Annotated in this window: 100 protein-coding genes (1 of these 100 cut by a window edge); 53 read left to right on the forward strand and 47 right to left on the reverse strand. The window is 70.1% G+C overall.

Translation table 11 applies throughout. The features are described from left to right. Positions 1 to 357: the 3' end of an acetyl-CoA acetyltransferase gene (locus ACN20J_RS46770; protein ID WP_419668443.1), read on the forward strand. The gene continues 852 nt to the left of window position 1, outside the view; the window shows 357 of its 1,209 coding nt (coding positions 853–1,209); its start codon lies off the left edge, out of view; the stop codon is at positions 355 to 357. Between the two features lie 16 nt (positions 358 to 373). Then, positions 374 to 1,168, forward strand: a complete 795-nt coding sequence (locus ACN20J_RS46775) for an SDR family NAD(P)-dependent oxidoreductase (protein ID WP_055617252.1) — start codon at positions 374 to 376, stop codon at positions 1,166 to 1,168. A 94-nt stretch (positions 1,169 to 1,262) separates the two neighbouring features. Here ACN20J_RS46775 and ACN20J_RS46780 read toward each other — a convergent pair whose 3' ends face one another. After that, positions 1,263 to 4,031, reverse strand: a complete 2,769-nt coding sequence (locus ACN20J_RS46780; RefSeq protein WP_419668444.1) for an ABC transporter permease subunit — start codon at positions 4,029 to 4,031, stop codon at positions 1,263 to 1,265. A gap of 188 nt (positions 4,032 to 4,219) precedes the next feature. Between ACN20J_RS46780 and ACN20J_RS46785 the strand changes: the two genes are divergently transcribed. The 4 genes from ACN20J_RS46785 to ACN20J_RS46800 are packed head-to-tail and all read left to right on the forward strand — an operon-like array spanning position 4,220 to position 8,968. After that, the gene (locus tag ACN20J_RS46785) at positions 4,220 to 5,458 is read left to right on the forward strand and encodes an ABC transporter substrate-binding protein (RefSeq protein ID WP_189842893.1); all 1,239 of its coding nucleotides are present in this window, start codon (positions 4,220 to 4,222) and stop codon (positions 5,456 to 5,458) included. Between the two features lie 45 nt (positions 5,459 to 5,503). Then, entirely contained in the window at positions 5,504 to 6,217 is a 714-nt protein-coding gene (locus ACN20J_RS46790; RefSeq protein ID WP_361912797.1) for an ABC transporter ATP-binding protein, read from the forward strand. Between the two features lie 10 nt (positions 6,218 to 6,227). Then, complete coding sequence (locus ACN20J_RS46795) at positions 6,228 to 7,571, forward strand: hypothetical protein (protein WP_419668445.1); 1,344 nt, start codon at positions 6,228 to 6,230, stop codon at positions 7,569 to 7,571. Further along, a complete protein-coding gene (locus tag ACN20J_RS46800; protein ID WP_419668446.1) occupies positions 7,568 to 8,968 on the forward strand; it encodes an acyl-CoA reductase in 1,401 nt (466 codons plus the stop codon). Before ACN20J_RS46795 ends, ACN20J_RS46800 begins: the two co-directional genes overlap by 4 nt. Positions 8,969 to 9,062: 94 nt before the next feature. Here ACN20J_RS46800 and ACN20J_RS46805 read toward each other — a convergent pair whose 3' ends face one another. From ACN20J_RS46805 to ACN20J_RS46815, 3 genes are all read right to left on the reverse strand, one after another. Continuing rightward, positions 9,063 to 9,587, reverse strand: a complete 525-nt coding sequence (locus tag ACN20J_RS46805) for a hypothetical protein (RefSeq protein WP_362295133.1) — start codon at positions 9,585 to 9,587, stop codon at positions 9,063 to 9,065. Between the two features lie 213 nt (positions 9,588 to 9,800). After that, complete coding sequence (locus ACN20J_RS46810) at positions 9,801 to 10,832, reverse strand: ArsR/SmtB family transcription factor (RefSeq protein ID WP_419668447.1); 1,032 nt, start codon at positions 10,830 to 10,832, stop codon at positions 9,801 to 9,803. A gap of 148 nt (positions 10,833 to 10,980) precedes the next feature. Next, the gene (locus ACN20J_RS46815; protein ID WP_419669081.1) at positions 10,981 to 11,994 is read right to left on the reverse strand and encodes an alpha/beta hydrolase; all 1,014 of its coding nucleotides are present in this window, start codon (positions 11,992 to 11,994) and stop codon (positions 10,981 to 10,983) included. Positions 11,995 to 12,203: 209 nt separating this feature from the next. Between ACN20J_RS46815 and ACN20J_RS46820 the strand changes: the two genes are divergently transcribed. The 4 genes from ACN20J_RS46820 to ACN20J_RS46835 all read left to right on the forward strand — a co-directional run bounded on the left by ACN20J_RS46820 (position 12,204) and on the right by ACN20J_RS46835 (position 17,599). Continuing rightward, positions 12,204 to 13,094 carry a helix-turn-helix transcriptional regulator gene (locus tag ACN20J_RS46820; protein WP_419668448.1) on the forward strand — a complete coding sequence of 297 codons (891 nt, stop codon included), beginning with the start codon at positions 12,204 to 12,206 and terminating at the stop codon, positions 13,092 to 13,094. An 80-nt stretch (positions 13,095 to 13,174) separates the two neighbouring features. Further along, positions 13,175 to 13,591, forward strand: a complete 417-nt coding sequence (locus ACN20J_RS46825; RefSeq protein ID WP_419668449.1) for a hypothetical protein — start codon at positions 13,175 to 13,177, stop codon at positions 13,589 to 13,591. A gap of 212 nt (positions 13,592 to 13,803) precedes the next feature. Further along, positions 13,804 to 16,494, forward strand: a complete 2,691-nt coding sequence (locus ACN20J_RS46830) for a LuxR C-terminal-related transcriptional regulator (protein WP_419668450.1) — start codon at positions 13,804 to 13,806, stop codon at positions 16,492 to 16,494. A 553-nt stretch (positions 16,495 to 17,047) separates the two neighbouring features. Then, positions 17,048 to 17,599 (forward strand): RICIN domain-containing protein, encoded by a 552-nt coding sequence (locus ACN20J_RS46835; protein ID WP_189842887.1) that lies wholly within the window; start codon positions 17,048 to 17,050, stop codon positions 17,597 to 17,599. A gap of 97 nt (positions 17,600 to 17,696) precedes the next feature. Here the strand turns inward: ACN20J_RS46835 and ACN20J_RS46840 are convergent, their stop codons facing one another. Beyond that, positions 17,697 to 18,068, reverse strand: coding sequence for a hypothetical protein (locus tag ACN20J_RS46840; protein WP_419668451.1), 372 nt, complete (start codon positions 18,066 to 18,068; stop codon positions 17,697 to 17,699). 1,160 nt (positions 18,069 to 19,228) lie between these two features. On the opposite strand from ACN20J_RS46840, the gene ACN20J_RS46845 reads away from it, so the two are divergent. Further along, positions 19,229 to 19,630: a hypothetical protein gene (locus ACN20J_RS46845; RefSeq protein WP_189842885.1), complete on the forward strand. Its 402-nt coding sequence runs from the start codon at positions 19,229 to 19,231 to the stop codon at positions 19,628 to 19,630. 56 nt (positions 19,631 to 19,686) lie between these two features. Next, positions 19,687 to 21,678, forward strand: coding sequence for a sensor histidine kinase (locus ACN20J_RS46850; RefSeq protein WP_189842884.1), 1,992 nt, complete (start codon positions 19,687 to 19,689; stop codon positions 21,676 to 21,678). Positions 21,679 to 21,814: 136 nt separating this feature from the next. On the opposite strand, the gene ACN20J_RS46855 is transcribed toward ACN20J_RS46850, so the two are convergent. Then, complete coding sequence (locus ACN20J_RS46855) at positions 21,815 to 22,123, reverse strand: hypothetical protein (protein WP_419668452.1); 309 nt, start codon at positions 22,121 to 22,123, stop codon at positions 21,815 to 21,817. Positions 22,124 to 22,285: 162 nt separating this feature from the next. On the opposite strand from ACN20J_RS46855, the gene ACN20J_RS46860 reads away from it, so the two are divergent. Then, positions 22,286 to 24,253, forward strand: a complete 1,968-nt coding sequence (locus ACN20J_RS46860; RefSeq protein ID WP_419668453.1) for a sensor histidine kinase — start codon at positions 22,286 to 22,288, stop codon at positions 24,251 to 24,253. Continuing rightward, the gene (locus ACN20J_RS46865) at positions 24,250 to 24,918 is read left to right on the forward strand and encodes a response regulator transcription factor (protein WP_189842881.1); all 669 of its coding nucleotides are present in this window, start codon (positions 24,250 to 24,252) and stop codon (positions 24,916 to 24,918) included. Before ACN20J_RS46860 ends, ACN20J_RS46865 begins: the two co-directional genes overlap by 4 nt. A 97-nt stretch (positions 24,919 to 25,015) precedes the next feature. Here the strand turns inward: ACN20J_RS46865 and ACN20J_RS46870 are convergent, their stop codons facing one another. The 5 genes from ACN20J_RS46870 to ACN20J_RS46890 form a co-directional block, all read right to left on the reverse strand. Then, the gene (locus tag ACN20J_RS46870) at positions 25,016 to 25,279 is read right to left on the reverse strand and encodes a hypothetical protein (protein ID WP_189842880.1); all 264 of its coding nucleotides are present in this window, start codon (positions 25,277 to 25,279) and stop codon (positions 25,016 to 25,018) included. 100 nt (positions 25,280 to 25,379) lie between these two features. Beyond that, positions 25,380 to 26,288: a GlxA family transcriptional regulator gene (locus ACN20J_RS46875; protein WP_189842879.1), complete on the reverse strand. Its 909-nt coding sequence runs from the start codon at positions 26,286 to 26,288 to the stop codon at positions 25,380 to 25,382. 10 nt (positions 26,289 to 26,298) lie between these two features. Beyond that, positions 26,299 to 26,898, reverse strand: coding sequence for an isochorismatase family protein (locus ACN20J_RS46880; protein WP_189842878.1), 600 nt, complete (start codon positions 26,896 to 26,898; stop codon positions 26,299 to 26,301). Positions 26,899 to 27,037: 139 nt separating this feature from the next. Then, on the reverse strand, positions 27,038 to 27,268 hold the full coding sequence (locus tag ACN20J_RS46885) for a hypothetical protein (protein WP_361887099.1): 231 nt from the start codon (positions 27,266 to 27,268) through the stop codon (positions 27,038 to 27,040). Between the two features lie 178 nt (positions 27,269 to 27,446). Continuing rightward, complete coding sequence (locus tag ACN20J_RS46890; protein ID WP_419668454.1) at positions 27,447 to 28,778, reverse strand: cytochrome P450; 1,332 nt, start codon at positions 28,776 to 28,778, stop codon at positions 27,447 to 27,449. Positions 28,779 to 28,957: 179 nt separating this feature from the next. Between ACN20J_RS46890 and ACN20J_RS46895 the strand changes: the two genes are divergently transcribed. Beyond that, positions 28,958 to 29,425 carry an SRPBCC family protein gene (locus ACN20J_RS46895; protein WP_419668455.1) on the forward strand — a complete coding sequence of 156 codons (468 nt, stop codon included), beginning with the start codon at positions 28,958 to 28,960 and terminating at the stop codon, positions 29,423 to 29,425. A gap of 88 nt (positions 29,426 to 29,513) precedes the next feature. On the opposite strand, the gene ACN20J_RS46900 is transcribed toward ACN20J_RS46895, so the two are convergent. The 8 genes from ACN20J_RS46900 to ACN20J_RS46935 form a co-directional block, all read right to left on the reverse strand. Beyond that, positions 29,514 to 29,930, reverse strand: coding sequence for a hypothetical protein (locus ACN20J_RS46900; RefSeq protein ID WP_419668456.1), 417 nt, complete (start codon positions 29,928 to 29,930; stop codon positions 29,514 to 29,516). Between the two features lie 331 nt (positions 29,931 to 30,261). Further along, the gene (locus ACN20J_RS46905; protein WP_361912748.1) at positions 30,262 to 31,164 is read right to left on the reverse strand and encodes a TIGR03619 family F420-dependent LLM class oxidoreductase; all 903 of its coding nucleotides are present in this window, start codon (positions 31,162 to 31,164) and stop codon (positions 30,262 to 30,264) included. 187 nt (positions 31,165 to 31,351) lie between these two features. Continuing rightward, on the reverse strand, positions 31,352 to 32,779 hold the full coding sequence (locus ACN20J_RS46910; RefSeq protein WP_361912745.1) for a leucine-rich repeat domain-containing protein: 1,428 nt from the start codon (positions 32,777 to 32,779) through the stop codon (positions 31,352 to 31,354). Between the two features lie 88 nt (positions 32,780 to 32,867). Then, positions 32,868 to 34,211, reverse strand: a complete 1,344-nt coding sequence (locus tag ACN20J_RS46915; RefSeq protein ID WP_419668457.1) for a D-arabinono-1,4-lactone oxidase — start codon at positions 34,209 to 34,211, stop codon at positions 32,868 to 32,870. A gap of 58 nt (positions 34,212 to 34,269) precedes the next feature. Continuing rightward, positions 34,270 to 35,541: an MFS transporter gene (locus ACN20J_RS46920; protein WP_259333898.1), complete on the reverse strand. Its 1,272-nt coding sequence runs from the start codon at positions 35,539 to 35,541 to the stop codon at positions 34,270 to 34,272. Positions 35,542 to 35,588: 47 nt separating this feature from the next. Then, the gene (locus ACN20J_RS46925) at positions 35,589 to 36,869 is read right to left on the reverse strand and encodes an amino acid deaminase/aldolase (RefSeq protein WP_419668458.1); all 1,281 of its coding nucleotides are present in this window, start codon (positions 36,867 to 36,869) and stop codon (positions 35,589 to 35,591) included. Between the two features lie 59 nt (positions 36,870 to 36,928). Beyond that, complete coding sequence (locus tag ACN20J_RS46930; RefSeq protein ID WP_361912737.1) at positions 36,929 to 37,768, reverse strand: SDR family NAD(P)-dependent oxidoreductase; 840 nt, start codon at positions 37,766 to 37,768, stop codon at positions 36,929 to 36,931. A gap of 90 nt (positions 37,769 to 37,858) precedes the next feature. Further along, on the reverse strand, positions 37,859 to 38,830 hold the full coding sequence (locus tag ACN20J_RS46935) for an SMP-30/gluconolactonase/LRE family protein (RefSeq protein WP_419668459.1): 972 nt from the start codon (positions 38,828 to 38,830) through the stop codon (positions 37,859 to 37,861). Between the two features lie 108 nt (positions 38,831 to 38,938). Between ACN20J_RS46935 and ACN20J_RS46940 the strand changes: the two genes are divergently transcribed. Together ACN20J_RS46940 and ACN20J_RS46945 are read left to right on the forward strand one after the other, a co-directional pair. After that, positions 38,939 to 40,489: an aldehyde dehydrogenase family protein gene (locus tag ACN20J_RS46940; protein WP_419668460.1), complete on the forward strand. Its 1,551-nt coding sequence runs from the start codon at positions 38,939 to 38,941 to the stop codon at positions 40,487 to 40,489. A gap of 107 nt (positions 40,490 to 40,596) precedes the next feature. Further along, positions 40,597 to 41,433 carry a class II aldolase/adducin family protein gene (locus ACN20J_RS46945; RefSeq protein WP_189842867.1) on the forward strand — a complete coding sequence of 279 codons (837 nt, stop codon included), beginning with the start codon at positions 40,597 to 40,599 and terminating at the stop codon, positions 41,431 to 41,433. 94 nt (positions 41,434 to 41,527) lie between these two features. Here ACN20J_RS46945 and ACN20J_RS46950 read toward each other — a convergent pair whose 3' ends face one another. The 5 genes from ACN20J_RS46950 to ACN20J_RS46970 form a co-directional block, all read right to left on the reverse strand. Beyond that, positions 41,528 to 42,169 (reverse strand): TetR/AcrR family transcriptional regulator, encoded by a 642-nt coding sequence (locus tag ACN20J_RS46950; RefSeq protein WP_419668461.1) that lies wholly within the window; start codon positions 42,167 to 42,169, stop codon positions 41,528 to 41,530. 139 nt (positions 42,170 to 42,308) lie between these two features. Then, positions 42,309 to 43,481, reverse strand: a complete 1,173-nt coding sequence (locus tag ACN20J_RS46955; protein WP_419668462.1) for a GTP-binding protein — start codon at positions 43,479 to 43,481, stop codon at positions 42,309 to 42,311. 6 nt (positions 43,482 to 43,487) lie between these two features. Next, positions 43,488 to 43,658: a 50S ribosomal protein L32 gene (gene rpmF, locus ACN20J_RS46960; RefSeq protein ID WP_189842864.1), complete on the reverse strand. Its 171-nt coding sequence runs from the start codon at positions 43,656 to 43,658 to the stop codon at positions 43,488 to 43,490. A 131-nt stretch (positions 43,659 to 43,789) separates the two neighbouring features. Further along, a complete protein-coding gene (locus ACN20J_RS46965; RefSeq protein ID WP_419668463.1) occupies positions 43,790 to 44,647 on the reverse strand; it encodes a DUF2690 domain-containing protein in 858 nt (285 codons plus the stop codon). Continuing rightward, positions 44,644 to 45,432 (reverse strand): peptidoglycan-binding protein, encoded by a 789-nt coding sequence (locus ACN20J_RS46970; protein WP_419668464.1) that lies wholly within the window; start codon positions 45,430 to 45,432, stop codon positions 44,644 to 44,646. The genes ACN20J_RS46965 and ACN20J_RS46970 overlap by 4 nt, the downstream gene beginning before the upstream one ends. A gap of 308 nt (positions 45,433 to 45,740) precedes the next feature. Between ACN20J_RS46970 and ACN20J_RS46975 the strand changes: the two genes are divergently transcribed. Further along, positions 45,741 to 46,199 (forward strand): peptidoglycan-binding domain-containing protein, encoded by a 459-nt coding sequence (locus ACN20J_RS46975; protein ID WP_419668465.1) that lies wholly within the window; start codon positions 45,741 to 45,743, stop codon positions 46,197 to 46,199. Positions 46,200 to 46,437: 238 nt separating this feature from the next. Then, positions 46,438 to 46,863, forward strand: coding sequence for a peptidoglycan-binding domain-containing protein (locus tag ACN20J_RS46980; protein ID WP_419668466.1), 426 nt, complete (start codon positions 46,438 to 46,440; stop codon positions 46,861 to 46,863). An 80-nt stretch (positions 46,864 to 46,943) separates the two neighbouring features. On the opposite strand, the gene ACN20J_RS46985 is transcribed toward ACN20J_RS46980, so the two are convergent. Both ACN20J_RS46985 and ACN20J_RS46990 read right to left on the reverse strand, forming a co-directional pair. Next, complete coding sequence (locus tag ACN20J_RS46985) at positions 46,944 to 49,181, reverse strand: protein kinase domain-containing protein (RefSeq protein ID WP_419668467.1); 2,238 nt, start codon at positions 49,179 to 49,181, stop codon at positions 46,944 to 46,946. Positions 49,182 to 49,278: 97 nt separating this feature from the next. After that, complete coding sequence (locus ACN20J_RS46990) at positions 49,279 to 51,465, reverse strand: protein kinase domain-containing protein (RefSeq protein ID WP_419668468.1); 2,187 nt, start codon at positions 51,463 to 51,465, stop codon at positions 49,279 to 49,281. Between the two features lie 426 nt (positions 51,466 to 51,891). On the opposite strand from ACN20J_RS46990, the gene ACN20J_RS46995 reads away from it, so the two are divergent. Genes ACN20J_RS46995 through ACN20J_RS47005 form a run of 3 tightly spaced genes read left to right on the forward strand, consistent with a single transcriptional unit; the run spans position 51,892 to position 56,719 of the window. Continuing rightward, positions 51,892 to 55,188 (forward strand): CHAT domain-containing protein, encoded by a 3,297-nt coding sequence (locus tag ACN20J_RS46995; protein ID WP_419668469.1) that lies wholly within the window; start codon positions 51,892 to 51,894, stop codon positions 55,186 to 55,188. After that, positions 55,185 to 55,712 (forward strand): hypothetical protein, encoded by a 528-nt coding sequence (locus ACN20J_RS47000; protein WP_361887157.1) that lies wholly within the window; start codon positions 55,185 to 55,187, stop codon positions 55,710 to 55,712. Before ACN20J_RS46995 ends, ACN20J_RS47000 begins: the two co-directional genes overlap by 4 nt. After that, positions 55,709 to 56,719 carry a hypothetical protein gene (locus tag ACN20J_RS47005; RefSeq protein ID WP_364189670.1) on the forward strand — a complete coding sequence of 337 codons (1,011 nt, stop codon included), beginning with the start codon at positions 55,709 to 55,711 and terminating at the stop codon, positions 56,717 to 56,719. Before ACN20J_RS47000 ends, ACN20J_RS47005 begins: the two co-directional genes overlap by 4 nt. A gap of 140 nt (positions 56,720 to 56,859) precedes the next feature. Here ACN20J_RS47005 and ACN20J_RS47010 read toward each other — a convergent pair whose 3' ends face one another. Both ACN20J_RS47010 and ACN20J_RS47015 read right to left on the reverse strand, forming a co-directional pair. Further along, positions 56,860 to 58,518, reverse strand: a complete 1,659-nt coding sequence (locus ACN20J_RS47010) for a serine/threonine protein kinase (RefSeq protein ID WP_419668470.1) — start codon at positions 58,516 to 58,518, stop codon at positions 56,860 to 56,862. Between the two features lie 145 nt (positions 58,519 to 58,663). Further along, positions 58,664 to 59,269 carry a TetR family transcriptional regulator gene (locus ACN20J_RS47015; RefSeq protein ID WP_419668471.1) on the reverse strand — a complete coding sequence of 202 codons (606 nt, stop codon included), beginning with the start codon at positions 59,267 to 59,269 and terminating at the stop codon, positions 58,664 to 58,666. A gap of 142 nt (positions 59,270 to 59,411) precedes the next feature. On the opposite strand from ACN20J_RS47015, the gene ACN20J_RS47020 reads away from it, so the two are divergent. Next, complete coding sequence (locus tag ACN20J_RS47020; RefSeq protein ID WP_419668472.1) at positions 59,412 to 60,098, forward strand: SDR family NAD(P)-dependent oxidoreductase; 687 nt, start codon at positions 59,412 to 59,414, stop codon at positions 60,096 to 60,098. Positions 60,099 to 60,125: 27 nt separating this feature from the next. Here the strand turns inward: ACN20J_RS47020 and ACN20J_RS47025 are convergent, their stop codons facing one another. Next, complete coding sequence (locus ACN20J_RS47025; RefSeq protein ID WP_189842854.1) at positions 60,126 to 60,467, reverse strand: VOC family protein; 342 nt, start codon at positions 60,465 to 60,467, stop codon at positions 60,126 to 60,128. A 326-nt stretch (positions 60,468 to 60,793) separates the two neighbouring features. On the opposite strand from ACN20J_RS47025, the gene ACN20J_RS47030 reads away from it, so the two are divergent. Then, positions 60,794 to 61,075: a DUF3040 domain-containing protein gene (locus ACN20J_RS47030; RefSeq protein ID WP_189842853.1), complete on the forward strand. Its 282-nt coding sequence runs from the start codon at positions 60,794 to 60,796 to the stop codon at positions 61,073 to 61,075. 21 nt (positions 61,076 to 61,096) lie between these two features. Here ACN20J_RS47030 and ACN20J_RS47035 read toward each other — a convergent pair whose 3' ends face one another. The 3 genes from ACN20J_RS47035 to ACN20J_RS47045 form a co-directional block, all read right to left on the reverse strand. Continuing rightward, positions 61,097 to 61,432, reverse strand: coding sequence for a YnfA family protein (locus ACN20J_RS47035; protein WP_419668473.1), 336 nt, complete (start codon positions 61,430 to 61,432; stop codon positions 61,097 to 61,099). A gap of 236 nt (positions 61,433 to 61,668) precedes the next feature. Beyond that, a complete protein-coding gene (locus ACN20J_RS47040) occupies positions 61,669 to 62,907 on the reverse strand; it encodes a cation:proton antiporter (protein WP_419668474.1) in 1,239 nt (412 codons plus the stop codon). A gap of 4 nt (positions 62,908 to 62,911) precedes the next feature. Continuing rightward, complete coding sequence (locus ACN20J_RS47045) at positions 62,912 to 63,382, reverse strand: cation:proton antiporter regulatory subunit (protein WP_419668475.1); 471 nt, start codon at positions 63,380 to 63,382, stop codon at positions 62,912 to 62,914. Positions 63,383 to 63,673: 291 nt separating this feature from the next. Here ACN20J_RS47045 and ACN20J_RS47050 point away from each other — a divergent pair, with 291 nt between their 5' ends. Beyond that, positions 63,674 to 64,645, forward strand: a complete 972-nt coding sequence (locus tag ACN20J_RS47050) for a HAMP domain-containing sensor histidine kinase (RefSeq protein ID WP_361993849.1) — start codon at positions 63,674 to 63,676, stop codon at positions 64,643 to 64,645. Continuing rightward, a complete protein-coding gene (locus ACN20J_RS47055; RefSeq protein ID WP_189842562.1) occupies positions 64,642 to 65,295 on the forward strand; it encodes a response regulator in 654 nt (217 codons plus the stop codon). Before ACN20J_RS47050 ends, ACN20J_RS47055 begins: the two co-directional genes overlap by 4 nt. Positions 65,296 to 65,331: 36 nt before the next feature. On the opposite strand, the gene ACN20J_RS47060 is transcribed toward ACN20J_RS47055, so the two are convergent. Together ACN20J_RS47060 and ACN20J_RS47065 are read right to left on the reverse strand one after the other, a co-directional pair. Beyond that, the gene (locus ACN20J_RS47060) at positions 65,332 to 66,888 is read right to left on the reverse strand and encodes a serine/threonine-protein kinase (RefSeq protein WP_419668476.1); all 1,557 of its coding nucleotides are present in this window, start codon (positions 66,886 to 66,888) and stop codon (positions 65,332 to 65,334) included. A 199-nt stretch (positions 66,889 to 67,087) separates the two neighbouring features. Next, on the reverse strand, positions 67,088 to 67,639 hold the full coding sequence (locus tag ACN20J_RS47065) for a DUF3455 domain-containing protein (RefSeq protein WP_190231364.1): 552 nt from the start codon (positions 67,637 to 67,639) through the stop codon (positions 67,088 to 67,090). A gap of 378 nt (positions 67,640 to 68,017) precedes the next feature. On the opposite strand from ACN20J_RS47065, the gene ACN20J_RS47070 reads away from it, so the two are divergent. From ACN20J_RS47070 to ACN20J_RS47090, 5 genes are read left to right on the forward strand one after another with little or no spacing between them, the layout of a single operon-like run. After that, positions 68,018 to 68,641 carry an isochorismatase family protein gene (locus tag ACN20J_RS47070; RefSeq protein ID WP_419668477.1) on the forward strand — a complete coding sequence of 208 codons (624 nt, stop codon included), beginning with the start codon at positions 68,018 to 68,020 and terminating at the stop codon, positions 68,639 to 68,641. Further along, positions 68,638 to 70,539, forward strand: a complete 1,902-nt coding sequence (locus ACN20J_RS47075; protein ID WP_419668478.1) for an anthranilate synthase family protein — start codon at positions 68,638 to 68,640, stop codon at positions 70,537 to 70,539. The genes ACN20J_RS47070 and ACN20J_RS47075 overlap by 4 nt, the downstream gene beginning before the upstream one ends. A gap of 48 nt (positions 70,540 to 70,587) precedes the next feature. After that, positions 70,588 to 71,097 (forward strand): PhzA/PhzB family protein, encoded by a 510-nt coding sequence (locus ACN20J_RS47080; protein ID WP_419668479.1) that lies wholly within the window; start codon positions 70,588 to 70,590, stop codon positions 71,095 to 71,097. Beyond that, positions 71,094 to 72,653, forward strand: coding sequence for an FAD-dependent oxidoreductase (locus tag ACN20J_RS47085; protein ID WP_419668480.1), 1,560 nt, complete (start codon positions 71,094 to 71,096; stop codon positions 72,651 to 72,653). The genes ACN20J_RS47080 and ACN20J_RS47085 overlap by 4 nt, the downstream gene beginning before the upstream one ends. Positions 72,654 to 72,660: 7 nt before the next feature. Continuing rightward, positions 72,661 to 73,506, forward strand: a complete 846-nt coding sequence (locus ACN20J_RS47090; RefSeq protein WP_419668481.1) for a PhzF family phenazine biosynthesis protein — start codon at positions 72,661 to 72,663, stop codon at positions 73,504 to 73,506. Between the two features lie 25 nt (positions 73,507 to 73,531). On the opposite strand, the gene ACN20J_RS47095 is transcribed toward ACN20J_RS47090, so the two are convergent. After that, on the reverse strand, positions 73,532 to 74,548 hold the full coding sequence (locus ACN20J_RS47095) for an AraC family transcriptional regulator (RefSeq protein WP_419668482.1): 1,017 nt from the start codon (positions 74,546 to 74,548) through the stop codon (positions 73,532 to 73,534). A gap of 302 nt (positions 74,549 to 74,850) precedes the next feature. On the opposite strand from ACN20J_RS47095, the gene ACN20J_RS47100 reads away from it, so the two are divergent. The 12 genes from ACN20J_RS47100 to ACN20J_RS47155 all read left to right on the forward strand — a co-directional run bounded on the left by ACN20J_RS47100 (position 74,851) and on the right by ACN20J_RS47155 (position 91,651). Beyond that, positions 74,851 to 76,683: an amino acid adenylation domain-containing protein gene (locus tag ACN20J_RS47100; protein ID WP_419668483.1), complete on the forward strand. Its 1,833-nt coding sequence runs from the start codon at positions 74,851 to 74,853 to the stop codon at positions 76,681 to 76,683. Between the two features lie 12 nt (positions 76,684 to 76,695). Further along, entirely contained in the window at positions 76,696 to 77,943 is a 1,248-nt protein-coding gene (locus ACN20J_RS47105) for a cytochrome P450 (protein ID WP_419668484.1), read from the forward strand. A 346-nt stretch (positions 77,944 to 78,289) separates the two neighbouring features. After that, entirely contained in the window at positions 78,290 to 79,264 is a 975-nt protein-coding gene (locus tag ACN20J_RS47110; protein WP_419668485.1) for a helix-turn-helix domain-containing protein, read from the forward strand. Between the two features lie 116 nt (positions 79,265 to 79,380). Beyond that, positions 79,381 to 80,358, forward strand: a complete 978-nt coding sequence (locus tag ACN20J_RS47115) for an alpha/beta hydrolase (protein ID WP_419668486.1) — start codon at positions 79,381 to 79,383, stop codon at positions 80,356 to 80,358. Positions 80,359 to 80,384: 26 nt separating this feature from the next. Next, the gene (locus ACN20J_RS47120; protein WP_189842588.1) at positions 80,385 to 81,602 is read left to right on the forward strand and encodes an acyltransferase family protein; all 1,218 of its coding nucleotides are present in this window, start codon (positions 80,385 to 80,387) and stop codon (positions 81,600 to 81,602) included. A gap of 274 nt (positions 81,603 to 81,876) precedes the next feature. Continuing rightward, positions 81,877 to 82,971 (forward strand): fatty acid desaturase family protein, encoded by a 1,095-nt coding sequence (locus ACN20J_RS47125; RefSeq protein ID WP_419668487.1) that lies wholly within the window; start codon positions 81,877 to 81,879, stop codon positions 82,969 to 82,971. 73 nt (positions 82,972 to 83,044) lie between these two features. Continuing rightward, positions 83,045 to 84,313, forward strand: a complete 1,269-nt coding sequence (locus ACN20J_RS47130; protein WP_419668488.1) for a sensor histidine kinase — start codon at positions 83,045 to 83,047, stop codon at positions 84,311 to 84,313. Continuing rightward, entirely contained in the window at positions 84,310 to 84,990 is a 681-nt protein-coding gene (locus ACN20J_RS47135; RefSeq protein WP_419668489.1) for a response regulator, read from the forward strand. Before ACN20J_RS47130 ends, ACN20J_RS47135 begins: the two co-directional genes overlap by 4 nt. 307 nt (positions 84,991 to 85,297) lie before the next feature. Next, positions 85,298 to 86,116: an ABC transporter ATP-binding protein gene (locus tag ACN20J_RS47140; protein WP_419668490.1), complete on the forward strand. Its 819-nt coding sequence runs from the start codon at positions 85,298 to 85,300 to the stop codon at positions 86,114 to 86,116. Further along, on the forward strand, positions 86,113 to 88,638 hold the full coding sequence (locus tag ACN20J_RS47145; protein WP_419668491.1) for an FtsX-like permease family protein: 2,526 nt from the start codon (positions 86,113 to 86,115) through the stop codon (positions 88,636 to 88,638). The genes ACN20J_RS47140 and ACN20J_RS47145 overlap by 4 nt, the downstream gene beginning before the upstream one ends. Before the next feature lie 285 nt (positions 88,639 to 88,923). Continuing rightward, positions 88,924 to 90,396 carry an MFS transporter gene (locus tag ACN20J_RS47150; protein ID WP_419668492.1) on the forward strand — a complete coding sequence of 491 codons (1,473 nt, stop codon included), beginning with the start codon at positions 88,924 to 88,926 and terminating at the stop codon, positions 90,394 to 90,396. Positions 90,397 to 90,436: 40 nt separating this feature from the next. Beyond that, positions 90,437 to 91,651 (forward strand): FAD-dependent monooxygenase, encoded by a 1,215-nt coding sequence (locus ACN20J_RS47155; protein WP_419668493.1) that lies wholly within the window; start codon positions 90,437 to 90,439, stop codon positions 91,649 to 91,651. Between the two features lie 147 nt (positions 91,652 to 91,798). Here the strand turns inward: ACN20J_RS47155 and ACN20J_RS47160 are convergent, their stop codons facing one another. After that, complete coding sequence (locus ACN20J_RS47160) at positions 91,799 to 92,239, reverse strand: hypothetical protein (protein WP_361911007.1); 441 nt, start codon at positions 92,237 to 92,239, stop codon at positions 91,799 to 91,801. 254 nt (positions 92,240 to 92,493) lie between these two features. Next, entirely contained in the window at positions 92,494 to 93,687 is a 1,194-nt protein-coding gene (locus tag ACN20J_RS47165) for an MFS transporter (RefSeq protein WP_419668494.1), read from the reverse strand. Positions 93,688 to 93,808: 121 nt separating this feature from the next. Between ACN20J_RS47165 and ACN20J_RS47170 the strand changes: the two genes are divergently transcribed. From ACN20J_RS47170 to ACN20J_RS47180, 3 genes are all read left to right on the forward strand, one after another. Further along, entirely contained in the window at positions 93,809 to 94,246 is a 438-nt protein-coding gene (locus ACN20J_RS47170) for a glutaredoxin domain-containing protein (RefSeq protein WP_362305602.1), read from the forward strand. A gap of 100 nt (positions 94,247 to 94,346) precedes the next feature. Next, the gene (locus tag ACN20J_RS47175) at positions 94,347 to 95,450 is read left to right on the forward strand and encodes a DUF4037 domain-containing protein (RefSeq protein WP_419668495.1); all 1,104 of its coding nucleotides are present in this window, start codon (positions 94,347 to 94,349) and stop codon (positions 95,448 to 95,450) included. A gap of 72 nt (positions 95,451 to 95,522) precedes the next feature. Continuing rightward, the gene (locus ACN20J_RS47180; RefSeq protein ID WP_190231376.1) at positions 95,523 to 95,903 is read left to right on the forward strand and encodes a RidA family protein; all 381 of its coding nucleotides are present in this window, start codon (positions 95,523 to 95,525) and stop codon (positions 95,901 to 95,903) included. 50 nt (positions 95,904 to 95,953) lie between these two features. Here the strand turns inward: ACN20J_RS47180 and ACN20J_RS47185 are convergent, their stop codons facing one another. Both ACN20J_RS47185 and ACN20J_RS47190 read right to left on the reverse strand, forming a co-directional pair. Beyond that, entirely contained in the window at positions 95,954 to 96,331 is a 378-nt protein-coding gene (locus ACN20J_RS47185) for an SRPBCC domain-containing protein (RefSeq protein ID WP_361894211.1), read from the reverse strand. 64 nt (positions 96,332 to 96,395) lie between these two features. Beyond that, entirely contained in the window at positions 96,396 to 96,818 is a 423-nt protein-coding gene (locus ACN20J_RS47190) for an ankyrin repeat domain-containing protein (protein WP_419668496.1), read from the reverse strand. 110 nt (positions 96,819 to 96,928) lie between these two features. Here ACN20J_RS47190 and ACN20J_RS47195 point away from each other — a divergent pair, with 110 nt between their 5' ends. The 3 genes from ACN20J_RS47195 (at position 96,929) to pepN (ending at position 101,105) form a co-directional block, all read left to right on the forward strand. Then, positions 96,929 to 97,891 carry an NAD(P)H-dependent flavin oxidoreductase gene (locus ACN20J_RS47195; RefSeq protein ID WP_419668497.1) on the forward strand — a complete coding sequence of 321 codons (963 nt, stop codon included), beginning with the start codon at positions 96,929 to 96,931 and terminating at the stop codon, positions 97,889 to 97,891. 155 nt (positions 97,892 to 98,046) lie between these two features. Then, entirely contained in the window at positions 98,047 to 98,454 is a 408-nt protein-coding gene (locus tag ACN20J_RS47200; protein WP_419668498.1) for a nuclear transport factor 2 family protein, read from the forward strand. 137 nt (positions 98,455 to 98,591) lie between these two features. Then, positions 98,592 to 101,105: an aminopeptidase N gene (gene pepN / locus ACN20J_RS47205; protein WP_419668499.1), complete on the forward strand. Its 2,514-nt coding sequence runs from the start codon at positions 98,592 to 98,594 to the stop codon at positions 101,103 to 101,105. A gap of 45 nt (positions 101,106 to 101,150) precedes the next feature. Here pepN and ACN20J_RS47210 read toward each other — a convergent pair whose 3' ends face one another. After that, positions 101,151 to 101,876, reverse strand: a complete 726-nt coding sequence (locus ACN20J_RS47210) for an alpha/beta fold hydrolase (RefSeq protein ID WP_419668500.1) — start codon at positions 101,874 to 101,876, stop codon at positions 101,151 to 101,153. Positions 101,877 to 102,033: 157 nt separating this feature from the next. Here ACN20J_RS47210 and ACN20J_RS47215 point away from each other — a divergent pair, with 157 nt between their 5' ends. Further along, a complete protein-coding gene (locus ACN20J_RS47215; protein WP_189842530.1) occupies positions 102,034 to 102,873 on the forward strand; it encodes a helix-turn-helix domain-containing protein in 840 nt (279 codons plus the stop codon). A gap of 7 nt (positions 102,874 to 102,880) precedes the next feature. On the opposite strand, the gene ACN20J_RS47220 is transcribed toward ACN20J_RS47215, so the two are convergent. From ACN20J_RS47220 to ACN20J_RS47235, 4 genes are read right to left on the reverse strand one after another with little or no spacing between them, the layout of a single operon-like run. Further along, positions 102,881 to 104,107 carry an ABC transporter permease gene (locus ACN20J_RS47220; protein ID WP_419668501.1) on the reverse strand — a complete coding sequence of 409 codons (1,227 nt, stop codon included), beginning with the start codon at positions 104,105 to 104,107 and terminating at the stop codon, positions 102,881 to 102,883. Then, the gene (locus tag ACN20J_RS47225; protein WP_419668502.1) at positions 104,104 to 104,844 is read right to left on the reverse strand and encodes an ABC transporter ATP-binding protein; all 741 of its coding nucleotides are present in this window, start codon (positions 104,842 to 104,844) and stop codon (positions 104,104 to 104,106) included. The genes ACN20J_RS47220 and ACN20J_RS47225 overlap by 4 nt, the downstream gene beginning before the upstream one ends. Next, positions 104,841 to 106,133 (reverse strand): hypothetical protein, encoded by a 1,293-nt coding sequence (locus ACN20J_RS47230; protein ID WP_419668503.1) that lies wholly within the window; start codon positions 106,131 to 106,133, stop codon positions 104,841 to 104,843. The genes ACN20J_RS47225 and ACN20J_RS47230 overlap by 4 nt, the downstream gene beginning before the upstream one ends. Further along, the gene (locus ACN20J_RS47235) at positions 106,120 to 106,716 is read right to left on the reverse strand and encodes a hypothetical protein (protein WP_055617405.1); all 597 of its coding nucleotides are present in this window, start codon (positions 106,714 to 106,716) and stop codon (positions 106,120 to 106,122) included. The genes ACN20J_RS47230 and ACN20J_RS47235 overlap by 14 nt, the downstream gene beginning before the upstream one ends. Positions 106,717 to 106,795: 79 nt before the next feature. On the opposite strand from ACN20J_RS47235, the gene ACN20J_RS47240 reads away from it, so the two are divergent. Further along, positions 106,796 to 107,557, forward strand: coding sequence for a response regulator transcription factor (locus tag ACN20J_RS47240; protein ID WP_190231386.1), 762 nt, complete (start codon positions 106,796 to 106,798; stop codon positions 107,555 to 107,557). Positions 107,558 to 107,642: 85 nt separating this feature from the next. Beyond that, entirely contained in the window at positions 107,643 to 109,397 is a 1,755-nt protein-coding gene (locus tag ACN20J_RS47245; RefSeq protein ID WP_419668504.1) for a sensor histidine kinase, read from the forward strand. 112 nt (positions 109,398 to 109,509) lie between these two features. Here the strand turns inward: ACN20J_RS47245 and ACN20J_RS47250 are convergent, their stop codons facing one another. Then, a complete protein-coding gene (locus tag ACN20J_RS47250; RefSeq protein WP_419668505.1) occupies positions 109,510 to 112,518 on the reverse strand; it encodes a family 16 glycoside hydrolase in 3,009 nt (1,002 codons plus the stop codon). Between the two features lie 263 nt (positions 112,519 to 112,781). Here ACN20J_RS47250 and ACN20J_RS47255 point away from each other — a divergent pair, with 263 nt between their 5' ends. Continuing rightward, entirely contained in the window at positions 112,782 to 113,276 is a 495-nt protein-coding gene (locus ACN20J_RS47255) for a nuclear transport factor 2 family protein (protein ID WP_419668506.1), read from the forward strand. A gap of 100 nt (positions 113,277 to 113,376) precedes the next feature. Here the strand turns inward: ACN20J_RS47255 and ACN20J_RS47260 are convergent, their stop codons facing one another. Further along, a complete protein-coding gene (locus ACN20J_RS47260) occupies positions 113,377 to 114,084 on the reverse strand; it encodes an iron dependent repressor, metal binding and dimerization domain protein (RefSeq protein ID WP_419668507.1) in 708 nt (235 codons plus the stop codon). Between the two features lie 8 nt (positions 114,085 to 114,092). After that, positions 114,093 to 114,632, reverse strand: coding sequence for a YbhB/YbcL family Raf kinase inhibitor-like protein (locus ACN20J_RS47265; protein ID WP_190231389.1), 540 nt, complete (start codon positions 114,630 to 114,632; stop codon positions 114,093 to 114,095). Positions 114,633 to 114,775 lie beyond the last annotated feature (143 nt).

The following is a 114,775-nucleotide window of genomic DNA, read 5'->3' on the forward strand; positions in this document are numbered from 1 at the left end:
GCGCTCGCCGAGGTCCACGACTGCTTCACACCAACGGAGTTGGTGCTGATGGAGGACCTGGGCTTCTCCGAGCGCGGCCAGGCCTGGAAGGACGTCACCAGCGGGGCCTTCGACCTGGACGGCTCACTGCCGGTCAACCCGGACGGGGGACTCAAGGCCTTCGGTCACCCCATCGGAGCGTCGGGCCTGCGCATGATGTTCGAGGCCTGGCTCCAACTGCGGGGCGAGGCACCGCCGGAGCGCACGGTCCGGACGCCGGCCGAGGGACCTTCGCTCGCCCTCACGCACAACCTGGGCGGCGGACCGGGCGAATGCGTCTCCTTCGTGTCGGTGGTCGGAAACCAACTCACCGATTGAGAAAGGCGGTTCGGTCATGGGACGACTGGACGACAAGATCGCGATTGTCACCGGAGCCGCGTCCGGCATCGGCGCCGCCACCGCACGCCGCGTGGCGGCCGAGGGCGCGCACACGGTCGTGGCCGACCTGAACCTCGACGGCGCCAAGGCGGTCACCGAGGAGATCCGTGCCGCCGGAGGTTCCGCGACCGCGGTCCCGGTCGACCTCGGCGACATCGAGAGCGTACGGGCCATGGTGGACGCGGCGATCCAGACGTACGGCGGACTCGACGTCCTGCACAACAACGCGGCGGCCACCCACCTGGCCGCCCGCAAGGACCTCGCCGTCGTGGAGGCCGATCCCGCGGTCTGGGACGACACCATGCGCATCAACCTCCGCGGGACCATGGTCGCCATCCAGGCCGCGGTCCCGCACATGGTCGCGCGCGGCGGCGGTTCGATCATCAACACCTCCTCCGGGGCCGGGCTCGCGGGCGACCTGCGCAATCCCGCGTACGGCGCCTCGAAGGCGGCGCTCATCAACCTCACGCAGTACGTCGCCACCCAGTACGGCAAGCAGGGCGTGCGCTGCAACGCCATCGCGCCGGGCTTCATCGTCACGCCGGCCAGCTCCGGCTCGGCGCACGGCGCGATCCGTGAGGCGATGCTCCGTCATCACCTCACGCCGCGTCTGGGCGAGCCGGAGGACGTCGCGTCCGCGGTCGTCTTCCTCGCCTCCGACGAGTCCGCCTTCATCACCGGGCACACCCTGCGCGTGGACGGGGGCCTGCTGGCCCACCAGCCGTATGTGGCGGACCTGCGGGACGCGTAGCGCTCCGCGCTGGACATGTGGTCCGTTTGCTGCGGGCCGGTGGGGGCTTATCGCCCCGCGGCGAAGCCGCGGATCGATACAGCCCCCGCGCCCCTTACAGGGCGCCCTCCACGGCCTCTTCGGGTGCCAGGTCGCCCAGGTAGGCCGCCCTGACCGCCGGATCGCCGCGTACCTCCTCCGGCGTGCCGACGCAGATCCGGTGGCCGAAGTCGAGGACGACGACCTCGTCGCAGACGCTCATGACCATGTCGACGTCGTGCTCCACGAGCAGCACACCCATGCCCCAGTCCTCGGCGAGCCGCCGGACCAGGTGGGCCAGCTCCCGGGACTCGTCGTCCGACAGCCCCGCGGCCGGTTCGTCGAGCAGCAGGACGGACGGCGAGGTCGCCACCGCGCGGGCGATGGCCAGCAGCCGCCGCTCGCCGTACGACAGGTCGCCCACCGGTCGGTCCAGGGCGTTCTCCAGCCCGAACTCCCTTATGGCGACGAGGACATGGGCGGGCAGCGGGCGGCTGCCGGGGCGCACCAGGTCCTTGAGGTACGCCCACGGTCCGGGCCGGTCGCAGGCCGCGTACAGGTTGTCCAGGACGCTCATGTCCTCGAACAGCTCAAGTGACTGGAAGGACCGGCTCAGCCCGGCTCCGGCCCGTCGGTGCACCGGCAGGCGGGTCACGTCCCGGTCGCCAAGGCGGACACTTCCGGACGCCGCCCGGGTGAAGCCGGTGACGGCGTCGATGGCGGAGGTCTTGCCCGCGCCGTTGGGACCGATGAGACCCACGACCCGGCCCGGCTCGATGTCGAAGGAGAGGCCGTCCACGGCGACGACCCCGCCGTACCGCACGGTCAGGTCCCGTACGTGCAGGGGGAGTCCGGGGGTGCGGTGGGCGGCCTGGGACGGTGCTGCGTGATGTAGGTCTGGTGCAACCGGCTCGTCGCCATCGGTCGCTGCCTCTGCCGAGCCCTGCGCGACGCCGGCGTGCTTCGGGCCTCGCTTCGAGAGCAGTCTGCGCTCGGCTGCCGATGCCTGCTTGCCGAGTTCCCGTCCGATGCCGTCCTGGTTGCCCACCAGGGTCAGCACCAGGATGATCCCGCCGATCAGCGGCATCCACTCGCTGAGCCCGGGCAGTACGAGATCTCCGAAGCGGGCGCCGACCGTGCCCGCGGCGAAGGTGGCGGCGAAGAGCGGTCCGACGAGGAAGCCGACGCCGCCGATGACCGCGAGCCCGAGTGCGGTGATGGACTCGAAGCTCGCGAAGTCGGCGAAGACCACCGAGGTCGAGCGGAAGCCGGTGAGCACTCCGGCGAGCGCGGCGATGGCCGCGGACAGGCCGAAGGCGTAGAGCTTGGCCGCGCGGACGTCGATGCCGAGGGCCGCCGCGGCCCGCTCGTTCGCCCGCACCGCGATGAGCCGGCGGCCGGTTCTGCTGCGCCGGACGTTGGCGACCACGAGGGTGGCGGCCACGAACATCACCAGTACGACGGCCGCGTACCGCTGCGGATGGTCGACGCCGGAGATGTCGATCCCGAAGAGTGTCTGCTTGCCCACCGCGATGCCGTCGCTGCCCGGTGTCGTGGACAGGTCGGTGTTCTGGAAGACCATCGTCTCCAGCGTGGTGCCGAGCCCGAGCGTGATGATCGCGAGGTTGACCCCGCGGGTGCGCACGGCGGGAAGGGCGAAGAGCAAGCCGATCGGAACCGTGCCCAACACGCCTGCGAGCAGGGCGAGTTCGAAGGGCCAGCCCCAGTCGGCCGCCGCGTGCCCGGCGATGAAGGCGCCGGTCCCGGCGAGGGCGTACGCCGCGAGGGAGACCTGTCCCGCGTACCCGGTGACCACGATGATCGACAGGATGATCAGCGAGAGCACCAGGGTGTTGGTGATCGCGTCGGCCCACAGCGGCGAGGACAGCCCGATCAGCAGCAGCCCGGTCACGACGGCGAGCGCCAGCGGCACCGGGCGGACCCTTCCGGTGCCCAGGGCCGGCAGCCGCTCCAGGAACGTGCCGCGCAGCGGCAGGGCCCGGCCGCGAGCGACGAGCATCAGGGCGATGACGAGGAAGGGCACCGACGCGGCGAGCCCCGTGACGTCGGAGCCGAAGCGGGTCAGTTCGGACTGCACGACCCCGATGACCAGGCCGCCCGCCAGAGTGACGGGGAACGACGAGAACCGGCCGACCAGCGCGGCGGCCAGCGCGCTCAGCAACAGGGTGGTCAGGCCGGTCACCGACAGGCCGATGACCGGCACGATCAGGATGCCCGTCAGACCCGCGAGAGCCGAGCCGAGTCCCCAGTTGGCGGCGGCGATCAGGTCCGCGGACCAGCCGAGCGAGGCTGCCGCGCCCTGGTTCTCCGCGACCGCGGTCGTGCCCAGGCCGAACAGGGTGCGCTTGTAGAGGGCGTGCAGGGCGGCGGTGACGACGACGGCGATGCCGAGCAGCCAGATCCGGTCCTCGGAGACCGTCGCGCCGGCTATCTCCACCAGCCCGGACGGCAGCTTGGCCGGCACCAGCTGCACGCTGTCGCCGTAGCGTTTGACCGCGACGGCGGTGAGCACGATGAACACCGCCAGGGTGCCGACCAGGCGCGCCAGCGAGGACGCCCTGCGCAGCGGCCGGATCACCAGCAGATGGGTGAGCACCCCCAGCACCGTGGACCCGAGCACCCCGCAGGCGACGGCGGGCCAGTACGGCACACCGTGGTTGACGGCCAGCTCCCACTGCACATAGGCGCCTGCCATCCCGATCGCGCCGTGCGCGAAGTTCAGGACGCCGGAGCCCCGGTAGACCAGCACGATGCCGTGCGCGGTGAGCGCGTAGAGCGCACCGAGCCCCAGGCCGAGCAGTGCGAAACGCAGGATGTCGTCCACGTGAAGAACCTCCCAGGGCCTTACTTCTCAGAGCTCCATGAGTAGCGAACGCCGGATCGCCCGACAAGACCAGACAGCGTATTTATTTAAATAATTGTGCCGAGAGTACTTCACTAAACAAACGGCACCCTCCATGCTGTCGGCATCTCGACGTCGCCCATGACGGGCGCGAGCCCCGCGGAGGGACCATGAACGACTCACGACGACGCAGAAGTGCCACAGCGAGCTGTCTCGCCGTGACCGGAGCCCTACTGGCCGCCGGATGTGGGGGAGAGGCCTCCAGCAGCTCGTCCGACACGTCCTCGCTCAAGGGCGCGACGGTCAAGGTGATGGTCTGGGCACCGGAGAACACCCAGGGCAGCGCCCAGCCGGGGGTCCGGCAGACGGCCCAGGCCTACGAGAAGTGGATCAACGACAACGGCGGGATCAAGGGGGGCCCGCTCAAGGTCCTCACCTGCAACGAGAAGAACGACGCCGACGAGGCCGAGAACTGCGCCCAGAAGGCGGTCGCCGAGAAGGTGGTTGCGGTCGTCGGCTCCTACAGCCTCGCCGGAGACCGCTACATGCCGATCCTGGAGAAGGCCGGGATCCCCTACCTCGGCGGTACGGGTGTCTCGGCGGCCGAGTTCTCCAGCCCGATGTCCTTCCCGGTGAACGGCGGCACCCCCGTGGTGTTCGCCGCACACGGCAAGCAGCTGGTGGACGAGGGCTGCAAGAAGATCTCCGGCGTCCGGTACGACGTCGCCGCCGCCGACACCGTCTCGAAGTTCCTCGCGCTCGGCGTGACCGCCGCCGGAGGAGCGCCGCCCAAGGACCTCAAGGTGCCGCTCACCGCCACGGACCTCGCCCCGCAGGTCGCCGCGGCGACCAAGGGCACCGACTGCGTGAGCGTCATCCTGGGCACGCACTCGGACCTGTTCGTGAAGTCGTACGTACAGTCCGGCGCGAAGACCGAGCTGGGCAGTGTCGTCGGCAACCTCACCCCGGAACTCGCCGAGAGCACGGGTGGCGCCAGTAGCCCCCTGAACGGCGCCGCGATCACCGGCTACTACCCGCCGACCTCCGACCCCGCCTGGAAGGACTTCGTCGAAGCCACCAAGGGCGACGGTCTCGACACGTCCAACGGCGCCAACGCGACGGCCTGGGTGGCGTTCAAGGTCTTCACCGAAGCCGCCAAGAAGCTGCCGACGATCTCGGCCAAGGCCCTGGTCGAGGAGCTCAACACCACGAAGGGCATCGACACCGGCGGCCTGACCCCACCGCTGACCTGGGCGGAGTCGACAGCTCTGCCGATCAAGGGTCTGAACCGCATACACAACACCACCGCCACCGAACTGACCATGCGCGACGGAAAGATCGAGTGGGCCAAGTCCGGGTCGACCTTCATCGACGTCCGAAAGGTGCTGACGGGCGGCTCGGCCGGCTGACCTCCGGCATACGAGAGCCCTGGAGCCCGAGGAAGGAGAACGTCCGTGCACGACACCGGACAGCCCCTGATCGAAGCCCGCGCACTGTCCGCCGGCTACGGCACCGTGCCCGTACTGCGCGACCTCGACATCGAGGTCCGCCCCGGAGAGGTCGTCGCTCTGCTCGGGCCCAACGGCGCGGGCAAGAGCACGACCCTGCGGGTGCTGTCGGGAGAACTGGCCCCGATGAGCGGCGAGGTGCGCTGGCTGGGCGGCACCGGCCACGCACCACTGCACCGCCGCGCCCGCCAGGGGCTGGCCTACGTCGGTGAGCGGGCGGTCTTCACCCGTCTCGACACCGCCGACAACCTGCGCGTGGGCCGGGTGACGACGGACCGGGCCCTCGCGCTCTTCCCCGAGTTGGAGAAGCGGCTCAGGACCGGTGCCGGAATGCTGTCGGGCGGAGAGCAGCAGATGCTGTCGCTCGCGCGGGCCCTGTGCCGCACGCCGAAGCTGCTCCTCGCCGACGAACTCTCCCTCGGTCTCGCACCACTCGTCGTCGACCGCCTCCTGCGTGCCGTGCGCGAGGCGGCCGACCGCGGGCTGGGAGCACTGCTGGTCGAACAGCACGTGCGCAAGGTGCTGGACATCGCCGACCGCGTGTACGTGCTGCGCCGCGGCCGGATCGTCATGACCGGGACCCCGAAGGAACTGCGCGCGAACCTGGACGAGATCGAGTCGTCCTACCTCGCGCACAGGACAACTGTGACAACCGATTGAGGCAGGTGCTGTGGCAAGCGCACGCGAGCAGATCCGATCCCTGGTCCGGTCCGGCGACACCTTCGACCAACCCGCCGAAGACATCGCGGAGCTCCAACTGGAGGCCGCGCGGGAGGCCTTCGCCGCCCACCGCGAACGCATCCCGCTGCTGCGCACCCGGGCGGAGGAGACCGGCGTACGCGAGGTCGCCGGCCTCGACGACCTCGTGCCCCTCCTCTTTTCGCACACCAGCTACAAGTCGTACCCCGTCTCCCTCATCACCGCAGGCCGCTGGGACCGGCTGCTGCGCTGGTACTCGACCGTGTCGGTGGTCGAACCGGACGCCGTCGACGTCGACGGCGTACGCGACATAGACGAGTGGACCGAACGCGTCACCGCCGCCGGCCACCGCCCCTACATCACCAGCGGCACGTCCGGGAAGGTCTCCTTCCTCAACTGCGACGGCGCCGACCTCCGGTTCCTGCACGACATCCTGGAGAACCTCACCTGCTGGCCCGACCCCCTGCCACCGGATCCCGTCCGCCGCGGCTATCTGCTCGCTCCGGCGAGCGGCCCGATGCGCTCCATCGACGGCTTCCGATGGCATGCGGACGTCTTCGCACTGCCCGGCGAGACCCGGCTGCTGACCGAGGACCCGATGCGGGTGTCCGAGCTGATGAGCAGCGCGCTGCTGCGCCGGCGGATGGCGGAGGGCATCGCGACCCCGCAGGAGATCAGCTCCTTCGAGACCGTTTCCGGCTCCCGCGAGGAGGAACTGGGCGCGGCCATGACCCGGATCGTCGACGACATCGCCGCCCACCGCGACGAACCGTTGCTGATCGCCGGGATGAACAACCAGCAGTTCGCCCTGATCCAGGCCCTGCGCGCCCGGGGCGTACCCGACGGCGGCCTCCACCCGGACACACTGGTGCTCAGCGGCGGCGGCAACAAGGGCCGCGCGCTGCCCGACGACTACCAGCAGCAGTTCGCCGCCTTCTACCAGGGCGTACGGCGAGTACGCAGTTACGGCATGACGGAGCTTCAGGGCTCCTGCCTCGCCTGCGAGCACGGCAACTACCACGTGCCGCCATGGGTGATCCCGTTGGTGCTCGACCAGGCCGGCGAGAAGCTGCTGAACCCCGAACACGGCGTCGTGGAAGGGCGGTTCGCCTTCCTGGACGTCTCCCTGGAAGGCCGCTGGGGCGGACTGATCAGCGGCGACCGGGTCTTCGTGGACTTCTCACCGTGCGAGTGCGGCAGATCGGGCCCGGCCGTCCTGCCGGACATCCAGCGCTTCGGAGACCTCGGCGGCGACGACAAGATCACCTGCGCGGCGACACTCGACTCCTATGTGAGGGGAATGATCCACGGATGAGCGGTACGACGCTGCAGGGCGACCCCTCGGTCCGGACGGAGGTGGTGCACGTGGTGCGGGGCGAGGTCGACCAGGCCCCGCCCGTGGGCCACGGCCGCGGCGACTCGGCCTTCACGGCACCGGCGCTCGATCTGGACCGCCTGGTGTGGTCCCGCACCGAACCCGGACCGGCCTTCGACGTGCCCAGCGCGGAGATCGTCGACCTGCTGGTGGAGACCGGCGAGGCACTCAAGGCAGACCGGGAAGGGCTGCTCGCCGAAGCACTGGACCGTATGGTCCGGATCAGCCCGCTCCCCGCCGAGGTGCTCGAACGCGCCTACGCCGTGCTGTGGCGCAGCTTCCAACGGACCAACCTGCACGCCCAGATCGACCACGAACTCGGCGGAGCGGACGTACTCGACGGCTGGCGCGAGGTGCGGCTGCCCGAGGGCCGGATCGCCGCGACGCGCGCGTTCCCGCCGCGCCTGGTGCACATCATCGCGGGCAACGCGCCCGGTGTGGCGGCCATGTCCGTCGTACGCGGCGCCCTCACCAAGGGTGTCAACCTCCTGAAGCTGCCCTCGAACGACCTCTTCACCGCGACCGCGATCCTGCGCACGATGGCCTCGGTGGCACCCGGTCACCCAGTGGTGCGCTCGTTCTCCGCCGTGTACTGGAGGGGCGGCGACGAGACCGTGGAAAGCGTGCTGTTCCGCCCGCAGTTCTTCGACAAGCTGGTCGCCTGGGGTGGGGAGTCCACCATCCGCGGGGCCCTGAAGTACGTCGGCCCCGGCTTCGAGCTGGTCTCCTTCGATCCCAAGACCTCCATCTCGGTGATCGGCCGCGAGGCCTTCGCCTCCGAGGAGTCTCTGGAGCAGGCAGTGGAGTCGGCCGCATCGGACGCCACGTTCTTCAACCAGCAGGCGTGCGTGGCCAGTCGCTTCCAGTTCGTCGAGGGCTCCGAGGAGGACGCCGACCGCTACGCCGAGCTGCTGTGCGAACGCCTCGGCGTCGCCCGGGAGTTCAGCTCGGCCGACGGCCCTCGGGTCGCCGGGGAGCTCCGCGAGGAGATCGACGTACTGCGGTCCCTCGCCCCCGAGTACCGGGTGTGGGGCGTGTACGACGGCCGAGGCCTCGTCATCCGCTCCCCGGAACCGGTCGACTTCCACCCGGACGGAAAGATCGTCAACGTCGTCCCGGTCGCCGCGCTCACCGACGCCGTCGCGCACGCCGGGGTCGCCACCCAGACGGTCGGCGTGTATCCCGACACCCGCAAGCCGGAACTGCGCGACGCCCTCGCCTGCGCGGGTGTGCAGCGCGTCGTCTCGCTCGGGAAGGCGGGGGGCATGCCACCCGGTCTCTCCCACGACGGCTTCTATCCGCTGCAACGGCTCATGCGTTGGGTGAACGACGAGTAATTGGTCGGCGGGCGGTTCCGGTTCCGACACGTCCGCCCCGGCGCGGCACTCTTCTGAGTGCGGCGCCGGGGCGTTCGTCATCGTGTACCCGTGCTCAGCAGTTGCGGATGCTCCAGACGGGGGTCCAGTTGTAGGCGTGCTGGACCGAGTCGGGCCTGAAGGAGTGGAGGACGTTGCCGCTCTGGCCGTAGATGTACGAGGTGACGCCTCCGGTCTGGGCGTCGTAGTACGAGCCGGCGCCGTCCCAGTACGCCGTGTAGTACCGGTTGCAGGAGTAGAGGAAGAAGACCTCCCAGTTGCCCGTCGTGGGATCCCAGACCACTGTGCAGAGGTTCCCGCTGGAGCAGGTGACGGAGGCGCCGGGTGCCACGTGGATGGAGCTGGCGGACGGTGAGACGCTCGGGGAGTTCGCGGCCACTGCCCGGGTCGACGCCGACTGCGCGTCCTGCGGCGCCGGTGGCGCGGTCAGGACCACGCCGGCCGCGCTGTCGTCCGAGGCGACGGCTGCCTGGGCCGGGCCGGCGGTGAAGACAGCGGCCAGCATCAGAGCCAAGGCACCGATGAGGCCGAGGACGGAGCGCCTGGCACGCACTCCGTGCACGCTATGCATACTGCGCATTCGGTTGATCCCCCTGTTCAGGACGCGACATACGAGGCACCCGGTGGCGGTGTGACCCGTTCGTGGTGCCAGGCTGTCGCCGGCCGGCGCGTCGCCGCCACACGTTGAAGCCGTGGCTTAAACGGAGGCTGCCGCTCAGGCGTCTCGCGCCTCACGCCTGGCGTCAACGGGCAGGCGTGAGGCGTCAGTTGTCGGGCGTCGGTTTGTCAGGCGTCAGGGGGCCAACGGCGTGTGCGGCGGGTGCGGCGCACCTTCGAGGAGGACGAGCCCCGCGGGAGTGATCGTGTGCAGCACGTGCTTGCCGCGGCGCACGCTGAGCAGGAGTCCGGCCTGCCGCAGCACGGCCGTGTGCTGACTCACCGCCGCCCCGGAAATCCCGATGCGCTCCGCGAGTTCACCGGTCGTACGTCCGGTCACGACGTCCTGGAGGATGGCGGCCCGGGTACGGCCGAGCAGCGCGCCCAGTCCCGCGCCCGGTTCCGAGCCCCGGCCTGTGGCGCCGGGCACCAGCGCCCAGCCGAGCGTGTGCTGGATCGGGTAGACCAGCACCGGTGTGCGGTCGGGGAGTGGTACGGCGAGAGTGACGGGTCGTCGGGAGCAGAAGAAGGACGGTTGCAGCAGTAACCCCCTTCCATCGAGCCGCAGTTCGTGGTCGACCGGATAGTCGGCCTCCAGCACCGGGGGCTGCCAGCGCAGTACGGGCCTGAGGCTCGCCAGGAGTCCATCGGTTCCGTCTCCCAGCACCGCCCGGGCGCGTACGGCACGGTCGGCGTCCACCTGCGCCCGGATGTGCGGCCAGAAGGCGGCGAGCGCCCGCTGGTGGTATCCGTGCAGCGCGGCGCCCAGCCGTTGCAGGGCTTCGAGGGTGCCCTCGGCGAGGGCGCGGACCTCGGCCGGCAGCGGTCGCGGCCGGGCCGGGGAGGCGGCGAGCGTGGCCAGATCGCCGCGCAGGTCGGCCCGGGGCGTGCCGAGCACGGTGTCGACCGCGCTCTCCAGCCCGAGGGAGCCACCCAGATCGGGGGTGAGGAAGTCCGGGAAGTAGCCGCGGGGCGGCAGCAGGGCGGCGAGCAGCCCGTCCGCCGGACCCAGCCGTGGCCGCACGATGCGCCGCCACTCGCCGAACGCCAGGGCGTTCTCCTCCCTGATCAGCGCCTGGAAGCTGTTGACGATCTCCCACAGTGGGTCGGGGGCGGCGGCGACACGTACATGTGCGATGTCCTCGGCGGTGAAGTGCACCCGCAGCATGGGGATCTCCGACGATGGGCGGTCATCAGGTGGACGGCGGTGCCCAACGACAGTGATGGAGCCCAACTGCGCAGGCAAGAGGGCACATTCGGTCATGCGGGCCCTGCGGGGACCGCCCCAGGTCGTCCGTCGGCGGCGCTCGCAGACCTCAGGCTGCTGTCGGCGTCGGCGTCGGCGTCGGCGGTGTGCGTTCCCCGGGGTGGGTGTCGCTTCGGGGCGTCGAGGCGAGCCGGGTGTGGAAGAAGTCGGCCAACCGGGCAACGGCAGGCGTGACGTACTCGTCCTTGTCGTACAGGTCGACGTGGCGGGCGCCGTCGATCCAGTGGAGTTCCTTCGGGCCGCGGGCCTTCTGGAACGCCTCGACGCTCATCCAGGAGGTCACCGCTTCACGTCCGACGACCATCAGCAGCGGGCGTGGCGAGATCAGGTCGACGAAGCCGAAGGCGTCGAAGGAGACCATCCGGTCGACGCTTGACCAGGTGAGGAACTTCGCCGAGCGCGGGTGCTGGGCGCGGTCCGTGCAGTAGTACTCGAAGCCGTCGGCGCCGTGCCGGCCGCCCAGGGCGAGGGCCTGCTCGGCGGTGTCGGGAAAGAGCTGGAAGCTCTGGACGCCCTCACCGAGGGCCTCGGCGGTACGGGCGTGCGCGGCAGCGTCGAGCATGCCCTGGATGACGGCGGGGTCCTGCGTGCCGTCGGCACCCAGCCGGAACTGGCGGGCGATGTCGGCGGCACTGACGGTGCCGACGGCCTTGACGCGGTGGTCGGTGGCGGCGGCGGACAGCACGTACCCGCCGGAGGCACAGATGCCCAGAGCCCCGATGCGGTCGGCGTCGACCTCCTCGCGAGTGGCCAGGTAGGACACCGCGGCCTTGATGTCCTCGATCCGGTGGGCCGGGTCCTCCAGGCCACGCGGGGTGCCCTCGCTCTCCCCTTGAAAGGCGGCGTCGTACGCGAGAGTCACGAAGCCCTGCTCGGCGAGGCGCCGCGCGTACAGTCCGGCGGCCTGCTCCTTCACACCGCTGCCGGGATGTCCGACGACGATGGCGGGGCGCGGCCCGGCGGATTCGCCGGAGGGGTTGTCTCCGGGGCTGTCTCCCGGGGCGTAGAGGTGGCCGGCGAGCTTCAGGCCGGCGCTGAGGAAGGTGACGTCCGTCCTCGTGATGTCTGTCTTCATGATGTTCGTCCTCATGATGGTGATCTCCAGCTGCACAGGGGAGGTGGGCTCGTATCGGTGGGGAGCTCCGGCAGCCGCCCAGAATCTGACGGCCGCGATCACCACCGTCACGCCACCCGGCGGCAGGTGCCAGGGACAGTGCTGCCTATGCAGACCAGTACCAGGCACGCGGCGGCAATCCTGCGGACACTGGAGTCATGGAAGACCCTGGCAAACCTTCCGCTGGCAACGAGCTGGGCGGTTTTCTGCGCGCCTGCCGCGCGGCCCTCGACCCGCACAGCGTCGGCCTGCCGGACGACGGACGCCTGCGCCGCGTCCCGGGGCTGCGCCGGGAGGAGCTGGCCCAGCTCGCGCACGTGAGCGTGGACTACGTCGTCCGGCTGGAGCAGGGCCGCACCCGCCGGGTCTCCCGTCCGGTCCTGGACGCGCTCGCCGACGCGCTGCAGCTCGCCCCGGACGAACGCTCCTACCTGTTCACCCTTGCCGATGTGAGCCCCGGCGCCCGCCCGCGGCCGTCGGGCCGGCCGGAGGTCGCCCCACGGCTGCGGAGCCTGCTGGAAGGCATGCGCGACGTTCCCGCGATGGTGCTGCACCGGCGTATGGACGTACTGGCCTGGAACCGGGGAGCGGCTGCCCTGCTGACCGACTTCGGCACGCTGCCGCCGGCTGAGCGCAACCTGATCCGGCTGACCTTCCTCGACGACACCTTCCGGTCCCTGTACGCGGACTGGCCACGCGCCGCACGTGAGTGCGTCGCCGTCCTCCGGATGGAGGCGGGCCGCCGCCCCGAGGACCGGAGCCTGACCGCCCTGGTCGGTGAACTCAGCGTCCGCGACGCGGACTTCCGCACCTGGTGGGCCGGCCACCAGGTGCGCGGAGCGAGGCAGCTCACCAAGACCTACCACCACCCGGTCGCGGGCACCGTGACCCTCGACGTCCAGCAGTTCTCCGTCGACACCCACCCCGACCAGCTGCTGGTGGCCTACACCGCATCCGACTCCGCGTCCGAGGAGGCCCTGCGCTTCCTCCTGCAATGGACACCGACGGGCCCATCCACACCGCCGCGGAAGAGAACCACACCGCGGTGACCTTGAGTACGGGAACTCATGTGCACGGTCGGACGCCGGGACAGACTGTGGTGTCCATGACCAATCAAGTAGGAGTGAACATGAGACGGGCGAGGAAAGCTCTGGCCGCTACGGCGCTGGCTGCGTTAGGGCTCACGGGTGTGGTGGCGGGCCCTGCCGCCGCGTCGGCCGATGTCCTGTTGCCCCACCCCGGTCCGGAGGGCCTGGTATGGGTGGAGGAACGCGTGGGAGACGGCGGCGTCGTGTCGGGCGGCGCGTGGGAGGAGCTGCCGACCGTCCTCACCGTGGCCTGCGAGGGCGGCGGCAGCGTGCGGGTGACGATGGAGTCGCAGCAGACGGAGGTTGCCGCGTTCTCGGTCGATTGTCCGGCGGGGGCCGCCGGGGTGGGCTCGGTGACCATGGAGCCCGGTGTCGTTCGTCCAGGATCCTTCTCCGTGGCTGTCGACGCTTCCGCGGAGTCCATTCGGTGGGCGCTGACCGTGACACAGCCGGAGTAGCCGTCCGCTGTCCGGCGGTCACCTGCCCGAGGGCGGGTGACCGCGCGAGCGTAGTACGAGAACTGCCGGAGAGCCGGTTGGTCCGCTCCGTTGCGCGTTCCTAGACTCACTCGGCGTCAGGCGAATCGTGCACGTGCTGAGTGGGTGGAGTGCGTCCGGGGGTGCCCGTCACGGGTGTTCGCGTGCCGTGCCCTGCCCTGTCAGGGGGAGCCGTGGTACGGGATCGGGTGGGGCGTTGGCCGTTGGTGGGCCGCGAGCAGGAGCTGGACTCCTTCGCCGCGGCGCTGGCGGACCGGGAGTGCCGGGGGTTCGTGGTGGGCGGGTCGGCCGGGGTGGGCAAGTCCCGGCTGGCCGAGGAGTGTCTCGGCCGGGCCTCGGCGGCGGGTTTCCGGGTGGGGCGGGCCACCGCGAGCGCCGCGGCGGGTGCCGTGCCGCTGGGTGCGATCGCGCATCTGCTGCCCGCGGGGGTTGATCTGTCGGACCCGGTGGCCGGGTTCGCCGCGGTCGCCGAGCGGCTGGCCGCCGGGCCGGGGCGGCGACGGTGGGTGCTGCTGGTCGACGACATGCACCTGCTGGACTCGGCCTCGGCGGTGCTGCTGCGGCAACTGATGGACACCGGCGTGCTCCTGCTGATCGGCACCGTCCGCAGCGGTGAGTCGTACGGGAAGGCAGTCACGGCGCTGCGGGGCGGAGACGCGGTGCGCCGGGTCGACCTGACCGTGCTGGGCCCCGGGCAGATCGAGGAGTTGCTCCAGGCCGCCCTCGGCGGAGCCGTCGCGCGGCGCAGTCTGCACGAGCTGTCGGCCGCCAGCGGCGGCAACGTGCTGTACCTGCGTGAACTGGTCCTGGGCGCCCTGACCGCCGGGGACCTGACCGAGGACGGGGAGATCTGGCACCTGGCCGAGGGGCGACTTCCGGCCACCGTACGACTGACCGAAGTGATCGGCGGTCGCCTCGCCACCGCCGACTCGGCCGGATGCCCTGTACTCGAACTGCTCGCGCTGTGCGAGCCGTTACCCCTGGCCGATGCCGAAGACCTGGCCCCGCCGCAGGTGATGGCCGCCTTGGAACAGGCCGGACTGATCCGCATCACCCAGGACCGACGGCGCACCACCGTGTCCCTGGCCCATCCGCTGTACGGCGAGGTACTGCGGGCCGGTCTCCCGGTCCTGCGCCGCCGGACCCTGCTCCTGGACCAGGCCGCACGCGTCGAGGCCCGCGGTGCCCGCCGCCGCGGCGACCTGCTGCGCATCGCCACCTGGCGGCTGGCCGCCACCGGCACCGCCGACCCCACGCTTCTCACGCAGGCCGCCGTACTGTCCCGCCACGCGCACGACTACCCCCAGATCGTCGCTCTCCTGGAGGCCCTGCCCGAGAAGCACCGCACCACAGCCACCGGACTGATGCTCGGCCACGCCTTCTTCGAGATGGGCCGCTGGGAGCAGGCCGAGACGGCGATCGCCCAAGCCGACGCCGTGGCCATCGGCGAGCAGGACAAACTGGCGGTCGCGCTGGTCCGCACGCTGAACCTGCTGTGGAGCAACGCCCCCCTCAGCGAGGCACTCGCGGTCAACGACGCGGCCCTGAACCGGATCACCAGCGCCGAGGGCCGCCGCAAGCTGAGGATCAATGAGGGCTTCATGCGGATCGCCGCCGGCCTGCCGGCCGAGGGGCTGGCCCTGCTGGATGACGTGGAGACCGACGTCGGTGACGCCCCCGACGTCGACGTCTGGCTGCGAGGCGCCTGGATGAAGCCCTTCGCGCTGGCACTGGTGGGCCGCACCGGCGAGGCCGCGACCTGGGCGGAGCGCGCCCACGCCGGCCACCGGAAGGTCGACGAACACGCCCTCGTCTCCCATCCCGCCGTCCAGCGCATCCCGCTCGTCCTCGCGCTCACCGAAGCCGGCCTCCCGGACGAAGCCCGCCGCGAGGGCGAGCGCACCTACGCCGAACTGGTCGCCGCCGATTCCGTCGTACGGGTCTGGCTGGCGGTCTTCCTCGGCCGTACGGAGTGGCTGGCCGGCAGGCCGGCGACCGCACGCCGCTGGTGGGCCGAGGCCGCCGCCCTGGCCCGCTCCTTCGACCACGCCATGGCCCTGCGCCCGGTGCTCGGCGGCCTCGCCGCATGTGCGGCCGTGCTGGGCGACCTGGACGCGGCCGAGGCGTCGCTGGCCGAACACCGCACCCTGCCGCCGCTGGCGCCGGGCCTGCTGTCCGCGGGGGAGGAACGCCTGGGTGAGGCATGGCTGTTGGCCGCTCGCGGGCACCTGGGTCGGGCGCGGGCCGTGCTCACCGCCGCCGCCCTTGCCGCCCGCTCGACCGGCCACCTCACGGGCGAGGCACTGCTGTTGACCGATGTGGCCCGTCTCGGGGGAGCGAAGGAGGTCACGGACCGGCTCACCACACTCGCGCAGAGATGCGACGGGGCACTCGCCCTGGCCCGCGCCCAACTGGCCGCAGCGCTGGCCGCCGACGACCCCGACCAGCTCCTCCGTGCCGCCGACGCGTGCCAGGCCGTCGGCGCGGAGCTGCTCGCCGCCGAGGCGGCCACCGCCGCCGCGGCCGCCTGGCGCCGGGCACACCAGACTCGCCGCGCCTCGGCAGCCGCCCACCGGGCCGCCACGGCCCCGGCCCGCTGCGAAGGCGCCCGCACACCACTGCTGACCACCGCCCAGTCCACCGCTCCGCTCACCGACCGCGAACGCGAGATAGCCCTGCTCGCCGCGCTCGGCAACGCCAGCAAGGACATCGCCGACGCCCTCACCCTGTCGGTACGCACCGTCGACAACCACCTCCACCGCGCGTACGCCAAACTCGGCGTCACCACCCGGCGCGAACTGGCCAGGACCCTGAGGACACCATCACCCGGCGTACGAGCGGATCATCAGCCCCGCCTGTCGTAGTCGATGACGCCCGACCGCCCGTTGTGGACCGTAGCGCCCGCCCCCGCTTCCGCCGCGCTCGGTCGAGCTCGGAGTTGAGTTGCTCGCGCGGCAACGCGCGTATCTCCAGCGGCTGTTGAGTACCGACTACTCACGCCATCCCACTCAGCCACCGGCACTCTCAGTAATGGCAACGCCGGTGCGGAAGACACAACGAAGACACAACAGACGGGGAGTCGGGCGGCGACACCATCAACGGCGGCTCTACCCAGGGCAACACCAACGTCCTTTACGGCGGGGCGGTCAACGACACGCTCTAGGGCGACCTCGTCCAGAGCATCGGCGGCGTCGGCTCCGACACCCTCATCGCCGGCCCCCGGGAACGACACCCTCAACGGCCTGGACAACATCCTCGGCAACGACTCCCTCGACAGGGCGTCAACACCTACACCTGCACCGCCGACGCCGGCGACCCCAAGAGCTTCTGCGAAGCGTGAGGCCGGGCAGATCCCGATCTCATTCCTGCTCTGCCGCCCCGATCCACACCCACTTCTCACAGCCGGAGGATGATCCAGTGGCAGTGAACATGATCCATACGGAAAAGAAGTCAGTCGGTCGCATGGCCCTCGCCGCGGCATTCGGCTTGAGCCTGGTCGCGCTCTCGGGCGCCGGTGCCAGTGCCGCCCCCGCACAGACCCAGGCGGTGTACACCCTCGTGATCAACAGTCGCAGCGTCAAATGCCTGGACGTACCGCAGAACAGCAATTCCAACAACCAAGGCATCGAGCAGTACCTGTGCAACGGCAACGGCAACCAGCTGTGGACCCTGGAGTCCCAGGGCAACGGCTTCTTCCGAGTCATCAACGAGAACAGCCGCAAGTGCCTGGACGTTCGGGGCCGAAGCGCGAACAACAACGCGGTGGTGGTCCAGAACGGCTGCAACGCGGAGTTCAGCCAGCAGTGGGCTCGTCAGCCCGACTCGGACGGCGTCGGCACTCGACTGGCAGCACGCCACAGCGGCAAGTGCCTGACCGTCGCCAACTCGAGCCTGGCCAACAAGGCCGGGATCGTTCAGTTCGACTGCGGCGCAACAGGCACCCAGAGCCAGAGCTGGCAATTCGGCTGACTCGGTGCCGTGACTGCTTCCGGCAGCCACCACCCGCTTCACCGGTGATGCCCTCGACACCCGACGCCGAGGGCATCACGCACGCCGGGAACACACATCAGCCGTGGCCCTTGCTCTGCAGGCTATCGATCATGCGCCGGATCTCACCAACCGCGGCAGTGACTTCGTCGAGAGTGCGGGCCGGCAGGGAGCCGACGGCCTCGGCGTGGCCGCGGGCCAGGCCGTCGAGCGCGGCTTGCAGTCCGAGTCCCGTGCCGGCGACGGACGGGCCGAGTTCGTTGCGAAGGTCTTCGCGTATCCGATCGCATTCGGTCCGGGTGGCATCGACGACGTGGTCGCGCTGCGCCGCGACGGTTGCGGGGAGTTCGTGGGCCCGTACGACACCGGCGATTTGCTGGGCAATCGCTCGCAGCAGACGCGTGTCGTCGCGATCCTGCGGTTCGCCCGAAATTTGGTCGGCGACCGTCATGGTGCCCAAGGTGCGCAGGAGATCGTGTTCGTCCGCGTCGGCCGATCGGTCGCCGCGGCCGGTGAGCGCGCGCAGCGGAATCGTCGCCGGAGCCGAGGAACCACCGGTCCACGGTCCGCCGCAAGCGTTCGCGGGCCGGGGCGAGTCCGGCGGCCACGACAGCGGCGGCAACGACTCCGGGCAGCGAACTCGGGCCCGTGACCGCACCGATCGTGTCGCCCGCCACCAGGTGGACGGCGATCACCAGAGCCGTCAACGGCCCGTACACGAGCCCGCGGCTCAGCAGGGCTGTGATGGCGAGCAGCCGGTAACGCAACACCCCCACCGCCACCACGACAGGCACCGGACAGAAGCACACGGCGACGACGGGCAAGGGTGCGTCGACTCAGGTGTCAGCCGACAGCTGCCCTGCGGCGCAGACGAACCAGGCGAGTTGCCGGCGCTCGGGCGAAGCGGCGCGCATCAGCCGCCTGAGGGCACCCACCCAGATCGCGAGCGCCGCAAGCGCCGTCAAGGGCAGGCACACACCCATCAGAAGTACGGTCAGGAGACCGGAGAGAAGGGCAGCGTCCTGCCGCCAGGGTCAGGTCGGCCCCCGGCCACAACGGCTGCGACACGACAACTCCGTACCCACCGTAGGCGGCGAGCCCGACCTGCCACGCTCGCGAACGTGCCCAGGGCCAGGAACACCACCCCAGCACGTTGTGCGGGTGCAGTGTGATGAGTACTGCCCCGATCAGTACCCATGCCAGGCTTCCGCCGACGGCGGCGGCCACGTGAAGCGGGCCCGCCGACGCCCGGTCGGCATGGGGCTGGGCCGCTACCCAGCCTGCGAGCGTCACCGCCCCCGTGCCGGACAGCGCGATCGGCCACACGGCTGTGCGCACAGGGCACCTCATTCGCCGTTCCTCCGGCGTCTTCTGCCGGCGGGCGGAGCACCGAGCCCACCCCCGATGCGGCTCGGTGCTCCACCGTGAGAACGAGGATGCGCCGTCCGGCGGACGGCACGCAGAGGCAGCGGTCCCAACGGATCCAGGAGGATGGCCCGAGGCGGTCGGGACGGGTGCATCAGGTGCCCGGACGGCCCGGCGTCGCACAGTTTTCCGGTGCCGCGGGACGAGTCCGGGGCGATCGACCCTCTGCAACCACCGGGAGCCACCGTGTCCGCGAAAGCCCAACCGCTCGCCGTCGCCGGCGCGGCGTCACTGCTGATCTTCCTCGTCTCCGCCTGCGGTGAGAGTAGTGAGGGCGCCGACGACCCGCAGCCGCTGCCGGACATCGTCTACTGCTCCAGCACGACGGACTGCCAGGAGCCGAACATCGAGGTGCCGGAAGAGGACGAGCCGGAAGACGAAGCGCCGGGCACCGAGGGACCTGTCGGTGAGGAGCCGGTCGGTGAGGAGCCGGGCGGCGGCTACACCGAGGTCCCGGACCCGCCGGACGTCCCAGAGCCAGACGTCTGGACCGATCCGCCGTCGAGCGGCTGCGCCTACTGGGGTGAGATCGGTTGCCCGGACACTCCCATCCTGATCCCGCCTCCAGACCTTTCCCCCTGGTCATGACGTCCGGTCAGCACGGCCGGCTGACAGACGGCTCGCGCGTCCCAGACACTGGGGCCGTGCCCTCTCCACCGCGCCCCTCCGACGCCGTACTGCGTCGCACAGGATGTGCACTGGCCGGAGCTGCCCTGGCAGCCGCCGCGCTGACGGTCCACCTCGGCCGCGGGCTGCGGTTCCCGGCGGAAGCGGGCGAACAGCCGGTGCCGTACGCCCAATTGGTCGGCGTCACACTGGCAATTCCGGCGAGTGTCGTACTGATCACCGCACGGCCTCGCAATCCGATCGGCTGGTTGCTGCTCGCGGTGCCGGTGCTCGGAACGGCCCAGGACGCCACCTCCGTGTACGCGGTACGCGCGCGGGCCAGACCCGAGGAGCAGCTGTCTGGAGGAGGCCTGGCCTACTCCCTGGGCAGCTCTCTGTGGGTGCCGGCGCTGTCCCTGCTGGTCGTCCTGGTGGTCTTCTATCCGCAGGGGCGGCTGCCGGCCGCCGGGTGGCGCTGGGTGACGCGGGCCATCGGCATCGGCGCGCTGTCGGCCACCCTGGGCCTGGCCACGGCGGCCCAGCCGCCCGCGGAGTACTACCGGGGCGCGGGACCCGCGGTCGAACTGCCGCACCCATGGACGACAGGGCTGACACTCGGCGGTGCGCTGCTGGTGGCCGGTGCGACGGTCCTGGTGCTGGGCGGCGCCTGTGCGCGCGTGCGCCGTGCCCCGACACCGGAGCGTCAGCAACTGCTGTGGCTTCTCGTCCCGTTGGGGCTGCTGCTCGCCGTGTCGTTCGTACCCGCGTGGGGCCGGCTCTTTCCGTTCGCCCTGGGCCTTGTCTCGTTCGCGGTGACGGTGGGCGTGCTGTGGTACCGGCTGCTGGGCATCGAACTCGTCCTGCGGCGGACGCTGTTGTACGGCGGCCTCACCGCTGTGGTCCTGTGCACGTACGCCGGAGTCACCGCCGTGGTCACCGTCGCCGTGCCGACAGGTCCGACCCCCGCGGTCCTGGCGGCGGCCACGGTGGCCGCGCTGCTCACCCCCGTACGCGATCGCCTTCAGAAGGGCGTCGACCGGCTCGTCTACGGAGCGCGGAACGATCCGTTACGCCCCTTCCAGCGACTGGGCAGTCACGTCTCCGCCGACCTGGCCGACGTCCTGCCGACCGTCGTGACGGCGGTCGCCTCCGCGGTGCGCGCCCCCTACGCGGCACTCATCGGGGCCGACGGCACCCTCCTGGCCGAGACCGGAACGAGGTCCGCGCCGCCGGTCGTACGGCAGCTCACCGTGGCCGGCGCCCACGTCGCCGACCTCGCGCTGTGCCCGGCCGATCCTGACGGCTTCCTGCCCGCCGATGCCCGGATCGTCGATGCCCTGACGGCTCCGGTGGCGCTGATCGTCCACGCGGACCGTCTCAACCAGGAGTTACGAGCCGCCCGTCAGCAGGCCGTGGATGCCTCCGCGGCGGAGCGGGCACGCATCCGCAACGACCTGCACGACGGCCTGGGCCCCTCGTTGTCCGGTGTCGCACTGGGGCTGGAGGCGGTGCAGGCATCCGTCACCGGTCACTCGTCGACCTTGGAGGAACTCGTCCACCGTCTGCGTTCCGAGGTGGGACGCGCGGTCGAGGAGGTACGGCGCGTCATCGACGCCCTGCGGCCATCGGCCCTCGACCTGCACAGCCTGGTGCCCGCGCTGCGTGAGCGGGCGCTGGCCCTGACACTGGCGGCGGGCGGGCGTCTGCGGATCGAGGTGGAAGCGCCCGACGACGTCCCCACGCTCCCGGAACCGGTCGAAACGGCGGCCTTCCGGATCGTGGACGAGGCCCTCACCAACGTGGTCAAGCACGCCGGCGCCACCCGCTGTCTGGTCCGTCTGTCCTTCGGCACGGTACTCACCCTCGAAGTGCAGGACGACGGACGAGGCCTGCACCCGGAGCGGGAGAACGACGGAAGGATCGGACTGGTCTCCATGCGCCGCCGTGCCGAGGAACTCAACGGCAGCTTCCGCATCGTCAGCCGTCGCCGGGGCAACACGGTGAGCGTCGAACTGCCGCTGGACGCCTGAGGCATTTCTCAGCCTGAGAACCGGTGCGCGAGGCGCGGCTGCGGGCGCGCACCCTGAGGCGTGTGGCCTCCGTGGCGTCGTACTGGTCCTGTGTACGGGCCGCGAACAACCGCCCCAGCCGACAGTTGATTGAACGTCAGGACGGGTCGTCGGGGACTTTTCCGTTCAGATAGCCCAGGCTGCCGATTCCCATCCGTGTGGTCAGCAGATCCGTCAGCCAGAACGCGGCAGCGGCCAGTACGACACACAGCGCCACCGTCGTGGACGACGGAACGACATCGGTACGCCGGACCGCGGAGGGCGTGTTCCTGTCCGAGTGCCATGCCGCGGTGCCTGCGGTGGCGCGTTCCCCGTCCTGTCGTGTGGCCTGCTGGAGGAACGGAAGCCCGACGAGGATCGTCGCCGCGGCGGCGGCCACCTCGGCCGTGGACTGAGCTGAGGACATACCGAATTCCCCTTCGGGATCGTGCAGTTGGTGGACGGTGTCCGAGGACGGTGGCCGGTATCCCCGCTGTGTTCCGTGTCCCGGACCGGGCGGGCGGACTTCCCGTCCCGACCGGGACACGGCGTATACCGGACGGGCCACCCGGCACAGCACACTGGGTGCATGGCTGCGCGAACGGTTGCCTGGACAGTGGTGCTGTGCAGCACCGCGGCGCTGGGGTGTGCCGTCTGGATCGTCACCCTTCCCCGCTCCGAGCGGTTGGAGGACTTCGCCAACTTCGTGGGGATCGTCGGCGCGGTGGGTGTGGAGTGGGAGATCGCCGGCGCGGCGTTGATCTCGCTGCGTCCCCGCAACATTCTGGGCTGGCTGTTCCTCGGAGCCGGTGCCATGAACGTCCTGCAGGTGATCCTGGCCGCTTACGGGGGCTACGGAGTCATGGCGGCACAGCCGGGGTGGCCGGGAGCGGCGTGGGTGGCCGCGGCAAGTACCGGGTTGTGGATTCCCCCCGTCCTGGCCACTCCCACGATCGTGCTCGCCCTCTATCCCAACGGGCATTTGCCGAGCCGGTGGTGGCGATGGCCGGTCATCGGCGTGGCGGTCGCGATCTTGTTACCCGTCCTGACGATGCCGTTCGACCCGGCGGCCTACGACGACATCGCTCCCGGGCACGCTCCTCCAGCCACCCTGCCCTCCTGGGCGCTGACACTCGCGCTGTGGGGTGTCCACATTCCGCTGCTGGTGGTGTCGATTCTCGCCATCTGGGTGGGCACCGTCGTCCGGTTGATACGGGCCAAGCCCCCCGAGCGTCAGCAGTTGGTGTGGTTCGTGTGCGGCGCGGGTCCTCTCCTCACCTTCACCTACTTCAGTCTGCTACCTCAGCAGGTGATCGCCCTATGCATTGCTCTCATTCCCGTGGTGGTGGCGATCGGTGTACTGCGCTACCGCATGCTGGGCATCGAGATCGTGTTGCGGCGCGGGCTTGTCTACGGGGGACTGACCGCTGCGGTGGTCGCTGTCTATCTGACGGTCACCGTCCTCGTCGGATCAGCCCTGGACGAACGCCCGTTGCCCGGGGTGCTGACCGCGGCACTGGTGGCGGTGTCACTCACACCGGCCCGGGATCGGTTGCAGCGTATGGCCGATCGCTTTGTGTACGGCGCGCGCAGGGACCCACTGCGTGCCATCGCCCAACTGGGCGACCAGGTCGCCGTCGCCGGGGAGTCGGACCTGCTGCCGGCCGCCCTGCAGGCCGTCACGGACGCCGTGAGGGCACCCGCGGCCTCGGTGACGGCGCCGGACGGACGGAGCATCGGCTCCACGGGAGACACACCGAAGACGGGGCCGACCTTCCCGCTGCAGGTCGGAGGCCGCTTCGTGGGCGTACTGCAGGTCGCGGACCGCGGACCCGTTGGCTCCTATGGCGAGACCGAGATGCGGCTGCTCGCTGCGTTGGCTCCACAGGTGGCCGTTCTGGTGCGCGCGCTTGAACTGACCGAGGCGTTGGAGACCGAGCGGGACCGGGTCATCGGCGCCACCCGCGCGGAACGCGACCGGCTCAGGCGCGACCTGCACGACGGACTGGGCCCCTCACTGTCCGGAATGGGGCTGGGTCTGCAGGCCGCCGTAGACACCCTGAACGCCGACGACCGGCCCGCCTGTACTGCGCTGCTCACCCGCATCCGCGAAGAAGTAGACATCGCCGTCCAGGAGATCCGCAGGATCATCGACGGTCTGCGCCCCACGGCACTCGACGCCATGAGCCTGCCCGAAGCCCTCCGCCGCCACGCCAAGACCGTCTCCGGCACCCTGCCGGTCGAGGTGACCGTCGCTGAACTGGCCGAGCTGCACCCCGAGGTCGAGACCGCCGCGTACCGGATCGTGACGGAGGCGATCACCAACACCGTGCGCCACGCGTCAGCTCAGCGTTGCCATGTCCTGCTCGCCGCCCACGACGGCTCGCTGCACATCACCGTCACCGACGACGGCGCAGGCATTCCCGCGGGGACTCCGGTCGGCGTCGGGCTGTCCTCCATGCGCCGTCGTGCCCAGGCGCTCGCCGGCACGTTGACCGTCGAGTCCACGACGAGCGGTACCGTCCTCGCCGCCACCCTTCCGCTGGAGGCACTGTGACCGTCCCCTCCGCAGTTCGAGTGGTCGTCGCCGACGACCATCCCATGTTCCGCTACGGTCTCAAGGCCGCTCTTGCCGCCGGTGACGAGGTCGAGGTGGTCGGTGAGGCGGCGAGGGGCGACGAACTGCTCGCCGTCGTCGACCGGACCACTCCCGATGTCGTCCTCACAGACCTGGCCATGCCCGGACTGGACGGCGCAGCCGCCACCCGGGCCGTGCTGGCCCGCCATCCCCGGGTGGGCGTCCTCGTTCTGACGATGCACGAGGACGACGAGGCCCTCTTCGGCGCGCTGCGCGCCGGAGCCCGCGGTTATCTCCTCAAGGGCGCCGATCGGACGGAGATAGTCCGGGCCGTCCTATCGGTGGCTGCGGGCGACGCCGTCTACGGAGAAGCCGTCGCCCGCAAGATCGTTGCCTTCTTCACCGGCGCCCACCGCGACTACGCGGCCAAGCTCTTCCCCGAACTCACCGACCGGGAACGGCAGATCCTGGAACACATCGCCACCGGATGCGGCAACTACGAGATAGCGCGGCGGCTGGTCCTGTCGGAGAAGACCGTCCGCAACTACGTCTCAGCCATCCTGGTCAAACTAGGTGTCCCTCACCGCGCCGCCGCGGTTGCCAAGGCGCGCGACGCCGGTCTGGGCACACCCAGCACGGAGTGACCCAGCCTCATGGAGTGGATGCCCCATGTGCGGGTGTGCGGGTGTGCGGGTGTGGGGAGGGCGGACGGACGGGCGTGCGAGCTCGCCGAATCCGTCGTCAGCGCCAGTCCCCGGGGATGTTGCGCGACTGCTTGAGGAGATCCCAGTCCTTGGGCCGTGCCCCACGGGAGAACCACTCGGCGCCCTGCCCGGTCCAGTAGCCGCGATACTCCCGGGTGGCCGAAAGGTCGAGCGCCTGCGTGCCCGACTCCCATCCGCAGCAGCTGCAGATGATGTGGGTCGGCCAGGTGTCCTCGAAGAAGAGGTCACCGTCCGTGTAGCCGCAGACGCGACAGACTTCCTCGTCCTCGATGCTTCTCATGGGGTCGTCGCTCTTCATGGTTCCGCATACTGCCTCGGCGACGGTTCACACGGCGTCCAATTACCCGCTGCGGAGGCACGGTTGCACGGCGTTGGAGTGGTCAGGCCGCGCGGGCGCGGAGGCGGCGCAGCATGCGGGGGTCCTCGAAGCCGACCGAGCGGGCGGCGGCGTCGGTTGTCGCGCCATGGCTGATGAGGTGTTGAGCCCGTTCGAGGCGCAGGGCCTGCTGGTAGCGCAGCGGGGTGAGTCCCGTGGCGCGGCTGAAGAGGCGGGTGAGGGTCCGTTCGCTCACGCCGACGGCCGAGGCCAGGGCGGGGAGGGGGAGCGGTTGGTCGAAGCGGGCGTCGATGAGGTCCTGGGCCCGGTGCACGGTGTCGTCGAGGTGGGACCGGTGCCGGAGCATCGCGCTGGACTGCGGCTCGTGGCCGTTGCGGCGGGCGTAGACGACCATCTCGCGGGCCACCTGTGCGGCGACGGCCGGGCCGCGCTGGGTGGCGACCAGGTGCAGGGCCAGGTCGATACCGCTGGCGATGCCCGCCGAGGTGATCACCCGGTCGTCGGCGGTGAACAGGACGTCGCGGACGACCACTGCCGCGGGGTGGCGTACGGCCAGCTCGTCCTGCACGTCGTGGTGGGTGGTGCAGCGGCGGCCGTCCAGCAGGCGGGCCCGGCCGAGCGCCTCGGCCCCGGCGCAGACGCTGGCCACCGTCCCACCCCTGGCGTGGTGGTCCCGCAGGACCTGGAGGGAGGCGGCAGCGATGGCTGGGCTGTCGGCCAGGGTCGCCGCCCGCCAGCCGGGCACCACGATCAGGTCCTCGGGCCCGAGCTCGGGCCAGTCGAGCCCCGCCACCAGCGGCAGCCCCTGCGCGGTGGAGACCTGCGGCCTCTCGGCGACGTAGGACAGCGTGTAGGGGTACCCGAAGTCGGCGGCCGTCGAGAAGACCTGCGCGGGTCCTGCCAGGTCCAGCAGATGGACTCCGGGCACCAGGAAGAAGACGATGTGGCTCACGATTCGGTCATCATGCCCTACGTCCTGCTGCGGCCTCCAGCTCGTCGACGGTCGCGATGGTGGCGAAGCGTCCGGCGAGGGCGTACTCGGTGCGCCTGATGACCTCTTCGGCGGGCAGCGTGAGCGGGTCGGCCAGCAGCTCGGCGACGCTCTGGTCGGCGGGAGCGTCGCGGTGGGGGATGGGATTGGTCGCGGTCGCGTCGGTGACGAAGGTGACCTGGTAGCCGAGGTCGCTCGCGACGCGGGTCGTGGTCTCCACGCACTGCTCGGTACGGATGCCGCAGACGGTGAGTTCGCGGACTCCGCGCTCGGTGAGCAGTTGCTGCAGGTTGGTGGTGGTGAACGCGTTGTGCGAGGTCTTGTGGATCAGCGGCTCCCCGTCCGCCCGCTCCAGTTCCTCCATGAGCCGGACATGGCCGAGGGCAGGGTCGAAGACATCCCCGCTGCCCGGCTCGGAGTGCAGCACCCATACGACCAGGTCCCCGGCCTGACGCGAGAGCCGGACCAGGCGGTTCACCTGTTCGGCGATCTTCAGGTCGGAGGTGGTCTCCCACAGCGGACGGGCCCGGAAGGACTCCTGGACATCAATGACGATCAGTGCTCGGGTCATGCCCCAAGCCTGGGCCGTACGAGAGGGCCGGGACCAGGCCACATCGGGTCCGGGTGCGGACCGATCCGGTCATGGGTGGGGCTGGCGGGGCTGTGAGGTCATTGAGGTCGCCCCGATCTCTGCGAGTCGCGACGAGTCCCTACGAGAGGGAGTCGCGATCACGCAGAGCGCCGAGGGGGCCGGCGTCGTTGAAATGCTGCTGGGCATGAGCCTGGCGGCGAGCATCGCGCACGCCTCTGGTGGCCGCCGATTCGATGCGCCGCGCTTCCGGACCGGAATCCATCCGGCGCCTCTGACGGCCCACCAGCACGGTCACGGCGGCCGTCAAGATGGACACGATCGCCGTCGCAGCCAGGACCAGATAGACCATCCTCAACCCCCGTGCTCACTCGGACCGTTCACCACCATCTCGCCCCCGCACAGACCGCCCAGGGCCGCTCACGCCACCGTACCCAGCGGGCGACCACGGACGAACAGCCGCTTCCGGCACCAATGACCGGCAGAACTCTGCCGCCCTCCGGCAATTTCATGGTGCGCGATGGTCCGTCTCAGGCGAGTAGCGGGACCAAGGTCGCCGGAGTGGGCCCGTCCGGGCGGACGGTGATTCCGTGTACCGCCTTTGTGGGGGTGGAGGAGAAGGTCGGGGTGTGGGTCGGCAGCAGGTGTTCGAGCAGGACGGTTGATTCGCGGAGTGCGAACTGCAGGCCTAGGCAGGCGCGGGGGCCGATGCCGAAGGGGAAGTAGGCGCCCGGGTGGGTGGGGCGGGCGCCCGGTGTGATGAAGCGCTGGGGGTCGAAGTCGTCAGGCTCCGGCCAGAGTTCGGGGTCGCGGTGCGTGAGGTACGGGCAGACCAGGAGGTCGGTGCCCGCCTCGACTGCGTACCCGGCGAGGGTGTCGTTCTCGGTGGCGTGGCGGGGCAGGATCCAGGCCGACGGGTAGAGCCGGAGCGTTTCGTGGATCAGGGCTTGGACGGCCTGGCGGCGTTCCGGGGAACCCTCGCCGCCGGCGGCCAGGGCTTGATCGCGGGCGGCGGGGTTCCGGTCGAGGAGCAGGTAGAGCCAGGTCAGGGTGGTGGCGGTGGTCTCGTGCCCGGCCGCGAGCAGCGTGACCAGTTCGTCGCGGATCAGCTGGTCGGTGTACTCGGGGTGCTCGGCGGCGGCGTCCACCAGGATGTGCAGCAGGCCGGGGCCGTCGGGGCCGGCCGCCCCGTCGCGGGCGGCCTCGATGGCGTGCCGCGCGACCGCGTCGATCCGGGCGAGATCGGCGGCCACGGCTTCCTTGGCGTCGCCGATGTCGGCGGGCAGAGTCGGAAGGGCGGCCCCCACGTTTTCCACGGCGGCCAGTTCGCGCTCGGTCTCGTCATCGAGCGGGTGCCCGGTGAGGGAGCGCCAGATGGTGTCCAGGGCGAAGCGGCGCATCTCCTGGCCGACATCGAAGGGCTGCCCGGTACGGGCGTACTCGTCCCAGCGTCCGGCGGTGGTCCGGGCGGCACCGGTGATCCGCTGTTCGTAGCGGCGCATCCCGGTACCGGTGAACTGGGACTGCAGCAGACGGCGTTGCTGCTTCCACGCCGCGCCGGTGGCCGCCAGGACACCGTCGCCGATCAGCACACGGGCACGGTGGGAGCGCTTGGTGTACCGCTCCGGATGCCGGGCCAGTACGTGCTGGACCGCTTGCGGGTCGGTGACGAGAACGGTGGGGGCCGGCCCGAGGCGGAACGCGGCGACGCCGCCGAACCGTTCGCGCACCTGGGACAGCAGCTCGACCAGTTCACCTCCGCCCGAATGCCACTGCTTCACGAGCTCGGGCTCGGCTTCGGGTACCGGCCGCCCCGTTCCGGGGGCGTACGAGGGGGAGCCGGGACCGGCTTCAGTGTCCATGTTTCCTCTCCTGGTCAACCGCCGGGCTCGGCCGCAACGGAGCGCCGGCGCCAAGGCGGACTGTACGGGAGCGGGCACAGCAGGTGACAGTTCACCTTGGTACGGCGTCCGTCCCGGCACTGCCCGGGCACCGTCGCCCTGCGCCGCGTGGGGAACCGCCTTCGCCCTAGACTCGGGCCATGGACAGGACCGACCGCGCCAGCCGGGTGATCGCGGCACCACCGGCGACTGTTTACGGTGCTCTGCTCGACCGGGAGTCCCTGGAGGCTTGGTTGCCGCCGGAAGGCATGCGCGGGCGGGTCGAGTGGTGGGATCCCCGGCCCGGTGGCGGATTCCGGATGGTGCTCACCTACCTCGATCCCACCGACAGCCCCGGCAAGACCTCGGACGCGACGGATGTCGTCGACGTGGGGTTCGCCGAACTGGTGCCGTCGGAGCGCGTGGTGCAGCGGGCGGTGTTCGAGGCCGACGACCCGTCGTTCGCGGGCACCATGACGATGACCTGGCATCTCGCTGCCGCCGGTGACGGAACCGAGGTGACCGTCACCGCCACGGATGTGCCATCCGGCATCGACCAGTCGGACCACGAAACCGGGATCGCCTCCTCACTGGCCAACCTGGCGTCGTACCTCGAACGGACCGACTGACGCAGGGCGGCGGCGACCGGGTCCGGCCCCGGCCACGTCGAAGCCGGGCGGTCGTCCCGCTTCCGGCCAGGCCTCGGGACGCCCTGGACTACTCGGACGGGCGCAGGTTGTTCTGGAGGTCGTTCGCGCCCGTGATGATCGAGGTGTAGAGCCCGGAGCAGGTATTGAACTTCTGGGTGGTGGCGGCATCGACCGTGGTCTCGGGCACGGTGGCGCACAACTCGGTGAAGTACTGGTCGTATTGCTCGTTGATGGCGGTGGTGCCGTCAAGTGTCGCCTGGTAGCGGTCCTTGTCGGGACGGGCCTCCACCTCCTTGTGCAACCGCTCGGTGATCGCGTGCACGGCTGCCGTATGGGTCTCGCAGGCACCGCCCACGCCCGCCTTGCAGCCGTCGGGCTTCGCGTTCACCGCCTCGCTGATCCTGTCGTGCCACTTCGCCTCCAACTCCAGGGACTCGCCGCCCTGTTCGTCGGTGGAGCCTCCGTAGCCCGCGGTCGCGGCCATGACCCCGCAGGCCAACAGCGGTATCAGCGACCGAAGCCCCGTACCGGCTCGCATCGTGCCCCCTGTCGTCGTGTCGTGCCCGCCCGGGCCGGGCGGAGGGCCGAGAGCGTAGCGCGACCGCGCCGAAGCGGTGGCGAACCTGGAGGAGGGCATCATGTGGCCGACCGCCTACGCCCTGACAGGACTGAGCGAAGCCAATGAGGTGGCGATCCGCGCACTCGTGAAGCGGGCGGTGGGCTGAGACAGGGCCTCAGTGGCAGGACGTTCCGCCAAACCGATCGATCCCCCTGGCGGCGACTCCGGCTGCTACAGGGGGATCGGCGCAGCGACGTCAGCCCTTCTGGACCAGGGCGATCAGTTCGGCGGCGACGGCCAGGGCCTCGTCGACGCTGTGGACGGCGTACATGGAGTCGACCATGAAGTGGTCGATGCCGGTGCGCTCGTGGACAGCCTTGATGGTGTCTGCGACATCCTGGGTCGGGGTGCCCGCATCGATGTTGACCCGCAGGACGGCATCGATCGCGGACGGGTCCCGGCCGGCCTCCCGGGCCAGCTGGTCGATGGCCGCCCGCTGGTTCACCAGCCCGTCGATGTCCACGTAACTGGGCACCACGACCAGCGGCAGCCAGCCGTCACCGCGCTCGGCGACCCGCCGCAGGGCGCGCTCGGACATGGCGCCGAGGTAGAACGGCGGACGGGGGCGCCTGGCGGGCTTGAGGGGGGAGTGGTGCAGGGGCACCGAGATCAGCTCGCCGCTGTACTGGGCCGGGTCGGTGGTCCAGATGGCGTCGAGGGCGTCGAGCAGTTCGTTCATCCGGGCGCCGCGCCGGGTGAAGTCCGAGCCCGCCGCCTCGTACTCCTCCGGTGACCAGCCGATTCCGAATCCGGGCAGCAGACGGCCGTCGCTGATCACGTCGATGCTGGTGAGCGACCTGGCCAGTTGGACGGGCGGATACAGCGGGGCGATGAGCACATGCGTTCCGAGCAGTACGCGTTCGGTGGCGCTCGCTGCGATGGCCAGGAGTACGAACGGGTCGGCGGCCGTGTTGAGTTCGGCCGGAATCGAGTCGCCCTGCCCGCCGTAGCCGACCTTGGGGTTGACGGCGGCCAGGTTACGGTCGCCCACCCAGAGGCTCGCGGCCCCCGCGTTCTCCGCCTCGCGCGCGAACTCCGCGGTCCGGGCTATGCCCAAGGCCTGCTTGTGGAACTGCGGGAGCGCAAAACCGATCTTCATGGCTGTTCCTTGCTGAGTAGTCGTGGCAACCATCGGCCGTCCCCTCGGGCGACCAGCGCATACCGGTTCCCTGTAAGGGAGTTGGCAGAGCGGGACGGTCGTCCACGGCCGTCATGCGCACCCGAGAGTACAGAAGTTGATTGTGCAACTACTTCGATTGGGTGCTGACGGCGTGTCGCGTCCCGCCTCAGTCGCCGCCCACGAAGCCGCTGTCGTGGTCCACATCCAAGTCCGCTGTGTCGTTGGCGAGTTGGGCGGGATCCCCGCGTCCCGTACGGTCCGTCGGCTCGTCCGGGTGCTGGCGGCCGTTCGCACCGGCAGTGGACGCCTGCGAGGCGCGTGGCGGGTACGCCCCTCTGGAGACCCTGAAGCCGGTCTCCGGGCTCTCGTCGGCCAGCGCCCGCGCGAGCGCGGCGCGGCAGCGGCGGGTGAACATGGGCCAGGGGCGGGACGCTTCGGGCGGCCACGCAGCCGCCAGGAGGGACAAGGCAGCCCAGGGTGCCATCCACAGAAGCGTCCACCATCCGGGGTCCTGGTCGGGCAGGCCCGGGAATCCGTTGCGCAGGAGCATCGCGTTCATGGACATCCCGAACGACACCACGAGGGCGGCGAGCAGCGCGGGGACGCGGTAGGCGCCGAAGCAGCGGCGCACGGTCAGTCTCTTCAGCCGGGTGAGTGGGGACATCCCGCTCAGGTCCACCAGCCGGGAGCAGTTCTTGATCTCGAGCTGGTCCAGGCGGGGGTGCGGGGCGAGTCCTCGGAGGGTCTCCAGGCGGGGGCAGTCCTGCAGGATCAGCTCGGTCAGGCCGGACATCGCGTCGATACCGGCCAGGTCGTTCAGGCGGCTGCAACTGCGCAGGTCCAGGCGGGTCATGGCGGGAACGTCACGCAGGCCGGTCAGGTCACGGATCCCGGTCCAGCCGAGGTCCAGGTGGGTGAGCCGGGTCAGCCCGGACAGCTGGGAGGCATCCATGAAGGAGCGGCAGCCGTGCAGTGACAGTGTCTCCAGCGCGGGGAACGCTGTGGTGAAACCGTCGGCGGACCGCACCCTGGTCATGCTGAGGTCCAGCTCTCGCAGTTTCCTCAGCGCCAGCAGTGGTGCGGTGTCCTGAACCGCCCGGCAGCGGTGCAGGCCCAGCCGGGTCAGCTCGGTGAGGCCGCTGATCGGGGTCAGGTCCTCGATGCCCGCGCAGCCGTTGAGGCCGAGGTCCGTGAGCCCGGTGAGCGCGGCCACCTCGGTGAGGTCCGTGATCTCCTTGCAGCGGTGGATGTGCAGGCCGTGGAGTGTGGTGAGGTGGCGCAGGCCGGTCAGTGAGGTCATCCGGCGCAGGCGTATGGAGGTCCGGCCCTCGCGCACGAGGGCCGGGGCGAGCAGAGCGGCGCAGAATCCGTCCGGGTCGGCTGCCCGGGGCCACAGCCGCAACAGCGTCTCCGAGGAGACCTCGACCTCGCTCTCCGACCGGGCCGCCAGGGCCAGTGCTGTTCCGTCGTCCGGGATCAGGACGAGTTCCCCGATGGCCCTACGCATCTTGACCGGCTTACCTGTCGCCAACAACTCGCGCAGGGTGGCCATCCGGGAGGCATCGGGATCGTTGCCGGCATTGCTCGAGATCATGGCGCGACACGATAGGGGGTGGGTCTGACAGCGGTTCCGCAATAGGCCCTGTCCGCCCGGTGCTTGAGCCACGCGGGCGCCGGGTGGGTCAGTCGCCTAGCACCCTGCTCAGATAGGCGTTGGTGAAGCGCCGGTCGGGGTCGAGCCGGTCGCGCAGTGCCGTGAACTCGTCGAAGCGGGGGTAGGCGTCCGCGAAGTAGGCCGCGTCCCGGGTATGGAGCTTGCCCCAGTGCGGGCGCCCCTCGTGCGCGACGAAGATGCGCTCCGCTTCCGCGAAGTACTGCCGGTACGGCATGCCCCGGTAGACGTGGACGGCGATATAGGCGCTGTCGCGTCCGCCTGCCGTTGAGAGGGTGATGTCGTCGGCGGGCGTGGTGCGGACCTCGACCGGGAAGCTGATGCGCAGATCGGAGCGCTCGATCATGGCCTTGAGTTCACGGAGGGCGTCGAGGACGGCCTCGCGAGGGACGGCGTACTCCATCTCGATCATCCGGACGCGGCGCGGGCTGGTGAAGACCTTGTACGGGATGTCCGTGTAGGTCCTGGCCGACAGGCCACCGCTGGTGATCCGCGCGATGGCCGGGACGGTGGCGGGGATGGTCCGGCATACGGAATTGAGTGCCTGGAAGACGTTGTTGGAGAGGAACTCGTCCTCGAACCATGTCTTGAGCCAGCCCAGTGGGGCGTGGGGGCCGGCGGTCCGGTTGTTGCGCAGGGTGATGCAGTTGTCCGTGTGCGGGAACCAGTAGAACTCGAAGTGGTCGTTGTGCGCGTGGAGTTCGTCGAAGGCCGCGGTGACCGTGTCGAACGTCATTGGTTCTTCGTGGGAGGCGAGGAGGAAGAGCGGTTCGACGGCGAACGTGAGGGCGCTGACGATGCCCAGAGCGCCGAGTCCGACGCGCGCCGCGGTGAACACTTCGGGGTTCTGGGTCGCGGAGCACGACAGCAGCGAGCCGTCCGCAGTCACCAGTTCCAGGCCACGGATCTGCGCCGCGATCGCACCCGACGCGCGCCCCGTGCCGTGGGTGCCTGTACTGGTGGCTCCGGCCACGGTCTGTTCCATGATGTCGCCCATGTTCGTGAGCGACAGGCCTTGTTGGGCCAGAGCCATGTTCATCGTCCTGAGTCTCGTACCCGCCTCGACGGTGACGGTGCCGGCCTTCGCGTCGATCGTACGGATGCCGCCGAGCCGGTCGGGGCGAATCAGTACGCCGTCGGTCGCGGCGGCCGTGGTGAAGGAGTGGCCGCTGCCCACCGCTTTCACCGGCAGACCGTCCTCGGCCGCCCGGCGAACGACGGCGCGGAGCTCCTCGACCGAGGCGGGGGAGACGACTCGGGCCGGGTGAGCGGTGACGTTCCCGGCCCAGTTCCGCCAGGTGTCCGGCTTCGGGTTCGTTCTGGGCCGGGGATCATTGGAGCGGAGCGTGTCCACGGCTTTCCTTTCGTTTTGGAGTGCGGGGCGGAGTGCGGGGTCCATCGGGGTGCGGGAGCTATCTGACGGATCGAACGCGGTACACGAGGAGAACTCCCACGGTCGCGGCCACGCCTACGCAGGAGAACAGGAGCGGATAGCCGCCGTCGGACGTGATGATGAAGCTGGCGATCAGAGGGGCCAGCGAGGGCGGGACGACCGCGGCGATGTTCATGATGCCGAGGTCCTGGGCCCGGCTCTCGGCGTCGGGCAGGACCTGGGTGATCAGCGCCTGATCGACGGCCATGTACGCACCGAAACCCGCGCCCATGACGGCCGACGCCACCAGCGTGACGCCGAGGCTGGGAAAGCTCGCCAGGAGGAATCCCGAGGCCGCCTGGAGCAGCGCCGCCAGGGCGACGAAGATCCGCCGCCTGCCGAGGCGGTCGGACAGCACTCCGGCGACGGAGCTGGCCAGGACACCGGCCACGAGATAGAGGGCCGTACAGGCGAGCAGGCTGCCGGCCGGATCGGGAACCAACAAGTCGTCGGTCAGGAAGTAGAGGGTGTAACAGACGCCCAGGGAGTTCGCCAGGTTGACCAGGAGCCGCCCGCCGAACGCCCAGGCGAAGTCGCGGTTCCTGAGCGAGCGGCCCATGGAGGTGAGCAGCGTACGCAGACTCAGCGCGGGCTCGGCGTCGTACGAAGCGTCACGGAAGCGCGCGAGGAACGGCGCGGTACAGACGATCAGCAGGGCCGCGATGACGAGGTATCCGCTCGCGGGGGACAGCGCGAACACGGAGACCAGGGCGATGCCGGTCACCACGCCGAGGGCCTGGGGGCCGTAGATCGCGCTGGACACCAGACCGCGCTGGCCGACGGGGACGCGGTCGGCGATCATGGCCGTCAGCCCGGCGGTGGCGGCGCTGAGACCGAGCATGCTCGCCGACCACGCGAGGGTCATGCCCGGCACCGTCGTCTGCTCCCCGGTGATCGCCAGCCCCGCCGCGAACCACAGCGCGCCGCCCGCGAGCCAGAGCCTTCTGCGTCCGAAACGGCTTCGGGAGCGGTCGCACAACGCCCCGCACACCGGGAGGGCGAGCAACGAGACCAGTCCGGCGAGGGCGTTGACGACGGCGAAACCGTGGACCTTGGATGCCGGATCGATGATCTCCAGCTGCTGGGGCAGCAGCAGTTGAAGGGGGACGAGACTCGCCATCCAGAACCCGAACCAGACCAGGCCGAACAAGGTGATCCAGCCACGGGAGACGGGTTCGGTCGGCGCATGGCCCGCGGGTTTCGTGACGGCGTCCGCCGGCATCGGGGCCGGCGGGTGGAACTCGGTGGACACAAGGCCTCCCGGGAGCGGAAACGGTCCTGTTCAGGGACGGGGCACAGTCACAGGAAGGCGTGTCCCTCGCCCCGGTAGGTCGCGACCTCGTCGACGACCTCCGTGCCCGACACCAGGTGGAGTGTGTTGACGCGCTCGCACAGCTCGCCGGCCTTGGCGTGCCGGAACCACACGTGGTCGCCGAGGCGCATCCCGTGCGCGGCAGCGCCCAGGACGGGTGTCTGGACTTCGCCGGCCCCTTCCCGTGGGTTCGTACGCAGCCCGTGCGGCCAGGCCAGGGTGGGCTGGCGGTCGAGGCCGGTCGCGCCGGAGGCGATCCAGCCGCCGCCGAGCACGGTGGCGATCCTGGGGCTCGGGCGGCGTACGACGCCCATGACGAAGAAGGCCGCGGGCCGGGGGCGGAAGCGCCGGTAGAAGTCGAAGAGTCCGGGCCCGTAGAGCCCCGATCCGGCACCGATCTCGGTGATGACGTGTTCGGCGGAGGTCTGCTCGATGGAACCCGTACCGCCGCCGTTGACGAATTCCAGCGGCGCCACGGCCTCCACGGCGGCTATGACCGCCGCGCGCCGGTCGGCCAGTTCGGCGGCGGAGAGGCGCTGCATGGCGCGGATCGCGGCCCGCCTGAGCAGCGAGCCGGGCTGGTTGTCGCCCAGCCCGGCGATCTGGCCTTCGTAGGACATGAGCCCGGCCAGCCGGAATCCGGGTCGCTCCTGGACGGCGCGGGCGAGCGCGGCGGCCTGCCGGGGGGAGTGCACCGGCGAGCGGTACGGGCCCAGGTGGATGCGGCCTCCGGCCAGTTCCAGCGAGGCGTCCAGATCGATGCAGACGCGGATGTCGGGGCGGGAGGCGCCCACCACCTTGTCGACGAAGTCCAGCTGGCCCATCGAGTCGATCATGAGGGTGATGCGGGAGGCCGCGCGCTCGTCCGAGGCGAGCCGCTTCAGCGCGGTGCGGTCCGTCGTCGGATAGCCGATCACCACGTCCTCGTGGTCCTCGGCCAGCCACAGGGCCTCGGGCAGGGTGAAGGCGAGGATTCCCCGGTATCCCTCACGCCGGGCGGCCCGCCCGATCAGCTCGCGGCTGCGGACCGACTTGCTGGCCAGGCGGATGGTCGCCCGGCCCGCCGCCCGGTGTGCCAGCTCCGCGGCATTGGCGTCGAAGGCATCCAGGTCCACCACGGCGAACGGCGGGTCCAGGTGCTCGGTCGCCCTGTTCAGCTGGATCATCCGGGCCTCGTTCGGCCCGGCGGCAGCGGATACGGCCCTCTTCACGTCCGGGTTTCTCACGTCCGCGTTCACGTCCGGTCGGGACGTCGTGTGCGTATTCATCTCCGCACCCTTTCTGCTTTCTGGGAGGTCTCTTCGAGAAGCGCGTACGGGAAGCCCCCTCAGTTCCGGGATGCCGGGATTCCCTGAGCGGAGCGCAGCTTCTCCCGTCGGCGTCGGCCCTGGGCTTCGACGATGGGGATGACGCGGCGCATCAGCCGGGGGAAGACTCCGACGATCCGCTGGAAGCGGCCGGCGAGCGGCGGGAACACCACTTCGACCGGCTTGGCGGTCATGGCGTCGACGACGGCCTTGGCGATCTGCTCCGGGGCGTAGGACTTCTCCGCGAAGGCGATGGCGGCGGAGGGGTCGGCCATCTCCTGGTCGAGCATGCCGGTCCGGGTGGACGGCGGATGGACGATCGTGAAGTCCAGCGGTCCGTCGCGTTCCTCGATCGCGACGCTGTGGTGAAAGGCCCGAAGACCGTGCTTCGTGGCGCCGTAGGTGGCGTAGCCGGGCAGTGGCAGGAACGACGTCATGCTGCAGACGTTGATGATGTGACCGTGGCCCTGCGCGGTCATGCGCTCCAGCGCCGCGCAGACCCCCGTGATGGTGCCGAGCAGATTGATCTCGACGATGTCGCGGTGCTGCTGGGGGCGGAGATCGCGGGCGAGTCCGGTGTGGGTGATACCGGCGTTGTTGACCAGTACGTCGACGACTCCGAATCGCGCCTGAGCCGCGTCGAACGCCCTGCTCCAGTCCGCGGGACTGCGAATGTCCAGGGTGTGTGCGGCGGCCCGCTCGCCCAGGGCGCGGGCTCGGGCCACGACGGCCTCTTCATCCACGTCTGTCAGCAGGACGCGATGGCCGCGTGTGATCGACAGTTCCGCGATGGCGGCTCCGATGCCGCCGGCGGCGCCGGTCACGAGAAGGACCTTGCTCTTTTCGGATGGCTGGGGCATGGCGACAGATTCTCCTGGTCAACTGTCCAAGTCAACTGTTCAAGTGGAATTCTCCTGGATTGTTACCCAGGGACAGGGCGGGAGCAGGGCTTACAGCCGCACCATCTCGATGCGGCCGCCGTTGAGTTCGGCGGCGCGGACGGGGTCGTCCGTCGGGACGGTGGCGGCGAAGAGGGTGCGTCCGTCGTGTCCGGCCATCAGGCAGCTCAGGGTGTTCTGGCTGGTGGCGACCCGGTCGAGGACGCGGCCACCGCGGGCGACGCGCACGCATTCGCCTCGAAGGGCGTTCGCGACCCAGATGGACGTGCCGTCGGTGTCCCACGCGATGCCGTCCGGTGCGATCGGGGACGAGGAGCGCTTCGATACGGCCGGGTGGTCCAGCAGGGCCGAGATCCTGCGGGTGACGCGGCCGAGCGCCCCCGGGTGGTTCACCAGGCGCCACAGGAGCGGTGAGATCAGGGGCGCCCGCGGCTCCGGGCGGGTCAGGGTGCCGTCGGGGTTCCTGGAGAAGGCGGTGAGCCGCATGGCCAGGGTCTCGGCCACGATCACGCTCCTGCCGTCGGCGGTGAGCAGGGTCCCGTTCGGGAAGAGCAGGGGATCCGTCAGTCCGAGCAGGCTTCCGTCCGGTGCCAGGCAGGCGATCGGGGCTCTCGGGGGGCCGGGGGGCGCGTAGAGCATGGAGTTCGGGTGCTCGCGGGAGTGGGCGTGGTAGTCGAAGCCGAAGTTGCCGACGTAGGCGCGCCCTTCGGGGTCGACGAGCATGTCGTTGACCGGACCGCCGACGATGTGGCGCAGATCGGCGTGTTCGACCAGTTCGCCTCCGGTCTCCAGGCGGTGGACGCGGCCTCCGTCCATGGATACGACCAGCAGGCGGCCGTCCGGCAGCCAGCCGAGCCCGCCGGCCCGGCCCGGGACCTCGACCACCGTCTCCGGCTCCGCGGTGCCGTCCCATCGGTGCACCGTGCCGTGCGCGAGATCCGAGAACCACAGAGCTCCCTGGTGCCAGCGCAAGGACTCGGGAACGCCCAGGCCGCTCAGCGCGATCGAAGTCTTCCTCTTCACCCAACCGCTCCTTCCCGTCCACTTGGACGCTTGTACAAGACGCTTGACTTGTACGACTGACCGTCTCATTCTGGGTGAAGAGAAGTCAACGTTCCGGTGGGAGTTTCCGTGACTCAGAATCAAGTGCTCATGACAGGCGGCTCCCCGACGGGCGCACGTATCGCGGTGGACAACCCCGCCACCGGAGCGGGGGTCGGCGAGGTGTCCGAGACGTCCGCGGAAGAGGTGGCGCAGGCGGTGGAGCGCGCCCGGCGGGCGCAGCAGGGCTGGGCCGAGCTGGACACCCGCGCCCGCGCCGAGTTCTTCGCGCGGGGCCGCCGCTGGCTCCTGGCCCACCGGCAGGAGATCGCCGACCTCATCGTCGAGGAGAACGGCAAGGCGGAGGAGGACGCGATCGTCGAGATCGTCTACTGCGCCAGCGCCTTCGCCTACTGGGCGAAGCAGGCCCGCGGTCTGCTCGCCACCACGAGAATCCGCTCCCTCTCGCCGTTCGTCCTCGGCCGCAGCATGTCCACGCGCCGGGTGCCGCGCGGTGTCGTCGGAGTCATCGGCCCGTGGAACAACCCGTTGCTCAACTCCTTCGGCGACGCCATCCCCGCCCTCGCCGCGGGCAACGCGGTCGTCCTGAAGCCTTCCGAACAGACCCCGCTGACCGCGCTGTTGATGGAGCGGATGGCCCGTGAGTGCGGCTGGCCCGAGGACGTCTTCCAGGTCGTCACCGGCGCGGGGGCCACCGGGAGCGCGCTCGTGGACACCGTGGACTTCGTGATGTTCACCGGCTCGACCAGGACCGGCCGCCTGGTCGCGGCCCGTGCGGGTGAGCGCCTCATCCCCTGCTCGCTGGAGCTCGGGGGCAAGGACGCGCTGGTCGTCCTCGCCGACGCCTCCCTGGAGCGGGCCGTCAGCGTCACGATCCAGGGGGCCCTGTCCAACGGGGGCCAGATGTGCACGTCGGTGGAGCGGGTCTACGTCGAGGAGCCGGTGTACGACGCGTACATCGCCCTGCTTCGTGAACGGTTCCAGCAGGTCACCTCGGGCAGGCCGACCGGGCTCGGCAGCGTCGACGTGGGTGCCGTCACCTTCCCTCCCCAGCTGGCGGTCATCAAGGACCATGTCGGCGACGCCGTGAGCAAGGGCGCCCGCGTACTCGTCGGAGGGCAAGCTGCCGAAGGACCCGGCCGGTTCTTCGCCCCCACGCTGCTCGTCGATGTCGACCACAGCATGAAGTGCATGCGGGACGAGACGTTCGGCCCCACGCTGCCCGTGATGAAGGTCGCCGATGGCGAGGAGGCGCTCCGGCTCGTCAACGACAGCAAGTACGGGTTGCAGGCCTCGATCATCGGATCGGACATCAAGCGCGCCCGCCGCCTCGCCGAACGGTTCGAGGCCGGCTGCGTCACCATCAACGACGCCCAGACCAACTACATGGCCCTCGGTCTGCCCATGGGCGGCTGGAAGGAATCGGGCCTCGGTGTCCGCCACGGGGCCGAGGGATTCCTCAAGTACACGAGGCTCCAGGCCATCAGCGCGAACCGGTTCCCGATGCGTCGCGACATGCACATGATCCCGTACGAGCCCTCGGCGTACCGGTTCATCCTCCGCCTGGTGGACGTCATGTACGGCGCCGGCGTGCGCGGTCTGCGCGGCCGCGCCAAGTAGCGGTTCGAGCCCCTCTGTTCACGCATACGCAGTGCACGTCCCGTGGCTCACGCATCCGTAATTCACGAAAACTCACGAACCCTCAGATCTCGACGAGAGGCCGGACCATGACCACGACGCCCGAGACGAACACGATCCCCGAGGCGCCCGCGACGCCCGCGCACGCCTCCGTCGCCACCCTGCCCGAAGGTGTCTCCCTGCCGCTGCCCCGGCAGAACCTGAGCTTCGAGCAGGAGCGCGAGGTGCGCAAGCAGGAACTCGCCGCCGCCTTCCGGCTGTTCGCCCGCTTCGGCTTCTCCGAGGGTGTGGCCGGACACATCACGGCCCGCGATCCCGAGAACCCGTCGGCGTTCTGGGTCAACCCCTTCGGCATGTCGTTCAGCCAGATCAGCGTCTCCGACCTGATCCTCGTCGATCACGACGGCACGCTCCTGGAAGGCAGGCGCCCGGTGAACAACGCCGCGTTCTGCATCCACTCCGAGGTGCACCGGGCCAGGCCCGACGCGGTCGCGGCGGCGCACACCCACTCCGTGCACGGCAAGGCGTTCTCCAGCCTCGGCGTCCCGCTGCAGCCGATCACCCAGGACGCCTGCGCCTTCTACGAGGACCACGGCATCTACTCGGACTACCGGGGCGTGGTGAACGACACCGAGGAGGGCCGGCGCATCGGCGCGGCCCTGGGCGACGGCAAGGCCGTCGTCCTGCGGAACCACGGGCTGCTCACGGTCGGGTCGTCCGTCGCCGAGGCGGCCTGGTACTTCATCACGATGGAGCGTTCCTGCCAGGCCCAGCTGCTGGCCATGGCCGCCGGAGAGCCGCACCTCATCGACCCCGACACGGCACGGATGGTCCGTGACCAGATCTCCGGTGCGCTGCCGGGCTGGTTCCAGTTCCGTCCGCTCTGGGATCAGATCACGGCGGAAGAGCCCGATCTGTTCCAGTAGGCGACTCTTTCGAGTGGACGATGCAGACGTAAGCGGCGCGGCGCCGCTCCGGGTTCGGCGGAGCGGTGCCGGCCGCTTTCCCGACCGGTGGCGACTACGACGCCGGGCTCGGTTCTGCTGTCGCGGGGCTCGGCTCTGCTGCCGGCCGGGGTCGCTCGCGGGCCAGCGTCAAGAGGTGGTCACCCGTCAGCCTCAGGACCTCGCGACTCTGCTCGCTGTCGCGGTCGACCAGCCAATTCAGGGTGACGCCGTCGAGCACCGCGTTGAGATAGCGGGCCAGCACCGGAACGGGCACGGTCCACTCGATGTCCGCGCCCTTGGCGGCCTCCTCCAGGAGCTCCTGGTGGACTTCCCGGTAGTGCTGGTACTGACGTCGGGCCAGATCCTCGAACCCGGCCTGGCGCAGGGCGTAGTGCGTCAGTTCGTAGCTGACCTGGTGTTCTCCCGGGCTGAGCTCGACAGTGCCCCAGAAGGCGCTCAGACTCTTGGTGATACGCGATCCGAGGTCGCCCTCCCCTTCGAACGTCTTCCGCGCTGCGGCCACCGTGCTGTCGGTAAAGCGGGTGAGGACTTCCTGAAGCAGTTCTTCACGCGATTTGAAGCAGTAGTGGAAGACGCCCAGCGGCATATTGGCCTCATTGACGATCGCGCGCGTGGTCGCCTTTGTGACTCCGTCGCGGATCATCACCCGAAACCCCGCCGCGATCAGCTCCTCGCGCCGGTCCTTCGCTGCCATACGAGACATCTGGCTCGCTTCCTGCTTCGAGAACGGAATGGGTATCCCGTTAAGGGTATCGCAGCGTCTTGGACGGTCGACCAACATCTGATGGCGACGGCAACGGCAACGGCACGGGGTCCTGATTGAAGTGGAGTTCTCAGGCCCCGGCTACGAGTTCGGGGTGCTCGTGCTCGCAGGTGTCGTCGATGCCGTAGGTGTCCCAGGTGGGGAACGGGTCGAGGGGCGGCAGGCTCTCGCCGTCGGTCATGAGGCAGTCGGTCAGTGCGGCGTGGAGGGCTTCGGCGTGCAGGTGCGTGCCGATGAAGACGAGTTCCTGGCCGCTCGGTCCGTCGGTGTCGCGGGCGCCGGAGGGCTCGAAGCGGGCGACGGAGCCGGCCTGCGACCACAGGCCCGTCACATACGGGCGGCTCGCGAGGCTGAAGAAGCCTTTGGAACGCAGGATCTGCCCGAAGGCACCACCGTCGAGTTCTCCGGTGACGAAGGACCACAACCGGCCCGGGTGGAACGGCGCTTCGGAGCGGAAGACGGTCGAGGAGATGCCGTACTCCTCGGTCTCGGGGACATGGTCGCCGTTGAGCTCCATGACCCAGCCCGGTGCCTGCTGGGCGCGCTCCAGGTCGAACAGTCCGGTGCCGAGCACCGCGCCGAGCTCGACCCGGCCATGGACGGCGGGGACGATCCGGGCGACGGGGTTGAGGCGGCTGAGCGTTGCCCGGAGCCGGGCCGCGGCGTCCTCGTGGACGAGATCGAGTTTGTTGAGCACGATGACGTCGGCGAACTCGATCTGGTCCATCAGCAGGTCGCTGACCGTGCGTTCGTCGTCCTCGTACTGGTCCAGGCCCCGCTCGGCGAGTTCGTCACCGTTGGCCAGTTCGGGCAGGAAGTTCGCCGCGTCGACGACGGTGACCATGGTGTCGAGGCGAGCGAGGTCGCCGAGGGTGGCGCCGTCGTCACGGGCGAAGGCGAACGTGGCGGCGACCGGCATCGGTTCCGAGATGCCGCTCGACTCGATGAGGAGGTAGTCGAAGCGGTCCTCGCGGGCCAGCCGGTCGATCTCCTCCAGCAGGTCGTCGCGCAGGGTGCAGCAGATGCAGCCGTTGGTCATCTCGACCAGTCGTTCCTCGGTCCGCGACAGGGCGGCTTCACCGCCGCGCACCAGGCTGGCGTCGATGTTGATCTCGCTCATGTCGTTGACGATGACCGCGACGCGCAGGCCTTCGCGGTTTCCCAGGACGTGGTTGAGCAGGGTGGTCTTGCCCGCGCCGAGGAATCCGGACAGCACGGTTACGGGCAGTCGGTCGAACCTCATGGCCGGTCAGCCCTCGGGGCGCAGAAGCCCGCGCTCGTACGCCTTGACCAGCCGCTGGGGCACGAGCCGGGCGACCCCGTCGACCGTGACCGGCACGAGTTGTGAGGTGGTCGCCTTCCACTGGGCGCGGCGGTGACGGGTGTTGCTGCGGGACATTTTCCGCTTGGGAACGGCCATGTCGGTCCTCCTTGGTGGGTGAGCAGGGCCGAGGCTATATGAAAATGGATACCGTTATCAATATGTCGTGGGTCGGGCGGATCCGGCAGCCGTGCGAGCTGAAGAGGGCGCCGGTCTCCGAGGGGCTGACGCTACTGAGGCGAGGGCGGCCGGGTCGCGGTGGCCGCCCCGCCCACGCGGGCCTCGACGCACTCCTGTTCGCCGTCGGCCGACGCGGGCCGGAAGCAGGCTCGGACCGTGCTGCCGGGGTGGGCCGCGGTCATCTCGGTGTAGACGTAGCTGTCCGTGTCGTCCTTGTCCCGGATGCGCACGTCGTGGGTCGGGCCGCCCGCCGTGACCTCTACCCGGTCGCCGATCCGGGTGCCCCACACCCGGGCCCAACTCGCGCCGCACTTCTGGCTGTGGCGCAGCTCCACGTGAGCGCCGGTGGCGGTGCGGTACGTGGTGAGGTTGTCGGGGGCGATGCCGCAGACCATGCGCATCGGGTCCCGGCCCTCGCAGGCGGCTCCGTGGCATTGGGGAGCGAGAGAGTACGGGGCGGAGGCCGACAGCGGTTCGTCCGCCGGGGTTCCCCGGTCCGGCAGCAGTAAGAGAGCCAACGCCACACCACCGGCGATCACGGTGTACGCCGAGGCCAGCACCACTATGAACCTGGCACTGCGGCCGCGTGGCCGCCCGCCCCCGGGTGGCCGGAGCGGTTCCTGCGGCTGTGGTCGCGGCTTGTCGGGGGCAGGGGCGGGGAGTGCCGCGCGCCCGCTCCAGTGCGCCTCGGCGATCTCCCACAGGGCCAGCAGCCGTCCGTCCGGTTCGTTCGCGACCCGGCACAGGTCCTGTACGGCCTGACGGGGAGGCAGGCTCTTGCCGTTCAGGTAGCGCTCCCATGAGGACTTGCTGTACGCCGTGCACTGCGACAGTGCCGCCAGGCTCAGACCCGTACGGGCCCGCAACTCCCGCAATCCGGCGGTCAGCCGGGTGTGTTCCGCGGTCACTTCGGCGCCGCCTCCCGTAGGGCCTTCCAGGTGTGAGGGCCGATGACACCGTCCACGACCAGCCCATCCCGTGTCTGGATGCGCTCGACCGCGCGCTGCGTCTTCGGGCCGAAGACGCCGTCGATGTCGCCCGGCGGGATGCCCGCCCGGCGCAGCAGGCACTGCGCCTCGGCCACTTCCGGCCCCACGTAGGTGTACGCCAGGATGGCGTCCGTGGTGCGGCTCAAGCCCGCGTACCAGCGGCCGTCACGCTGCTCCGGCCGACAGGTGTAGATGACCGGCACCAGGGACTCCGAGACGATGGTCGGGGCCGCTGAGACCGTAGCGGCGCGGGCGTCCGCGAGCTGGGCACGGGTGTCGGCGAGCCGTACGGCCAGCAGGAGTGCCGCGGAGACGGACAGCACCAGCGCCACCGCTCCCGCCGTGACCAGGGCGCGCGGGTAACGCCCGGACGACTGCTGCTCCGTGGATGTGCGTGCCGACGTGCTCTCCGGGGCACCGGTGGTGACCACGCTGCCCTCCGCCCATTGTTCGGCGGCGATCTCGTGCAGCACCAGCAGCCGGGTCGGATCGTCACCGCCGATGCGGGCCATCGCCTCGACGGCCTCCGGGGGCGGCAGTGACCTGCCGTTCAGATACCGCTGCCACGACCTGGCGCTGTACCCGCTCTTCGCGGCCAGTTGACGCGTGCTCAGTTCGCTGCGGTCCTTCAGTCTGCGCAATCGCACGACGAACTGGCGGACGTCCACGTGCAGTTCGGCGGGCAGTTCTTTCCAACGCGACATGATTCCCCCACTCGCGTTCCGGACCGCCGGTCCGGCCCCACGTGTCCCGGCCACATTCTGCATCAGCTGTCACTGCGCCCACGGAGCGGGGCCCCGGCCCCTGTGCGGAATCGACTGTCCTCGCTCGCGGCCGTCCCGCCGTAGCGACTCGGCGGGCGACGTTCCAGCAGGTCAGCATGGTGGACGTCCCAGGATGAGGCCACTTCTGCGTCAACTGTGGTCTGACGTCGCGCCGAACCCGCAGTCTCGTTGCGGAGTCGGCGGGTGCGGTCGGTTCCGCCCAACGCACGTCAACGGAGGGGAACAGCATGCGAGCTCCAACCAAGGCACTCGTCAGTGTCACCACCGCGGTCGGGATCGCCGTCGGCGGCCTGGCCACCGCGGGCACGGCGACCGCGGCTCCCGCGCCGGACCGGCAGCAGGCGGCGAGCGCCGAGGTCGCGCCGCTCGCGGTGGTCAACCTGGGGCTGAGCACCGCCCAGGCGAAGGACTGGCAGTGCTGGCTGCGCGCACTGGGTTACAACCCCGGCACGATCGACGGGCAGCTGGGTACCGACAGCTGGAAGGCAGCGCAGAGGTTCTTCAACAGCCTGAACTTCGACGCCGGGACCGTCGACGGAATCGTCGGACCCGACACGATCCAGGCACTGCAGCGCTACCTGAACTCCCGCGACCTCGGCTACGACCTTGCCGTCGACGGGATCGCCGGAACACGTACCAAGGCCGCGTTCGCGCACTATGCCGACAGGTTCTCGCACCTCTGCTGAGCCGGCCCACTGACCGCGCGGACGCCGCGGCCCGCCCTCCCACCACGTAGAGGACGGGTCGCGTGCAGTGTCTCGACGCGACTCAGAGTCAGGTTGAGGGGAGGGTGTCGTGAAGATCGGCTGCTTGGTCCCCGTCTTTCTGCGCACCTCACCCATGAACTCTCAGATCCTTCAATTTGCATCCAAATCCATGCCAACTACCGAGTTCCGTTGGCATAGCACGGAAAGTGAGGGAGCTATGCGCTCTCGCCCGACCAGGTCACGTCTCGCCACCGCCGCCGGTGCACTCGCCGCTGTTGTCCTCACCGGTGTGGCCCTTGCGCCCTCAGCCGCGGCGGCCGACCCCTACCCGACCTGCAACACGTACAAGAACGTCAGTGGGCACAAGGTTCCCGCCTACGGGCAGCCGACTCCCAGCCTGACCTGCAACCTCGTCCTCAACACCACCAGGTCCAACGAGGCCGTGAAAGTCCTCCAGACCAGCCTGAACAACTGCCACAACTTCGACCTTGCCGTCGACGGCTACTACGGCGAAAAGACCTTCCTCGCCGTCAGATCCATCCAGGCGGCTTACCTCGGGGAGGCCCACGCCGACGGCTATTACGGCCCTCGGACCCGAGAGGTCATGAAGCACTGGGGCCTCAGCGGCTGCGGCAAAATCTGACGCAGCCCAACGATGCCGTCACCAAGGGCTTCTGTTTTCGGGGGCGAGCGTGTCGGCTGACATGGCCGGTTGGCTGACGGCTACCCGTTGATCGCCATCACGGTCTTGCGGCCCGCGCAGGCATACCAGCCGCGGGTGTCGGCCGTGAGGGCGGTGACGGGGGCGGGGGCTGTGCGGGTGTGGGTTTCGGTCAGGCCCTTCGTGGTCGTCCGCAGTGCCGCGCAGGCACGGCCCGATGCCGCGTACACGGTGGCGCCGTCCGGTGCGACGGCGGGCGGGCACTGGGCGGTGCCCGTGTCCTCGAACTGCTTTGCCCGGCCGCGGGATTGGCCTGTTCGCGGATCGAGAGCGGTGAGCGTGCGGCCGTCCTTCCAGTGCAGCAGCAGTCCGCCCGCGACGACGGGGACATGGACGCCGCCGGGGCCCCGGGTCCAGCAGGCATCGAGGCCGAGCGCGGGCGTGCTCCAGATCGGGCGGGCGTCGTCGAGGCCGAAGCCGTGCAGGGTGGAGCCGGTCAGGAGGAGGCCGGCGGTGCCGGTGCGGGCGAGAGCCGTGGCGCCGCGTGCGATCTCGGCCTTCAGGGCGCGGGCGGCTGTCCGGTCTCCGCTGCGGGCGTCGACGATGTGCAGCATGCCCTTCTCGGTGAGCAGTGCGAACCGGTCCGGGGGCAGTGCGCCCACGGCCGTCACCGTGTCGTCCTTGCCCAACTCCTTGTAGGTCCACAGTTCTTCACCTTCCCTCGCGTCCACGCAGGTCGCACGGGCGAACTCGTCGGTGAGCAGGAGTGCGTCGCCGACGACGGCGGGTCGGCTCCACTCGGTGGACTGCTCGCGGCGCCACAGTTCGGTGCCGGTGGTGAGCGAGACGGCGCGCAGCACGTCCGTGTCGCGGATGACCATGACGGTGCCGGCGAGCGCGTACCACTGCTGGGTGGGCTCCGGTGTCGCCGCCTTGGGAAGGGTTTTGCCGGTGCTGGTGGCGGTGGGGGTGAGGCCGATGTCGCCCGCGAGGAGCAGCCCGTCGTCGGTGACGCCCCAGTCGTCCGGGACCTCGGCAGAGGTCTCTGCGGCCCAGCGCTGACGGCCCGTCGAGGCGGTACGCAACTGGGTCGAACCGGTACTGGTGAGACTTCCTTCGAGTCCGTGCAGGACGAGCCCGGCCGGTGTGGCGAGCAGGCCGTCCACGCGGCCGGCGCCGGCGCTCAGACGCCAGCGGACGGCGCCGGGGGCGGCCGTTCCCCCGGTCACCTTCCAGGCGTCCGGATCCTCGTCCGGGTCGTCGGCGCCACCGCCCCGCGCCACCGCGTAGCCGAACAGGCCGACGAGGGCGGCGCTGCCGGCTGCGAGAGCGGCGCGGCGGGACAACTCGCCCAGCCGGGAAGGGGAGGGGGCTGGGCTCGGCAGCGAGACGGTGGGAGCCGGCGTCGGCTCCGGGCCGGGGTGCGGCGTCGACTCGGCGTCGGCCACCAGGGAACGCAGCGGCTCGTCGCGCCACCAGGCCGACGGGGCGGGTGTGGCAGTGCGGAGGAGTATCGCGGCGGCGTCGGGGCGGTTGCCGGGGGACTTGTCGAGGCAGGCGTCGATCAGGTCCTTCAAGCCCGATTCCGTGGGCACGTCGTCGAGTTGGGGCTCCTCGTGGACGATCCGGTAGAGCAGCGCGGGCACGGAGGCCGCACCGAACGCGTCCCGGCCCGTCGCCGCGAACGCGAGCACCGCGCCCAGCGCGAAGATGTCCGTCGCCGCGGTCACCGCCGGGCCGTCGAGAATCTGCTCCGGGGACATGTACCCGGGGGTGCCGATCATCCCGCCGGTCTCCGTCAGGGCCCGGTCGTCCTGGGCGCGGGCGATGCCGAAGTCGATGACGCGGGGGCCGTCCCGGGTGATCAGGATGTTCGACGGCTTCAGGTCACGATGGACGAGGCCCGCCGTGTGGATGTCGCGCAACGCCTCGGCGAGGGCGGCGGCGAGGGCGCGTACGGCCGGTGCGGGCAGGGGGCCGGTCGCCGCGACGGCGCGGCGCAGGGTGACTCCGGGCAGAAAAGCCGTGGCCAGCCAGGGGAGTTGGGCGTCGGGGTCGGCGTCCAGGACGGGGGCCGTGTAGGCGCCGGTGACTCTGCGGGCGGCGGAGGCCTCGCGGCGGAACCGTTCCCTGTAGTGCGGGTCCGCGGCGAGGTGCTCGTGGATCGTCTTGATGGCGGTGAGACGGCCGCCCGGAGAGCGGGCGAGGTAGACCTGGCCCATGCCTCCGGCGCCGAGCCGGCCGATCAGGTGGTGCCGGCCCAGCTGCTTGGGGTCCTCCGGATGAAGGGCGGTGGTCATGCGCGGGCCTCCAGAGGGCCTTTCCTTCGCCGTCGGGGGTGGTCGTCGGTGGGCGGGTACCGCCGCCGTTGTGCCTGCTCGGGCAGACCGGCGTGGCTCACGGGCCGCGGAACGTCTGGAGCGTCGTGCCGGTGCACACATGGACCAGGCCGTCGCCCGCCGCCCCGTACGACGCCGTGGTCAGGCCGTCCACCGGGACGGCCCAGCGCAGCCTGCCCGTGGTGGCCGCCAGGGCGTGGATGCCCCACGTGGACGTGCCCGTGGGCGTGCTGGATTCGCCCGGGCGGGGACCCGTCGCGTAGACCACGGTGCCGTCCGTCAGAGGGCGGCCGTCGGTGGTGGTGAGCGCGCGGACGTCGTCGCGCCACCAGCGCCGGTCGCCGCCCGCCGCGTCCAGTGCGCCCAGGCCCTCGGCCGTGGTGGCTAAGACGAGTTCGTCGCCGGCCAGCGGTGCCACCACCTTCGCGTCGGCCAGGTGCCGTTTCCACCGCGTCTTCCCCGTGGCCAGGTTCACCCGGCGTACGGACGTCTGCGTCGTGTAGTAGTGGGTTCCCCGGGCTCCCGGATGCACCTCGGGAGTGGCCGAGCCCTCGGGGATGCTGGACTCCTCCTCGCCCGAGCGCTCATCGAGCACGTACAGGGGGCCGAATGTATCGGTCGCCGAGGCCAGGGCGAACCGGCCGCCCGCCGCGTCCAGTGCCGTCACCTGTGCCGCCGTACCGCCCCTGAACCACAGCGGGGCGCCCGTCGGTAGGTCGAAGCCGTACGCCCGCCAGCGCTGACCCCGGTTCGTGCGCCGTGCCCAGATCGTGCCGTACGAGGCGAACGTGGCCAGGCATGCCGTGCGGCGCGTGACGGCGAGCAGCGTCGAGTCCCCGTCGAGTGAGCTGAAGTCGAAAGGCCGGTACGGGTTTGATTCCAGGGTGCCCGTGCGCCACCGCTCGGTGCCGCCCGCCGCGTCGATCGCCACGATCCTGGGGTAGGCGAGATCCGTCGGGCGGTAGGTGACGTACACCGCGTCGCCGTAGGGCAGGACGGCGGACGCGTCTTCGAACTCCCAGGCCACGGCGCCGGTTTGCGGGTCGAGTCGGCGGGCCGTGCCGTCGAAGCGTACGTAGAGGGCGTCGGCCGTACGGGTCAGAGTGCCGCCGTATTCGAGGGCGCCCACCTCGCGGGTCCACAGCGGGGTGCCGGAGCGCCAGGACGGGGTGGCCGGCTGTCGCCGCGCGTCGCGCTCGTCCCCCAGGAGGACGATCGTCGCTGCTGTAGCCGCTGCGGCGGTCGTCACGGCGGCGCCCGCCCACGCGAACACGCGTCTGCGCGACGGACCCGAGGGGTTCGGCGGCGGGGCGAGGCGGGTGGACCCTTCCCCGTCGGCCTCGGCCGACACGGCGATCCGGCGCGCGACGGCCTCCTCGTGGCCCTCGATCAGCGCGGTCACCTCCGGCCGCTCCCACCAGGGCCGTTCGGCCGCGCGGACGGCGCACCAGTCCAGGACCTCCGGCGCGGTGGGGCGCTCGTCCGGGTCCTTCGACAGACAGCGGGTGAGGAATGCTGCCCACTCCCCGTCCGGTACGCCGACGAGGTCCGGCTCCTCGTGCAGCGTTCGGTACACGATCTGCGGTGCCGTACCCCCGCCGTGCGGATTGCGGCCCGTCGCCGCCAGCGCGAGCAGCGCCCCGAGTGCGAACACATCACAGGAGGCGGCGGGTTCGGTGGCGTACGTGATCTGCTCCGGAGCCATGAAGCCGACGGAGCCGAGCATGCCCCCGCTCCCCGTCAGGGCCTCGTCCGACGGGCCCGAGCCAGGTCCGTCACCGAGTGCCTTCGCGATACCGAAGTCGATGACGCGCGGGCCCTGGCCGGTGACCAGGACGTTCGCCGGCTTCAGGTCGCGGTGCACCAGGCCCGCCGTGTGGATCGCGGTGAGTGCCTCGGCGAGAGCGGCACCGAGCGAGGCGAGGTCGCCGGCCGCCAGTGGCCCGTACCCGGCCACGGCCTCCGACAGAGTGGGGCCGGCGCAGTACTCGACGGCCAGCCACGGCAGCGGGGCCTGCGGCTCCGCGTCCAGCACGGCCGCCGTGAACGGGCCGGTCATGGCACGCGCCGCCTGCACCTCACGCCGCAGCCGCTCCCGGAACAGCGGCTCGGCGGCGAGGTGCGCATGCATCACCTTGACCACGACGAGCCGCCCCGACCCCGAACGGGCCAGATACGCACGGCCCATGCCACCCGCCCCGAGCAGCGCGAGCGTCCGGTACTCCCCGAACTCGAACCGGCCCATCGGCCCCCCTGCCTGTACGCCCCGTGCGCCGATGATCCATGCGACGCCTGTACGGGTCCAGAGGTTCCCGGGAACGCGAACCGCTCAGTGCCGATCCGGTTTGCGGCACGCGAGAGTGTGGGTCGTGGAGGCGGCCGGTGGGTGCCACGAACTGCCTCAAGAGGAAGCTGCTCGGGTTACCGACCGTCGGTAGCAGAGTGTGTTCCGATGCCTGGTCACTGTCGGTGTGACAGCCGGCGGCTTCGACATCGCGGCCGTCTGCCCCTGCCACTGTTCATCGGCAAGGGTTTGTGGACATGCCAGATGCGCCGCGCGGGATCCATTACTCTCCTCGTCAACTGGGCTTGACCACACGGGGGATGTGCTTTGGAGCTTGGAGGACGAGGTAGTTGGCGGAGCAGATGGCACCAGTACCAGCCGCCCTATGTGCGCGATCACCTGCGTCGGCTGTTGCATGTCGGCGTCGGGGCGATACCGCTCCTGCTCTGGTTCCGTGACCCCTCCTCAGCCGGCGGTTGGGGACTGCTGCTTGCCCTGCTGATGTGGTGCCGTATCTGGCACTTCGACTTACGGCTCCGTGTCCTGCTCCGGTACCTTCAAGGACAGCTTCGCGTTCAGCGGGCCAAGGCCTTCCTGCTCTGGGGCGCCGCATTCGTCCTGTGGCCCGACGCATGGCTCGGCGATTTTGGCCCGGGGCAGGCAGTCCTGTCCGCGCCGGCGGTCATCGTGACCCTCGCCCTCCTTCTGATCACGGCACTCGGCTGTGTGCAGGAACTGCGTGCCTGGCCGGACGTGAGGGGCGGGCCCCTGCCCCTGCCCGGCGTCATCTGGACACTGCGATACGTGAGCGGACGCGGCTGGGTCGCCCCGCTGCTGGTCACCACCCACCCGGGGGCCCACGGACTGCTGCCGGCGGCCATCCTGGTCACCGCGTCGGAACTCGCCCTGTCCTGGTACGCGGCACGGACAGGGGACTGGGCCTCCAGGGTCGCGGGGGCACTGCGCCTCCCGTCCGCGAACTCTTTCCAAGTCCCGTACGGACAGGCGAACGTCGTCGGGACGTGGGCGTACGACTCGGTGGTACGTCATCCGGAACAGCCTGATCTGGCTCCCTGGGAACTGTTCCTCCGGCACGACGAGGTGCTGGCTCACCACCCTCTCTGCAAGGGTGTCGTGCGGGACTGGCAGAAGCAGGTCCCCTTCGCTGTGACGGACGCGGAGCCATGGGTGACCGCAGCGGAGGCCTACGCAAGCTCCCTGGGAGGTCTCTTCCTGTTCCACGTGGCGAACGAACACATCCCTATGCCGGCTCGCCGGCAGCTGTTCACGACCTGGCAGACGGTCGCTGCCATGACCGCCCTGGCACGGGCAGAGGTGAGTGTCGCCGCAGGGCTGCTGGACAACGCGGTGCGCAACCGGAGATCCGCCGCCGAGCAGTTCGCCGAGGCGGGTCTGCCCATCAACGCGGCGACGGCCCGATGCCTCGCCGCCGACCTCCTCGTCTTCGAACTGGACCGTACGGAGGAGGCACTGGCCGAGCTCCACGCGATGGGTGACCGTTCGGTTCTGCCACCGGCGGTGCAGCGTCTCGCGGAGCTCGTGATGTCAGTCGCGGACAAGAAGCGGGGACACCTCGACGGGCGCCGCCGGTTCCGGCCCCTACAACTGGGGGCCGCGGATGCCCTGTTCGAGGAACTGCCCACATGGATCCCCTTCCTGTCCATGCATCACCGGGAGATCGCCTTCGTGCAGTACGTCGAGCAACGCGTTCAGCATGTCGCGCACCTGCTCGACCTGGAGCTCGATGTTGAGCTGGGCAGCCTCTACCGGCACTTCGCCGATCGCCGTTACAACATGCCTCTCGGCTACTACATGCGCCAGGCGCTGGCCGACTCGCAGGAGGCATACCGCCTCGGCAACTTCCAGAACGCGGCCGTCGGTGCCACGTACGTGCTGGACGACGCCCGGACGAAGGGTGACCTCGTCCTGCAGCAGGCCGCACACCGGCTGTTGGCGCAGATCGCCGGGCGCCGTGGCGACTGGTCGAAGCAGTACTCCCATCTGACGGAGCTCGTCGTCTGCGCCGAGGCCACACGCGACCGCGTCACTGACGCGGATGTGCGCATCGACGTGGACATCGCCGGGCCCTGTGCCGAACTCGTCGCCCTGATCGTCGACCGACGGGTTCCGGACGTGCCGCTGGTGAAGGCGCTGGACATGGCGGAGCGAGGACGGGCCCGCCTGCTGCTGGAGACGGTGGGCGGCGCGTACGACATCAAACTCCCGGAGGAACTCGGCGGACTGCAGGAAACGGAGAGGGAGTTGCTCCGAAGCGTCCGCAACGACGACCGGTTCGACTCGCACGGCCCGTTCGGCTTCCCCAACCTCAACCCCTTCTGGGGCGAGGTGACTCGCACGAACCTCCAGCAGACCTGGGCGGAGATAAAGGAGACCGGACCGATCGGCGCCGCGTACGTGAACGCGCGGCGGGGCATCCCGGCGGAGTACGCGCAGCTGCGATCCCTGCTGGGGCCGGGCGACGTACTCTGCGAATTCGTCTGCGCCGACGACCGCACCATGGTCCTCCTGGTACGCCACGACCTCCCTGAACCCGTGGTGGTCGACCTGCCGTTGAAGGCTGCGGCACTCTCTGGGGGAAGGTCCCGCATCGGAGAGCCTTCACCCTCGTGGACCGCCGAACTTCAACCCCTGGCAGAGGCCTTGGCCGAGCGCACCAAGCCCGGCGAGGTGCTGTGGATGGTGCCCGACGGCCCGCTGCACGACGTACCACTGCATGCCGTCACAGTGCATGGCGCGCCCTGGGGCGAACGCAATCCGATGAGCTGTACACCCAGCGCGTCCCTCATGCACTACCACCGGCGCGTACCGGGAGCGCGGACCGGCGTCGAGAGGGCTCTCATCCTCGCCGACTCCCGGAGCGACCTGCCGCATGCCGCGGCCGAGGCACGGGCCGTCGGCGCGACGCTCCCCTCGGCCGACATCTACCTCGGCGCCGCGGCCAGTTCCGGAACCTTACGGGAACGGCTCAAGCAAACGCCGTACGACGTGGTCCACTTGGCCTGCCACTGCCGCCTCGATGAGAAACGGCCGTCCAGGTCAGGCATCCTTCTCGCCGACGGTGAACTCACCGCCGAGGACCTGGGGACGATGCGTCTCGATGCCCGCCTCATCGTCCTGAGCGGCTGCGACACGGGCGTCCAGGAACAGCGCAGGGGCAGCGAACTCATGGGGCTGACTCGGCAGTTCCTACAGGCTGGAGCACGCTCCGTACTGGTCACCCAGTGGCAGGTGGACGACATCTCCACCGCGCTGCTGATGGACGACTTCTACCAACGGCTCATGGACGGCTCCCCAGTTGCGGCGGCGCTGTCCGCCGCCCGGCGCCGGCTACGCACGATGAGCCTCGCGCAGGCCCTGGAACACTGCGAGCGGGAGAGGAAACGTGCGACCGATCCACGCTCCGATCTCGCTCTGCGCCACGACATGGCCCGCCTGAAACTGCGGGCGGGCCATGTGGACGCGGCGCGCGAGGACATCACCTCTCTCCTCGCCGGCGCGCCCCCAAAATCCCCTCTCCGGAAACAACTGCTCACTCTGAACACCCAGGCCCATTACGCGACTTCGCGCCGGGACGGCCACCGTCCCGCATTCGACCACCCCTACTATTGGGCGCCGTTCATGCTGGTAGGAGACTGGCGATGACTCTCGACGATCTGCCCCTCGCCCCCGTCAGCACCCGCCCCGACGCGGCGATGGACGGGTATGTCGTGACCCTCGACACAAGCGGACTACCGACCGGCCTCGGCATGGCCGAAATCCGGTGCGGCGGGGCGGAGAAGCAGAACACCGGCCAGGAACTCCCGTCCGCCGTGCTGCTGCCTGCGCACCTCACCCTGCACGAGTTGCTGACATCTGAAGCGGGGACACTCCTCGCACTGAATCCCTTTGGTGCGGTCGTGCTCGATTCGTCCCGCATCCTGGGCGTCCTCGAACACCGGACAATCGCGCGTCACGCCGCATCCGTGGATGTACCGATCGGGCGGCCCAGGTCAGACCTGCCGCACCCCGAAGATGCCGTCCTGGCCGGCACGGTCGGCGTCCCCGTGGCCCGGGTGCTGTGCCGCTGCGGTCGGTTGAACCAGATCACGCTGTACGACCCGGACTACCCCCCGACGTGTTCGGGCCCGGCAGGCGACGATCATCCGCTCGTTCTGCGGGAGCGATGACCGTGTTCAGTACCACGCTCGGCGACTTGGTGACCCTGGCGGGCAGGCGGTCCATCCGTGGCGCGCTGCTGCCGAGTTTCGTATTCTGCGCCCTGTCCGCCATGATCCTTGTGGTCGCCCCGGGCGGGGGCAACAGGTCACTGCGGAGCTGGCAGGTTGCGCCGTGGGAGTACAAGGTCCTCGTGGTGGCGGGCTTCGTCCTCGTGGTGCTGTGCGTGGCCGCGGCCCTCAACAGTGCGCAGACGGCTCTGATCCGTCTGGCGGAGGGCTACTGGGGCGCTGCCGCCAACCGGACACTCGGAAGGCTCGGCCGCAGTCATCACCAGCAACTCGTACGGCGGTCCGACGACGCCTACACCCACGACCGCTACCCCCCGATTTCCCGCCCGCACGAACTCATGCCGACCCGGCTGGGCAACATCCTCAAGGCCGCCGAGCTCTACCCCCGCCTTCGCTACGGAATTGACACGGTCTTGGTGTGGCCGAGACTCCATCCACTGCTACCCGAAGCCTTCTTGCAAACTCTTGGAGCGGCTCGGACCGACCTGACCGGGTTCCTGGGATCTGCCCTCCTCGCCGCCGTCCTCACGCTTGGCGGCGCGGGATACCTGTGGGTCTTCAATGGGCCGACTCCCCTGTTACTGATGTGTTTGTGGGGTGGCGGACTGGTCGCATGGCTGTGCTACCGCGGCGCGCTTCTGAAAGCGATGACCTACGGGCAGCACCTGCGCGTGGCCTTTGACCTGTACCGAGGGCACTTGCTGGAAGCCTTGGGCCATCCCGTTGCGGACAGCGAGGAGGAACGCGCCCACTGGGAACGGCTGTGCCTCTTCTGGCACCGAGGCATCCCGCTACAGCCCATCACCATGCCCGACCGGCCTGCTTCCCCGCCTGCGGCTCCCGCCGTGCCGGATCCGCCCTTCGGTCTCGCGCCGTCACTCTCCCAGCTGACAGTCGCTCTCCTCACGATCATGGGGATCGCGGGCGCCCTCGTCGGTACGGGCTGAGACGCTCATGGAGCCTTCGGGTCAGGGTCTCGGACGTGGATCTCGACCCCCACGGGTTCAAGGAAACGCCGCTGAGCCAAGCCTCGACGCGGCGGCGAGCAGGGCCGACTGACCCACCGGACGAGCAGGATGGGGTCCGTTCATCGCGCCGCCGGGCGGAAGGACGTCAAAAAGGTCTTGAGGGCCTGCTGGTTGGCGGGGGTGTTCCAGTCGTCGGCCGGGGTCGTCCACCTGATGGAGTAGCCGAGGTCGGTGTCGACGAGGAGGGCGCGGGCGAGGGTGCGGGTGCGGTCGGGGTCGCCGTCGGCGAACCATTCCAGGTCGGCTGCCGGCCCATCGGAATCGTCGATGCGTCGGATGTCGCCGATGCGGTCGAAGCCGGGGGTGAGGCGCCGCAGTTGGGGCTCGGCGTCGCGCCAGACGGTGACGGGGTCGGACGAGAGGACCCGGCCGAATGTGATCCGCAGTGCGCGGGGGTCACCCGAGGCGCCGAACGTGACACTGAAGGCGTTGTCCGGCCGCCCGGAGTCCTGGATACGCCGCCAGTCCGAGGGCAGTTGGACCGAGAACCCTTCCGGAGCGTCGTAGCGCTTGGTGGCGGGCGGTGCCGTCTTCCCGGCGGAAGCGGTGGGGGAGGGGGTGGCGGGCGTGCCCGGGGCCGATGCGCTTGCCGAGGCGCCGCCGGTCGGGTCCGTGGAGGGGCCGGCAGGGGCAGAAGCCGCTGGAGGCGGCGCGGCGGCGGAACCGGATGCGGTGGGTACTGGGCCGGAGGCGTCGGGTGTGTCCGAGGCCGGTCTGCTGTTCACGGCGAGCACGACCGGGATGGCCACGACGGCCAGCGCGGAACCGACAATGGCGAGGACGATGGGCCGCTTCCTGCGCCAGGCCCGCTCCGCCCCCGGCGTGCTCCGGTACGCGCCGCGCAGCCTGAACATGTGCGACTGTTCGGCCGAGCCCTCGCTGACCATGCGGCTCAGCGCCTGGCGCAGTACCGGTTCGGTGAGCCGTTCGTTCGGGTTCTCGCGGAGCAGCCCGTGAATGGTCTGGCGCAGCCGGCCGGTGTGGACGTCGTCCCCCGAGGATCTTTCCCCTCCCTCTTCGGTCCCCTCTCCCGTGTACACCTGCGCGAAGGTCGAAGTGCCTTGGCCCTGCCCCGGGTTCGAAGCGGGTGGCCGACCCTCGACCATGGTGTGCAGCAGCGCTCCCAGGGCCCACAGATCCGTCGAGGGATCGATCGCCTCACCGCGGATCTGTTCCGGAGAGGCGTACGAGGGTGCGGTCGCCCTCAACGACCGGGTCGCTCCGGTCAGTCCGAATCCCGTGACCACGACCCCGCCGTCCGCCTTGACGAAGACCTGGTCGGGACCGAGGTCGCCGTGGGTGACGCCCAGGCGGTGCGCGGCGGCGAGTACATCGAGGATCTGCAGGCCGATACGGACCGCCCGGGGCTGGTTGAACGGCCCACGCCGGTCCAGGAGTTCGCTCAGGGAGCGGCCCTCGATCGGTTCCATGACGGTCCACAGCCGTCCGTCCTGCTCGGTGACGTCGAGGACGGTGGCCACCTGGCCGGGGGCGGCGGCCTCCAGGTCCGCGGTCTCCCGCATCACCCGGGCCGTGGTCTGCCGGGACGTCTCCTCGCGGAGGACCGCGGGCAGCCGTGCTTCCGCCAGGAACACCAATCGGCCGGACGCCATGTCCTGGCCGTGCCAGCCGACCCGGAATTCCTCTCGGTGCACGATCTGGAGCGGTCGATACCTCCCGGCGATCAACTCATTTGTGGAGGTCTGCGCTTCTGCCATGCTGATCCTTCACTGCGCCCGTGGTTTGCACCTTGGCCATCAGTACGAAGGCAATGCCGGTGAGTGTTCAATCAGGTGTGATCGCGCTTTCCGGCGGTGCGGCACGTCGACGCTCCGAGGCCGGGCCCTATTCCCCCAACTGGCCTCAGGCGAAAAGGATTTGGCGCAGGGCGCGGCTCAGATGAACGCGCAGTTCGTCCGCCGACATTTCGGCGAGCCTGCCCACCTTGACGATGTAGCGGGTGAACGTCACGCCGATCAGTTGCGCGGCGAGCATCCCGACGCGGACGTCCATGTCATCGCCGGTGAGCGCCTCGCGGTAGGCCGACTCACTGTGGGCCTGCATGGCGGTGTAGAGATTCGCCGCGGCGGCCTCGTTGGTGGCGGCACTGCGCAGGAGCGCGACGAACGGGTCGCCCGAGGGGTTGCTCTCCATGCGCTCGACGTAGCCGGCGGCGATCCGCTCGGGGAGCGTTTCGCGGTCGCCGGCGACGATGTCGGTCAGGTCGCGGGTCCCGGGTACCGCCGCCAGGAAAAGGCGCTCCTTCGAGGTGAAGTGCAGCATGACCAGGCCGTGCGTGACACCGGCCCGACGGGCGATGTCGCGAATCGTCGCCCGTGCGTAGCCCCGTTCCGTGAAGGCCGCCCGGGCGGCCTCCAGGATGGCTGCGCGGCTCGCCTCCGGATCGCGTCGACGACCGGTGGCCGATGCCCGCGCCGGAGCCCTGTCGGGGCGTGAGGTTGTTGGCACCCTCTTACTGTACGCGCGTACAGAACGGCCTCGCGGCCACCGTTCGATGCGCTACTGTCCAAACGGTCATTAGTGCTGTCGGGCCGCGCCAGCAGGCGCACTTCACTCTCAAGCCCGTCCAGAACGTGAAGGAGACTTCCACATGAGTACGTCCATCGTCATCGGTGGCAGCGGCGGACTCGGCCGCGTCATCGCCCAGCGATTCGCCGACCGTGGTGACTCCGTCGTCGTCACCAGCCGGGACAAGGCACGGGCCGAAGCGACGGCGGAGGAGATAGGAGGCGGAGCCCGGGGCATGGCCCTCGACCTGTCCCAGCCCGACACGATCGCGCACGCCCTCGGCAGCATCACCGAGGTCGACCAACTCGTCGTCACGGCCATGGATCCCGTACCGAACTCCCTGGCCGACTTCGACCTCACCGATGCCGTCCGCGTCGTGACCATCAAACTGGTCGGGTACGCCGAGACGGTCCGCGCGCTGCGTGACCGCTTCAACCCGGCCGCTTCAATAGTCCTCTTCGGCGGTCTGGCGAGGGAACGTCCCTACCCCGGTTCGACGATGGTGACCACGTTCAACGCCGGTCTGACCGGCCTGGTCAAGACCCTCGCCGCCGAGATCGCCCCGCACCGGGTCAACGCCCTGCACCCCGGCGTGATCGGAGACAGTCCCAAATGGCGTGACGTCACGGACCACCCGCACCTCCGCCGCACTCCCACCGGACGACTTGTCACCATGGCCGAGATCGCCGATGCCACCGACTTCCTCCTACGCAACGCAGGCATGAACGCTCACGATCTGAACGTCGACGGCGGCATGCTGATCACCTGACAGAAAGCGGCTCATCGCATGGCGGCGTCAGTGTGCGGCGCCGCCGAATCCGAACTCGTTGCCGTCCGGGTCGTGGTAGGTGATCTTGCGCATGCCTTCCGCGTAGGTCTCGCGGGTAGTGGGCTCCAGCCCTCGGTCAGAGATCTGCGCGACCCGGGTGTCGAGGTCGTCGACGAGGATGGTGTGCACGGCGTTTCCGGCCCGGCCGGGCCGCTGCACGATGTACACGTACCGGTGTTCCGCCAGTTCCCATACGGCTTCCGTGTCGTGCGGGAAGAACGTCGGCGGGGTGCCGAGGAGTCGCTCGTACCAGGGCAGTGCGGCCGTGTAGTCGTTGACGGGGATGCCTGCGAAGAATTCGAGGGGCATGCCGACATGGTAGGTGCGGCGCCTCCGTTGCCCGTGGATACCGCGCTGGCAGGGGGACGAGGATGGGTGCCGTCCCCGATGCGCGGGCGTGGCGGGTTGGGTGAGGGTGAAGTGAAGGGGGCGCCGCCCGCGAGCGTGGCTTGGCGCGACGACCCTCCGAGGCCGGGGGCTGACGTGACTGTCATGACATGGCCGGCAGTGGCGAAGCGGGTCGGCGGACGACCGTACCGGCTGATGGCGCTGCTCATTGTGGCGACGGCGTTCCGGTCCGTGCGGCCGCGGGACTTCGCCCTCGCCCGCACCAACTGCTGTGGAAGGAGCGGAACATGACGCACTCCGACGACGACAGGATCGCCGACCTCGAGGCCCGGCTGCGGCTCGACGACCCCAGCTTCGCCCATGGCTTCGGCCAGGGACGCCCCCGCCGCCCGCGCGAATACCGCCGAGGCAGGGCGTGGCTGGCGATGACACTCGCGCTCACTGCCGTGGTCGTCGGCGCCGTTCTCCCGCACGGGCTCCTGCTCGCGGCCGGGCTGGTCGCGGCGGCGTGCGCGGTGAACCTGTTCGACACGTCCCGCCGACACCGCCTCCGGCCGCCCCGGACATGAGCGGCTGCCAGTCGTCCGCGCTCAGTGGCTGCGGGGCGCGTACATGATCACGGCCATCCCGGCGAGGCACACCAGCGCGCCGATGACGTCGTACCGGTCGGGCCGGTAGCCGTCGGCGACCATGCCCCAGGCGATCGACCCGGCGACGAAGATCCCGCCGTACGCCGCGAGGATGCGTCCGAAGTTGTCATCGGACTGAAAGGTGGCCACCACGCCGTAGAGCCCGAGGGCGATGACCCCGGCGCCGATCCAGACCCAGCCCTTGTGTTCCCGAATACCCTGCCAGACCAGCCAGGCCCCACCGATCTCGAACAGGGCGGCTACGGCGAACAGGGCAACGGAACGCGCAACGGTCATGATCGATGACTTTACCGACGCCGCACGCCAACAACCTGAACCGGGTCGGCTGCCGCCTTGAGCAGTTGTAGCCCACCGCGACCCCCACTTACCTCAAGGGGCGCGAGGAACCGCGCACGCAGCCACACACCAACCCGAACTTCACAACCCACCGAACCCCAACACACCTCAAGGGGCGCGAGGAACCGCGCACTCAGCCGCGAACGACCCGCACCTCGCAACCCACCAAGGCCTGGTTACTTCTCGGCGGATGCGTCCGGGGTGGGGACGAGGTCCCGGTCCTGCGGCGTCTCGGCGACCGTGGCGGCGGGCTCGCGGCGGCGGCCGGCGAGGCGGGTGGCTATTGGTTCGGTGAAGCGGGCGGTGAGGGGCCCGATGATGACCAGGATCAGGACGTAGGCCGTGGCCAGCGGCCCGAGCCTCGGCTCGATGCCGGAGGTGACGGCGAGTCCGGCGATGACGATGGAGAACTCGCCGCGGGCGACGAGCGTGCCGCCGGCCCGCCAGCGGCCCTTGGCGGAGATCCCGGCGCGTTTGGCGGCCCAGTAGCCGGTGGCGATCTTCGTGCCGGCGGTGACCAGGGCCAGTGCGAGGGCGGGGAGCAGGACGGGCGGGATGCTGGCGGGGTCGGTGTGCAGGCCGAAGAAGACGAAGAACACCGCGGCGAACAGGTCCCGCAGCGGGGAGAGCAGCCCGTGGGCGCCCTCGGCGACCTCGCCGGACAGCGCGATCCCCACCAGGAACGCGCCCACCGCCGCGGACACCTGCAACTGCTGGGCCACGCCCGCGACCAGCAGCGTCAGCCCCAGCACCACCAGCAACAGCTTCTCTGGGTCGTCGCTGGAGACGAAGCGGGAGAGGTGGCGTCCGTAGCGGACCGCGACGATCAGGACGAGGCCGGCGACGCCGAGTGCGATGGCGAGGGTGGCGCTGCCGGCGGCGAGGCCGGCGCCGGCGAGGAGGGCGGTGATGATGGGCAGGTAGACGGCCATGGAGAGGTCTTCGAGGACCAGGATGCTCAGGATGACCGGGGTTTCGCGGTTGCCGAGGCGGCCGAGGTCGCCCAGGACTTTGGCGATGACGCCGGAGGAGGAGATCCAGGTGACGCCGGCCAGGACGACGGCGGCGACCGGGCCCCAGCCCAGCAGCAGGGCCATCGCGGCGCCGGGCAGGGCGTTGAGGGCGGCGTCGACCAGTCCTGCGGGGTATTGGGTTTTGAGGTTGGAGACCAGGTCGGTGGCGGTGTATTCGAGGCCGAGCATGAGCAGCAACAGGATGACGCCGATCTCGGCGCCGATCGCGACGAACTCCTCGCTGGTGCCCAGGGGCAGCAGCCCGCCCTCGCCGAACGCGAGCCCGGCCAGCAGGTAGAGGGGTATGGGCGAGAACTGGAACCGTCCCGCGAACCGGCCCAGCAGCCCCAGGCCCAGGATGATCGCACCGAACTCGATCAGGAAGATGGCGGAGGAATGCACCGGGTCACTCCCGCCCGAGTATCGTCGCCGCCGTCTCGACGCCCTCGCGGGTGCCGATCACGATCAGGATGTCACCGCCCGCCAGGCGGAAGTCCGGAGCGGGGGAGGGGATCGCCTGCGCCCGCCGCAGCACGGCCACGATGGACGCTCCGGTGTCGGTGCGCATCCGGGTGTCTCCGAGGACGCGCCCGTTCCAGTGCGAGACCGACGACAGCTCGATCCGTTCAGCCACGAGGCCGAGGTCGGTGGTGGAGAGCAGGTTCGGGCTGTGGTGTGAGGGCGCCAGCGCGTCGATCAGCGAGGCGGTCTCCGGCTCCGTCAGACGGAGCGACTGGGCGCAGGCGTCGGGGTCGTCGGTCCGGTAGACGTTCACCGTGCGGGCGCCGTCCCGGTGCGCGATCACCGACAGGTGGCGTTGCTCCCTCGTGGTGAGGTCGTACTGGACACCGATCCCCGGCAAGGGTGTGGTGCTCATTCGCCCGGCAGGCACAACCCCTCCCCCTTCTTCTTCGATCCTTGCGGCAGCAGTGCGGGCCACGACGGATTCAGCGAGGTGATCCGGCGCGGCGGGGACTCATGGTGCCACCTGCGAACGGCCTGGGATATGGGTGTCAGCCCGGATGGACACGGCTGCCCCACAGGGTTCAGGGTGGGGCGGGGGAAGTGGATCCCATCGCAGGCCAGAGCCCTCGACAGGGCCGTTCGGTGGCGGCAGGCGACAGTGGAGGTGAACGGTCGACGGTCACCGGGAAAGGAGCACAGGTCCATGTCGCTGTACTGGCGGATCTTCGTCCTCAACGCGGCCGTGCTCGTCGTCGCGGTCCTGCTGCTCCTGGGACCGGTCACCGTTTCCACGCCGGTGCTGTTCGGCGAGGCCCTGGTCCTGCTCGCCGGACTGATCGTGATGGTGATCGCGAACGCCGTACTGCTGCGGATCGCACTGGCTCCGCTGGCGCGCCTGAACCGGGCCATGGCCACCGTCGACCTCCTCAAGCCCGGCAGCCGCACGACCGTCACCGGACCCGGCGAGATCGCCGAACTCACCACAAGCTTCAACGCCATGCTCGCCCGGCTGGAGGCCGAGCGCGCCACCAGCTCCGGCAGGGCCCTGTCCGCGCAGGAAGCCGAGCGCCAGCGTCTCGCCAGGGAGCTCCACGACGAGGTCGGACAGACCCTCACCGCCGTCCTGCTCCAGCTCAAACACACAGCCGACCAGGCACCTCAGCCCGTACGCGACGATCTGCGGCAGGCGCAGGAGACCACCCGCGCCGGGCTGGACGAGATCCGCCGTATCGCCCGCCGCCTGCGTCCCGGAGTCCTGGAGGAACTCGGCCTGTACAGCGCACTGCGCGCCCTGACGGCCGAGTTCACCACCTCAAGCCTGAGCGCGACCGCGCACATCACTCCCGGGCTGCCCCGCCTCGACCCGGCCACCGAACTCGTCCTCTACCGCGTCGCCCAGGAAGGGCTCACCAACACCGCCCGCCACACCCACGCCACCCGGGTCGAGGTCCACCTGCGCGCCCTGCCCGACGCCCGGGTGGGACTGCTGGTCCGTGACAACGGCCTGGGCATCGGGGCCGCACCCGAAGGAGCCGGCATCAGCGGCATGCGCGAACGCGCCCTCCTCATCGGCGCCGAGTTCCAGATCGGCCAAGGCCCCCACGGCGGCACCGAGATACGCCTGAACGTCACCGGCCACGCAGCCGCCGACCGCACCGAGGAGACAGAGCGATGACCACACCGGCCCGCATCCTGCTCGCCGACGACCACGCCCTGGTCCGCCACGGTGTCCGCCTCATCCTCGACGCCGAGCCGGACCTGACTGTGGTGGCCGAGGCTTCCGACGGCGCCGAAGCCATCGCCCAGGCACGCGCCAACGACATCGACCTGGCGATACTCGACATCGCCATGCCCCGCCGGACCGGTCTGCAGGCCGCCCGCGAACTGGCCCGCCTCCGCCCGGGCCTGCGCACCCTGATGCTGACGATGTACGACAACGAGCAGTACTTCTTCGAGGCCCTCAAGTCCGGCGCCTCCGGCTACGTACTCAAATCCGTCGCCGACCGCGACCTCGTCGAGGCCTGCCGCGCCGCCCTGCGCGACGAACCCTTCATCTACCCCGGCGCCGAGACCACCCTCATCCGTACCTACCTCGACCGCGCCCGCACCGGCGAACAACTGCCCGCCCGCCCCATCACCGAACGCGAAGAGGAAATCCTCAAACTCGTCGCCGAGGGCCACACCTCCAAAGAGATCGCCCTCCTCCTCGTCATCAGCGCCAAGACCGTCGAACGCCACCGCACCAACCTCCTCCAGAAGCTGGGCCTGCGCGACCGCCTGGAACTCACCCGCTACGCCATCCGCGTCGGTCTGATCGAGCCCTGAGCGAGATGTGAGCGGCCAGTTCCCGGTAGCCGCCCATCAAGGCTGGTGTGTGACGCTGACCTGGACGGTCACAGTGCCTCTGTTGTCCTGGACGCATCTGTCGGCCTCGTCGTTGATGGCCAGTTGCAAGGGGCCGTTGTTGACCGCCTTGAAGGTCAGCTTCCGTCCGACGGGGCGTATGGGAAGGTTCTTCTCGCCGGCGAGGCGTGCCAGAAGGGCGCCGAACGGTGCCGCGGGCTTGATCTTGCAGTCCTTCGCGCCGTCCAGTGACTGGTCGATGGCCGCGTCGTAACCGGCGGGGCCGGTCACGGGGACGTTGACGTGATCGACGGTCCATTGGCCCGAGACGAAGCGCACGGTGACCTTGTCTCCTCGCCGGACGGTCACCCCGGTCACCTTCTGCCAGCCGGTCGTGGACTTCACGGCCTGGCGGGTGGTGGTCGTGACTGGGTCCTTCTTGAGCGGCAGCACTCCGGTGAGGAACAGGCCACCGCCAACGCCCGCCGCCAGTACCGCGGTTCCGACCGTCGCCCACAACAGTCGCTTCGCGCCCCGGTGACGGGAGGAGGGCCGGGGCGTGGGCCTGAGCGAGGTGGTGTGCGTTGCCGTCGGTGCGTTCTGCCCGGCGGGGACCAGGCCCTGGCGGCCGCTGGTCATGGTGTCCGCGTCGGCCAACAGGGGCGCGGGCCAGGACGCGTGGGCGGTCGGTGACGGCAACAGCGCTCCGGCGTCCGTGTGTCCCGCCGCGACGCGGTGCAGCGCGTCGCGCGTACTGGCCGCGGTGGGGCGTTCGTCGGGGGACTTGCGCAGGAGCGCTTCGATGACCGGGCGCAGCGGGCCGAGCCGCTCGCTCAGGGAGGGTTCCTGGTAGGCCACCGCGTGCAGTGTCGCGGGCCGTGCCGGTCTGCGGAACGGGGACAGCCCACCGCACACCGTGGCCAGGGTCGCACCCAGGGACCAGAGGTCGGAGGCCGGGCCGACCTCCGAGCCCATCACCCGCTCCGGGGCCATGAACTCCAGTGAGCCGATCAGTTCGCCGGTGGTCGTCAGGAACTCGCCGTCGTCCAGGACCGCGATGCCGAAGTCGGTGAGGACGGCGCTGCCGTCGCGGCGCAGCAGGACGTTGGCCGGCTTGACATCACGGTGCAGGGTGCCGGCCGCGTGCACCGCGACCAGCGCGTCGAGCAGTTGCAGTCCGAGGTTGGCGGTGTGCTGCGGGGTGAGCGGTCCGTACTCGGCGAGGTGGTGGGCCAGCGAGGGCCCCTGGACGAGTTCCATCACGATCCACAGCCGGTCCTCGGACTCGACCAGGTCATGGACGCCCACCACATGCGGATGCGGCACCCGTGCAACCGCGCGCGCCTCACGGATCGTACGGCGCACCCGTATACGGTGCTCCTCGTCGCCGTGGGTGAGGATGTGCAGTTCCTTGACGGCTACCGGGCGGTCCAGCAACTGGTCATGGGCGCGCCAGACGGTCCCCATGCCCCCTCTGCCGAGGATGTCGTGCAGCAGATACCGGCCGGAGATCAGCCGCCCCGAGCCGTGTTCCGAACGTATCCCCGCCTGGTGATCGCCATCTCCGGATGTCACGCGCTCTCTCACATTCCTTGCCGGCGGTCTGGACACCCACCGGTCGTCGTCTGTCCGAACCGGGCCGAGCGTAGCGGCCGGAAGCCGGTCCCGTGTACGGCGTCGATCCACGTCGTACGTTCTGCTGCTGGGGGGGGGGCAGCAACAACGGTGGCCCCTCGAAATCGCCCAGGGGCCACCGCCGTTGCCGCCTACCGCATCACTTGGCGGGCTTGTAGAAGGTGTAGGTGGCGGAGTAGGGGACGCTCGTCTGGTCGGTGCCGGTGCAGGCGGTGGTGGGAGCGACGCCGCCGGCGGTGTTGAGGCGCTGGATGTAGGAGACGTCGGCGAAGACCCCGGTGCCGCGCGTGGCGGTGGACTTCAGGAGGAGCTCGGGGATGGTGCCGGCCTTGGGGGAGGTGGCGAGGGCGGCGGCGTTGACGGCGCTGCCGTCCACCGTGGACACCCAGACGGGGCCGCGGGAGTGGAGGGCGACCGTGCGGCGGGAGTGGTCCTTCTTGGCCCACAGGGTGGCGGCGGGCTCCAGCAGCTTCCAGGCGCCGTCGGTGCAGGTGTAGGTCTGGACGCCCTCGGCGGAGAAGACGCCGGTGAGCCGGTTGCCGTCCGGGACCTTCAGCGCTTCGGGAACCTCGACGCCGGTGCGGGCGGGCTGCGAAGCCGCCGCCGGGCCGACCGTCGCGCCTACGAGCGTGGCGGCGGTGACAGTGGCGAGAGCCGTGGTGGTGAGGACAAGCCGCTTGGCTAGCTTCATCAGGTGTGTCTCCAGAGCAATTTCTGAACGTGTTTCGTGGGGATGGACGCGGATGCCATGCGTGTCCCAAGCCAGGACTGGGCAGGTTCCAGACGTCCGGGCCGGTCAGATGATCTTCAGCCTTGCTGCCGCACTGTACGCGTGAACCCGGCAGGCTGTTCAGCCAACTTCTGATCAGTTAGTGGCCAACTCTGCTCACTGGCCCGGAGGGCTGTGCATCAGGCTCAGACGCGTATGGATCCCGGCCTTGCGCGTATGGCTGTGGGGCGCGAGGCGGTGGTTGCGTAGGCCGTCGTAGTCGTCGCCGGGGCACCACAGAAACGTGCAACGTCACGAGCCACCCCGGCCGAACCGCCGTAAGCCGAAAAGGAATTCAGCATGGCTGGCATCGCGGACATCGAGCCGTACCCGTTGCCGACATCGGCGGAGCTGCCGAAGAACGTGGCCGACTGGACGGTCGACCCGCGGCGTGGCGCGCTGTTGATCCATGACATGCAGCGGTACTTCCTGCGCCCCTTTCCCGAAGCCATGACCAGTCGGCTCGTGCGGAACACGGCCTCGGTGCTGGACCGGTGCCGGGCCCTGGGCATGCCGGTGGCGTACACGATGCAGCCCGGTGGGATGGACCCGTCGCAACGCGGTCTGCTCGCCGACTTCTGGGGTGCGGGAATGGCAGCCACCCCGGCCGACCGTGACGTGCCCGAACCACTGCAGCCCGGCCCGCTGGACGGGGTGTTCACGAAGTGGCGGTACAGCGCCTTCTTCCGAACCGAGTTACTGACATGGCTGCGCCGCCACGGCGCCGATCAGCTCGTCGTCTGCGGGGTGTACGCCCATATAGGCGTCCTGGCCAGCGCGGTCGACGCGTTCAGCAACGACGTCCAGCCATTCGTCGTGGCCGACGCGGTCGCAGACTTCTCGGCGGGGGATCATCGATTCGCCCTGGAGTACGCCGCGCGGAAGTGTGCTGTCGTGGTCACCGCGGAGGACGTCCTGCCGTGACCGGTACGTCAGGTCTGCTCCGCCGGGTGCTGGCAGCGGAGCCGCCCCCGTTCGCACTGCTGCACCGCCCGGAACGGACCGGCCGACACCAACTCGACGTAATGACAGGCGAGTTGTGCATGCCGGACAAGCTCGCCGAGGTCCCACTGGCCGAAGATGGCACCGAAGACGGCCAGGGACATCAGGTCCTGACGGTCGTCCCCTACCGGCAGCTCCGCGAACGTGGCCTCGCCTGTGTCGACGACGGCGCGCCGCTGATCGCGATGCTGATCACCGAGCAGGCGGTGGTGCCGCTGCACGATCTGCTCCGACGCATTCCGGAGGTCCCGATCCGGCTCGTCGACGGGCACTTCGACACCGACGACGACACCTATGCCCGCACCGTCGAACGGATCGTCAGGGACGAGATCGGGCAGGGCGCCGGCTCGAACTTCGTGCTCGGCCGACGCCTCGCCGGGCGTATCGCCGACTACGACCTCGACGTGGCACGCGCCGTCTTCCGCCGACTGTGCGAACAGGAGTCCGGCGCGTACTGGACCTTCCTCATCCACACCGGCACACGAACCTTCGTCGGCGCCACACCGGAACGCCACGTCAGCCTGCACGACGGTGACGCGGTGATGAACCCGATCAGCGGCACGTACCGCTATCCCGAGGACGGCCCCACCCTCGCCGGACTGATGTCGTTCCTGGACAGTCACAAGGAGTCCGACGAGCTCCACATGGTGCTCGACGAGGAACTGAAGATGATGGCCCGCGTCTGCGACGGCGGCGGCGCTCAGGTCCTGGGGCCGCGGCTCAAGGAGATGGCACGGCTCGCGCACACCGAGTACCTCATCACGGGCCGTTCCAGCCGACATCCGCTGGACATCCTGTCGGAGACGATGTTCGCGCCCACGGTGACCGGCAGCCCGCTGGCCAGCGCATGCCGGGTGATCAGCCGGTACGAGCCGGCCGGGCGCGGCTACTACGGCGGGGTCGCCGCGCTGATCGGCCGCGATGCCACAGGCCGCCATGCTCTCGACTCGGCCATCATGATCCGTACGGCGGATGTCGACCCGGCAGGCCAGGTCGGGATCGGTGTCGGCGCCACACTTGTACGGCACTCGGATCCGGCGGCCGAGGCGGCGGAGACCCGCGCCAAGGCGGCGACCCTGCTCCGAGTCATGTCGACCGATCCAGGGGCAGCGGCCCCGCGCGTGCCCGGCCGCCTTCGCCCGCTCGGCGAGCATCCCTACGTACGGGACGTGCTGCAGCGTCGGCGACGCGGCCTGGCCGGTTTCTGGCTCGCCACCGAACACGTACCGCCGACGCCCGTGTCCTCCCCACGCCGGATCCTGGTGGTCGACGCCGAGGACATGTTCACCGCGATGATCGCCGCGCAACTCCGCTCACTGGGCCTGGCGGTGAGGGTCCGGCGCTGGGACGAGTCGTATTCGTGGGACGCGGACGACCTCGTCGTACTTGGCCCCGGGCCGGGCGACCCCCGAGACGCCGACGACCCCAGGAACTCCCACCTCCGCGGGGCGATCGAAACGCTGCTGGCCGGGCGGAAGCCGTTCCTCGCCGTGTGTCTGAGCCATCAACTGCTCAGCCTGGTGCTCGGCTTGGACGTGCGCCGCGGCGCCGTGCCCCACCAGGGCACGCAACGCGAGATCGAGCTGTTCGGCGAGAACGAGACGGTGGGCTTCTACAACACGTTCGCCGCGCACAGCGACACCGACAAGCTCGACGTGCCCGGTGTCGGCCCGGTGGAGGTCGGCCGGGACGCAGGCACCGGCGAGGTGCACGCACTCCGCGGACCCGGCTTCGCCTCCCTGCAGTTCCACGCCGAGTCGGTGCTGACCCGCAACGGCCCCGCCCTCTTCGCCGCGCGCATCGACGAGGCGCTGGCCTGACACATGGCGGCCTGACACATGCCCAACCCGCCACCGAGGAGAACGACCATGACCCAGCACACGAGACCCCAGGAGTGGGTCGACAACGACTCCGACCTCCGCCGCGCCAACCGGGCCACCGTGCAGCGATACCTGGACATGACGGAAGGACCGGCGAGGCTCGAACGCCACCACCTCTTCACCGAGGACGCGCGAGGCGGCCTCTGGACCACCGACACCGGACAACCGGCCGCCGTCACGGGACGGGAGAACCTGTACCTGATGGCCGCATGGTCGCTCGAGTGCTTCCCCGACTGGCGCTGGACCAACGTCGAGATCCACGAGACCCAGGACCCCAACCAAATCTGGGTCGAGTGCGACGGAGAAGGACAGATCATCTTCCCGCACTATCCGCCGGGTCACTACCGCAACCACTTCATCCACTCGTTCCGCCTCGACAACGGAAAGATCGCGGAGATAAGGGAGTTCATGAATCCTTGCGAGCAGATGCGGGCTCTGGGCATCGAGGTACCGGTCGTCAAGAGGGGCGGGATCCCCACCGACGGCGAGACGGCATGACCTCGGTGGTCGTCGTCGGTTCGGGCGCGGCGGGGCTGGCCGCGGCCCTGTCGGCACGGGAGTCGGGCGCTGAGGTCACAGTTGTCGAGGCGACGCCGACGATCGGCGGCACCACCGCCCTGTCCAGCGGGGCGGCCTGGCTGCCCAACAACCACCTGCCGCTCGCCGCCGAGGACACCCCGCATGGCACCCGTACATATCTGAGTGCCCTCGACCGATCCGACGAGTACCGGTCTGGATCAGGGTTCGGGTCCGGGCCAGGGTTCGGGTCCGCGGACACCGCCATGTCCGACCGGTTCGTCGACGAGGCGCCGCGCGTGGCCGAGTGGCTGGAGACGAAGACACCGCTGCGCTGGGCCACCCTTCCCATACCGGACTGCCACGGCACGCTGCCGGGCGGGTACGGGGCCGGACGGTCGCTCGAACCACGGCCGTTCCGCGCTCCACCGCGGGTCGCCGCTCTGGTGCGTGCCGCTCTGCCCTGGCGGTCGCGGGCGACTCTCACCGAACTCCTCACCGGCCAAGCCGCACCCGATCTCGTCGAGCAGCGCCGGCAGGCCGGAACACACACCGCGGGCCAGGCACTGGTGGCGGCACTGCTCACGGCCGCCGTCGACGCGGGCGTCACCATCCGCACCCACGCCAGAGCGACGAGGTTCCTCGGCACAGGCGTGGCGGTCGACGGCACACCGCTCGCCGGGCGGGTCGTACTCGCGACAGGCGGCTTCGAACGCGACGAGGCGCTCGTCCGGCGATTCCTCGGCGGCCCGATCGCCGGTCTCACCGGAGCACCCGGTGCCCGTGGAGACGGGCTGCGCATGGCCGTCGCCGCCGGAGCCGCGCTGCACAACACGGCGCAGGCCTGGTGGTGCCCGACGATCCGGATACCCGGCGACGCGATCGACGACGAACCCGTGCACCGGATACTCCTCGCCGAGCGTGCGCGCCCCGGTGCCGTGCTGGTCGACTGCGACGGTCACCGGTTCACCAACGAGGCCCGGAGCTACCACGAGGTCGGCCGATCGCTCCACCCGACCGAACCGTCATGGCTGATCGTCGACGCCGCCCATCGCCGCCGCTATCCGATCGGCCCGGTCCGCCCCGACGACCCAGACCCGGACTGGCTGCAACGCGCCTGCACACTGCCGGAGTTGGCGCGACTCATCGACGTCCCGGGCGACGCGCTCGCCAAGACGATCAGCCGGTTCAACTGGGCGGCGGCAGCCGGCGAGGATCCGGACTACGACCGAGGAACGAACCCCTACGACGGCGTCATGGGCGATCCCGGCGCCGTCCACCCGACGTTGGGGCCCCTGTACGCACCACCCTTCTACGCCGTCCCGGTACGCCCCGGACTCGGCGGAACCAGCGGCGGCCCGCGCACCGATCCCGACGGGCGTGTGCTGCGCGACGACGGAATGGCCGTACCCGGGCTGTACGCCGCGGGCAACGTCGCCGCCGGCCCGTTCGGGTCCGCCTACCCGGGCACCGGCGCGACGATCGGCCAGGCCCTCGTGTTCGGCGCCCAGGCAGGCAGAGCAGCGGCAGGAGACTGAACACACCATGCACCAGTACGTGATCGTCGACGTGTTCACCACGGTCGCCCTGCAAGGCAACCCGCTGGCCGTCTTCCCGGACGCGGTCGGCATCCCCGCCGAGAGGATGCAGCTGATCGCCCGGGAGATGAACCTCTCGGAGACGACGTTCGTCCTGCCCGCCCAGGGCGACGGGGACCGGCGGGTCCGTATCTTCACCCCGGTCAACGAACTGCCGTTCGCCGGGCACCCGGTACTGGGCACGGCCGCGGTGCTGGGCGTATCCACGGCGATGGACCGGCTACGACTCGAAACCGCGGGCGGCACCATCCCGGTCGACTTCAGCCACCGGAGCGAGCGGACCGTCACGGCAGCCATGCGCCAGCCGATCCCGGTCCGGGAGCCGTACGCGCGGCAGGGCGAACTCCTCGACGCGCTCGGCCTCGAATCCTCGACCCTGCCGGTGGACGCCTACCGCAACGGGCCCCGGCACGTCTATGTCGGAGTCGAGAGCGAAGCGGCGCTCGCCCGGGTCCAGCCCGATCTGCGCGCGCTGGCAGGACACCCGGACATGGCGGCCATCTGCTTCGCGCGCTCCGGGGGCTCGGGGGAACACTGGCGCATGCGGATGTTCTCCCCGGCCTACGGGGTGAGCGAGGACGCGGGGACGGGATCGGCCGCCGGCCCGCTCGCGGTGCATCTCGCGCGGTACGGACTCGTCCCCCTCGGAAAGCGGATCGAGATCGTCCAGGGAGTGGAGATGGGCCGCCCGTCGCAGATGTTCGCCAGGGCAGAGGGCAACAGCAGCCAACTGGACATGGTCGAGGTCGAAGGATCAGCGGTCATCACCGCCCACGGCACCCTCCTCGCCTGACCCTGGCCGGCCCCCATCGCCCTGTTCAGGCGTCGCAGGCCCGGCGGGACTCCAGGTCACGGAAACGGCCAGGTGAAATGCCGTACTCACGGCGGAAAGCGGCTCCGAACGCGAATTCCGTCGAGTAGCCGACCTGACGGGCGATCGTCGCCAGCGGCGCCTTGGTCTCCCGGAGCAGACGGGCCCCGTGGCTCAGGCGCCTGCCGGTCAGGTACGTCATGGGCGGCTTTCCGACCATCGCGGTGAAGCGTTTGGTGAACGCGGTCCGCGACATTCCCACGGTCTTGCCGAGCTGCTCCACCGTCCACGGCTTGTGCAGGCTCGTATGGATCTCGCGCAACGCGACGGCGATGGCGGGATCGTCGGTCTCCGGCCGGTCCGCGTCGCGATTCTGCTCCAGCCATTGGCGCAGAGCGTGGGTCAGCAGCAGGTCCAGGAGTGCAGGGCGGGTCGCCCCACTGCCCGGTGGCGCGTCGGATACGTCCACGGCCAGCAGATCGGCCAGCAACCGCAGTTGCGAAGCCCGGTCATGGCCCGGCGAGACCACGAGGAGTTCGGGCAACGCTCGTAAGTACGGGTGTACTTGACCGTGGTCGAGCCAGTACGCGCCGCAGAGGAACTCGGCGTCGGCCGCATCGGGACCGTGTGCATCGGGACTGTGCGGATCGGCACTGTTCGGATCCTTGCTCACGACCTCTGCCACTGGGGGCAAGTCCTTGAGCGGGCCTGGTGCGTGACTGAATCCGAGTTCGGCACCGAACGGGGTGAGGACGACATCACCCGCCTTGAGTGCACGTGGCCGCCCGGCTGCCGGGATCAGCCAGCCACTGCCCCGCAGGAGGATATGGAACCCGCTGCCCGCGAAGGCGGGGAACCGCATGCCCCAAGAGCCCGACTCCCTGACCCGGCAGGCCTTGGCCCGCCCGATCCGCACGCTGCCGATGGCCTCGCTCAGTATGTCCGTGCCTGAGTCGGTACGGGTACGAGTGATGGCAACTATGCCGGTGGGACTCTTTTGGTTCACGTGTCTCTCGTCTTTCATGTGCAACAGGGCTCAGAGCTGCTCGGGTTTGCCCTACTGCCGGAGCCTAAGTCGACCAGCACGCCAGGCACTTGAACCACAGCGGCATCCGAACAGAACATCCGCGCCACGAGCCGTGGTTCCGTCACCGGGTGTGCATGCCAGGGCGACCAAGTGTGCGTACGCACGCGTATGGACCCGCACCACCGGAGTATGTGCCCCTCGCCCGGCCACTGGTTGAGTCGGCTGTGCGACAACCTCATCCGACCGGCCGCGCCGACTTCGTCCGTGAGGGCAGGGACACCGATGAAGCGGGGATGCCGATGAAGGACGTCACGATCACCGAGCTCTTCGCTGATCGGGTGCGGTGCGCACCAGAGGCGTCGGCGCTGCGCTTCCGCGGTGAGGAGATGACCTATCGGCAGTTGGATCTGCGGGCCGAACACCTGGCACACCGGCTTCGATACGTCGGCGTCGGGCCGGAGGACGTCGTCGGCGTATGCGTCGAGCGCTCCTTCGAGATGATCGTCGCTCTGCTCGGTGTGCTCAAGGCGGGAGCCGCGTATCTGCCACTGCATCCGGACGAGCCCGCCCTGCGGCTGCGGTTCATGCTCGACCACGCGGGCGCCCGTGTCCTGCTCACCCACCGGCCCGTCCTCGGTCAACTGCCCGATCTCGACGTGACCGTGCTCGATGTGGACGTGACCGCGCTCGATGTCGAGGGCCCCGAGCGCCCCGAGGGCCCTGGTGGCACGCCACTTCCACCCAGCGGGTCGGCCGACGGGCTGGCCTACGTGCGCTACACCTCGGGCTCGACCGGTCATCCGAAGGCGGTGGCCGTGCCGCACCGTGGCGTGGTCCGGCTCGTGCACGACACCGAGTGGATCGAGTTCGGCCCTGACCAGACCTTTCTCCAACTCTGTGCGCTGACGTTCGACCCGTCCGAGTTCGAGATCTGGGGAGCCCTGCTGAACGGTGGCTGCCTGGTCGTCCACCCGCCCGGCCCCTTGTCGCTGCCCGAACTGGCGGAGTGCCTCCGGACGGAGAGGATCACGACGCTGTGGCTGACCGCAGGGCTGTTCCACCGCATGGTGGACCGCCACGTGGACAGCCTCGGCGGACTTCGCCAACTCGTCGCCGGCGGGGACGTGTTGTCACCGGCCCACGTCAACCGCGTACGCCGTGCCCACCCGAAGGTCCGGATGGTCAACGGCTACGGCCCGACGGAGAACTCCTGCTTCACGACATCCCACACGGTCACCCGCCAGATCAGCGGAACCGTTCCGATCGGGACGCCGATCGCCGGTACGCGCGTGTACATCCTGGACGAGGGTCTGCGGCCGGTTCCCGAGGGGGAGTGGGGCGAGCTGTACACCGGCGGCGCCGGACTCGCGCGCGGTTACCTGCACCGCCCGGAGCTGACGGAACAGCGGTTCCTGCCGGATCCGTTCGTGCCCGGCGAGCGGATGTACCGGGTCGGGGACGTGGTCCGCCGCGGCTGGAGCGGCGTGATGGAGTTCCGGGGCCGCGTGGACGACCAGGTGAAGATCGCCGGCCACCGGATCGAGCCCGGCGAGATCGTGGCCGTGCTGACCGAGCAGCCCGGTGTGTCGGAGGCCGTCGTGATCGCACGGGAGGACGTCACGCCGGGCGAGAAGGTCCTCGTCGCCTATGTCGTCGCGGAACTCCCGGACGAGAACCTGGCCGACCTGGCCTCCGAACTGCGCCGGGCGCTCCGCCACCGGTTGCCGCGGCACATGGTCCCCGCCGCGATCACGACGGTCCCCGAGTTCCCGCTGACCCGGGCCGGCAAGATCGACCGTACGGCCCTACCGGCGCCGAAGCTCATGCCGCGCGCCACCGACACCTCGTACGAGCCCCCGAGGACGCCGGTCGAGACGAAGCTGGCCGATGTCTTCGCCGATGCGCTCGCGGTCGAACAGGTCGGCATCCACGACGACTTCTTCGCCATCGGCGGCAACTCGCTCATCGCCGCCGACGTCCTGGCCCGACTCCGCGGCGAACTGGCGGTCGACGTACCGGCGGCCCGCTTGTTCTTCGAGAACCCGACGGTGGCCGGGCTGGCCGAAACGGTCGCCGCGCACACCGAGGCGTCCACCGAATCGTCCACCGAGTCATCCGACGAAGAACAATGAGGGAGACAGGGCATGCGACTGACACACCCGACCGGAGACGAAGCGATCGACCTGGACAAGGTGGACCTGGTCGACCCCGTCCTGCACGCGGAGGGTGACCCACATGCCATCTGGCTCGCCATGCGCACCCACGACCCTGTGCACTGGCAGCAGTTACGCCCGGACCTGGGGTTCTGGTCGGCGACGGCCTTCGACGACGTCGCGCGAGTGTTACGGGACCACACGGCCTTCACCTCCGAACACGGCACGCTGCTGAACCTGTTGGGGAGGAAGGACCCGGCCGGCGGGAAGCAACTTCCCGCGACCGATCCGCCACGGCACACACGCATGCGCTCACCGATCCAGCGCGCGCTCAACGGCCGTGCGGTGGAGGGGCATCGCGGAGTGATCCGCGACGAGGTACGGCGTCTGTTCACCGGAGTCGTCGACGGTGAGCCGTTCGACTTCGCCGCGCTGACCGACCAGTTGCCCATGGCGGTGATCGGGACACTCATGGGCCTCGACCGCGACGACTGGTCCCACCTGACGTTCCTCACCACCCAGGCCGTCGCGCCGGACGATCCCGAGTTCGTCCGACCGGAGGGCGCGCAGGCCACGTTGCACCGGGCACACCGGGAGTTGTTCGCCTGTCTGCAGGACGCCGTGGCGAAGCGCCGGGGCGGCGGCACCGGCGACCTCATCGACGTACTGTCCACGATGGAGTTCGAAGACGGCGGAGGACCGCTGACCGCGGGCGAGATCGTCTCCAACTGCTACAGCCTGCTGCTCGGCGCGAACGTCACGACACCTCACGTACCGAACGCGGCCCTGGCCGAGCTGACCGCCGGCGGCACGTACGCCGACTGGGCCGAGCATCCGGAGCTGCTGGACAGCGGGATCGAGGAAGCGCTGCGCTGGTCCTCACCGACCAGCCACTTCATCCGATACGCCACGCACGACGTCCAACTCGGCAAGATCACGGTCCGCGCGGGTGAGGCGGTCGCCGCGTGGATCGGCTCGGCGAACCGGGACTCGAGCGTGTTCCCGGACCCGTACACCTTCGATGTACGCCGCAACGCCCAGAGGCACCTGGCCTTCGGCGTCGGCCCGCACTTCTGCCTCGGCCATGCCCTGGTGAGGATCACGTTGGAGGAATTCTTCCAGGAACTCTTCGCCCAGTTCGAGCACTTCGAGCCGGCGGGTGAACCGGAGCACCTGCACTCGAACTTCATCGCGGGGATCAAGCACCTGCCGCTGGTCGCGACTCGCCGCAAGGGGTAGCCCGCCGCAGAGGGGCCCACGACCTGCGACGGCTGCGGCCCGCTGCCAAGTGCCATCGTCGTACGCTTCGTCGCAGGCGCGTGCGGGCTCATCCACTGACTCGCAATCAGTGGATCAGCACGTCCTTCATCCCCGCCGCGGGGTGCCGTCAACTGGTCGAGACCGGCGGTGACCGACACCGCGGCGACGAGTACGCGCCACGCCGGGAGCCGTCGGAGATTTGCCCCTTCCGCCGAAGTCCAGGAGGGTCACCACGCCACGCTCTCGAACCACGGCGGCATCCGGGCGGAACATCCGTGCCAGGAGCGGGCGTTGGTGCAAATCTTGCGAGGGGGATCGAAAGGCGATGAGCACTGGAGTGAGGGCCGATGTGTCGCACGGGGCGTTCCAACTGGACTCCACGGTCCCGGGTGCCGCATCACGAGGACTTGACGCCTTCCGGCGCGGGTGGGAAACACAGCTCGGCGGCGGATTCAGGCTGCCCGCCTTCAGCCCCGCCACGATCGGTGACTTCCGGGTCAAGGGCCGCGCCGCCAGGCTGAGCGACGTGACGATCGCCGACCTCCACGGCGCGTCGGCCACCCGGACCGTGGGCGCCCCACGCGGCGACGAGGATCTGGTGCGCATGTACGTGGTGCGGCAGGGCGCATGGGCGTTGGACGGCCCGCGCGATCGTGACGTGCACACCGTGTCGGCCGGGCAGTTCCTCCTGCGGCACTTCGGACATCCGTCGGCCTTCGAGACGGCGCCGCACACCACGGCGAAGATCATCTTCCTGCCCACCGCGATGCTCGGACCACTGCTCGGGAATCGGACCATCACCGGACCGGTCGACTCGGCCGAGGTACGGCTGTTGGCGGCGCACGCGAACATGGTCCACGAGACCATCGCCGACCTGAGTCCGGCCGGTGTGCACGCCGCCCACAGCACCCTGATCGAACTGGCCAAGGCGGTGGCGCAGAGCCGGTTCGACGACACGGAACCCTTACTGGCCCCTTCGCTGGCGCAGGCCGCGAAGGACCTTGCGGACCGTCATCTCGCCCATCCTGAGCTGTCTCCGGCCATGCTTGCGCGTGAACTGCGCGTCTCCGTGCGGACTTTGCAGCGGGCGTTCGCCGCGGTGGGGGAGTCGGTGACCACTTACATCCGCCACCGGCGCCTGGAGCAAGCCCGCCTCGCTCTCATCGCCGGGCCCGGCCGGCCGAGCGTCTCGGAACTCGCCGCCCACTGGCAGTTCGCCGACAGCAGCCACTTCATCCGGGCCTTCAAGAAGCGCTACGGCCAGACCCCCGCCGAGTACGCCCGCTCCGCCGGCACCTAGCCCACCCCCTACCGGGGTATCACTCCCGACCTGGCTCCCCAGTGTGACGCGTCGGCCTCCACCGTCTTCCTACCTTCCTCCCCGTCACCACGGACGAGACAGAGGGAGACGCACGGATGCGCCGCTTCAGGAGGGCCCTGACCAAGGCCGTACTGACCACACTGCTGGTCGGCAGCACGGCAGGCTGGGCCTCGGAGAGCAGCGAGAGCGCGCTGAGCGGTCCGCTCCCCGGCACCGCCGCCTGGCTGGCGGACGACTCTCTGGGCAAGGATCCACCGGACCCCAACACAGCCACCCCGTCCGAAGTGGCGGTCTTCTTCGCCGACCTGACCGACACCCAGCAACAACGACTCGTCGAGGACCACCCCACCGTGGTGGGCAACCTCGACGGCGCGCCCGTAAGCCTCCGGTACGAGGCCAACGCCCCGGCCGGCGACCAGGTTCTGGCGTACGACCCGCGCGACCGCGGCCTGATCGCGCAGGTCGTCGGCGACTTGGAGCATGCCACCCACGTCTCGGTGCTCGTCCCCGGCTCGGACATCGGCATCTCCACGTTCGACCGTACGGTGCGGTGGGCCGCCGACCTCCAGGAGGAGGCGGGCGACGATACGGCCGTCATCGCCTGGGCCGGCTACACCACCCCGTCGGGCATCGGCCCCGACCTGGCGACGGGCCGGCTCGCCGAGTCCGGCGCCGAGCGCCTCACCCGTTTCACCGACGGCCTGGACGCGGCCGGCCTCCCCGACCCCTCCCTCTTCTGCCACAGCTACGGCTCGGTGGTCTGCGGCCTCGCCGCCCCCGACACCGACGCGAGCGACATCGTCGTCATGGGCTCGCCCGGCATGCGAGCCGACGACGTCACCGCACTCGGCACCGACGCCCACATCTGGGCGGCGAAGTCCCCGGACGACTGGATCGACCGCGTCCCGAATGTCGAGGTCCTGGGCCTGGGCCACGGCGCGGACCCCACCTCGCCCGGCTTCGGCGCGACCGTCCTGCCCGCCGACGACGTCCCGGCGCACGACGAGTACTTCACCCCCGGCACCTCCACCCTGACCGCGTTCGCGGCGATCGCGGGCGGAGACCTGCGATGACGACCCCCGTGACCCCCACGACCCCTATGAACTCCACGATCCCCACGAAGCTCGCGAAGCTCAGCGCCACGATCGACGACCGGACCCCCGCCCACCGCGACCGGGCCATCGACGGCCTGCGTGCGTTGGCGCTCCTGGCCGTCCCGACCGGCCACTGGCTGCTCGGCGGCTTCACCTTGGACACCGGCGGCGGCCTGCACAACGCCAGCCCGCTGGCCACGTTCGGCATGCTGGCTCCAGCCAGTTGGATCCTCCAGCTGCTGGGCATCTTCTTCCTGGTCGGCGGCTACTCCTCGTACCACTCCTACCGGCGCCGCAAGGGCTCGGTCCGCGAGTGGATCACCGGCCGGCTGACTCGCCTGGGCCGCCCGGTCCTCGGCGTCACGGCCGTATGGGCGCTGCTGCTTCCCGCCCTCCACTACGGCCTCGACATCCCGACCGCCACCCTGCACACCGCGTCGACACTGGTCGTCCAACCCCTGTGGTTCGTCGGCGTCTACGCCGTGATCACGGCCCTCACGCCGTACTGCGTCCGCGCCTCGCAGCGCTTCGGTTTCCGGGCCGCGGCCCCGCTGCTCGGCTCGGTCGCGGTGGTCGACCTCCTGCGATACGGGCCGTACGCGGACGCGATGCCGTCCTGGGTGAGTCTGCTCAATCTGCTTCCGGGCTGGATGTTCGCCTACCAACTGGGCGTGTCCTGGGCGGACAAGCGGCTGGGTCGCCGCGAGGCGTGGCTGTTGTTCGTGGGCGGCGCGGCCCTGTTCGCCGCCCTGCTGCTCGCCTTCCACTACCCGGCGTCGATGGTGGGGGTGCCCGGCGCGTCCCGTACCAACTCGCATCCGCCGTCCCTGCTGGTCCTGGCGCTCGCCGCCGGCCAGTCCGGTGCGGCGATCCTGCTCCGCGACCGGCTGGCCCGGTTGCTCCGGCGCCCCGTGCTGTGGGCGCCGGTGGTGGTCATCAACCTGTCGGCGATGACGATCCTGTGCTGGCACCAGACGGCGATGCTCGCCGCCGCGGTCCCCGCCTCGTACTTCGGCGAGATCCCCGGCCTGACCACCGCGCCGGACACGGTCGGCTGGATCCTGGCGCGGATGGCCTGGATGCCGCTCTTCGCGGGGCTGCTCATGGCGATCGCGAAGTTCGCCCAGCCCCTTGAGACCCCTTGGGAGCGCACCGGCCGGACCCGCCGCGCGGTGGCGGGCGTACTGGCGGCGGGCTTCGCCTACTTCGCGCTGGCGGCGTGAGCGATGCGGATACGCACCGTCGTGCCCCCGCGTTCCGGGTCCGCCGCAGGCACACGAGCACATCCCCTTCAGCGTGCAGGCCCCCGATCGGCCGGGTGACGGCTACCTGGCCCGCCGGCGCCGGCCGATACCCGCCGACGTCCGCCAAGCCCGCCAAGCCCGCCAAGCCCGCCAACACCCAGGATCCGTACGGCCTTTGAGGCCGGGCCGACGACCCACGCGCCGCATCGACACCACCCACCATCCATCATCCAGTGAACACAGGAGCACAACCATGTCCCTGGCCGGCGAAACCGCCCTGCCGCACCCCGAGAAGGCCGCCGCGAGGCAATCCCCACCGGACACGGGCAGCGAGTTCACGCCCCTGCTGCGCGACGTCAAGGAACTGGAGCTGCTCGACCGGCGCACCGGCTGGTACGTACGCACGATAGCGACCAACGCGCTCAGCCTGGCCGCCGTCGTCACCGGCATGGCACTCATCGGCGATTCGTGGTGGGTGGTGGCTCTCGCCCCCGCCCTCGCCGTCCTGTGCGCTCGCACTGCGTTCATCGGTCATGACGCGGGCCATGCCCAGATCAGCGGCAACCGCGTCACGAACAGGCGCATCGGACTCGTCCACGGCAACCTGCTGCTCGGGATGAGCTACGCCTGGTGGAACGACAAGCACAACCGCCACCACGCCAACCCCAATCACATCGACAAGGACCCTGACGTCGCCGCCGACGTCCTCGTCTTCACCAGCGAGCAGGCCACCACCCGCACGGGCTTCCGCGGTTGGCTCACCCGCCACCAGGCATGGCTCTTCTTCCCCCTCACCCTCCTCGAAGGCCTCGCCCTGAAGCTCCACGGCTTCCAGGACCTGCGCCGCCAGACCGGCCGCGAGCGCCTGGTGGAGGGCACGCTCCTCGTCGCCCACATCGCCGGGTACGTCACCCTGCTCCTGACGACCATGCCGCTCGCGCACGCGCTCGTCTTCGCCGCGCTCCACCAAGCCTTGTTCGGGCTGCACCTGGGCATGGCTTTCGCGCCCAACCACAAGGGGATGGACATGCCCGACCCCGACGGTGAGAAGTGGGGACACCTACGACGCCAGGTCCTCACGTCCCGCAATGTCAGGGGCGGTGCCGTCACCGACTGGTTCCTCGGCGGCCTCAACTACCAGATCGAGCACCACCTGTTCCCCAGCATGCCCCGCCCCCACCTGAGGCTTGCCCAGTCCATGGTCGAGGCCCGCTGCCGCGACCTCGGAATCCCCTACGCGGAGACCGGCCTCATCGACTCCTACCGCCAGGCCCTGCGGCACATGCACGACGTGGGAGAACCGCTGCGCGTCGACGGGCGACATCCACAGGTTCGGCGGTCTCGGTGACTACGACTCCGTCGAGTCGGCCGGGCAGTCGCGCGTCTGCTGACGTCGTCCCACCTCACATAGGCTGGGGCTCATGACCGCAGTGGAGGAGGAACCCCCGCGCGCGCTGCTCGCGGGGGCCTCGCGTCGGTGGGTACGGCTGCTGCCGTGGGCCGTGGCGTTCGTACTGAGCGTCGCCCTGCTGCCCACCACCATCCAAGTGCTTACCGCCGACTACGGCCTGAACGGCGGCATCGCGAGCGCGCTGGCCGTCGCGCAGGCGGCACCGCTGCTGCTCGCCGTCGTCCGCCCGCTGCAGGCCTGGTACGTGATCTTCGCCGCCGACGTGGCTGGGGCGCTCGCCCTGCTCACCGTCGACTTCAAGGAGCAGCTCCTGTGGCCGTTCCCGCCCATGGAGATCGTCGGGTACATCGGCCTCTGCCTCGCCCTCGGCCTGCGCGAGCCGCGCCGGACGCTGTTGCTGGTGTGGCTGGCCACGGCCGCCGCGAACGTCGGCCTGGGGTTCTTCGCGCCCAACGGCACGAGCGCCATGAACGTACTGCTCACCATTCTCAGCGGCGTCGTACTCGTGCTCGGCGGTGCGCTCCGCGAGCGGTACGAGGCGCAGCGCAGGCTGGCCGAGCAGGAGACGATCAGCGAGGCCGAGCGCGACCGGCGGACGCTGCTGGAGGAACGCGCCCGCATCGCACGCGAGCTGCACGACGTGGTGGCGCACCACATGTCCGTCATCACGGTGCAGGCGGACACCGCCGCGTACCGCCTCGAACGGCTGCCGCCGGACGTGCAGGAGGAATTCACGTCCATCGCGGCCACCTCGCGCGAGTCGCTCGGCGAGATGCGGCGGCTCCTCGGCGTGCTGCGGAACGAGGAGGCGAACGGCGAACTCGCGCCCCAGCCGGGCCTGACGCGGATCGGGCAGCTGGTGGAGGCGACGGCAAGGGCGGGCGTGCCGGTGGAGTTCACCCCCTGCGACGCCGACGTGCCCGAGGCGGTGGGCCTCTCCGCGTACCGCATCGTCCAGGAGGCTCTCGCGAACGTCGTGCGGCATGCGCCGGGTGCTCCGACGCAGGTGTCGGTGTCGGTGTCCGAGCCAGTTGCGGTGGCGGAGTCGGCGGCGGAGTCCGGTTCGGAGGACATCGCGCGGCTCACCGTCCTCGTGGTCAACGGCCCGTCGCCCCAGCCGCCCGCCGCGCCGCTCGAAGAGGGCGGCACCGGGCACGGCCTCGTCGGCATGCGCGAGCGGGTACGGCTCGTCGACGGCACCCTCGACGCGGGTCCGCTGCCGGACGGCGGCTTCCGGGTGGCCGCCCAACTTCCCCTGACCGAAAAGGACTTCACGTGAGCACGCCCACGCGCGTCATCATCGTCGACGACCAGGCCATGGTGCGGGCCGGCTTCGCCGCGCTGCTGGCCGCCCAGAGCGACATCGACGTGGTGGGCGAGGCCCCCGACGGTGCGCAGGGCGTCGAGCTGAGCCGGAGAACCCATCCCGACGTCGTACTGATGGACGTCCGTATGCCGGAGATGGACGGCCTGGAGGCCGCGCGTCGCCTCCTCGCGCCCCCACCGGGCGTGACGCACCGGCCGCGGGTCCTGATGCTCACCACGTTCGACGTCGACGACTACGTCTACGAGGCGCTGCGGGCGGGCGCGAGCGGCTTCCTGCTGAAGGACGCGCCGCCGGCCGACCTCATCGCGGCGGTACGCGTCGTGGCCTCGGGCGACGCGCTGCTCGCCCCCTCCGTGACGCGCCGCCTCATCGCGGACTTCGCCCGGCAACGTCCCGCCGGCCGAGGCAAGCCCGCGCTGCGGCTCAAGGCCCTGACGGAACGCGAAACCGAGGTCCTCACCCTGGTGGCCCGCGGCCAGTCCAACACGGAGATCGCGGAAACGCTGGTACTGGCCGAGCAGACGGTGAAGACGCACGTGAGCCGCGTCCTCACCAAGCTCGACCTGCGCGACCGCGCCCAGGCGGTGGTCTTCGCGTACGAATCGGGGCTGGTGGCCCCGGGGGAGTAGCCGGTTCCGGCGTCCCCGGTCCGGGTCGGGCGGGTCGCGGTCCCGCTGGGGCGGCTCGCTCCACGGCCCCGGATGGCGCAGACGGCCTCCACCCAGTGAAGCGGCTCCCTCGCCGGGGCCTTGGCCCACCCCAGGCCCCGGGTGCCCGGGCGGTAGTCCCCGGCGGCGGCGGAAGGCAGCACCCGCTTCTCCTCCACCCCCTACCCCGGTAGCACCTCCACATTGGCTCCCCGGTATGACGCCCGGCGCGCAGCCGTCCCCGCACTCTGCACCTCGTAGGCACGAGAAGATCGCGAGAGGGCGGAACATGAAGCTACGCAACGGCAAGCGGCAGAAGACGGACGACCGACCGGAGGCCCCGGCCACCACACCCGGCCTCGCCGTCGAACTGCTCGGTGTCAGGCGGCAGTACGGCCGTGGCGCGGGCTCCGTGCACGCCCTCGCGGGCATCGACCTCGCCCTCCCTCGCGGCACGTTCACCGCGGTCATGGGCCCGTCCGGGTCCGGCAAGTCCACCTTCCTGCAGTGTGCCGCCGGGCTCGACCGGCCGTCGGCGGGGTCCGTGCGACTCGGCGGTACGGAGATCACCGGAATGAGCGAGAACAAGCTCACCGAGCTCCGCCGCAGCCGCCTCGGCTTCGTGTTCCAGGCGTTCAACCTGCTGCCGTCGCTGACCGTGGAGCAGAACGTCCTGCTGCCTCTGCGCTTGGCCGGGCAGCGCCAGGACCGCCGCCGTGCAGCCACGGTGCTCGCGCAGGTCGGGCTCGCCGACAAGGCGAGGCGCCGGCCCGGCGAGCTCTCGGGCGGCCAGCAGCAGCGCGTGGCCGTCGCCCGCGCCCTGGTCACCAGCCCCGACGTGATCTTCGCCGACGAGCCCACCGGCGCCCTCGACACCGGCACCGCCGCCGAGGTCCTCGGCCTGCTCCGGCACGCGGTGGACACCCTCGGCGCAACCGTCGTCATGGTCACGCACGACCCGGCCGCGGCGGCCTGGGCCGACCGCGTGCGGTTCCTCGACGACGGCACCTTCGTCGACGGCCTGGAGCGCGGTTCGGCGGAGCAGATCGCGGCGCGGATGGCGATGCTTGCCCGCCGTACGGGCGCGATGGCAGGGGCCGCGGCATGAGGAGCCTCGCCCCGAACGGCCTCGCTCGCGCGGCCGTACGCTTCAAACCCGCGTCGTTCGCGGGAACGTTCGTCGCGCTGATGATGTCGGCCCTGATCGTCGCGGCCTGCGGCATCCTGCTGGAGACGGGAGCCCGCGCCTCGGTGCCGGCGGAGCGGTACGCGAAGGCGCCGGTCGTCGCCGCGGCCGACCAGTCCGTGCGGCTCGTCGCCGACAGCATCGACGGCCCCGAGGAAACCGTGTACCCGCTGCCGGACACCGCCCGCGTGGACGTGGGACTCGCGGCGAAGGCCGCCCGGGCGCCGGGTGCCGAGGCCGCGGTGCCGGACTTCACCTTCCCGGTGCGGCAGGACAACGGCGCGCTCGTCGGACACGGCTGGGGCTCGCACGCCTTCACCGGTACCGCGCTGTCCGCGGGCGCCGCGCCGCGCACGGGCGATGTCGTGCTCGATCCCGCCACGGCCCGTACTGCGAAGGCCGACGTCGGCGACACCGTCACGCTCGAAACGGCCGTCGGCCGTACGGACTTCCGGGTGTCCGGGCTGGCCAAGGCCGGGGCGGGCGACACCGCGGCGGCCGGAGCGCCGGGCGCGGCGGTCGGCGGCAAGGCCACGGCCTGGTTCGCCGACGCCGAGGCATCCGCACTGGCAGGCCACCCCGGCAAGGCCGACGCCATCGCCGTACTGGCAGCGGCCGGCGCCGACACCAACGCCCTCGCCGCCGCCGTCGAGAAGTCCCTCGCCGGCTCCGGCGCCCAGGTGCACACCGGCGACGGCCGCGGCGAGGCCGAGGAGCGGGGCCTGGCCTACGCCAAGGAGACGCTCCTCGGACTCGGCAGCCAGTTCGGCGGGATCGCCACTCTGGTCGCCGTCTTCACCGCGGCCGGCACGGTCGCTCTGTCCGTCGGTCAGCGCACCCGCGAGTTCGCGCTGCTGCGCGCCGTCGGCGCCACCCCGAGGCAGATCCGCCGTGCGGTCGCCACCGAGGCGCTGCTTGTCGCGCCGCTCGCCGGGCTGGCCGGGTGCCTGCCGGGGATCGCGCTGGCCGGCTGGTGGTTCGGGCAGTTGAAGGACCGTGGGGCCGTCCCGGAGGCGGTCGATCTGCACGTCTCGTGGATCCCGCTGCTCGCCGCCGTCGGCACCGGGCTGCTCACGGCGCTCGGTTCCGGCTGGATGGCCGGGCGCAGGCCCGCGAAGATCAAGCCGGGGCAGGCACTCACCGAAGCCTCGGTGGAGCGGCTGCGGCCGGGCGTCATCCGTACCGTCCTCGGGCTGGGCGCCCTCGTCGGCGGCGCGGTCTTCGCCGGAGTCGCCTCCTCGGCGGCCGGTGACAACGCGGCCAACGCCTCCCTCGGCGTCATCATGCTCTTCATGCTCGCCGTCGCCCTGCTCGGCCCGCTGGTGGCCCGGCTGTGCGCGGCCCTCTTCGGTCTGCTGCTGCGCGGCGGCGGCGCCTCGGCGGCACTGGCCGCCGCCAACTCCCGTACCAACGCACGCCGGTTGGCCTCCGCGATCACCCCGATCGTGCTGGCGATGGCCTTCGCCTCGACGCTCGTCTTCATGCACACCAGCGAGAGCCAGATCGCCTCGGAACAGCTCCGCGACGGCATCACGGCTGACCACGTCGTCACGGACCCGGCCGGACTGCCCACCGGGTCCGCCGACCGGGCCGCCCGCGCTCCCGGCGTCGACGCGGCTGTCAGCCTGCTCGACACGCAGGTGCTGGTGCCCGTCGTCTCCGGCGGTGAGAGGACGCTGCAGGGGGCGGCGACCCAGGGCATCTCGAGCTCCGGCGCCGAACTCGCCGAGGTGCAGGACCTGGACGTACGCAGCGGCAGCCTGGACCGCGTTGGTGCGGGCCGAATCGCCATCGACAAGACCCTCGCCACCTCGGCGAAGGTCAAGGTCGGCGACGAGCTGCCGCTCCACCTCCCCGACGGCACCGAGGCCCGCCCGGAAGTCGTCGCGGTCTACGGCCGCGGCCTGGGCCTGGCGGCGGTGACCATGGACCGCGCGTCCCTGGCAGGCCACGTCACGTCGCCCTTCGACAGCACGCTGCTGGTGCGCGGCGGCGACGCCAAGCCGCTCGCCGCACTCGGCGAGGTCACCGACGCCTCGGGCTACGCCGTCGAACAGAACGTGGACCGCGAACTCGGCGCCTGGGCCAACTACACGATGGCCGCCGTCCTGGGCGGCTTCGCCGTCATCGCAGCCGTCAACACCCTCGTGATGACGGTCCTGGACCGCCGCCGCGAACTGGCCACGCTCCGCCTCGTCGGCTCCACCCGCCGCCAGGTGCTGCACATGCTCCACTGGGAGAGCCTGCTGGTATCGGTGGCGGGCGTGGCCCTGGGCACAACCATCGCCATGATCACGCTGACTCCCATGATGCGCGGCCTGACGGGCGAGTCCCCACACATACCCCCACTGCTGTACGCCACCTTCGCCGCGACCGCGGTATCCCTCGGCCTCCTCGCGGTAACCCTCCCGGCCCGCGCTGCACTGCGCGATCGGCAGGCCTGAGACCGGAAGGGCTGAGCCGGGAGGCAGTCCGGAGGCCGGGCCGGGAGCGTACGCGCTGTCGGCGAGCCGGTCGCAACGCCGGGACGGGCGAGGCCAGTTGCCGCATGCGCTGTAGCCATCGTCATCGCCTTGCGCTGTCGGCCATCGGCCTCGGCTCCGCCACCCCCTACCGCGGTAGCCCTTCCACATTGGCTCCCGGGTATGACGCCCGGCGCGCAGCCGCCCCCGCACTCTCCATCCACGCGCAGAAGCGCACGGACGCGAACCCGTAGTGAGGAGTCCTCAATGCAGCAGAGCAGGACCGGAAGTACAGGAAGTACAGACACCGGACTGCACACGAGATGGAACGGGCGGCTCATCGGCCTGGTGGTTGTGCTGGCTCTGGTGAACTTCGTGGTCGACTCGGCCATCACCGCGCCGCTGCTCGTCCTCCCGGAGATGCTCGACCATTTCGGTACCGACCAGGCGGCGTGGCTCAACGCCACCGCGATGCTGGCGGGGGTGATGTGGGCGCCCCTGCTCGGAAAGAGCGCCGACATCTACGGCAAGCGCAGGGTGCTCGTGCTGGCGTTGCTCCTCAGCTGCGCGGGCGCCCTCCTGTGCGCCGTGGCCCCCAGCCTCTGGTTGTTCGTGCCGGGGCGCATGCTTCAGGGAGCGTCTCTGGCGGCCGTGTTCCTCTCCGTCGCGATCGTTCGAGGTGTCTGCGCACCCCGCATCGCGATGATCGTCGTAGGCATCGTCACCTCCAGCTCCGCGGTGCTCAACATCGCGTCCCGATTCCTCATCGAGAAACTGGCCACGCAGTTCGGATTCCAGATCCTGTTCCTCCTGTCGGCCGTCGTCGGGGCCGTGATGGCGATCTGCGTGCGCAACGTCATTCCGGAGTCCCCGATCAGGACACCGGGCAGGATCGACATCGGCGGTGCCCTCCTCCTCGGCGGAGGTCTCGCCGGGCTGCTCGGCTATGTCAGTCTCGGCTCGGACCTCGGCTGGCTCGCCGTCGGCCCGCTGGTTCTCCTCGTCGGTGGCATCGCGGCATTGGCCAGGTGGTTCCTGGTCTCCAGTCGAAAGCCCGACCCCCTGATCGACGTCAGGGACCTCGACGGGCCACTGATACTCATGCTCCTCGTCGTCTTTCTCGGAGCCGGTTCGTACCAGAGCATGCTTCAGCTCATCCCGCTCATCGGTGACGTCTCGGCGGATCAGCAACTCGGGTACGGACTGGCCGACCAGGGATCGGTCGCACAGTTGCTGGCGGCGCCCGGACTCGGAGTCATGCTCGGGGGTCCGGTGGCCGGATGGCTCGCCGCACGCATCGGACCGGCCTCGACGCTGGCCGGGACAGTCATGCTCGGCACGGTCGTGACCATGGGGATGTTCCTGGGGGCCTCCCAGCTTGCTGCCGCGCTCTGCTGCGCATTCCTGCTGGGTGTCACGGTAGGAGCGCTCGGGACATCCGGCTTCAACATGGCCGGCAGCCTGGCGTCCCCCGAACGGCAGGGCATCGTGTCCAGCCTGGTCATGGTGATGGTCTCGATCGGGTCGGTGGTCCTGAACTTCGTGGGCGCGGCGGTCCTCAAGTCCACCGCCGTGGTCGTCGACGGTGAGACGACGAACTCGGCCACGGGCGTGTTCACCTATATCGCGATCGCTTCGGGTGCATTCGCAATCGCCGCGGTGCTGGTCGTCCTGCTCGTACGAAGCACACGCCTCAGCCGAAAGTCTCCGTCGCCCGACCTTGAGCGGAACGCGGTGTGATCGACCTTCGAATTCCTCATAACGGACTGGGAGTTGACGAATGAACACAAGAAACGCAGCGAAGGGTACGGTCCTGGTTTCCGGCGCGAGCATCGCGGGTCCGGCGGTGGCGTTCTGGCTCCAACGGTACGGATTCACGGTGACGGTGGTGGAGAAGTCCACCGGACTGCGCGGCGGCGGCTACCCGATCGACGTACGTGGCACGGCGGTTGAGGTGGCTCGCCGGATGGGAATCCTGCCGCAGCTCCAGAAAGCGCATATAGAGTCGCGCCGGTTGACCTTCCTCAATGCCGATGGCAGTGAGGCGGCGGTGGTTCATCCACAGGCGGTGGTCGGCGGCGTCGAGGGACATGACGTCGAGGTGCCTCGCGGTGATTTGGCGGACGTCCTGTACGGGGCCGTCCGTGACGAGGTGGAGTTCGTGTTCGACGACTCCATCGATGTGCTCAAGGAACACGAGCACGGGGTCGAGGTCACCTTCCGCAGTGGTGTCCAGCGCGGCTTCGACCTGGTCCTGGGTGCGGACGGACTGCACTCGCGTACCCGGGAGCTCGTATTCGGCCCCGAGCAACAGTTCCACCGCTATCTCGGGTACTGCTTCGCCATATTCACCATGCCCAACACCTTTGGGCTCTCCCATGAAGCACTCATCTGGAACACTCCCGGAAGGGCCGCGGCGCTCTACGCGGTCAAGGACAGCAACGAGCTGCACGCATTCCTCAACTTCGCTCAACCCGAGCCACCACGCGAGGTCTTCGGCGCCCCCGAAGCACAACGTGACCTCGTCGCCGCCACCTTCGCCGACGACGAATGGGAAATCCCGGCCATGGTCGCCGCCATGAGCCACGCGAACGACGCGTTCGTCGACACCGTGAGCCAGGTCCGTATGCCGTGCTGGTCCAACGGCCGGGTCGCGCTCCTCGGCGATGCCGCCTACGCCCCGTCGTTCCTTACCGGTCAAGGGTCCAGCCTCGCCCTCGTCGGCGCCTACATGCTCGCCCGCTCGCTGGCCGCCCATCGCGACCACACGGAGGCCTTCGCCGCCTACGAACGCGATATCCGCGGATTCGTAGAAATGAACCAGGCACAGGTGGGTGAAGGCGACGCAACGCTCTTCCCCACCACGACTGAGGCCCTTGAAAGGCGCAACAAAAGGCTTCGTGGCCTCACCGCCTTGCCGCCAAAAGCCGGGCGCCCGGCCCACACGGCCCTCACGTTGCCCGAACCCATCGAGGACTTCCCCAGGAACGGTTGACCGCCCGGTGGGGCGATTCCGTGGTCGCTGCTGAGAGGACGTCAAAGTCTCTCTGTTGTGCGTACTCGGCTTCTGGAGAGGTGGGCGGCGGGGACCAGCGCTCCCCGCCGCCTCACCCCGCCCTCCCAGCCAGGTGGGCTACCGTGCCTACGAGTAGACGCGGTGGGTGTACCCCGTGCAGACCTCTTCCGAGCCTTTCACCAGGCATGCGTTGAACGTCAGCCGCTGCCCCTCGACGAGGTCGCCGGTCTTCCACGCGGTCGTGTAAGGGGAGGGCTGTCCCTGCGTCGAAGCCTCGCGGTGGACGTTGGCGTTGAAGACGGTTCCCTTGACGCCCCATCCGTCGGCCCCGCCGTCATGCGCCCGCAGTGCGTCTCCGGGGGTGCTGCCCACCGGGTCCGCGTTCCAGTTCACGTATCCGGCGTAGTCGCCGTCGGCGTAGAGGTAGACCGTCAGCGATTGACCGTCCTGGTAGTAGCTGTCCGTGTAGGTGAGCCGGGGTGCTGCCACAGCGGTGCCCGAGCCGATGCCGACCGTCACGGCGGTCGCCACCAGCAGGGTGGCGATCCGGTTCCTCAATTTGGCCATCAGGTGCCCTCCCCATGTCAAAGCGATCAAAGTCGGGCATGACCTTGTCATGTGCAGTCAGGCCAGGCAACGGGATTTGTCGAGGCCGGGTGTCGGTCGGCGCATCGGCGCATGAGTCGGCCGCCGACTCCTCCGCCGGCCTGGAGCTGATGTTCGGCGACAACGCTCTGCAGGGCGTGTACGACCAGTTCGCCTCCCACTCCCACTCCCAGGCCGACACTGACGTTGCCCGCAGCACCCCAGGGGCCCGCATCTCACGTCCTCGTTCGTACCGGTCGCCGGAGCAAGTAGAGGCCCGCGGTCGAGACCAGGACGGCCATGCAGGCGATGAACACCAGCCCCGCGCCCTCCAGGCCGATCGGACCGGTCAGTACTCCCACACCGATCACCGGCACCGAGATGCCCGCGTAGGCCACCACGAACAGCGTCGAGATCACTGACGCCCGGCGGTCCGCGGGAGATGCCTGGGCCACCGCGGACAGTGCCCCGCGAAACGCCAGACCCTGCCCGACTCCACCGACGATCGCGCTCAGCACCACCAGTGAGAGCAGGTCCCAGTGCAGCGCGCCCGCGAGGAGCGCCAGTCCGGCGAGGAGCCCGGCGCAGCCCAGCGGCAGCGATCGTTCCAACCCGACCCGGCCGACCACCAGTTGCCCCGCGGTCGACGAGAAGAAGGCGAGCGCGACGACGAGCCCGCTCACCGCGTGGTTGTCCACGTCCAGGGACTCTGACAGGAACGCCGGGCTGACCGACGTGAACACCCCGAACAGCGCGAACCCCACGAACGAGGCGATCGCCGCAGGCACGAACGCCTTCCGCACCTGCGGCGGCACACCGGGCCGCTGCGGCCGTACCGTGCTCAGCGGCCGCCGCTCGCGGACGGTCTCCGGCAGCCACCACAGCAGGACGGCGGCCGAACCGGCTACCAGCGCGAGGTGTACGACGAACGGCAGGTACAGCGGCCAGGCGGCGTACTGGGCGAGGACTCCGGCGAGCAGCGGACCGCAGCCCAGCCCGCCCATGTTGGCGGCGGTCGCCACGAACGTGGCCCGGGCCGCGCCGCCCTCCGGTGCCAGCTCCATCACGTACACCGTGGCGGCCCCGGTGAAGAGGCCGGCGGACAGTCCGGAGAACAACCGCCCCACATACAGCCAGCCCAGCCCGGTGGCACACAGGAAGCAGACGGCACTGGCCGCCGCGAACCCCAGGCCCCACAGCAGCACCGGCCGCCTGCCCACGGCATCCGAGACGTTGCCCGTCAGCAGCAGCACGGCGATGACCCCGAAGGCGTACACGGCGTACACCACGGTCACCGTCAGCTCGGAGAACCCGAACTTCTCCTGATAGAGGCCGTAGAGCGGGGTCGGCAGCGTGGTGCCGGCCATGCACACGGCGAACACCGCCCCGCTGAGCAAACACTGGCGCCACCCTCGGCGATCACCGTCCATGCCGCCGACGGTAATCGCGTGACCCGCCGGGCACCGGCGCGGCGTGCCCGACGCACCGCCATACGGGAAAGGGGCGGACGCCCAGGAACAGCCCCGTTCCGGCTCGATAGCCTGGGCCATCATGATGCGCGCCTGGATCCTGCCGATGCTGCTCGTACTCAGCGGCTCAGTCGTTGCCGCTGGGCTGCTCCTGAAGGGGAGCGCCGGCGCGGCCGTGGCACTCCTGCTGGTGTTTCTGCTGCTCGCAGGCGTGAACTCGCCGCTGATCTTCCCGAGGTCGATCGGCGCCGTGGAGGCACAACGCCGCAGCGCGGTCGACGGCCGTCCGGTCGTCTTCTGGCGGCCGGGCTGCGTGTACTGCCTGCGGCTGCGCATACGGTTGGGCCGCAGCGCCCGCCGGCTGCACTGGGTCGACATCTGGCGTGACGCGGATGGAGCAGCGGCGGTGAGGGCGGCCAACGATGGCAATGAGACAGTGCCGACTGTCGTCGTGGCCGGCCGACCGCACGTCAACCCCGATCCCGCATGGGTCCGCGAACAGCTCTCCCCTCCAGCGTGATTCGAAGAACGGCAGGCTGTACGCGCAGTCAGCCGCCGCACCCCGCTGGACGTGGAAAAGCCTTCGACCGACCCCATGCCGATCCGGCACCCTCCACGGCATGACCAAGCCGTCCTTCATCCCCGGACTGGAACTCTCCGGCCACTTCTACTTCGAAGCCGTACGGCCCCTGCTGGACGAAGTCGTCCCCGGAACCGTGCACTCCGCCGCCCGCCTGGGCAGCGGCTCGGAGGTCCTCGGGTTCGACACCGCCCGCTCCGCCGACCACGAGTGGGGCCCCCGCCTGCAGCTCTTCCTGCACCCGCAGGACGTCACCCGTCATGGCGCGACGATCACGGAACTGCTCTCCGAACGCCTGCCGAAGACCTTCCGCGGCTACCCGACGCACTTCGCCGCGGCCGGAGAAGCGAGCATCGGGGTCATGGAGACGACCGACGGTCCGGTCCACCACCGCGTCGAAGTCACGGACCTCGGCACCTGGTTCACCAAGCGACTGGGCTTCGACCCGCGCAAGGACGTCACACTCACGGACTGGCTGGCCACGCCCACCCAACTGCTCGCCGAGGTCACCGGCGGTGCGGTCTTCCACGACGGACTCGGCGAGCTCGCGCCGGCGCGCGCAGCCCTCGACTGGTACCCCCACGATCTCTGGCTCCACCTGCTCGCCTGCCAGTGGCAACGCATCTCCCAGGAGGAAGCCTTCGTCGGCCGTTGCGGCGAAGTGGGCGACGAGCTCGGCTCCGCTGTCGTCGCCGGCCGCCTGGTGCGCGATGTGATGCGGCTCTGCCTGCTCATGGACCGCCGCTATCCGCCCTACAGCAAGTGGCTCGGCAGCGCCTTCGCCCGCCTTCCCCGGGCGTCCGCCCTCACCCCGGTCCTCACCTCGGCGCTCGCCGCCACCGACTGGCACATCCGCGAGCAGCACTTGGCCCGCGCCTACGAAACCATCGCGGTGATGCACAACCAGCTCGGCCTCACCGAACCCGTCGACCCCACCACACGGCCCTACCACAGCAGACCATTCCAGGTGCTGCACGCCGAACGCTTCACCGAGGCGCTGATGGCCCGCATCACCGACCCGGCCATTGGCTCCCTCCCGGCGATCGGCACCGCCGACCAGTTCATCGACAGCACCGACGTCCTCAGCCACCCCGAACTGACCCGCGCCGCCACCCACGTAACGGTGTCTCAAGGGACAACCTGAGTTCCGGCAACACCGGAAGGCCTGCGGTGGGAGCATCGTGGAGCAGGAACCTTCCTGACAGGAGCCTCATCGATGCCCCGAGTAGTCATCTCCACCCCCGATGCGCCGGAGTTTCCCAGCTACAGTCAGGCGGTCAAGGTCGGCAACACGATCTACGTGGCTGGAACGGTCGGCGTCGACGTGACGACCGGCGAGCTCGCAGGGCCCACGATCCAGGAGCAGACCCGCCGGTCGCTGCTCAACTGCCAAGCGATCCTGCGCGCCGGCGGCGCCGAACTCAGTGACGCGGTGATGGTCCACACCCTGCTCATGCGACCCGAGGACGCCGACGGCGTCGTCGAGGTCTTCGACGAGTTCTTCCCCGACGTGCGACCGCCGCGCTGCGTCAGCAAGCTCGGCGTCGACCGGCCGGGGATCCTGGTGTCCATCGCCATGACAGCCGTGACGGACTGAGCCGTTGGTGCGGACGACGGCTGGGACCGTCGCTCACTCCGCACCGAGTCCTACGCCTGGGCGAGCTTCGCCAGCAGTGAGAGTGAGTTCCGCCAGGCCATGGCGCTGGTGGCGGCGTCTTCCAGCGCGCCGCTCTCGCTGATCCGTACCAGCGTGCCGGCGCCTTCCGGCGTGAGTGTGATCTCGACAAGGTCGCCCGGCTCAGGCAGCCACCGGAAGGCGAAACGGCGGCCGGGTTCCACAGCCACCACCGTCGCGGGAAAGCTGCCGTGCTCGTCCCAACGCAGGACCATCGCGCCACCGGCCACCAGCTCGATCTCGGCGCCCCCGAACGCGTACCACTGCTGGAAGTACTGCGGGTCGGTGATCAGCCGCCAGGTGCTGTCCGGGTCGGCCGGGACCAGGGTCTGCTCGGAGATACTTTCCATGCCCTGACGGTAACGGGGCCGGGCGGCAGGCGCACCGAGCCGAGCTGGTCCGTCGGCGGCGGGGTTACGTGTCTGCCGCTCCCGCACTCCTGAGGAGTTCGGCCGTCTCGGGGTGAGGGCCGATGTTCGCCCAGTGCAGCGGGGAGCGGCCTGTGCCGTGGTCTTCATGAAGGTTCGGATCGGCGCCGTGAGCCAACAGTTCGCGCACCGTCTCGGTGTGCCCCCAGCATGCGGCCGCGCACAACGGCGTGCCGTCCGAGCCGGGTCCGCTGCTTTCGGTGTCAGGGGAGGCTCCGGCCGTCAGGAGCAGGCGGGCGATCTGTGCTTCTCCGCTCACGGATGCCACGTACAGAGGGGTGGTGCCGTCGCTGTCTCCCTGCTCCGGACTGGCTCCGGCCCGCAGCGAGGCCTGCACTCGGGCGGTGTCACCCGCCAGAATCGCTGAGAAGAGCTGGCGGGAGAGCTTCTTCCGCTGCCGATGGTTCATGGGCGCCGAGGCTAACGACTGGGTGCACGGCGGGGCCAGTCATATTCACTCCGCTCACTCCACAGCAAGTGAACGTTCGTGGAGGCAAGTTGAGGGGGAGGAAGGCGGTCATGGGACTGTCGACGCGGTTCACGGAGTTGCTCGGTGTGCGGCACCCGATCGCGCTGGCGCCGATGGGCGGATCGGCCGGTGGTGCGCTGGCGGCGGCCGTGTCCCGTGGCGGCGGGCTCGGGATGCTGGGCTCCGCGAACGGGGACCCGGAGTGGCTCGCCCGTGAACTGCCGCTCATTGCCGAGGCCGCCGGGAAGCCGTGGGGCATCGGGTTCCTGACCTGGCAGATCGACGCCGACGCGATCGAGCGGGCACTTGAACACCGGCCCAGGGCAGTGATGTTGTCCTTCGGGGACCCGAGCCCGTTCGCTGAGCGCATCCGCGCGGCCGACACCGTGCTGATCATTCAGGTGACCGACCTGGAAGAGGCCAGGCAGGCGGTTGACCTGGGCGCCGATGTCATCGTGGCGCAGGGCACCGAGAGCGGTGGGCATGGGGCCCGACAAGGGCGCTCCACCTTGCCGTTCGTGCCGGTCGTGGTGGATCTAGCGGCACCTGTGCCGGTACTGGCGGCCGGCGGGATCGCCGACGGCCGCGGGGTGGCGGCGGCCCTGGCACTGGGCGCCGCGGGAGCGCTCGTAGGCACACGCTTCCAGGCCACGACCGAGGCCCTCGTGGATCCCTCGACAGCCAAGGCGATCGTCGAGGGACACGGCGAGGACACCGAGCGCAACCGGGTGCTCGACATCGCCCGAGGCTCCCGGTGGCCGTCGAAGTACACCGCTCGGACCCTGGGCCACCGCTACCTCGACCGGTGGCGGGGCAGGGAAGCCGAACTAGCAGCGGACCCCAGGGCCAGGCAGGACTACCAACACGACCTGGCGCAGGGGGAGATCCCCGCGCTGCCGATGTGGGCCGGCGAGGCAGTCGACCTCATCACCGACCTGCCATCCGCAGCTGATCTCGTCGACACGCTGGCCGCGCAGGCTGAAGTCGCGCTCAACCGTGCCGGAAGACTCTGACCGGATCGGCCGGCCATCCGGCGGCGCGCAGGCAACTGCCTTCCCAGACTGCTGGTTGGTCCATCAGCCGAAAGGTGAACGTTCGCGGAAACCACGATCCCGCGTGCGTCGCTGTGATGATGTGGTCTTTTGTGTCCGCGACCAGGGAGGTCCCCGTGTCCAGAACGCCCCAGGAGATCTTCGAGAGTTACATCTACGCCGGAACCGTGAGCCGCAACGCCGATGCCCTTGCCGAGAGCTTCACCGAGGACGGCGTCTTCGAGGCACCGCTCATGCCTGCCGGCGCCGCCTTCCCCCGGAGGTTGGTGGGTCGTGAGGAGATCCGGAGCGCCATGGCGGCGTACTACGAGCAGCCGGTGGAGGACGGCCGCTCGCCGAACTTCGAGAAGTCCGGGTACGTGCTGCACACCACCGACAGCCCCGATGTCTTCATCGCCGAGATCGACACGGTCTTCGACGGGGACGGAGAGGACGTTGCCGTCTCGCTGGTGCAGATCATCCGCATCCGCGACGGGAAGATCGCCCGGCTGCGTGACTACTTCGCCCCGGAGTTGATGAGTTGAGTACGCCGACGTTCCCAAGCGGGTGTGGTCGACGGCTGCTGCCAGGAACCCGAAGGCTGTTCGGCGCGCCGAAAACCCGGCGACCGCAGCCGTCCTCCGTCGTACGCTGACGCCCGCTGTCTGACGAGGGAGGACATATGGAGATCCGGAGCCTGACCCGTTCCGAGGCCGAGCGCCGGGGCGCGCTGTTGGAGGTCGAGCGTTACGACGTGGACATCGACTTCACAGGTCTGGCCGACGGGCCGGAGGTCCGGTGTGTCTCCACCGTGGCCTTCAGTTGTCGTGAGCCGGGCGCGGAGACCTTCGTGGACTGTGCGGCGGAGGTGCGGAGCGCCACGCTGAACGGCAGACCCCTCACTTCCACCGCGGACGGCCGAATAGCCCTGCCCGCGCTTGCCGGGCACAACGTCCTGCGTGTGGAGAGCGTCCAGGCCGACACGACCACGGGCGAGGGCGTACACAGGGCGATCGACCCCGCGGACGGCGAGGTCTACGTGTGGATGAGTTTCGAACCGGACGAGGCCCGCTACGTCTGGGCGTGCTTCGACCAACCCGACCTCAAGGCACCGCACGCCTTCACCGTCACGGCGCCGTCCGCGTGGACCGTCACCAGCAACTCCGGCGACCCACGCATCGAGGAACTGGAGTCGGCACGCCGCTGGACCTTCCCGGACACGCCGCTGCTGTCGACGTACAACACCGTCGTCAACGCGGGCCCCTTCCACGAGATCCGTCGCGAGGCCGACGGCCACGACCTGGGCATCTACGCCCGCCGCTCCCTCGCTCCGATTCTCGAGCGCGACGCCGACGAGCTCTTCACCCTCACCCGACAGGGACTCGCCTTCTTCGGCGAGGTCTTCGCGATGCCGTTCCCGCAACGCAAGTACGACCAGGTGTTCGTGCCCGAGTTCGGCGGGGCGATGGAGAACTACGGCTGTGTGACCTGGTCGGACGCGTTCCTGCGACGGGCCACGCCGACGCCCGCCGAGAGCGAGCTGCTCGCGAAGGTGCTGCTGCACGAGATGGCACACATGTGGTTCGGCAACATCGTCACCATGCGGTGGTGGGACGACCTCTGGCTGAACGAGGCGTTCGCGGAGTTCGCCTGCCACTGGGCCGCCGAGCGCGCGACCCGGTACACCGACGCGTGGGCGAGCCACCTGGCGGGCGGCAAGCTCAAGGCGTACCTCTCCGACCAGGGTCCCGTCTCGCACCCGATCCACCAGCCCATCCACGATGTCGCCCAGGCCGCGTCGATCTTCGACAACATCACGTATCCCAAGGGCGCCTCGGTCCTCCAGCAGCTCAAGACGTATGTCGGCGAGGAGCGCTTCAGGGTCGGCATGACCGCCTACTTCGCGCGTCACGCGTGGGGCAGCGCCACGCTCCAGGACCTGATCGACGCCCTCTCCGAGGCCAGCGGGCGGGACCTGGACACCTGGCGCGCCGCCTGGCTGGCGACGGCGGGCACCGACCGCTTCTCACTGGAACGCGACGGCGACACCGTCACGCTGGTGGCGGTCGACACCCCGCGCCCGCAGGTCCTGGCGGTGGGCGCATACAACAGGAACGGCAAGGACGGCGGCGACGGAGGCCACGGCAGCAACGGGAGCAACGGGGGAAACAACGACCCGAGCGGCGAAGTCCTGGAACGCAGGGCGCTCGTGCGCGTCGAGGTCACGCAGACCCGCACTCCGGTCACCGGTCTCCCGACCGAGGCCGACCTCGACGTTCTGCTGATCAACGACGAGGACCTGACCTTCGCCACGACCCGTCCCGACCCCGCGACCAGGGACGCCTTCTTCCTCGCGGCGGCACAACTGCCCACTGCCATCTCCCGAGGAGTGGCCACGGCGACCGTGTGGGACATGCTGACCACCGGCGAGGCCACGGCGGCGGAAGCCGGGCGGAGCATCACCGCTGTCCTCATGGCCGAGACGTCCGACGCCGTGATCGAGCCCTATCTGACCCTCGCCGCGAACATCGCCGAACTGTGGGCGCCGGAAGGCGAACGGGCAGGGCTGACGGCGGCGGTGGCGGAGGCCTGTCGCCGCCACGCTGCGGACCCCGGCCGTCGTCAGGTCGCCCTCCGCGGTCTGGCCCGCGTCGCGACGACACCGGACGAGTTGGCGTGGCTCCGCGAACAGGCCGGCGACGACGTGGACCTGCTCTGGCGAACGCTCGTCCGCGAGGCGGAACTTGGCGGGGACGTCTCCTCGGAGAGCGCCCTCCTGCTGGAACGCGACCCGGACCCCGACGCCTGGGTCCGTGCCCTCACCGTACGGGCCGCCCTGCCGGACCCCGCCGCGAAGGAAGAGGTCTGGCAGAGGCTTGCTGTGGACCGTGCGGTGCCCATCAACTCGGTCGGCCAGGTGGCGGCGGCGTTCTGGCGCCCCGACCAGGACGCCCTGTTGACGCCCTACACACAGCACTACCTGGACTCGATCCCGGACCTGCACCGGGGCGGAATGATTCCGGCGATGGTCTTCGCGGGCCAGCTCTTCCCACCGCATGCCATCGACTCCACGTACATCGAGGAGGCCCAGAAGGCGGCCCACGAGGCGGCCCCGGTGGTCCGCAACACCCTCCTGGAACGCTCGGACACGGTAAAGCGAATGCTCCACTCCCGGGGCACCTCGACGGACCGGTGAGTCGGTGACTGGGTGACCGCATGAGTGGGTGAGCACGGGTGTGGGTCAGCCGAGCTTGAGGAGTAGTTCGGCGAGTTCGACCGGCATCGTGACCATGCAGTCGTGGCCCGTCGCCAGTTCCCACACCTGTGCCGGTGCCCCGTTGGGCTGTGTTGCTGGGACGGGGCGCCGGTCGAAGCCGTCCGGCTTGCCGACGGTGCAGTGGATGTGGGTCCGCGGGATCGCGTTCACGGCCGGGTTGTCGAGCCGGACCGGTTGCTGGAGACAGCGCACCGGCTGGTCCGACAGCATGGTCCGCAACCAAGCGACATCCGCCGGGTCGGTGACCCCGAACAGGCCCGAGGGCGGGGGCAGTTCGGGCAGCGGCGGAATCCGCCAGCCACTGTCCGACTTCACGGCGAGGTCGATCAGTGCCTGGGTCACGGGCAGGACATCGGCCGCGCTCTCGCCGTCCTCCGGCACCATCGCGTCGAGGTAGACCAACCCCCCGATCCGGTCCGGGACCTGGTTGGTCGCGGACGAGATGACCAGCCCGGCGTAACTGTGTCCGACGAGGACCACTTCGGTGAGGTCTTCCTCGACGATCAGCCTGACGATGTCGTCGACATGAGTGTCGAGCCCTACCTCGGCGCTGAGCAGATGAGCCTTGTCGCCATAGCCGGTCAGCGACGGCGCGAGCACCCGATGCCCGGCCGACACCAGCAACGGGACCACCCGCTGCCAGCACTCTCCACTGTGCCAGGCACCATGTACCAGCAGATACGTCGACATGTTTGCGCTCCTTGCTGTGCTTGTCCGCGCCGGGGGGCAGACGATGAAGTGGCCGCCGGTCACGCTGCCGCCCGGGTTCCGACCGAGCCAGGGCCCCCGCGATCCTGGGGGTGACAGGACCAGGCACGCGCACAACCCCGCGAATTACAGTGGAGAGATGACCGACGGACCGAACCTGCTGGGCGATTACGTACGCGCCCGCCGTGAGCTCGTCACTCCCGAACAGGTCGGTATCCCCGTCATGGGGGTACGGCGCGTACCGGGTCTGCGGCGGGAAGAGGTCGCGATGCTCGCCGGTATCAGCGCCGACTACTACCTGCGCCTGGAACAGGGCCGCGACCGCAACCCCTCCGTACAGGTCCTGGAGTCCATCGCGCGCGTGCTGCGGCTCGACGAGGACGCGACGGCGCACCTGCTGCTGCTCGGCGCCGACCGGCCCCGACGGCATCGCACCAGGCCCCGGCCGCGGAAGGAGACCGTCCCGTCGAGCATCGCCAAACTCGTCGCCACGCTCCAGATCCCCGCGCTGGTCGAGGGGCGCTACTTCGACGTCCTCGCCGCCAACACCTTGGCGACGGCCCTGTCGCCACGCTTCACGGCGGGCGCCAACCGACTGCTGTCCTTGTTCCTCGACCCGGCCGAGCAGGCGCTCTACCCGTACTGGGAAGGCGCCGCCGGGGGCATGGTCGCCGGCTTCCGCGAGTCGGTCGGCACCGACACGGACGACCCCCGGTTCATCGAGCTCGTCGGCGAACTCTCCCTCGCCAGCCCCCTGTTCAGCCGACTCTGGGCCCGGCACGACGTACAGGCCTGCGAAGCCGCGCCCAAGCACATCGAGCACCCCCAGGTTGGCGGGTTGCAGCTGAACAGGGAGCGGCTGAGCATCGACGGCGCGCCAGGCCAGACGCTCGTCGTCTACCACCCGGACCCCGGTACCGACAGCGCCGACAGACTGGCACTGCTCGCCTCCGTCATACAGCCGTCTGTACGGATGTGACGAGCCGCTAGACGGTGGCCAGTGCCTCCGTAGGTGTGAGCCGGGCCGCTCGGACCGAGGGGTAGACGCCGGCCACCACCCCGATCACCACGGCACCTCCCACCCCGCTCAGCACAGCCGCCGCGGGCACGACCGGGGGCCAGTCGTGCCAGGACGCGTAGCCGACCGTGGCCAGGACGCCGATGACCGTGCCCGCCAGTCCGCCCAGCGTGGACAGGACCACCGACTCCGTCAAGAACTGGCCGCGGATCTGGCCCCGGCTCGCACCCAGCGCACGGCGCAGCCCGATCTCCCGGCGCCGCTCCAGCACCGAGACCACCATCGTGTTGGCCACCCCGATCCCGCCCACCAGCAGCGCGACTCCCGCCAGGCCCAGGAACAGCGCCGAGAACGTGGACTGGGTGGCGCGTTTGGCGGCCAGCGCGTCGGACGGCTTGCTGATCTGGACCATGCCGGGCAGTTGTGGATTGAGCGTGGCGGGGAGAACGTCCCGGACGGCCTCGACCTGGGACTCCCGTGCTTTGACGTAGATCACCGTGGGGTGGCCGTCGAACTTCAGCGTGTCGCGGGCCGTCTGCCAGTCGACGAACACCGCCCTGTCCAGATCGGGGGAGAGCGGTGTCTGCCGCAGGATGCCGATGACGGTGAACCAGTGGCTGCCGACGAAGATCTGCGGGTCCCCGGTCACCTGGGGGATGCCGAGCCGGGACGCGGCCACCGAGCCCAGCACCACGGTCGGCAGCCGCTCGGTCGACGAGCTGAGGAACCGGCCCGACATCAGTCGGCCGTTGACGGCCTTCAGCAGCCCCGGCCGAGTGGCCAGCACGCTGATGCCGGAGAAGTCACCGGGGTCGACCCGGTCCGAACGGTGCACGTCGGCATGGGTGTTGGCGACCACCCCGACCGTGGTGACGGGGCCGATGCGGCGGGCCATCGCGGGGGACTCCTCGGGCAGCAGCACCGGCGGATCCTGGTCGGGCATCGGCTGGGCCCGCAGCATGTCCGTGCCCAGCGCCGAGAGTTCCGCCATCAGGGCCCGCTGGCTCGACGCCGGGATGCCGGTCACCACGATCAGTGTCGCGATACCGATGGAGATGCCCAGGGCGGACAGGGCGGCCCGCACCTTACGGGTACGGATGCCCAGCAGCCCGAGACCGAGCAGATCGGCCGGGGCGAGCCGGACGGGTCGGGGCCTTGTGCGGCGGCGGGCCGACGCGACTTCGGTTCCTGTCATGCGGGAGCGTTCCCTGCCTTCTGGGTGTCTGCGACGGGCTGGGCCACGGCCCCGGTTCGGGCCCCGGCTCGGGTGTCCGCGACGATCCGACCGTCGCGGAGCTCCACCGTCCGGGGCAGCAGGGAGGCGATGTCGCGGTCATGGGTGATGACCGCGATGGTCGTGCCGTCGTCGTTGAGCGCGCTGAGCAGATCGAGGACGGCGGTGCCGTTCGCGGTGTCGAGAGCGCCGGTCGGCTCGTCCGCCAGGACCAGCATGGGTTCATGGACGAGGGCCCGGGCGATCGCCACGCGTTGCCGTTCGCCACCGGACAGCTGTTGGGGGAGATGGCCTGAGCGATGGTCGAGCCCCACCCTCGCCAGCGCCTCCAGGGCGCGCGGCCGACGCGATCGACGGGGGACGCCCGCGTACAGCAGCCCGGTCGCCACGTTCTCCCAGGCGCTCAGCCCGTCGGTGAGATGGAACTGCTGGAAGACGAAGCCGAGTTGGCGGCCACGCAGTGCCGACAGCTCCCGGTCGGACAGGCTCAGGACATCCTCGCCGCCGATCTCCACGGTTCCGGAGGTCGGCCGGTCCAAGGTGCCCATGATGTGCAGCAGAGTGGACTTCCCGGATCCCGACGGGCCGACGATGGCGAGGAGTTCGCCCTCCTCGATCGTCAACGACACGTCGTCCAGGGCCTTGACCCCGCCTCCGTATGCCATGCCGGTCCCGCGGACGCTGAGTACGGGCGTCATGAGGCGGTCACCACGCGCAGCCCTTCCGAGATCTCCGGCCCGCTGACCTCGACCCTGCCCTTGGCGAACAAGCCGGTCTCCACGGGCAGTAGTCGGCCGCCCGGCCGTTGCAGGGCGTAGCCGCCCTCGCTCAGGGCCAGCAGCGCGCCGACCGGCACCACGAGGACGTCCTTCTTGGCGGCCGAGGTGAAGCCGACCCGGACGGACCCGGAGTCCGCATCGCGTACGGGTCCGGCCTCGGGGTCGTCGAGGCCCACGGTCACCGTGAGCTGGGGCTCGCCGCCCGCGTTCTGGTCCGCGGACTGTGCGTCGCTGCTCAGCGCGGTGACGTGTCCCCGGACGGTGGAGTTGTCCGGCAGGGTCACGGTCACCTTGTTGCCCCTGCGGACGGAGCCGGTCGCGTCCGCCTTCAAGGGGACGGTGACCTGCCTGACGGTCGAGGTGACCGACAGCAGGTCCCCGCCGGCCGCGTCACCGGGCTCCGCCAGCAGACCGCCGACGCGCACGGCACCGGAGAGCACGATCGCGTCCCCCGGACCCAGCTCACCGGTGGCCGCAGCGCCGGTACGGGACTGCCAGCGCTTGAGCGCGGCGATCACGCCCGCCGTCAACACACCCTCTCCGCGGCGGACTTGGACGGGAGCGGGGGAGGGGGAGGCGGCGGGCGAACCTGCCCCGGCGGAGTCGGCAGCGGTCGGCCGGGCCGAGGGTGCCGCGTCCTGGCCGGACTTGCCCGAAGCCGCATCGGCGGACGCGGTCTCCCCCTCGGCGCCGGCCCCGTCCGAAGTCGGTGTCGCCGCCGGACGTGGCCGCACCCAGCTGCCGACCTCCGGCTGCTCTCCGAAGTCGTATCCGAGTTTCCTGAGGTTGTCGACGAGGACCTTCACATCGCGCCCGACCGTGCCCTCGTCCCGCAGGGTGCGGTACAGCGGGGTCGATCCGTAGAGCAGCGGTACCGGGTTGTCGTTCACCCGGAACATCTGCCCGCCCCTGGTGACCTCCGCCCCGATCCGCGGCAGCCAGGTGACCAGGCCATCCTTGCCGCTCCGCACCACCCGGCTCCGGCCATGACCGAGGGTTCCGCCGAGTGTCAGGGTGTCGGACAGATCGGCGCGCTCCACCACCGCGGTCGTCACGTGCACTCTCTCGTCGGCGGAGGCCCGCGACTCCTGTCCGTGCCGACCGGTCCAGACAACCGCTCCGGCCGTGATGGCGAGTACCACCGAGGCTCCGCTCACCGTCAGCAGGAGGCGCCGCCGGGGGCGGGGAGAGGCCTCATTTCTTCGCACTGAGCGCTTCCTCCTGGCAGTTCGCCTCGATCTGGTCGGCCTGCGACGAACCCGGAGCCACCGGGCCCGGCTCGTCGGCCCAGGTCCATCCGGCGGCGTCGGGGAGAGTGTCCACCTTCAGCCCCTTGTCGTTCATGCAGCGCACCCAGGAGCGGAGGCCGTCCGCGTAATCAGGGTCGTTCGGGTTCAGCTGAGGGGGCGTGATGGGTTGCTTCGCCTTGCATGCCTTGTACTCCTTCGGGTACTTGTCCGCGCCGGCCGCCGGGAGCACCATCCCCGGGATTCCCTTGTCGGCCGTGGGCACTCCCTGACTCTTCAGACAGACGCCCCAGGCCGTCTGGATCCGCTTCTTCTCGTCCTCGCTCATGTCCGTCCGCAGCGGGACGCCCTCCTCCGTGCCGGAGCTCGCCGAGGCGCTCGCACCGTCCTTCGCGGCCGGGCTCGTCACCGAGGCCACCTGGTCGTCCTTGGCCGTGTCGTCCGAACCACCGACGGGTGATCCGCCGCAGGCGGACAGCGCGGCCAGGCACAGGACAGCGGCCACGACCGTCCCCGTACCGGTGAAGTGAGTGGTTTTCGTCATCCCCGTACGGTCACGGAGAGATTTGAAGAACTTGTCAGGCCGGTATGAGAGAGCTGTTGGGCCCCGTAGGGTCCGCAGCATGTGCGCACATGTTCTTGTCGCGGAAGACGATCCGAAGCACGCCGAGGTCGTGCGGCGTTATCTGCGGCGGGAGGGCCATTCGGTGGTCGTCGTCCACGACGGCCACGCCGCGATCGAGGAGATCCGCCGCAACCGTCCCGATGTGCTGATCCTCGATGTGATGATGCCCCTCGTGGACGGCCTGGACGTGTGCCGTACGGTCCGACGCGAGGCCGACGACGTGGCGGTGCTGATGCTCACGGCGCGCTCCGCGGAGGAGGATCTGCTGCGCGGGCTCGACCACGGTGCCGATGACTACATGACCAAGCCGTACAGCCCGCGCGAACTGATGGCCCGGATCCGGGCCCTCATCAGACGCACCCACCGGTCCGCCTCCGCCGAGGAGGAGGAGTCCGTTCTGCGGGTCGGCGGCCTGACCGTCGACCCCGTACGCCATGTGGTCGAGGCCGACGGGCGTGAAGTCGAGTGCACGCCGGGCGAGTTCGTGATCCTCCAGGCGCTGGCCGCTCACCCGGAGCGGGTGTTCAGCCGCCGTCAACTCCTCGCCAGCACCCGGGGGTTCGACCGCTACATCACGGAACGGACCGTGGACGTCCATGTGATGAACCTGCGCAGGAAGATCGAGACGGATCCGCGCGAACCGGTCCGCCTGCTGACCGTGTACGGCGTCGGCTACAAGCTCACCGACGGCAGGAAGCCGACCGGTGGCGCCGAGCCGACCGACGGCACCGAACTCACCGACGGCCGTGCCGCGCTCTGACGGAGGGGGCGCCGGCGGCGGGCGGACCGATGCTGAGCGGACCGCCGACGGGCGAAGGGATCCCGGGCGGACCGACGGTGATCGGGTGCCGCCGCACCGCAGCCTCCTCGTGCGCCTGCTCGCCACGTCCGTGCTGATCGCCGTCTGCGCGATCGCCGCCACCGCGTGGCTCACCGTACGCACCACCACCGGTGCGATCCGCCAGGAGCAGGGCCGCATCCTGACCGACGACACCCATCTCTACGACACCCTGGTGGGCCGCGCGGCGACCCACCGGGACTGGTCCCAAGTGGACGGTCTGATAGGGGAGTTGGCATCGAGCACCGGACGGCGGATCGTCCTGACGACCCGGGACCGCCGGACGATCGCCGACTCTGATCCGAAGGCGCCACGGCCCGACCGGGTGTCCGCGGTCATCGACCCGTTGCACGTCGCACCGGCCGGGAGCGCGGACGCCGACCGCATCGACCCACGTGTCATCGGTCCCTACCGGCTCACCGCCGACGCCCGCGCGAAACTGCGCGCCGCCGCCGACCGGCTCCAGGCCTGTCTTCAGCGATCCGGAGCACCCGCGACCCGCATCGACCGGCCGAGCGGTCGTCCGGTGATCCGGATCGGCAACGACGACGCCGCCATCAGGTACAAGATCACCGGCGTCTGCCCGACGGCCGAGCTGGACACCCCGACGGAGCCGGAGCGGAAGGCCCTCGACCGCCTCAACGCCCTCGCGGCGAAGTGCCTGCGGGACCGGCACGAGTCGGTCGTCGGCGTCGGACTCGACTTCATCGCCATCTCCCCCGCGGTACAGGACTGCGTGGATACCGCCCGGCGCGTACAGCTCACCCCGTACGTGGCCCCGCCCGCCCTCCTGTTCATCGGTGACGCCCAGATCCCCGCCGTGGCGTCCGTGGGACTCGACCTCTCGCCGGCCAACACCGCCCGGATCGCCGGGGTGACTGGGCTCGTCCTCGTCCTGACCGTGAGTTCGACCGTGCTGGTCGGGCGTCGACTGGTCCGACCGCTGCGTGCGTTGACCGCCGCCGCTCGCGGTCCGGGCGACCGGCACGCCCGCGTCCCCGTCACCAGCAATGACGAGATCGGCCGGCTCGCCGCGGCCTTCAACGATCTCTCCGCGCGGCGCGAGCACGCCGAGGAACAGCGCAGGGCGATGGTCAGCGACATCGCCCATGAACTGCGCAGCCCGCTCAACAACATCCGGGTGTGGCTGGAGGCCGCGGAGGACGGCATCGCCGAGCCCGACGACGACTTCACCACCTCGCTCCTGGAGGAGGCACTGCAACTGCAGCACCTCATCGACGACTTGCAGGACCTCGCCGCCGCCGACGCGGGCGTGCTACGGCTGCACCGCGAGGATGTCTTCGTACGGGACCTCCTTCACCAGGTCGCGACAGCACACCGTGCCGCGGCGGACTCGGCCGGAGTCACCCTCACCGTCCGCACGGAAGACGATCCGAAGCTGTACGCGGACCCCGTACGCATCCGTCAGATGATCGGCAACCTGGTCTCGAACGCCGTACGCCACACGGCGGCCCGGGGCAGTGTCGAACTGCGCGCGGTCGGCGCGGAGTCCGAGGTGAGCATCGAGGTCAGGGACACCGGTCAAGGCATCGAGCCGGATGAACTGCCGTATGTCTTCGACCGTTTCTGGCGAGCCGAGAAGTCCCGCAGCCGCTCCACCGGCGGCAGCGGGCTCGGTCTGGCCATCGTCCGCCAGCTCACCCACGCCCACGACGGGACGGTCACGGTCCACAGCACTCCGGGGGCCGGCACGGTCTTCGGCGTGACGCTGCCTGTCGTACGTGCGGACAGGCGGACCTGACCTGACCTCACCTCGGACTGCCTCCACCCGAGGTGACGTGGAAGCCGGGCCCGGTCAGGAACCGGGCCCGGCTTCGGATCACGTCACGTCAGGTCACGTCACGTGGGTCAGGTCAGGCAAGAGGCTCCAGTCTGATGTTGCGGAACCGGACCTTGTTCCCGTGGTCCTGCAGACGGATCGCGCCCGCTGCCGGTGTCTCGGGTCTGCCCGAGGCGGTGGGGCCGTCGAGGGCGATGTCGTCGTGCACCTTCTCGCCGTTCCACACCACGGTCACCCGCGCGTCGGCCGTCTTGCTCCCGCTGTCGTCGTACCGGGCGGCGCGGAAGACGATGTCGTACGTCTGCCAGGTCTCGGGCGCCCTGGCCGCGTTCACGTCGGGTGCCTTCTTCAGGTAGAAGGCTCCGGCTTCGTTGGTGTCCAGGGAGGTGTCACCGTAGGAGTCGAGGATCTGCAGTTCGTAGCGGTCCTGGATGAAGATTCCGCTGTTCCCACGGTCCTGACCAGTGACATCGGGAGGCAGCAGCGGCACGCGGAACTCGACGTGCAACTTGAAGTCCTGGTACGCGTCCAGGGTCCGGATGTCACCGCAGCACACCTCCATCGACTCCTCGTCGGTGAGCGGCCACTTGAGCCGTCGCCCGTCCGTGTGCTGCCACTCGGACTGCGAGGCGGCGCTCCCGTCGAAGAGGGTGACAGGCGCGCCGTGCGGGCGAACAGTGAGCAGATCGAGGTTGACGTGTCCGGTGTCGCCGGCGTCGTAGCTGTAGGAGACGGTGTTCTTTCCGGCGCGCAGCACTACCGGTTCGGTCTGCGTGGACCATGAATCCCAGTCACCGGTAGAGGCCAGCTTCACTTGCCGCAGCTTCTTCCCATTGGTGTACAGGGAGAGCGACTTGGTGCCCTGGAACGGGTTCGGGCCGTTGGAATAGCGCAGGTTGACGTCGTACGTGCCAGCCTTGGGGACTGTCACGTCGAAGGTGGTGGCGACCTTGCCCTCCGTGGAGTACCGGTCGACGAAGCCGCTGCCGGAGTGGCCGACATGATCGGTGTTGATTCCCGCTGAGCCCGTCAGACGCGCCTCCTCGGCCTCGTACTGGGTGGCGGGCGGCGGCTGCTTACCGGGCATGGCATTGAGCGTGTACCAGGCCTCGGTGCTCCACAGTGCCTCACCGGACGCAGAGGTGAAGGGCCGCGGGGAGCGAAGGTGAACGACCCGGTCCGACTTCAGCCCGTCCAGCCGCAGCCGCACCGTACGTCCGTCCTTCGACAGCTCGGCAGAGCGTACGGGCAGGGCTTCTTCGGCGATCTTCGGACCGCCGTAGTCGGTGGTCGGCGTGTAGCGCCACTGCTCGGCCCGGTAGCGCTTGGCCAGCTCCGCAGCCGTCGTCGCGGACACCGGCTGGGTGTACGTCAGGTCGAAGCCGCCCGGCACGGCACGCATCGTCTGGATGTCGAAGGTGTTCCCGCCGTTGGGCGTGAGCTTCTGCAGGCCGAACTTGAGCTTGCCCTCCTGACCCCAGTTGCCCTCGGCGCCCAGACCACCGGCGTAGATCGAGCCGTCGGGACCCAGGGTGAGGCGGTTGACCCCGGCCTCAAGACCCTGCGTGTAGCGGAAGACGGCGCCCTGGTACTGCCCCTTCACCTTCTCCAGGTACGCGCGCTGCAGGCCGCCGTAGGTCACGTCGCCGATCAGCATCTGACCCGCGAACCTGCCCTTCTTCAAGTACAGAGGTGTGGAAGGCGAGTTGGCGATCTCGTTCTGGGGCAGCCACAGCACGGGGTCGGTCGGCGTGGAGGCGTCGAACGGGCCGGACGGCTCGGTGAAGTGGTTGAAGAAGCGGTCCTGCTTGACGTGGACGAGCTTCGACGAAGGAAGCCAACCGCCTTGGTTGTCCGTGGCGAAGAGCTCACCCTCCGGGCCCCAGCCGATCCCGTTCGGGGTGCGCAGCCCGCCCGCGACCGGGCTGATCTTGCCAGTCTTCTTGCTGACCTTGTACGTGACCCCGCGGCCCGGCGCCGGCTGCGGAACCGTGGTCGCACCGCCGAGGTTGATGGAGACGGAGAGGTTCACGTAGAAGTAGCCGTCGCGGTAGAGGAGTCCGAAGGCGAACTCGTGGAAGTTCCCTCCGTACGGCCAGGTCGCGACGGTGCGGTACTCGTCGGCCACGTCATCGCGGTTCCGGTCGACGAGCCGGGTCAGCTCGTGCTTCTGGGAGACGTACAGCGAACCGTCGACGTACTTGATGCCCATGGGCTCACGCAGCCCGCTTGCCACCTTCTTGAAGGTGACCTTGTCCTGACTGGTCGGACCGGTGACGTTGTCCAGCAGATAGACCTCTCCGGCAACGTTGTCGGAGCCGCCCCAGGTGCTGATCGCCAACCGTCCGTCGGGCAGCCAGTCCATACCGGTGACCTGCGGTTCGAAACCGTCGGGGCGCAGATCGGTGAGCGTCAGGTCCGGCCGGACGGAGGTGAGCGGGAGGCCGTCGCCGGGGGAGTCGCCGCTCGCCTCGCATTCCTTGCGTCCGGGGGCCGTCACCCGGACGACATCGGCATCCGTGCTCAGTGCTTCACGGGGCACGACAGCGAAGTCGCTCTCGCCCGGCGGCTTCCAGGCCAGTTGGAGCTGCTGCCCGCCGTCGCGCTCGAAGTGATCGATGCGCAGGGGGTGCGACCCCGCGGTGAGCGTGACCGCGCCGTCCTTCGGCTCCGCGCCGTGGAGTCCGTCGTGGTCGACCACCGTGGTGTCGCCGATGGTCAGCCGGGAGCCGTCGTCGCTGGTGAGACGGAACCCGTAGGTGCCGTCGCGCGGCACGACCAGGTTGCCGGTCACCTCGGAGACGAAGTGGTCGGAGAAGCCACCGAAGTCGTCGGCCGTGGACCAGTCCACCGTCGACTTCAACGAGTCGTGGTTGGGGGTCTGTCCGGGCTTGAGCGTGCACAGCTTGCTCAGTGGTGTCTGCACGTCGAACACGCGGAGTGTGACTCCGGGTTCCTGTGGCGGGATGGCCGACGGGGCGGCCGAGGACGCGGGGGCGGCCAACAGACCGCCGGCGAGGACGGTTCCGGTCAGTAGGGCGGTCAGAAGTCTTCGGGCACGCAGGAACGGATGGTGGGACAACGGTCCTCCATAAGGCGGGACCGGACCGTGCCGGATTTCGTTCCGGTCTTCAGTGACGTGGCTGCGTTGCGCCGCCAACCTAAGGGGCTTTCACTTGGCATGTCCATACTTTGTCATCTCAGTGTTCAAAGTTGCGGCCGGAACCATGACTCCCGGAGCCATTACTCCCGGGGTAATCGACCGTCCGCCCATCACTCGAGCAGGATCAAGCACATCGACGGGAACCCCCGCCGGGATTCGGCCGCAGTGACGTGGAGAGTGTCATGTCCGTCAAGTCCTCCGTGACCAAGGCGAGTTCAGCAACCATCGCGAGTTCGGCAGGCGCCGCGAGTGTGGCCGGCACCGCGAGTTCCGTGGCTGAGGCCACTCGGGCCGCCGTGCAGGAGTTCATCGCCGCCCGGGTGGCCGGGGACACCGGTCGGCTCGTCGCGCTGTTCGCCGACGAGGTCGACTGGATGCTCGCAGAGAACCCCGGCGTCCCGTGGATCCGCCCACGGTCCACCGCCGCCGAATGCGCCGCCCAGTTCCAGGAGTTGATGGAATACACCGTGCCCGAGGATGCGCGCGCCTCCGTCGACACCTTCCTCGTCGACGGCACCGACGCCGTCCTGATGGGCCACCTGTCGGGGACCGTACGCGCGACGGGAAAGTCCTTCGAGGGCCCGTTCGCACTGCGCCTCACCGTCGAGGACGGCCGGATCACCCGGCACCACCTCTACGAGAACAGCCTGTCGATCGCCGAGGCCTGCGCCCCGTGAGGGCGAGGACGGCCCTCGACCACGATCCTCCGTTCCGGTGGTCGAGGGCTGTCCTGATGCTTGTACGGATCCACGGCGGCGGGTCGGTGCCCGGCCGGGCTCAGCGCTTGGCCACGAAGACGTGCGCGGCCGTTTGTGTGGAGAGTTCGGCGAGTTCGGTGGCCTCCCCGTCGCTGCCGACCGTCACGCCGCCGGGCGATGACGTCACGCTCACGACCGCGCCGGGCCGTACCCCGGCCTGCCGCAGGATGCGCATCAGTGGGGGGTCGGTCTGGATCAGCTCCCCGATGCGGCGGACGACCACGCTCGTGCTCGCGCCGTTCGCTCCGGGGGCCAGGTCGCTGAGGCTGACGATGGGCTCGTCGAGGAACGGATCCACGCCGCTCTCCACGCCGAGTTCCTCCAGGCCCGGGATCGGGTTGCCGTAGGGCGACTTGGTCGGGTTCCGGAGCAACTCCAGGGCGCGGCGTTCGACTGCCTCGCTCATCACGTGCTCCCAGCGGCAGGCCTCGGCGTGCACCTGCTCCCACTCCAGACCGATCACGTCGACGAGCAGACACTCGGCGAGCCGGTGCTTGCGCATCACGCGAGTGGCCAGTCGACGGCCCTTCTCCGTGAGCTCCAGGTGCCGGTCGCCGGCGACGTGCAGCAGACCGTCGCGCTCCATGCGGGCCGTGGTCTGACTGACGGTGGGCCCACTCTGGTCCAGGCGCTCGGCGATGCGGGCGCGCAGGGGGACCACGCCGTCCTCTTCGAGCTCCAGGATGGTGCGGAGATACATCTCCGTGGTGTCGATGAGTGCGGACATGCTGTTCGTCAGGCGGGAGTCTCGGCACTGGCGGTCAGGACCGCGCGGCCGAGTATGTGGCCCGCCATCGTGAACCCGAGAACGGCCGGCGTGGCGTCGGCCGCGACGCCGATGGACTCGACGGCGAGGGCATGCACCACGACGAAGTAGCGGTGCGGCCCGTGCCCGGCCGGCGGGGCGGCGCCGATGAAGCGGGCCGCGCGGGCGTCGTTGGGCAGTTGAAAGGCGCCCTCGGGCAGGCCCGAGCCGACGTCGTCGCCGGCGCCCTCGGGCAACTCGGTGACGGTGGCGGGGATGTCGGCGACCGCCCAGTGCCAGAACCCGGACCCGGTGGGGGCGTCGGGGTCGTACACGGTGACGGCGTAACTCTTGGTGCCTTCCGGAGCGCCGCTCCAGGACAACTGCGGAGAGACGTCCTTGCCGCCGGGGACACCGGACATGCCGGAGAGCTGCTCCGGCGACCAGGCGGCGCCGTCGGTGACGTTGGTGCTCGTAACGGTGAAGGAGGCCGCCTCGGGGAGGCGGGCGAAGGGGTCGTTGGCGCTCATGCGCGTTGTTCCTTTCGGTCCGTGCTGTGGGGTGGCGGAGGCTGTGGCGGTGATGCGGCCGACGGAGGGGCCGCTCAGCGCCGCGCAGAGGGATCCCTGCTGACTTCCACTGACGATGAAATCGACGATAACACAGATAATCG

The organism is Streptomyces sp. 2-1 (assembly GCF_048564895.1).
In the GTDB taxonomy this organism is placed as follows: Bacteria; Actinomycetota; Actinomycetes; order Streptomycetales; family Streptomycetaceae; genus Streptomyces; species Streptomyces phaeochromogenes.

Bases quoted from the DNA above. Each gene is read 5' to 3' on its own strand.
- ACN20J_RS46775 (WP_055617252.1), top strand. From the start codon at position 374: ATGGGACGACTGGACGACAAGATCGCGATTGTCACCGGAGCCGCGTCC.
- ACN20J_RS46785 (WP_189842893.1), top strand. From the start codon at position 4,220: ATGAACGACTCACGACGACGCAGAAGTGCCACAGCGAGCTGTCTCGCC.
- ACN20J_RS46800 (WP_419668446.1), top strand. From the start codon at position 7,568: ATGAGCGGTACGACGCTGCAGGGCGACCCCTCGGTCCGGACGGAGGTG.
- ACN20J_RS46805 (WP_362295133.1), bottom strand. From the start codon at position 9,587: ATGCGCAGTATGCATAGCGTGCACGGAGTGCGTGCCAGGCGCTCCGTC.
- ACN20J_RS46810 (WP_419668447.1), bottom strand. From the start codon at position 10,832: ATGCTGCGGGTGCACTTCACCGCCGAGGACATCGCACATGTACGTGTC.
- ACN20J_RS46820 (WP_419668448.1), top strand. From the start codon at position 12,204: ATGGAAGACCCTGGCAAACCTTCCGCTGGCAACGAGCTGGGCGGTTTT.
- ACN20J_RS46825 (WP_419668449.1), top strand. From the start codon at position 13,175: ATGAGACGGGCGAGGAAAGCTCTGGCCGCTACGGCGCTGGCTGCGTTA.
- ACN20J_RS46840 (WP_419668451.1), bottom strand. From the start codon at position 18,068: ATGACGGTCGCCGACCAAATTTCGGGCGAACCGCAGGATCGCGACGAC.
- ACN20J_RS46855 (WP_419668452.1), bottom strand. From the start codon at position 22,123: ATGTCCTCAGCTCAGTCCACGGCCGAGGTGGCCGCCGCCGCGGCGACG.
- ACN20J_RS46860 (WP_419668453.1), top strand. From the start codon at position 22,286: ATGGCTGCGCGAACGGTTGCCTGGACAGTGGTGCTGTGCAGCACCGCG.
- ACN20J_RS46870 (WP_189842880.1), bottom strand. From the start codon at position 25,279: ATGAGAAGCATCGAGGACGAGGAAGTCTGTCGCGTCTGCGGCTACACG.
- ACN20J_RS46880 (WP_189842878.1), bottom strand. From the start codon at position 26,898: ATGACCCGAGCACTGATCGTCATTGATGTCCAGGAGTCCTTCCGGGCC.
- ACN20J_RS46885 (WP_361887099.1), bottom strand. From the start codon at position 27,268: ATGGTCTATCTGGTCCTGGCTGCGACGGCGATCGTGTCCATCTTGACG.
- ACN20J_RS46890 (WP_419668454.1), bottom strand. From the start codon at position 28,778: ATGGACACTGAAGCCGGTCCCGGCTCCCCCTCGTACGCCCCCGGAACG.
- ACN20J_RS46895 (WP_419668455.1), top strand. From the start codon at position 28,958: ATGGACAGGACCGACCGCGCCAGCCGGGTGATCGCGGCACCACCGGCG.
- ACN20J_RS46900 (WP_419668456.1), bottom strand. From the start codon at position 29,930: ATGGCCGCGACCGCGGGCTACGGAGGCTCCACCGACGAACAGGGCGGC.
- ACN20J_RS46905 (WP_361912748.1), bottom strand. From the start codon at position 31,164: ATGAAGATCGGTTTTGCGCTCCCGCAGTTCCACAAGCAGGCCTTGGGC.
- ACN20J_RS46910 (WP_361912745.1), bottom strand. From the start codon at position 32,779: ATGATCTCGAGCAATGCCGGCAACGATCCCGATGCCTCCCGGATGGCC.
- ACN20J_RS46925 (WP_419668458.1), bottom strand. From the start codon at position 36,869: ATGAATACGCACACGACGTCCCGACCGGACGTGAACGCGGACGTGAGA.
- ACN20J_RS46930 (WP_361912737.1), bottom strand. From the start codon at position 37,768: ATGCCCCAGCCATCCGAAAAGAGCAAGGTCCTTCTCGTGACCGGCGCC.
- ACN20J_RS46945 (WP_189842867.1), top strand. From the start codon at position 40,597: ATGACCACGACGCCCGAGACGAACACGATCCCCGAGGCGCCCGCGACG.
- ACN20J_RS46950 (WP_419668461.1), bottom strand. From the start codon at position 42,169: ATGGCAGCGAAGGACCGGCGCGAGGAGCTGATCGCGGCGGGGTTTCGG.
- ACN20J_RS46955 (WP_419668462.1), bottom strand. From the start codon at position 43,481: ATGAGGTTCGACCGACTGCCCGTAACCGTGCTGTCCGGATTCCTCGGC.
- rpmF (WP_189842864.1), bottom strand. From the start codon at position 43,658: ATGGCCGTTCCCAAGCGGAAAATGTCCCGCAGCAACACCCGTCACCGC.
- ACN20J_RS46970 (WP_419668464.1), bottom strand. From the start codon at position 45,432: ATGTCGCGTTGGAAAGAACTGCCCGCCGAACTGCACGTGGACGTCCGC.
- ACN20J_RS46975 (WP_419668465.1), top strand. From the start codon at position 45,741: ATGCGAGCTCCAACCAAGGCACTCGTCAGTGTCACCACCGCGGTCGGG.
- ACN20J_RS46980 (WP_419668466.1), top strand. From the start codon at position 46,438: ATGCGCTCTCGCCCGACCAGGTCACGTCTCGCCACCGCCGCCGGTGCA.
- ACN20J_RS46985 (WP_419668467.1), bottom strand. From the start codon at position 49,181: ATGACCACCGCCCTTCATCCGGAGGACCCCAAGCAGCTGGGCCGGCAC.
- ACN20J_RS46990 (WP_419668468.1), bottom strand. From the start codon at position 51,465: ATGGGCCGGTTCGAGTTCGGGGAGTACCGGACGCTCGCGCTGCTCGGG.
- ACN20J_RS47000 (WP_361887157.1), top strand. From the start codon at position 55,185: ATGACTCTCGACGATCTGCCCCTCGCCCCCGTCAGCACCCGCCCCGAC.
- ACN20J_RS47005 (WP_364189670.1), top strand. From the start codon at position 55,709: ATGACCGTGTTCAGTACCACGCTCGGCGACTTGGTGACCCTGGCGGGC.
- ACN20J_RS47010 (WP_419668470.1), bottom strand. From the start codon at position 58,518: ATGGCAGAAGCGCAGACCTCCACAAATGAGTTGATCGCCGGGAGGTAT.
- ACN20J_RS47020 (WP_419668472.1), top strand. From the start codon at position 59,412: ATGAGTACGTCCATCGTCATCGGTGGCAGCGGCGGACTCGGCCGCGTC.
- ACN20J_RS47025 (WP_189842854.1), bottom strand. From the start codon at position 60,467: ATGCCCCTCGAATTCTTCGCAGGCATCCCCGTCAACGACTACACGGCC.
- ACN20J_RS47030 (WP_189842853.1), top strand. From the start codon at position 60,794: ATGACGCACTCCGACGACGACAGGATCGCCGACCTCGAGGCCCGGCTG.
- ACN20J_RS47035 (WP_419668473.1), bottom strand. From the start codon at position 61,432: ATGACCGTTGCGCGTTCCGTTGCCCTGTTCGCCGTAGCCGCCCTGTTC.
- ACN20J_RS47045 (WP_419668475.1), bottom strand. From the start codon at position 63,382: ATGAGCACCACACCCTTGCCGGGGATCGGTGTCCAGTACGACCTCACC.
- ACN20J_RS47050 (WP_361993849.1), top strand. From the start codon at position 63,674: ATGTCGCTGTACTGGCGGATCTTCGTCCTCAACGCGGCCGTGCTCGTC.
- ACN20J_RS47055 (WP_189842562.1), top strand. From the start codon at position 64,642: ATGACCACACCGGCCCGCATCCTGCTCGCCGACGACCACGCCCTGGTC.
- ACN20J_RS47065 (WP_190231364.1), bottom strand. From the start codon at position 67,639: ATGAAGCTAGCCAAGCGGCTTGTCCTCACCACCACGGCTCTCGCCACT.
- ACN20J_RS47070 (WP_419668477.1), top strand. From the start codon at position 68,018: ATGGCTGGCATCGCGGACATCGAGCCGTACCCGTTGCCGACATCGGCG.
- ACN20J_RS47080 (WP_419668479.1), top strand. From the start codon at position 70,588: ATGACCCAGCACACGAGACCCCAGGAGTGGGTCGACAACGACTCCGAC.
- ACN20J_RS47085 (WP_419668480.1), top strand. From the start codon at position 71,094: ATGACCTCGGTGGTCGTCGTCGGTTCGGGCGCGGCGGGGCTGGCCGCG.
- ACN20J_RS47090 (WP_419668481.1), top strand. From the start codon at position 72,661: ATGCACCAGTACGTGATCGTCGACGTGTTCACCACGGTCGCCCTGCAA.
- ACN20J_RS47095 (WP_419668482.1), bottom strand. From the start codon at position 74,548: ATGAAAGACGAGAGACACGTGAACCAAAAGAGTCCCACCGGCATAGTT.
- ACN20J_RS47100 (WP_419668483.1), top strand. From the start codon at position 74,851: ATGAAGGACGTCACGATCACCGAGCTCTTCGCTGATCGGGTGCGGTGC.
- ACN20J_RS47105 (WP_419668484.1), top strand. From the start codon at position 76,696: ATGCGACTGACACACCCGACCGGAGACGAAGCGATCGACCTGGACAAG.
- ACN20J_RS47110 (WP_419668485.1), top strand. From the start codon at position 78,290: ATGAGCACTGGAGTGAGGGCCGATGTGTCGCACGGGGCGTTCCAACTG.
- ACN20J_RS47115 (WP_419668486.1), top strand. From the start codon at position 79,381: ATGCGCCGCTTCAGGAGGGCCCTGACCAAGGCCGTACTGACCACACTG.
- ACN20J_RS47120 (WP_189842588.1), top strand. From the start codon at position 80,385: ATGAACTCCACGATCCCCACGAAGCTCGCGAAGCTCAGCGCCACGATC.
- ACN20J_RS47125 (WP_419668487.1), top strand. From the start codon at position 81,877: ATGTCCCTGGCCGGCGAAACCGCCCTGCCGCACCCCGAGAAGGCCGCC.
- ACN20J_RS47130 (WP_419668488.1), top strand. From the start codon at position 83,045: ATGACCGCAGTGGAGGAGGAACCCCCGCGCGCGCTGCTCGCGGGGGCC.
- ACN20J_RS47140 (WP_419668490.1), top strand. From the start codon at position 85,298: ATGAAGCTACGCAACGGCAAGCGGCAGAAGACGGACGACCGACCGGAG.
- ACN20J_RS47145 (WP_419668491.1), top strand. From the start codon at position 86,113: ATGAGGAGCCTCGCCCCGAACGGCCTCGCTCGCGCGGCCGTACGCTTC.
- ACN20J_RS47150 (WP_419668492.1), top strand. From the start codon at position 88,924: ATGCAGCAGAGCAGGACCGGAAGTACAGGAAGTACAGACACCGGACTG.
- ACN20J_RS47155 (WP_419668493.1), top strand. From the start codon at position 90,437: ATGAACACAAGAAACGCAGCGAAGGGTACGGTCCTGGTTTCCGGCGCG.
- ACN20J_RS47160 (WP_361911007.1), bottom strand. From the start codon at position 92,239: ATGGCCAAATTGAGGAACCGGATCGCCACCCTGCTGGTGGCGACCGCC.
- ACN20J_RS47165 (WP_419668494.1), bottom strand. From the start codon at position 93,687: ATGGACGGTGATCGCCGAGGGTGGCGCCAGTGTTTGCTCAGCGGGGCG.
- ACN20J_RS47170 (WP_362305602.1), top strand. From the start codon at position 93,809: ATGATGCGCGCCTGGATCCTGCCGATGCTGCTCGTACTCAGCGGCTCA.
- ACN20J_RS47175 (WP_419668495.1), top strand. From the start codon at position 94,347: ATGACCAAGCCGTCCTTCATCCCCGGACTGGAACTCTCCGGCCACTTC.
- ACN20J_RS47180 (WP_190231376.1), top strand. From the start codon at position 95,523: ATGCCCCGAGTAGTCATCTCCACCCCCGATGCGCCGGAGTTTCCCAGC.
- ACN20J_RS47185 (WP_361894211.1), bottom strand. From the start codon at position 96,331: ATGGAAAGTATCTCCGAGCAGACCCTGGTCCCGGCCGACCCGGACAGC.
- ACN20J_RS47190 (WP_419668496.1), bottom strand. From the start codon at position 96,818: ATGAACCATCGGCAGCGGAAGAAGCTCTCCCGCCAGCTCTTCTCAGCG.
- ACN20J_RS47195 (WP_419668497.1), top strand. From the start codon at position 96,929: ATGGGACTGTCGACGCGGTTCACGGAGTTGCTCGGTGTGCGGCACCCG.
- pepN (WP_419668499.1), top strand. From the start codon at position 98,592: ATGGAGATCCGGAGCCTGACCCGTTCCGAGGCCGAGCGCCGGGGCGCG.
- ACN20J_RS47210 (WP_419668500.1), bottom strand. From the start codon at position 101,876: ATGTCGACGTATCTGCTGGTACATGGTGCCTGGCACAGTGGAGAGTGC.
- ACN20J_RS47215 (WP_189842530.1), top strand. From the start codon at position 102,034: ATGACCGACGGACCGAACCTGCTGGGCGATTACGTACGCGCCCGCCGT.
- ACN20J_RS47220 (WP_419668501.1), bottom strand. From the start codon at position 104,107: ATGACAGGAACCGAAGTCGCGTCGGCCCGCCGCCGCACAAGGCCCCGA.
- ACN20J_RS47225 (WP_419668502.1), bottom strand. From the start codon at position 104,844: ATGACGCCCGTACTCAGCGTCCGCGGGACCGGCATGGCATACGGAGGC.
- ACN20J_RS47235 (WP_055617405.1), bottom strand. From the start codon at position 106,716: ATGACGAAAACCACTCACTTCACCGGTACGGGGACGGTCGTGGCCGCT.
- ACN20J_RS47240 (WP_190231386.1), top strand. From the start codon at position 106,796: ATGTGCGCACATGTTCTTGTCGCGGAAGACGATCCGAAGCACGCCGAG.
- ACN20J_RS47255 (WP_419668506.1), top strand. From the start codon at position 112,782: ATGTCCGTCAAGTCCTCCGTGACCAAGGCGAGTTCAGCAACCATCGCG.
- ACN20J_RS47260 (WP_419668507.1), bottom strand. From the start codon at position 114,084: ATGTCCGCACTCATCGACACCACGGAGATGTATCTCCGCACCATCCTG.
- ACN20J_RS47265 (WP_190231389.1), bottom strand. From the start codon at position 114,632: ATGAGCGCCAACGACCCCTTCGCCCGCCTCCCCGAGGCGGCCTCCTTC.